Origin of the sequence: Pseudomonas yangonensis, from assembly GCF_009932725.1 — a bacterium.
Lineage (GTDB): Bacteria > Pseudomonadota > Gammaproteobacteria > Pseudomonadales > Pseudomonadaceae > Aquipseudomonas > Aquipseudomonas yangonensis.
In genome coordinates this window covers 109056-220290 of the sequence record NZ_BLJU01000022.1, presented here as the reverse complement: position 1 = coordinate 220290, position 111235 = coordinate 109056, and the positions used below count along the sequence as shown (strand labels likewise).

The window sequence follows — 111235 nt, the reverse complement described above, 5'->3', positions numbered from 1 at the left end:
CGAATGCGCGCAGCAGCGCCGGCGGGAGTTTCTCGCCCAGTGCGCCGCCGGCATAACCGCCGATGGTGGCGCCGGTGAGCAGGATGGCCAGTTCGTACCAGCTGACTCGCCCGGCGATGACGAAGGTCAGCGTGGCGATGCTGTAGATCACCGCCGAGATCAGGTTCTTCAGAGCGTTGGCGCGAGCCAGCGGGTGGCCTTCGATGGAAAAGGCGGCCAGCTGCAGAATGCCCATGCCCGCGCCGAAGAAGCCGCCATAGATCGACACGCCGATATGCGCGCCCAGCGACAGCGGCGTGTGCGGCGGGTGTTCGGCTTCCCTGTTCTTGCGCCGCTCGGCCAGCCAGCGTCCCAGCCAGGGGCTGGCGGCGAACAGCGCCGTGGCGGCCAGCAACAGCCAGGGGATCAACACGCGGAACACATCGTCACCGCCTGCCAGCAGTAACAGGCCGCCGAGCAGGCCACCGGCCAGACCGGCCAGCAGCAACGGAATCAGGTAACGCCCCAGCGGCCGCAACGAGGCGCGCGCAGCCCAGGCACCCGCCAGGCTGGCCGGCCACAACGCCACGGCGTTGGTAGCGTTGGCTGTTACCGGCGGCAGCCCAGCAGCGAGCAGGGCGGGGAAGGAAAAGAAGGTGCCGCCGCCAGCCAGGGCATTCATGCCGCCGGCGGCGAAACCGGCGATGGCCAACAGCAGCACATCGAACGAAGTCATTGAGCAGGCTCGCACGAAAAGGATGCAGCATAGGGCTGACCGGCAGGTCAGCCAAGTGCGACCAAGGTGAGATGGCGTTCCTTCTGCAGGTGGAGTTTGAGGCTGGCAGGGCGTCTCGGGGAGGCATATAGTTAGTTGCCTTGCTAACCATGTGCGCTGCAATGGCGCATCGAGAACCCGATGAGCTTCCTCCCGTTGTCAGGCGCAAATCGCCCATTCAAAGGCATTGGCCTAATGCTGGTCGCGACATTCATGTTCGCCAGCCACGACGCCATGTCCAAGTACCTGTCGGGCTTCTATCCGATCATTCTGATCGTCTGGGCGCGTTATCTCGTGCATACGCTGCTGATGGCAGGCATTTTTCTGCCGCAATCCGGGCTGCGTGTCCTGCGCACCAGACGGCCTTTGCTTCAGGTACTCAGGGCGCTTTGCCTGCTGGGTGTCAGCCTGCTGTTCACGACGGGGCTCATGTTCATGCCGCTGGCGGAGGCTACGTCGGTGATATTCCTGGCGCCTTTGCTGGTCACTGCCCTTTCCGGGCCGCTGCTGGGGGAGCGAGTCAGTATCGGCCAGTGGGTTGCGGTGAGCGTTGGTTTCATGGGGGTACTGATCATCGTGCATCCCGGCGGGGATTTATTCACCCCGGCCGTACTGCTACCGCTTAGCGCTGCGCTGTGTTTTAGCCTCTACCAGCTACTGACCCGCCGCTTGAGCACTGTGGACAGCGCAACCACGAGCAATTTCCTGGCTGGCTTGGTGAACACGCTGGTAATGAGTGCGCTGGTTCCATTCTTCTGGTACGTACCCAGTTTTCAACATGGACTGATGATGCTGGCACTCGGCGGCCTGGGGATGGGCGCGCATCTGCTGCTGACTCATGCTTTTCGTCACGCCGCGCCAGCGCTTCTTGCGCCATTCGGGTACGTGCAGATCGTCTTTGCCGGCTTGCTTGGCCTGCTGATATTCGGCCACACGCCTGATCTGACGACACTGGCCGGCATTCTCGTGATCTGCCTTAGCGGCCTGGCGGCCGCTTGGCAGAACCGTCGCTAGCCAGCCGTTCTGGGCCCGCCACCCTGCACCACCTGGTTGCGTCCGCCGTGCTTTGCCAGGTACAGGCCTTCATCGGCCTTGATCACCAGGCTCAGCGGATCATGCTCCACCGAGGGCCGGATGGTGGCGATGCCGATGCTCACGCTGATGGGTGAGCCTGGTTTGGGCAGGTCGTGGGGGATGCCCAGCGCTTCCACTGCGCGGCGTATCTTCTCGGCCTGCAGGCGTGCCCCGCCAGCGGCGGTGCCGGGCATGATCATCGAGCGCCCATATTTGCGAACTGATCGCGGTAGCTATCCGGCAGACTGGATTCACCGTCGGCGACGCGCAATAACAGGCGCCGGGTCTCGAGCATATGGTTCGCTCATAGCTCCTGCGCCTTGCTCGGGTAGTACAGGCCTAGAATCGAGTCGTTGCGGATGCCGTTGGCTTCGGCTTCGATCTTCGCCAGGCGAGGTGTACGAATGTGTACCCGTTACCTGGCGAAAGGCAATAAAAAAGCCGGCTTGTGGCCGGTGTATTATTGTTGTATCTCATTGATTTTATAAGATTTTATATTTATAAATTACTTTGACCCACACTTTGACCCACACTCTGGTGGGTCGCTGCCCTGGGGCGATGATTTCAGATGGCTCTTGGGCTCATCTCTCTATGCTTGAATACGGCGGCGTCGATGGCCTCTTGGATTACACGCAGGTGTTCCTCTGCAAGAGGCGTTGCAGCGGCTTCTTCCTCGGGGGATAGCGCAGGGAGTGTTTCCTTTAGGTAGGCCTCCCACTGCGCAAGCTGTTTTATGCAATGGCGCAGCTGCTTCCAGGTTTCATCAATGCGGATCTTGGCTAACTCTTGTTCAAGCTTGCGTGCGTTGCGTATGGCTTTCATTGCCTGAGATTCGTGCCTGGCTTCCTCTTTGTTAATGGAAACCTGTTTAGAGGCTACCTCGATCAGGCTTTCAATCACGCCTGTTTCAGTAATTTTGTGTCTTTTTGCCAAGGTCTTGAGCTTTGCCTTGGTTGCTTTGGGGAGGGTGAAGGAGCACGTCTGCCGGCCACCCTCTGTCGCTCGATAGCGCCGTTGCCGGATGGCATTTCTCAGTCGCTGAATGAGCTTTACGCCTTCGGCCTCTTTTTCTAGGGCATGGATCGATCTGACAAGCGAGCTGAAAATCGTCGCGGCCATCAGGCTGAGCTTGTCCTTGAGTCGATCAGGGCAGTGTTTGGACAGATAGTTCGCGGCCCACTGCCACTCTTCATGATCATCCTCATTGAGCCAGCTCGGCTTGCCTTCAGTCCTCGCCATCCACCTCTCTCCTCTTACTGAGCTCCACCACCATGCCGTGGGCGCTCGCTATGCCAAGCCTGTTAACAGAAAAGATAACTGATGTGTTAGCTGATGTGAATTATGAGGTGTTAACTGATTTGTTAATTAGCATGTTAAATGCATCGTTAACGGTCTTGTTAACTGAATTAACTGTTCTGATAAAATAGGGTATAAAATCTCAATTTCTATTTTTGGATTAAGATTTTTACGGCCATGATAGCTCTATCAGATATAGAAGCAGATGCAGAGGCACGGTTTTTTTTGCAGGCTTTTGTTTGTCGGAATGACGTCAGTCTGGACGTGCCTTACAAGATCAAGCCTGTAGCGAAGCAACTCTGTCTGACGGAAAGGTTTGTCTGGGATGCTTCGCAAGAGCTGGTCAGGGCTGGGCTTCTGAAGAAGTGCAAGCAGGACGGCAGGGTTGGGCGTCCTGATGTCAGCTACGTAGCCTCAGAAAACTTGCTTAGAGTGCTCGTCAAGGCAGACCCAGAATTCACTCATCGCGAGCTGATGCTTCGTCTTTTTCTTGAACCGGAGATTCACGCAGTTAGGGACGGTGAAACGACGGCATCGACAGGGCATGAGGAAAAGCCACCCCGTACTGCGACACGCAAAGACGGTCGGCCTGCAGCTCCTGGTGCCAAGGGGCGGTTGGGGGCTGCTACCCGGGTTTTATTAGCGGCCCTTCTCAGTGAGGCTGACGAGTGCGGTGTAGTGGCCGGGCTTGGAGGGCCTAGGCTCAGGGCTATGACTGGTCTCGACACCTTATCGATCAAGCATCAATTGAAGCGTCTTTTGAGCTTGGGGTTCGTTAGGAGCTATATGCCGGGGTTGTCGCATGGGGTCTTCGTTGGCTCAAAGGTAACGAGCATCTACTACCTAAACCTGGATCACCCGCAGCTTCGTTTGAGACAGAGGGAACGGGGGGTAGTGGTATACGTAACGCATGGGCCGGGCAGATACGACATACTCGGCGCGGCAATGCCGACGACAGAGGCGCTAAATGCGCTGAAGCCAAAGCAAGGACAAAAGCCTTATGTGCTGGATCTGCTCTATCACAAGCTGGCAAGCCATACGTCGTATCTGCTGACGGCTATTTGGTCAGATCCAGAATGCGACCTGGGTGATGCGAAAGCGGAAATTTCCAAAAGGATTGCTGAAGAGCTGGGCGGTCCGTTGACCGTTAATTCTGATCGGACTGCGTACGCTGGTTGGGGAGGCTTGAGGGAAAGTTTCCAGGCCGAGGCTTGCCGGTGGGCGGAAAGCATCCACAAGGGGTTGCGCCGTATGAAAGTCTGGCCAGGATACAAGCCCCACCTGGTTCGGCTCATTCCAGCTCCGGTGAGAAAGGATGGCCTCAGCATTGTGTCGCTGGTTGTTCATCCCGCACCGAGAGATAACAACATATGCCTTTGGGTATGGGACGTACGCGGTGGGAGGGTTGACTCGTATGTCCGTGAGGATGCGCTGGACTCGGCCCTTCGCTATGACGTAAGGCTTTTGACCAGGGCCCCCTAGGCGAGCAACAGGCAGGTCATTTTATACGGCCCTCGCAGATCCTCTGGGACATACAGAGGAGCCCTGCTGATGCGAATTTTCCGCTTACAAGACGTGATCACTGCTACTGGCCTGTCTAGGTCGACCCTGTACAAGTACATCTCGGAAGGCACCTTCCCGAAACCGGTATCGTTGGGCGACCGATGCGTCGGCTGGGTCGATAGCGAGGTGCACGACTGGATCCTGGCCAGGATTGAGGAGCGTGACCAGGCTGAGGGTGCTGCTACGCGCCCGATTGGCCACCTGAGTATGGCCGGCTAGAACCGCTCCTGCGCCATGATCAGCTTCGGCTGGTCATGGCGCTTATGCCGTCGTTCAGTCACTGGCTGTGCGGCCTCGCATGGCAAGTCGTGGCGGTGTCGCTCCCGCCGCCCCGACAGCCTCTTCGATATCTGGCTCAGGCCTCTTCAGCTTGATTTATTTCCGAAATCCGAACTCGGCAAAAATTGCCGCTATGGCGGGACGATTGAGGTGGCTTTGCCCGAGCAGCTCGGCGAAGGAAATTGCGGTGCGGGTATTATGCTTTTACTAGCTATTACCCCCCGAAGGGTTCACGCCTAACCGAGTAGCAACCTTCACTGACCTACACAGGGAGTCGGACACTGATCCACCATCTGAGAGGCCAACACTACAGCGTGTCCAGAGAGACCAACCAACGGATCAGGCGAGCAAGGTAGCGGTTAAAAAGTACACAGTAGACAAAAGGTTATGAAACTCCACCAACGAGAGGTCATAACCATGCTCAACGATACCGACACCATCCAACGCTACCCGCTTCGTCATCCAGCCAATACCAATCTGCATCTTCACTACGACGACACCTTTGAGGGCTTCCGCTTGATGCGTGACAAGGGGCCTTTCATTCGTGAGCACCTGTCCGATCTCAAGCGCACCATAGACCTGGCATTAGCTGAGTATCCGAGGGTCTTAGCCTTCAGAGTTGACCTCCACTTGCCTCAAGGCGTCCTGCTACCTGACTACGCCTATACGAACCAGGTCATCAGCCGATTCTTCGAATCGTTTACGAAGAAGATCCAGTACCACCAGGAACGAGTGGCTGATCGTGGCTATTCGCGTGGCTGCAAAGTACGGTACGTCTGGTCGAGAGAAATAGGTCAGGCAGGCCGGCAGCATTATCACCTGCTGATCCTGTTGAACCGCGATGCCTATTACACCCTGGGGCTGCTGCGCTCAGAGAGGGTCAACATGATCAGCCGGATAGAAGAGTCATGGGCCAGTGCACTGCGGTTGTCGAAGCATGAGGTCGACGGGCTGGTACATATCCCCGACAATCCAACGTATCGGATAGATCGGCATCCCCGTATGCGGAAGGTTGCATGGTCAGAACACAAGGTTCTTGTTGATGAGCTACCGGATCTGTTCCACCGGGCCAGCTACCTGTGTAAGAAAGCGACCAAGTCCTACGGGGATCGTCAGCGAGGATTCGGTACCAGTCGAGGGTAGTGGCTAGTTCGCCTTTGCGACCATTAACTCAGACCAGCGAGTGGTGTAGGCGGGGGATAGCAGTTTTCTTCGCATAGCCCACTCGACTGGCTTGGCGATGCGTCCTGGCTGCAGCGTTCCACGTCCTCAGCAGTTTTTGATAGCTTCCATGGGGCACAGGATCATTTTCACATGCCAATGCTCGTTCCTTTATCATCCATGCACTTTGCATGGATGGTGGGCCTAAAGGCCCCCTGTGCCGCCTTGGCAGCAGTGATCGGAACAGCCCTATATGAACGCCGTAGAAATCGAACAAGCCATCACCGACCTGGCCAGCCAGCCGTTAGACCGGGTCGAGTTCCCTTATGCCTTCCTGCAGGCTTTCGGTAACAAGGAAACCACCCTCAAGCGCCTGCGTTCGGGTGCAACCAATAAGTCCGATATGGGCGGCGTACTGCAGACCAGCAATATCCATTTGGCTGTGTGTGAGCCAGGCAAGGTCACCGAAACCCTGGCGGCACTGAAGGCCAGCCCCGCGACGGCCCGTGCCAAGGCTAAATATGTGCTCGCTACCGATGGCGAGACGCTGGAAGCTGAGGAGCTGGAAAGCGGCGAGACGGTCGCCTGCGACTACCCGCAGTTTCCTCTTGTGTCAGCTCACCGCTCGTTACCTATCTGGATGGCGAATGCAATCTGCGCTCAGTCGAGTTGCACCTGCACCCACCCTGTCAAGTTGGGCTAGCGGTTAGCTGTAGCCTACTTACCGCCAGACCGGCATTATCTGGGATGGGGCAATTCGATGTGAAAGCCCGTGAGGCTAGCCGCTGAGGTGCACCAGATGCGGCCTTTGTGAGCCTCAATGATGGATCGGGTGATTGCAAGCCCGAGCCCGGCGTTGCTCGGGCTGCCCTCCCGCCGAGCGGGGTCAACCCGGTAAAAACGGTCGAAGAGCTTCTCTAGATGCTCTGAGCTGATTGTGTCCCCTGGGTTCTCGATACTGAAGGTAGTGGAGTCCTCTGTCTCGCGGATCAGAACCGAAATTGTCTGTCCCGCCGGCGTGTAGCGCAGCGCATTGGACAGCAAGTTGGATAGCGCGCGATCAAGCATCAGCCGATCTCCCAGCACTTGGCCTTTGCCTGTGAGCGATAGCTCAATGCCGCGCTCTTCGGCCAGAAGGTGGTAGTAGTCAAACAGCTTGAAGACTACGTCAGCCAGTTCGATCCTGGCCTGCTCGGGGATGATCAGGCCATTATCAGCCTTGGCCAAGAACAGCATGTCATCAATCATCCGAGACATGCGCTTCAAGTCCTCCAGGTTGGAGTACAGATTCTCCTCATAGGCATTGATATCGCGTTTTTTACTCAGCACGACCTCGGTGTGGGTCATCAGATTGCTGACTGGAGTTCGTAGCTCGTGGGCAATGTCGGCCGAAAAATTGGAGAGCCTAACGAAGGCATCCTCTAGCCGAGCCAACATCGCATTGAAGGAGAGAACCAGTTGCTGAAGTTCCCGCGGCACTGGTTCGAGAGGGATTCGCTCCTGTAACGAGCGAGCGGACATCCCGGAGGCCACATGAGTGACTTGCCGCAGAGGCCTAAGGCCGCTGCGAGCAACCACCCAGCCGAGTGCGGCACTGAACAGGGCGCTGATGACCAATCCAATCCAAAACCATCGTTGCAGCGTGTCGAAAAAGTGTGTGTGATTGGTGACGTCAAGAATCAGCAACGCAGTGAGCGGCTCAGCCTGATCGGCTACCGAGATTTGCTCCGTCATGCCACGGTACATGTGTTGGCCGTTCTGCCACTCCCACATGCTCTGCTCATTTGCACGTCTGAAACGCTCAGGTACTTCGACTGCTCTGGGGTCGGAAAACAGTACAGAACCGTCACTGGCCAGGATAGTGGCGGCCAGATCCTGATGGGCTCCCAGCAAAGCTCGCAACTGCGGTAATTCTTCCGAAAGGCTCGCTTCACCGCGAGCATTGTTGAGGATATGTTTGGCGGATTCGAGTTTCTCCACCAGGGCCTGCCGATCCAGCATCTTGAAGTGGTGCTGGCTGAGCATATTGAAACTCAGCCCTGCTACCGTCAGGACTGCAATTACCGCGGACATGAACATCAGGCTCATGCGTGCGGTCAGCGAAAGGTGCTTCATATTCACTCCGGAGCATCCATCATGTATCCCATGCCGCGGGCGGTATGAATCAGCTTGAGATCGAAATCGTCATCGATTTTTGCGCGTAGCCGGCGTACCGCAACCTCAATGACATTGGTGTCGCTGTCGAAATTCATGTCCCAAACCTGAGAGGCAATCAGCGACTTCGGGAGCACCTCGCCGCGCCGGCGCAGTAGCAGTTCCAGCAGTGAAAACTCCTTCGCGGTCAGGTCAATTCTTTTCCCGCCACGGATCGCACGCCGCTTCATCAGATCGACTTCCAGATCGGCAATTTTCATGGTGGTCTGCGTCGGCGAACCATTACCTCTGCGCAACAGCGTTCTGACCCTGGCCAGAAGCTCTGAGAAAGCAAATGGCTTGATCAGGTAGTCGTCCGCACCCAGCTCCAACCCTTTTACGCGGTCTTCCACACCATCGCGTGCCGTCAAGAACAGTACGGGGACGTCTTTTCCTGCTGCGCGCAACATGCGCAGCACTTCCCAACCGTCCAGCCCAGGCATCATTACATCCAGAATTAGCAGGTCATAGGCTTCGCTAAGTGCATGCTGAAGGGCATCTGTACCGGTCATAACCCGGTCGACATTGAACCCAGCCTCGGTGAGACCTTGCTGGAGGTACGTACCGGTTTTGGGTTCGTCTTCAGCTACCAGTAGTTTCATGTGTGCAGACTCCAAAAGTCGGGTGGCCTGAGTTTGCAGGCAAACCGCGGCCCCAACCAGAAGCTTACGAAAATGTAATTCTGACTTCAGCTCACTGACAGGGTGGCTTGTCTAGGGTGCAAGCATGAGTACTAGGTTGTGCTCTCGGCCCTCGACAGACCAAAAGCAGAGGTGCCGGCCATAGTTTGCACTGATGGAGACTGCCCATGAAATCGCTGAAACCTTTGCTTCTGGTTGGTTCGCTACTGCTGTCTTCCATGGCTTGGGCCGAAGGGGGCAGCGACCGTGTATTCGAGCGCATCCAGCAGATGCGCGACAAAGCAGAAGCCGTGCTGATCCAGGCGGAGAAGGCCCCGGTCGGCGAGCGGCATGTGCACATGAAGGAGCATATGAACATGCTCGAAGACATCATGAGCCAGCTGCACAACGAACATCCCGCGCCAAACATGTCTGCCGAAGAGCATCTGGCCTGGATGGAAAAGCATGACAAGCTGGTAGACGACGTGCTGGCTCAAATGATCCGCGAGCACAAGCTAATGATGGCCGACAAAGAGTGCCATCGATAAGGATTTTCCCATCTTCCAGGCCTTCCGTGATTGCTCCTTTGGCCTAGCGGCGCCTTTATGGCGCCGTGCTTTTTCCCAGCTGACGCAATTGTAGTTTTGGGGTCAGCGGCCTGGCAGCAAGCGGGGAATAGCATGAGATTTCCAGCACCCATCTCGAGGTCTCACCATGAAACGCTTACCCCTTAAACTGCTGATCAGCACTCTGTTCATCAGCACCACCTTTCCGGCATTTGCCGAGGTCGGCGGCAGTAGCAATGGCATTGGGCAGCAGGCCCAGGCGACGCCAGCGACTCGTACCATCTTGGTAAAGATGGACGACATCAACTACAGCCAGAAAACGATCGATGTGAAGCCAGGTGAAACCGTGCGCTTCGTTCTGAAGAACGAGGGCGCGTTGATGCACGAGTTCAACATCGGGCAGGCAGCGTCCCAGCTGGAGCACCAGCGCAAGATGGCGTCCTTGTTCAAGGACGGCACACTGACCCCGACCGGCATGGCCGAGCGCATTGTCTGGCATGAGCGTTATGGCATGGGAGACTCCAACCCTCCAGGCTATCCGGAAGTCATCAAAGCCAAGCATGACGACCCGAACGCGGTTCTCGTCGAGCCCGGCACAACCAAAGAGTTCGTGTGGACCTTCCCTAAGGCGGGCAGTTTGAGCTTCGCCTGTACATTGCCTGGGCATTACCAGGCGGGGATGGTCGGTGAGTTTGCTCTGCGTTAGTCCGGCATCGGTGCTACCCGTTGGCCGCGAGCTGGGTAGCACCGATCTGACGAACCTTACTGCGATGTAGTTTTCACGTCAGCGTACCGCCAGCTGCACCTCATTAGCATCGGGACTCATCCCTCCTCAACACCTCAGAGGCACACCATGAAACTCAGACCCGCTTTCATAATCACCACCCTTGGCTTGCTGCTCAGTGCTGCCAATGCGCTGGCCAGCCCGGGCCACAAGAAAGACAGTATTGGGCAACCGGGAGACGGTCAGGCAGTAGATCGCACCATCGAAGTCCGGATGGGGGACATCTTCTTCGAACCCAAAGCAATGGAGATCAAAGCAGGCGAGACAGTTCGCTTCGTCCTGAAAAATGACGGTGCACTGCTACACGAATTCAATCTTGGCAAAGCGGCATCCCATGCCGCGCACCAGAAAGAGATGGCCGCGATGTTTCAGAACGGCACGCTGTCCCCTACAGGTGCACATGACATGAGCAATATGGGCCATGCCATGGGCGGCATGAAGATGGTCGGTATGGAACACGATGACCCCAACAGTGTTCTTGTCGAACCTGGAGCACGCGAAGAGTTGATCTGGACCTTCTCCGCCGCCACCGAACTGGAGTTCGCCTGCAATATTCCAGGACATTATCAGTCGGGAATGGTCGGTAAGGTGACCGTACGCTGACGTTTATTGATACTCGCCAACTCCGTCCAGTCTGAGACACCTATAGTGATCCGGCCGCCATTGAAACGAGGCTATTGTCATGGACCATACCCATCACACCAGTACCACTGAGCCGCCTTTTTGGAAGAGCAAGATTGGCATTGCGCTGATCATGCTGGCCGTAATCGGCATCTTCTATGTAGCGCGTGAGCATTACGGTCATCTTTCGCAGGCCCTGCCGTACCTCATCCTGCTGCTATGCCCGCTGATGCATCTGTTTGGCCACAATCACGGCGGGCACTCCCACTCCAGCAGCACCGCTGTTTCCAAGGACGAAGAAAGGACATAGATCGCATGCAAAAGACCTCCTGCCATCATGACCAGGATCATTCACATAACTCGCACGCCCACTCCGAGAGCCAGCGCGACCCGGTGTGTGGCATGGAGGTCAAACCTGATGGCCCTTATCGCGGGAGCTTTGAAGGGAAGGCCTATCATTTCTGCAGTGCGAAGTGCCTAGAGAAATTCCAAGCAGATCCTCATCAGTACATGAGCCATCAGTCTCATGGGGAGCATCACCAGCACGCGACTCCAGCACCCACATCGACACCTGTAGGTGCTGAATACACCTGCCCGATGCATCCAGAAATCCGTCAACCGGCTCCCGGAAACTGCCCGATCTGCGGGATGACGCTGGAACCTGTCATCCCGGAGCTGGAAGAGGAGGAAAATCCAGAGCTGAAGGACTTCTCGCTGCGGTTCTGGTGGACCCTACCGTTGACCGTCATCGTGACCGTATTGGCGATGGCCGGCCATTCCTTGCAACTGTTTCATGGCACGACCCAGAACTGGGTCGAGCTGGCTCTGGCGACGCCCGTGACGCTATGGGGTGGCTGGGTATTCTTCACCCGCGGCATTGACTCCATCCGCCACCGCAGCCCCAACATGTGGACCCTGATCGGTTTGGGAACGGCCGCTGCCTACCTCTACAGCGTGGCCGCTACCTTGGTTCCGCAGTGGTTTCCGGCGGCTTTTGCCCAGGACGAACGTATCGGCGTCTATTTTGAAGCAGCCGCGGTGATTATCTCACTCACGCTGTTGGGCCAAATGCTCGAACTCAAGGCCCGCTCGCAGACTTCGGCAGCCATCAAGTCACTGCTGAGGCTGGCACCAAAGACTGCGCGTCGCATCAAGCCCGATGGCCAGGAAGAAGATATTCCGCTGACACATGTCCATCAGGGCGACCACCTACGTGTCCGGCCGGGAGAGAAAGTCCCGGTGGACGGTACGGTTCTAGAGGGGGAGAGCGCCGTCGACGAGTCGATGCTTACCGGAGAACCGTTACCCGTGACCAAGCGGGTAGGGGATGCCCTTATCGGTGCCACCCTGAACACCCACGGCAGCCTGGTGATGGAGGCGCAGAAGGTCGGTGCCGAGACCATGCTGTCGCAGATCGTTCAGATGGTGGCCAGAGCCCAACGTTCCAAGGCCCCCATGCAGCGTATGGCTGATGCGGTGGCAGGGTATTTCGTGGTCGGGGTGATCCTGATCGCGATTCTGACCTTCTTCGGCTGGGGGCTATTAGGGCCGGAATCAGGCTGGGTATTTGGCCTGATCAATGCGGTGGCGGTGCTAATCATTGCGTGTCCCTGCGCTCTGGGTCTGGCAACCCCGATGTCCGTCATGGTTGCGACTGGCAAGGCCGCTAGCAGCGGTGTGTTGTTCCGCGATGCCAGCGCCATCGAAAATCTATGCAAGATCGACACGCTCATCGTCGACAAGACTGGAACCCTGACTGAGGGGCGTCCCGTATTTCATAGTGCGGAAGGGACAGGCGGTTACGACTCCAATGAAGTGCTGCGCCTGGCTGCTAGTCTCGACCAGGGTAGTGAGCACCCGCTGGCTCATGCCATCGTCGATCATGCGCGCGGTCAGGGCATTGCACTGGTCAAACCGGACACTTTCGAATCTGGCTCGGGTATTGGTGTGCGCGGCCAGGTCGATGACCATCAGCTGCAGCTCGGCAACACCGCACTGATGGACGAGGCGGGCGTCGATATTACCCCGCTGCGCAATCGCGCCGAGCAACTGCGTCTGGAAGGCATCAGCATCATCTATTTGGCCGTTGATGGTCGCCTGGCGGGACTCCTGGCCGTTTCCGATCCGATCAAGCCTACTTCTCAACAGGCTGTCTCCAAGCTTCAAAGCGAAGACGTAAAGGTCATCATGGCCACTGGTGATGGCCTCACCACAGCAAGAGCCGTGGCGAAGCAGCTCGGAATCGAGGAAGTGCATGGTGAGGTCAAACCGCAGGATAAGGAGAAACTGGTCGCCGATTTGCAGGGCTATGGCCGTCGTGTCGCCATGGCGGGTGACGGCATCAACGATGCGCCCGCCCTGGCCAGGTCTGACGTAGGTATCGCCATGGGCACCGGTACCGATGTGGCGATGAACAGCGCCCAAGTGACGCTGGTCAAGGGAGATCTGATGGGCATCCTGCGAGCGCGCACCCTGTCAGTGGCAACCGTGAAAAACATGAGGCAGAACCTCGCCTTTGCGTTCCTCTACAACGCGATGGGAATCCCGCTAGCAGCGGGGCTGCTGTACCCGCTGACGGGGCATCTTCTGTCGCCCTTGATTGCTGCGCTGGCGATGAGTGTCAGCTCGGCGTCGGTGGTCTTCAATGCTCTGAGGTTGAAATCAACGGACATCGGATAGGCTTCCATACCACCGACCAGGTGATTATTCAGAAGCGCATCTGACCGGAAAATGCCGTACGGTAGTTTCCGGTCCGACCTATCTGTCGCAACACATAGTGACGAGGTGACGTTCGATGGACTGTTGCCGCTGCGGGTAGGAGACTGGTCGTCGTTAACCCATGAGGACTCTCCGTGGCCCGCATTCGCAGACTGATTATCAGCAACTTCCGATCTATCCAGGCGCTCGACTGGGTGCCGGCCCCAGGAATTAACTGCCTCATAGGTCCTGGCGATAGTGGAAAGTCCAGCATTCTAGATGCGATTGACCTTTGCGTCGGTGCCCGCCGGGGCGGCACGTTCGGCGACATGGACTTCTTCGCTCTGAACGTCGAAACACCCATCACCATCAGTGTGACGCTTGGCGATTTGCCGGTATCGCTGATGGATATCGATGTTTACGGCGAGTTCTTGCGTGGATTCAATCCAGGAACGGGAGAAGTCGAAGACGAACCGCGAGCGGGGCTGGAGACCGTTATCACCTTGCTCCTGCAAGTTGGTGCCGATTTGGAACCTACCTGGACACTTTTTTCTGAGCGTGCGGAGCAGCAGCAACTCGAACGCACTCTTCCCTGGAAGGAACGAGCGGCACTAGCACCCGCCCGTATCGGCAGCTTTGCGAGTTCGAACTTGTCGTGGAGTCGTGGCTCAGTGCTCAATCGACTTACCGATGAGCGCGCCGAGCTTGGTGCTGAACTGGCGCGCGCCGCTAGGCAAGCAAGAGCGAACTTTGGCAATCAAGCAGCCGAACATCTGACCCAGACGCTTGAGGTCGTGCAACGCACAGCACAGCATCTTGGCGTTTCGGTCGGGGCTATGCCTCAGGCGCTCCTTGACGCACATTCTGTGTCGATTGGCGAGGGGGCGATCGCGCTGCACAGTGAAACAGGTATTCCGCTGCGCTCCCTTGGCACGGGCTCGTCACGCTTGCTAGTGGCAGGGCTTCAAAGGGCTGCGGCCAGCGCCGCGCCAATTGCCCTGGTTGATGAGGTGGAATACGGGCTTGAACCTCATCGGCTCATGCGATTCCTGGACTCGCTGGGTGCAAAGGACGCTGCCGCTCCGTTGCAAGTGTTCATGACGACGCACTCGCCGGTCGCGCTGCGCGAGCTGTCCGGCAGCCAGTTATTCGTTGTTCGGTCAGCACCTCAGCGCCACAGTGTTATGCCAGCTGGGGAAGCCAACGAGGTACAAAGTACCCTTCGGAAGGACCCCGAAGCATTCCTCGCCAAATCCATCATCGTTTGCGAGGGGGCCAGCGAGGTTGGCTTCGCGCGTGGCCTTGACCAATGGTGGGTCAGTCTTGGCGCTACCTCATTCCTGGCCCATGGCGGCGCGTATGTGGACGCCGGCGGGGGAAGCCCCGATAACAGTCTTATCCGGGGAACAGCACTTCTGAACTTGGGTTACCGCGTGATGGTTTTTGTAGATGCCGACAAGCCTTCGACCGCGGGGCTCGCTGAAGCATTCTTGGCCGCCGGCGGGCAAATTCTTACATGGCGACCAGGCCTCACGTTGGAGGACGAGATCTTCCGCCATCTCAGTGAGCAAGCACTCGATGCACTTCTGGCGAAAGCCGAAACAATAGTGGGTGCAGAGCTGATGGACGCACACATTCAGACGAAGTCCCAAGGCCGCGTGACGCTGAACGATATCCGAGCCAAGCGACTCGTGGATGGGTACTCACCTGAGAGACGAGAGCTGCTGGGAACCGCATCCCGTATCCGCAACAGCGGCTGGTTCAAGTCGCTGACAACCTATCAGGAGGTTGCAAGGGACATCGTCGGTCCGTCTTTACAGAACGCCGAACCGGGCTTCATGGCAGTCACGAATCAGCTCTGGACGTTTACAAGTGCCCCCTGAGATTGATCTTTTCGCTATCGAGCGTGGCTCCATAACGGCCCCCGCAGGTTGTGGAAAAACGCAATTGATTGCCGAGACGCTCATCGCGCATACGCAGAGCAAGCCCATCCTCGTCTTGACACATACGAACGCCGGCGTTGCGGCCTTACGGGCGCGCCTGAGACGAGCCGGTGTTCCTAACTCCGCATATCGAGTCTCCACCATTGACGGATTCTCGATGCGCCTGATCGCTAAGTTCCCAGCGCGAAGCGGCCATAACCCGCAGATCCTACAGCTGCATCAACCCAATACTGACTATCCGGCAATTCGGGAGGCCGCCATGCAGTTGTTGCAGGCCGGTCACCTCGCTCAGCCCCTTCGCGCCACCTATGCACGGTTGCTTGTCGACGAGTACCAAGACTGCAACGTCGTCCAGCACGCCATCGTGTCTGGTTTGGCCCAGGTGCTTCCGACCTGCGTGCTCGGTGACCCGATGCAAGCCATATTCAGCTTCCGTGGCAATCGACTGGTGCATTGGGCGAATGAGGTGCAACCCCTGTTTCCCGCAGTGGGAGAGTTGAGGATACCGTGGCGCTGGCGGCTGGCTGGAGCTGAGAACCTCGGGCAGTGGCTGCTCGCCATAAGGCAACAACTTCAAGCTGGTCAGCCGGTGGATCTGCGCACGGCTCCAGCAGAAGTGCGTTGGGTGCAGCTAAACGCCGGAACCGAAGTTCAGCAGCGACTGGTGGCCGCGAGAACCGAAGCTCCCAACGCTCAGGGTAGCGTCCTCATCATCGGGGACTCCATCAACGTGCAAGGTCGCCATCAGCTCACGAGCCAGACACCCGGTGCCATGGCCGTAGAAGCCGTCGACCTGAGAGATCTCGTCAACTTCGCCAGGAACTTGGACTTGCAGGGTGCCAATGCTCTGGCACAACTTGTGGAGTTTGCTTCCAGCGTAATGACGGGGGTAGGTGCAGCAAACCTGCGAACGCGCGTGGAGTCGCTGCGTGCAGGAAGGGCCCGAACGCCTCCGACCGCGGCCGAGGCTGCGGCGATCGATTTCCTAGCAGCGCCAACATTGGGGCAAGCGCTCCGTGTGATCGATACGCTCGCTGAGCAGCACGGGGCACGTGTATACCGACCGGAGGTTCTGTACTGCTGCCGGTCTGCAATGCAAGCGGTGGTGGGAGGTGCTGCCGACTTTCTGAGTGCAGCCATTCAAGCGCGAGAGCGCAATAGACACCTTGCCCGACCGATCGCAAGACGCTCTGTAGGCAGCACATTACTTCTCAAGGGGCTGGAGGCGGATGTCTCGGTTGTCCTGCATCCTGAGCTTATGACCCCCCAGAATCTATACGTCGCACTGACGAGGGGCGCAAGGCATGTCGTGGTGTGTTCACCAACCCCCATCCTTACGCCCGTGGTAAACGGCTGATCCTTTTGTAGCGCTTACGGGCTTGACCTTGCCATCGTGTCAAGGTCGATGCTGTCCGTGCGGTAACTTGAGCCGCGGACGAAATGAGGTGAAAGACATGTTTAGTCTGAGTGTTGCGGGGATGGGCTGTGGCAGTTGCGTGAGCAAAATCACGAAGGCCATTCAAGCTCTGGATCAGGATGCACGAGTAGAAGTGGATCGAGCGGCCGGCAAGGTCACCGTTGAGAGCACAGAAAGTGCCGAATCGATCCGCGAACTCATCCAGGAGCTTGGCTATTCGGCCCAGGTCAGCGCTTGAGCGCTGACCTGCTATCCCACTAAATCTCCAGTTCTGAGAGCTCTTTTAGCCCTGGGATACTGGTGACCTCGTTGGTCATACCTTCTGAACCATCTCGGCCGCGAAGCCAGTTTGAGTGATCGCCTGGCTCGCGCATTTCCAGCGTGTCATAGGAGTACCGCTTGCGCTTGAACAGGCTTTTCAATGCAGCGAACTCGTAGCTTTTTTCGTCTTCTATGCCGACGACTTCTCCTGCAAGCCGCTCCCAGTGACCAACGCCGTCGGCCAGCATTGCCTGATAGGTCTCCGGGTCAAGCAAGGCTTGCTGTTTGAAATGAATGATGTGGTGAGTCATAGAAGCGCTCGGAGTGGCCAAAGAGAGAGCGCTAGCCTAAAGGTTCCGGGTCATTCGTGTAATAGCTGGCCGCGCTTTAGCAAACCGTCGTTGACCCACAACTTCAACCAGGTCGCGGCTTGCAAGGGAGCTTGCTCGCCATGCGTGGCGCTCAACGACTCGCAGAGTTCAGCGAACGATCCGCCCTCGATGAGAAACTGCAATGCCGAAGCCTCCGCTGGCTCCAGGCTCCGGTACTGGCAGACGAGTTCATGACGCCAAACAAGACAGGCTAGGTTCGTTGGCAGGCGGGTAACATCAGGCAGCAAGCTGCCGGACTTGGCGGCTTTCCACAACTCCAGCGTGTTGTACTGCAGCTGCAACCACCGGGCAGATGCAGTCAGGGAAACCCTGAGTGAAATCCAGTCTTCAGCCGAAAAATCACTCATGGTCTCCAGCGAAAGCGCTTCGACATCCTGAGCGTCGAAGGCCAGTGTAAAGGCCCATTCCAGTTCCGCGAGTTCGCGCATCGGCGATAGTTGGGGTTCTTCGACGTAGCTGCTAATGAACTCGGGCAGCTTCTCGCCCAGCCAGCGAATGCTGAAATGTCGTGGTGGCCAGGCGGCCAAGTAGGCCAGTGCGAGCTGCTCGAATGATTCGTTGCCGATCCAGTGAAGCAGGGCAGGGAAGTCTTCTCGCAAGACCGCAAGCAGGCGCGAACGGTAAGCGTTGTGGTAGATCTGCAGGCCTTCGAGAGCACTCAGCGCTGTGCTACCTCGGATCTGCTCCAAAAGCTTGTTGGAGGGCAGGGCACTGTCACCTGTCAGGTAAGTTTCAAATGCAGTCTGTAGGGCGATCAGGCTCAAGGGGTGGCCCCCGATATCACAGATTTGGCGATAGCACGGGCATGTGCTAATTCGGACAACAGCTCTTCCAGCGGCGGAAACTGGTCATCCCGCTCGATCAAGGTCGATGTCGGGCCCAAGTAGCTCAAAGTCTTGCTGTAGAGAGACCAAACCGGATCAGCGATGGGCTGGTCATGGGTGTCGATGAGGTACTGCCCGTAATCGCTGTGCCCGGCCAGGTGAATTTGCCGAATCCGCTCGTGCGGCAATTCCATGATGAACTGCCAAGAGTCGAAACCCTGGTTGCGCGAACTGACGTAGACGTTGTTCACGTCGAGAAGCAGCTCGCACCCGGTCAGGTAACTGAGCTCCGAGAGGAACTGAGACTCGCTCATGCTGGATGTTGTCCACTGCACGTAGGAGGAAACGTTCTCCAGCACGATGGGACGTTCCAAAACATCCTGCACCAAGCGCACCCGGGCCGCGACATGCAGCAGGCTCTCCTGGGTAAACGGCAGCGGTAGCAGATCGTGAAGTTGATGGGCGTTGCCTCGACTCCAGCACAGGTGATCAGACACCCACTGAGGCTGCACCCGATCCGCCAGCTGCTTGAGCTGTCGTAGGTAGTCTATGTCCAAGGCATGTGAGCCGCCAATCGAAAGAGATACTCCGTGCATCACCAGGGGGTAGTGCTCGCCGATCGCATCAAGGAAGTAGAGAGCCTTGCCGCCCTCCACCAGGTAATTCTCGGAAATGATCTCGAACCAGTCGACCGCAGGCCGTTCCTCCAGGATCTGCCGGTAATACTCGTTACGAAGGCCAAGACCGAAACCCAGAGTTTTGCGCTTACTCATTCGAGACTCCAGCAGGGGAGTGGCATGCACTCCCCTGAACCGCCTTATTCGCTGGTTTTGCCACCGGCTTCGTCACATTTGGTCTGGGTCATCAACTTGAACCCTTGGCCTTTGCATTCGCCTTGGCCTTTGCAGTCGTTTTTCGCGGTCATGCAGTCGTTCTGCCCTTTGCAACCATTGATCCCGAAGCACTTCACTTCTGCTGCTTTGGTTTCCTGAGCAGCCTGGACGGGCAGGGTGGAGAACAGGCTGGCGGCCACCAGAGCCAAGGCGGCACCGGTAGCTACGTTGGATTTGTTCGACATAGTGGCTATCTCTCTTGATTGTTTGATGGTCGCGATCCGTCGGTGCGAATGAACGAGTTAGCTCAGGCATTGCTACCGATCAGGCCCATGGAATCCGCAAGGCTGCGCGGGCAGGAAGACAGTACCGAGCCTTAAGGAGGGCCTACAAGAAAGAAATAGCAAACTGACAGAACTGTAATGTTCGGCTCAGGTTGCTGACAGGCCCTCTCAGTTAACGTGACATCGAGCCTAAAGCTCGGCCTCTGCAGTTGCAGGGACCACTTAACTTACGAGGAATACCCAAAATGAAATCGATCAAAGCTCTGCTTGTAGTTACTGCTCTGAGCATCTCCAGCTTGGCAATGGCTGAAGGTGGTGCTGACCGAACCTTCGCGCGCATGGAGCAGGCACGCCAGACGTCTCTGGAGGCCTACCGGGTGGCCCAGCAGCAGAAAGTTGAGGCTCCTGTAGCCAGCAGTCCAACCGAGCAAGCAGAGCACACCAACTGCTGAAGTCATCTACCTTACAGAAATGTAATCACCCGGATGGTTGGGATATGGCAGTTTCATACTGCTCATCGTCGGTAAGGCTTGTGCAATGCACCGACGTGGAAAGTTGAGGGGTAAATCCCCGACATTGAAGCAGCCATGAACCCGAGACCGGGCACACCATCACCGGCTCATTTGACGGATTGGACAAAACGGCATGCAAAGCAAAACCACAAGGCGCACCTTCGTCAAAGGCCTGGCAGCCACCGGTATTATCGGCGGACTTGGCCTGTGGCGCACGCCGGTCTGGGCGGTGAACAGCCCCGGCCAGCCCAACGTACTGACTGGTAACGAATTCGACCTATTCATCGGTGAAACCCCGGTGAACATCACCGGCGCAGCGCGCACGGCCATGACCATCAACGGCTCGCTCCCTGGGCCGATTCTTCGTTGGCGCGAAGGCGATACCGTCACATTGCGCGTGCGCAACCGCCTCAAGGAGGACACCTCCATCCATTGGCACGGCATCATCCTGCCGGCGAACATGGATGGTGTTCCTGGCCTGAGCTTCCATGGCATCGCCCCTGACGGCATGTATGAGTACAAGTTCAAGGTCAACCAGAACGGTACCTACTGGTATCACAGTCACTCGGGGCTGCAGGAGCAGGTCGGCGTATACGGCGCGCTGGTCATCGATGCCAAAGAGCCCGAACCCTTCAGTTACGACCGCGACTACGTCGTGCTGCTGAGCGACTGGACCGATGAAAACCCATCTCGGGTTCTGGCCAAGCTGAAGAAGCAATCGGACTACTACAACCAGCACAAGCGAACCGTGGGCGACTTCATCGATGACGTGAGCGAGATGGGGTGGTCCGCTGCGGTAGCCGATCGCAAGATGTGGGCCGAGATGAAGATGAGCCCGACGGATCTCGCTGACGTCAGTGGCTACACCTACACCTACCTGATGAATGGCCAGGCACCTGATGGCAACTGGACCGGCATATTCAAACCAGGCGAAAAGATCCGCCTGCGGTTCATTAATGCCTCGGCTATGACCTATTTCGATGTGCGCATCCCAGGCCTGAAGATGACTGTGGTTGCGGCCGATGGTCTGCACGTCAAACCGGTCAGCGTCGACGAGTTCCGTATCGCCGTGGCCGAGACCTACGACGTGATCATCGAACCAGACAGCGAACAGGCCTATACCGTGTTTGCCCAATCCATGGACCGCACTGGCTATGCGCGCGGCACCCTTGCTGTACAGGAGGGGTTGAGTGCACCAGTACCCAGCCCCGACCCGCGTCCGCTGATTGCCATGGGCGACATGGGTATGGATCACGGCAGCATGGGCGGTATGGATCACGGGAACATGGCCGGAATGGACCACGGCAGTATGGCGGGCATGGATCACAGCCAGATGGCTGGAATGGATCATTCGGGCATGGCAGGCATGGCAGGTGCCATGCAGGCACACCCAGCCTCAGAGACCAACAACCCGCTGGTCGATATGCAAACCATGACACCAACGCATAAGTTGGACGACCCAGGTATTGGTTTGCGAGACAACGGCCGACGCGTCCTCACGTACTCTGACCTGCGCAGCACCTTCCTCGACCCGGATGGTCGCGAACCAAGTCGCACCATCGAGCTGCACCTTACCGGGCACATGGAGAAATTCTCCTGGTCCTTCGATGGCATCAAGTTCTCTGACGCCGAGCCTCTGCGCCTCAAGTACGGCGAGCGTGTTCGCATCACGCTGGTCAACGACACCATGATGGCTCATCCGATCCATCTTCATGGCATGTGGAGCGACCTGGAGGATGCGAACGGCAATTTCCTGGTGCGTAAACACACCATCGACATGCCGCCAGGTTCCAAGCGCAGCTATCGAGTGACTGCCGATGCGTTGGGTCGTTGGGCCTATCACTGCCACCTGTTGCTCCACATGGAAATGGGCATGTTCCGTGAAGTTCGTGTGGATGAGTAAAGGAGATTTCTGATGAGCACTTTTATGAAGCGAAATGCCCTGGCTGGCAGCGCAGTCATGTTCAGCCTATTGGCTGCCCTGCACGCACCGGTTTCGTTGGCAGGTGAGGGGCACAGTGAGCACGAACAACATGCTGCCGAGTCGGCTGTGCCCAAGACCGCCAGTGGCAATCACGCAGATCAGTCGAAGGATAAGGCGGCTGGCCAGCATATGGATCATGGCGCCATGGATCACGGAGACATGAAGCATGACGGCATGAATCACGAAAACATGATGGATAAGCATGGCGGCACCGAAGCCGAAGCAGGTTCGAACCATGACCACTAGGTTTTCACGTCCATCTCTCTTGGCGCTGGCTGTGTCGCTGAGTGCGTTCAGCGGCGGCGTTACTTTGGCTGCGGAAGAAATGGATCATTCGGCAATGGGGCACGGCACCATGTCGATGGACCATAGCCAGATGAGCCACGGCGCTACCAAAGCGCCGATGGAGGGCATGGATCACAGCAAGATGAACCATGGCGCCATGCAAGGGCAGATGGAAGGCATGGATCATTCAAAGATGAACCATGGTTCCACTGAAGCCCCAAGAACCACCAGCCGTACGCCGATTCCCGTTCTGACGGATGCTGATCGCCAAGCGGCTTTCCCACCATTACCTGGCCACAAGGTTCACGATAGCGCCATCAACAGTTTTTTCCTGCTCGATCAGCTCGAATACCAGGACGCAGATGAGGGCAGCACCCTGGCCTGGGATGCGTCGGGCTGGGTAGGCGGTGATATCAACCGGGTCTGGTTCCGCTCTGAAGGCGAGCGTACCAACGGCGTGACCGAGGATGCTGAATTACAGCTGCTGTACGGCCGCTCGATCGGCCCTTGGTGGGATGTCGTCGCGGGCGTTCGCCAGGACTTCAAACCGGAGTCGCCGCAGACTTGGGCCGCCTTCGGTATCCAGGGCATGGCGCTTTACGCCTTTGAGGCCGAAGCCACGGCCTTCGTCGGCGAGAATGGCCAAACTGCTGCCCGACTGGAGGGCGAGTACGACATTCTGCTGACCAACCGGCTGATTCTCCAGCCAACTGCCGAAATGAACTTCTACGGCAAGAACGATCCTGAGCGAGGTGTGGGGTCCGGGTTGGCCAATACCGAGCTCGGTTTACGTCTGCGTTACGAGATTGTCCGGCAGTTTGCCCCCTATATCGGGGTTTCCTGGAGCCGCTCCTATGGCAACACGGCAGACATGGTGCGCGACGAGGGCGGTGATGTAGACGAGGCGCGTTTTGTCGCCGGTATCCGGATGTGGTTTTGAGAACCTGACATGAAAAGAACAATTAAAACTTTGGTGGCGGCCGGCGTGGTCGGTAGCACAGCTGTCCTGGCCGGCGCCTACTTTGGCGTGGTCAACGTGGGGGCCGACGATCCCCATTTTCCTGCAGTGCATGCGTTTCTCACGATGGCCCGTGACCGCTCTATCGAAGTCCGTTCGCGGGACATCGAGGTTCCCAACCTGGATGATCAAGCTCTTATTCGCGCCGGTGCGGGCAACTACAACTCCATGTGTATCGGCTGTCATTTGGCGCCAGGTGTGGCGGAGACCGAGCTAAGCCAATCGCTTTATCCTGCGCCCCCCAACCTCGCCAAGATCGGTGTCGATGGCAATCCGTCAGCAGCGTTCTGGGTGATCAAGCATGGCATCAAGGCAACGGGTATGCCTGCGTGGGGCAAGAGCATGGGAGACGAGTACATCTGGGGCATGGTTGCCTTCCTCAACCAACTGCCGACGATGGATGCCAAGCAATACCAAACACTCGTCGCATCCAGTGGCGGCCATCAGCACGGTGGTGGGGAAACGCAGATGCATAACCATGAAGGACAGCACGGCGACAACAAGCCTGGCCATCATGACAATAGTGGCGGTGGCGATGACCATCATGGATCAGGTGATGCTGGAGAGCCTGGTCATCACGATGCCGCGGCTACGGATAGCGAGGGTGGCTCCGCACCTAAGGCAGGTCACCATTCGGATATGAGTGGCGATGACCACCATGCTGGAGATGAGGCGTCGTCCAACGGAGGTGATCATCACGCCGAGCAGGCTCCGAACGCCTCGCCCAAGACCCACACCCACGCCGATGGCAAAGAGCACGTACATGAAAGCTAAGTATCTGGCCCTGCTGGCCGCTCTCTCCGCCATATCTGCAGTTCAAGCCGCTGAGGCCCTGACGATTGATGTCCATCGTGATGCCAATTGCGGATGTTGCAAAAAATGGATCTCACACCTCGAAGCGAATGGCTTCAAAGTCGTCGACCATGTCGAAAGCAACATGACAGCAGTGAAGCAAAGTCTGGGCGTCGCGCCGCGATTGGCGTCTTGCCACACCGCGGTGATTGACGGCAAGTTCGTCGAAGGTCATGTGCCGGCGGCCCAGGTCATCGAACTCACCAAGCGCGATGATCTCGTGGGCATCGCTGTTCCCGGGATGCCGGCGGGCTCCCCCGGCATGGAAGTCGATGGTGTACAGCATGCCTACCAGGTCATTGGCTTGACCAAGACGGGTGCCGATCAGGTCGTTGCAGAATATCCCACCCAGTAGTACTGCCTGCCCGCACGGCTGCTTGCGTCTAAAGTGGCCGATTCTTTTTCATACATCCTTTAACCGGGTAAGCGGATTAAATGGTTGATCTTACCTTTGCATGAGAGTGAGACAGACCGGCATCTCATCGGATTATCTGGTTGATGCTTCACCTACTGCTGGTGCATGTTTCCTTCGCTAATTCCAGCAAGAACCCCACACGCCTCAACTTCCCGGTCATCGTTGCAACTCGCTCTCAGTGAAACGAGTTGTTTCTCAAGCGCTTGCAGAGCGGTTATCTGCGACCGCACATGAGAGATGTGATCATCGAGCAAGGCGTTGACGGCGGTACAAGGCTGATGAGGGTCGTCCTTATAGCTCTGTAGTTCGTGAATCTCAGCCAGTGACAGGCCCAGGATTCTGCAGCGACGGATGAAGGCCAGCCCCTCACCATGCTTCTCGGTATAGACACGGTAACCGTTGTCCTGCCGATCAGGCGGCGGCAACAAGCCCTGCTGTTCATAGAAGCGGATCGTCTGTGTTTCGACCCCTACCAACTGCGCCAACTGACCAATGCGCATCAGCCTCCTCCCCAACGGATTCTTTACTCTATTGACCTTATAGTAGCTTTATAGTTTTAAGTGGTACCACAACATTGTTCAAGTGGAGTCGTATCATGAGCAAATCCTGTGGTGGCGCCTGTGGCGGTGATGCAACGTCCGCAGCGGATACCGATATACAGGCCTCCTCCGAGGCGCCAGGGAGATGGGTCAGTGTTTATGCCGTGCCGAAGATGGACTGTCCATCAGAAGAACGAATGATTCGCCTAGCCCTGAACGGCTTTGAGGAGATTCGGGCGCTGTCCTTCGACTTGTCGAACCGCCGGCTGAAGGTCGTGCATGACGGCGAGGTCGAGCCCGTCACCTCGAAACTGAAGACCTTGGGGCTAGGCGCCTCGCTTCAGGAAACCGTCGCTGCAAATCCGGAGACCATCAAGGCCGCCGAGTTTTCGGCAGCTTCTGCTAAGCAAGAATCCGGGACCCTGCGCTGGTTGCTCGGCATCAATGCACTTCTGTTCGTGGTGGAAATGACTGCCGGTCTGATCGCCCAGTCCACCGGCCTGATTGGAGAATCCCTGGACAATTTTGCCGATGCGGCGGTGTACGGGCTTGCCCTTTATGCGGTTGGACATAGCGTGAAAATGCAGGTACGTGCCGCGCATCTTGCTGGTGTACTGCAACTGATCTTGGCTGTGGGCGTGCTCGTAGAGGTGGTGAGACGCTTTGTATTCGGTAGTGAGCCTGAATCGCTGGTGATGATGGCTATCGCATTCGTCGCATTGATTGCCAATACCAGTTGTCTGCTGCTCATATCCAAACATCGGGAAGGCGGGGCGCACATGAAGGCAAGCTGGATATTCTCGGCCAACGACGTGGTGATCAACCTGGGGGTCATCACCGCCGGCGCCCTGGTCGCGTGGACCGGTTCCAATTATCCGGATCTGATTATCGGCACCATCGCGGGGGGCATTGTACTTAACGGTGCCAGACGCATTTTGGCGTTGAAGGGTTAAATAATGCTCATTATTGGCAAAAAGCTCTCGCCGTATGCCCTATTGTCCATATCGGGCCTGCTGGCAGCGTCTGATCAGGCTGTAAAGTGGCTGGTGCAGCAATCAATGGCCTATGGCGAGTATGTTTCGGTGACCCCGTTCTTTAACTGGGTGCACCTATGGAACACCGGTGCCGCATTCAGTCTTTTTGCGAATGGTGGAGGCTGGCAGCGCTACTTTTTTATCGGAATCGCGGTAGTGGTCTCGATTTTTCTGATCAAGCTGATCCTTGAAAATCGTCATAAAGGAGAAGCCATCGCTTACAGTCTTATCCTCGGTGGCGCCATGGGCAACCTGATTGACCGGGTCTTTCGCGGCTATGTTGTGGATTCCTTTGATTTCTATTGGCGAGACTGGCATTGGCCGGCCTTCAACCTGGCTGATATTGCAATTGTCCTCGGTGCCTTACTTTTCGTTTCCAGCAGCTTGTTGGGTAAAAAAGCAAACACCAATGCCGAGCCGGATGGATCTGACTGACACCTACGCTTATACAACACCATGACCGAACTTCCCGACAACATCCTTCACCTGCCGCAATACCAAGTACTGGGCTGCAAATCAACCGACGACGAAATGCACTTCCAGGTGGACGGGCCCGATCCCATCGCCTGCGAGGAATGCGGCGTGCAGGGTGAGTTCGTACGGTTCGGCAAGCGTGACGTTCCCTATCGTGATCTGCCCATCCACGGCAAGCGGGTCACTCTCTGGGTGGTCCGCCGCCGATACACCTGCCGGGCCTGCAAGACAACATTCAGGCCCCAGCTACCGGAGATGGTGGACGGATTCCGTATGACACTGCGGCTGCATGAGTACGTGGAGAAGGAATCCTTCAACCACCCCTACACCTTTGTGGCGGCACAGACCGGCCTGGACGAGAAGACGGTGCGCGACATCTTCAACGCCCGCGCCGAGTTCCTGGGGCGCTGGCACCGCTTCGAGACGCCCCGCATCCTGGGCATTGACGAGCTATACCTAAGTAAAAAAGGCGCCCGAGGGCGCCAAGGGCTGTCTCCAAACCAAAGGAGCACTACGAGGGGACAGCAGGACCACGGCGCGAGCGGGCAATCAACCCGCTCGCGCACCGAGGTTAGAGAACTTCCAGCGGGTATTCGACAATGAAGCGGAACTCATCCAGATCCGACTCGAAGTCGGTGGCGCGAGTCGTGGCTTGTCGAATGCGAAAGGACATGTCCTTCAACGACCCAGACTGCACAACGTACTTGGCCTCGATGTCCCGCTCCCAGCGCTTCTGGTTGGTCAACGGATCGCCGTTGTCATCACGGCGCATATAGACTTCGTTGGCGTTGCTGTAGTCGGCATCCCAGCCCTGGGCATATCGAGTCATGAAGCTCAATCCAGGCACACCGAAAGGCTCCATATCCAGGCCATAGCGCACTTGCCATGACTTCTCCTTCGGCGAGTTGAAGTCGCTGTACTGGATGGAGTTGTCGAGGTAGATGGAGTCCGATTGGCGCAAGTAGTCGAAGTCATCATCGCCATTGTTGCGCTGGAGACCCACCAGCACTGTGTGAGCGCCGAATTGGATGCCGACATTGCCGCTCCAGATGTTGTTATCGAAGCTCCCGAGGAGCTGCTTCCCTTCATCGACCGCCTTGTAGTAGTTCAGCCCGCCGATCAAGGCGACATCGTCCGCAAGCGGGTAGCTCAGCGTGGTGCCCGCGTAATATTGATTCCAGGCATCCTTGAGGCGGCTGGTGTAGAGACTAAAGCCGACGTTGTCATTAAGCGTGTAATCACCACCGAAATAGGCGATCCATGGCGAGTCCACTTCGCCCGCGTAGAAGGTAGCGAAGCCGTCGCGCATGCTGCTGGTATTGGGTTGGCTCATCGAGTGGAGGCGACCGCCCTGAAGCGACAGTCCTTCCACGCTGCTGTTGACCACGGTGACACCTCGAAAACTCTCCGGTAAAAGCCGTGCATCACCGTATTGGACGACCGGGCTGACGGGAAAGACGTCGCCTGCCTTGATCTCGGTATCCATGAACCGAGCTTTCACCGCGCCACCCAGTTTGGAGTAGTTATCCTCAGCCTGCCCGAGGCTGTTGTAAGGCAGCACATCGACTGAGCCACCGGCTCCTGAACGGCCGTCGCCGGTGTCAAGTTTGAGTCCTAGCATGGCAAAGGCATCGACACCGAAGCCTATGGTGCCCTCGGTGAAGCCAGACTCGAATCGGCCTATCACGCCATGCGCCCACTCTTCCGAATAGCCATTACCCGAGCTGCTGGACTGGCCTTTGCGGAAGTCACGGTTGAAGTAGAGATTTCGATTGAGGATGGTCAGGCTGCTGCCTTCGATAAATCCCTCGCCTTTCTCGCCGGCGGCCATTGCAGCTTGCCCGGTACTGACGCTCAGAGTGAGCAGAGAAAGTCCTAACAGGGTTCTGTTATTCATAAATGCTCCTGATGTTATTGGCAGTTGTCATTGTGTGGTCGCATATATGTGCCAAGCGCGCCGGGCATAGCCAGGCACGCCTTGGTCATATTTCCACATGCCAAATAACGTCAGGGTGACTTGGAAATTACATTTCAGTCAGCGCGATGTCATTTATCTAGTTTTGATTACGGCAACCTGTCCCGGCTGCCCGGTATTCAAGAATATTCAGATCGCCATTGGAGTCCTCGTAGGTCATCTGGGCCGGCATCACACCGCAGCTAGAGTCCGTCGGGGTAGTGGCCACGACCCTGGCGATATCGAGTTTCATGCCGTAGCGGTAATGAATAACTTCAGGCGGATTCTTTCCGTTAGCGGCAGCATACTCTTGCATGGCCTGCTCATTGGCCTGAATCATCCGACCATAAACACGATCAGCGCCGCCTTCTGCCAGAGTGGCAGAGGAAACAACCATAGCGGCAAGGGCTGCAATAACTTTGAGGCTTTTCATGTTTAATCACTCCTTCAAGGTGGTGATTAAAATATATCCGCTCAACCTGTCATAAAAATGAAGTCAAAGTTACATCGCCGTAATGCTTCCTGCCGCGTTACCCGGGCGAGTCAGCTTGGCGCGTGGCTTGCCCGGGTTTGTAAAGCTATAGCTCCTGCGGTGCGCGAACCTTCTGTGTACGCTGCCTTCGCATCAGCCAGTAGGCGGCCGGCAAAACCAGCATGGACATCAGCGGCGCGGTAATCATGCCGCCGACCATGGGCGCGGCGATGCGCTTCATCACTTCGGAACCGGCACCGCCGCCCCAGAGGATCGGCAGCAGGCCGGCGATGATCACGGCCACCGTCATCACCTTAGGCCTCACGCGCAGCACCGCGCCCTCACGAATGGCCTCAAGCAGGGCCGGATCACCGCTGCGTCCAGAGTCCAGCCGAGCATGCCAGGCATTCTTCAGGTACAGCAGCATGATCACCCCAAATTCCGCCGAGACGCCGGCCAAGGCGATAAAGCCGACCCCAGTGGCAACCGACAGGTTGAAGCCGAACCAGTAGAGCAGCCAGATGCCGCCCGATAGGGCGAAGGGCAGGGTTGCCATGATCAGTAGGGCCTCACCGAAGCGGCTGAAGGTCAGGTAAAGCAGCACGAAGATGATCAACAAGGTCGCCGGTACCACCCAGGCCAGCCGTGCATTGGCGCGCTCCAGGTACTCGAACTGACCGGAGTAGGAGACGGTCATGCCGGCGTCGAGTTGTACCCGCTTGGCGACGCGCTGCTGCAGCTCGCGCACGGTCGAGGCCAGGTCGCGCCCGCGGACATCGACATAGACCCAGCCGGACAGTCGCCCGTTCTCGCTGCGCAGCATCGGCGGCCCTTCGGTCAGACTAACCTGGGCGACGGTGCCCAAGGTGATCTGCTGGCCGGCTGGGGTGAGGATCGGCATACGCCGTAGTGCCTGCGGACTGTCTCGCCACTCCTTGGGATAGCGCAGGTTGATCGGGAAGCGGGCCAGTCCTTCAACCGTCTCACCAATATTGCTGCCGCCGATGGCGCCCGATACCACCGCCTGCACATCGGCGATGCTCAGGCCATAGCGCGCCGCGGCCAGTCGATCGATCTGGATGTCCACGTAACGGCCGCCAGTAAGGCGTTCTGCCAAGGCCGAACTCACCCCAGGCACCTCTTTGGCCACGGCCTCGATATCGCGCGTTATGCGCTCGATGTCGACCAAGGAGGTTCCGGACACTTTCACCCCAATGGGGCTCTTGATCCCCGTCGCCAGCATGTCGATGCGGTTGCGGATGGGCGGCACCCAGATATTGGACAGCCCCGGAACTTTTACCGCGCGATCCAGTTCCTCGATCAGCTTTTCGGGTGTCATTCCCGCGCGCCATTGTTCGCGCGGCTTGAATTGCACGGTGGTCTCGAACATTTCCAGCGGTGCCGGATCGGTAGCTGTCTCCGCTCGCCCGGCTTTGCCAAATACCCGGGCCACCTCCGGCACCGTGAGGATCATGCGGTTGGTTTGCTGCAGCAGCTGGGTTGCCTTGCTCGCCGGCAAACCGGGCAGGGCCGAAGGCATGTACAACAGATCGCCTTCGTCCATGGGCGGCAGGAACTCTCCTCCGAGTCTGCTGAGGGGCCACAGACTGGACACAAAGACCAGCACGGCCAGCGCCAAGGTCACCTTGGGCCAGGCCAGCACCCACTCCAGCACCGGCCGGTATGCGCCGATCAGCCAGCGGTTCAAGGGGTTTTGCTGTTCGCTGGGGATATGCCCACGAATCCAGTAGCCCATTAGCACCGGTACGAGGGTGACTGAGAGGCCGGCAGCAGCGGCCATGGCATAGGTCTTGGTAAAGGCCAGCGGGCCAAACAGCCGTCCTTCCTGGGCCTCCAGGGTAAAGACCGGGAGGAACGATAGGGTGATGATCAGCAGGCTGAAGAAGAGTGCCGGCCCGACCTCGGCCGCGGCTTCGCCGATGACTCGCCAGTGCGCCTCACCCTGGAGCGGTTCATTGGGGTGCCGCGCCTTCCAGGCCTCGATGTGCTTGTGCGCGTTCTCGATCATCACCACGGCGGCATCGACCATGGCGCCGATGGCGATGGCGATCCCGCCGAGCGACATGATGTTGGCATTGACGCCCTGGTAGCGCATGACGATGAAGGCCATCAGGATGCCCAGGGGCAGGGTGATGATCGCAACCAGAGACGAGCGCAGGTGCCAGAGAAAGATCAGGCAAACCAAGGCAACCACCACGAACTCTTCCAGCAGCTTGTAGCTGAGGTTGTCGATGGCACGGTCGATCAGTTGCGAACGGTCATAGGTAGTGACCACTTCGACGCCGGCGGGCAGGCTGGCTTTCAGGCTGTCCAGCTTGGTCTTCACGGCAGCGATGGTGTCACGGGCATTCTTGCCGGAGCGCAGGATGACCACGCCACCGACCACTTCACCCTGGCCGTCCAATTCGGCAATGCCGCGACGCATCTCTGGCCCCAGTTGAATGGTGGCCACCTGGCCTAGCAGCACCGGAATTCCGCTAGCCGAAGCCCGCAGCGGCACATTGCGAAAATCATCCAGGCTCTCCAAATAGCCCGAGGCCCGCACCATGTACTCGCGCTCCGCCAGCTCCAGAATGGCGCCGCCGGTTTCCTGGTTGGCGCTCTTCAGCGCCGCTTCGACTTCCTGCTGAGTTACCCCGTAAGCCACCAACTTCTGCGGATCGAGCAGCACCTGATACTGCTTGACCATGCCGCCGAGGGTGGCCACCTCGGCCACGTTGGGCAGGCTCTTGAGCTCGTACTTGAGAAACCAGTCCTGCATCGCACGCAGCTGGGACAGGTCATGCTGGCCGCTGCGGTCGACCAATGCGTACTGATAGATCCAGCCCACGCCGGTGGCATCCGGGCCCAGAGTGGTGGTGACGCCCTCCGGCAGGCGTTCCTGGGCCTGGTTGAGGTACTCCAGCACGCGCGAGCGCGCCCAGTAGAGATCGGTGTCGTCCTCGAACAGCACATAGACGAAGGAGTCGCCGAAGAACGAGTAGCCGCGCACCGTCTTCGCCCCCGGGACCGAGAGCATCGTGGTGGCCAGCGGATAGGTCACCTGGTTCTCGACGATCTGCGGCGCCTGGCCGGGAAAGCTGGTTCTGATGATGACCTGGGTGTCTGAGAGATCCGGCAACGCGTCCACCGGCGTGTTGCGCAACGACCAGATCCCTAAAGCGGTGATGAACAGGGTCGCCAGCAGCACCAGGAAGCGGTTGCCTATCGACCAGTAGATCAGGCGCGCGATCATGGCTGCTCTCCTTGCTTGTCGAGCCGCTCTATTTGCAAGCCGGAGTCCGTCTGACGAGCGCCGATGCGTACGTGATCCCCGGGATTGAGTCCCGCAGCTACTTCAGGGCTGGCCAGCGGAAATGCCATGGTCATGCCGGGCATGTTCAGGCTCTCGAATGGACCGTGCTCCAGGGTGACCTCCTCGGCGTCCAGGGCACGAATCACGCCATGGGACTCATGGAGTTTCTTTGCATTGTCCAGCTCGACATGGCTGGCCACGACACCCTGGAGGCTGGCCTCCGAGTCGATCAGGAACTGGCCGGAGGTAACGACCGACTGTCCTTCCTCAAGACCGGACAACACCTCCAGACGCCCATCGGCCTCGCGGCCCAAAGTGATCTCCAGGGGGCGGTAGCGCCCATCGGCTTCGGCCAGCATCACCAGCGCACGCTTACCGGTGCGAATCACAGCTTCACTCGGGATCAGTAGCGCGGGTTGTTCGACGCTGCTGTTCAGGCGCACGGCGGCGAACATGCCGGGGCGCAATTTACCGGCGGGATTGGTGAGCTCGCTGCGCACCGTGAGTGTACGCGTCTGCGAGTCGGCACTCGGCAGCAAGGCGACGACACGACCTTGCAGAGGCTGTTCTGGGAAAGCGGTCAGGGTGGCGGTGATGCTCGCGCCAAGCTGAACCGCTCCAGCTTGGTCTTCGGGGATTGCGGCATCGAGCCAGACCGTGGACAGCCCGTTGATCCGCGCCAGGTCCTGGCCGGCTGCCACGGTCATCCCGGCACGCACTTCCAATGCCTGCAGCTCGCCGGCGATGGGCGTGGTGATGGTCTGAACCGCCCGTGGCTGGCCGCTGCGACGAACCTGCTCGACCAACGATTGAGGCATGCCAAGCAGGCGCAGGCGCTCCTGGGCCGCACTTATCAAGCGCGTGTCAGCAGTACGCAACACAGCCAGGAACTCCAGCTGGGCGGCAGACCATTCGGGAATCAGCAGGTCGACGAGGGGCGTACCGGCGGGCAATACATCGCCAGGGGCGTGTCCGTAGACCCGCTCGACGAACCCACCCGCTCGGGCCTGCAGGTTCGCCACCTCGCGCTGGTTATAGGCCAGGGAACCCACCGCCTCGATATCCGAGGGCAGTACACCTCGGATCACCATCGAGGTTCGCATTCCGAGGTTCTGCACGGCTTGAGCGGGGATGCTCAGGACAGACGGATCCTGCTCGGATCCTGCGTATTTAGGGACAAGTTCCATATCCATGAAAGGTGACTTGCCCGGTTTATCGAAGCGCTGCTCAGGCTGCATAGGGTCGTACCAATAGAGCACCTTGCGCTCGTCCGTCGGTGCGGAGCTAGGCAGTAGCTCGTGTTTGGCTTGCCGCTGGGCCAGCCAGTAGCCACCGCCCGCCGCGCCAATGCCCACGGTCAGCACGGCGACCGCAAAACCAAATGTCGATATCTTCATTTCAGGCCCTCCACATAGGCGTAGTACAGGCTTGCGGAGAGCTGGCTCAACTTGCGCTGCTGTTCAATCTGCCGCAGCTGCGCCTCAATCAGGTCGCGCTGGGCAGTAATAACGGATGTGAGCTGGCTGTTACCGGCTTGGTAGGCGGCCAGTTCGAGATCGGCACGTTTGCTTGCAAGCGGGATCAAGGTTTTTTCGGTGCGTGACAAGGTCCTGCGCAGTTGCTCAAGCTCGGCAATACCGCCTTCCAGCTCAGCCTGATGGGCGCGCAGTAATGCTTCCTGCTCGGCTTCCATCTGCGACACGCTTTGTTGTCTGGCGTTGATCTTGGGCCCCTGACGTGTGCCTACGAACAACGGCAGGTCGAACGTGAATTGCACCATCACCATATCGCCGAACTGGTTGTTGCGATTGTTGTAGGCAAACTCAACACCCCAGTCGGGGGTCTTCTCGGCGATGGCCTCGTTCAGCTCGGCGCTAGCCTCGCCGACTCGGGCGGAGGCAGCGCGCAACTCAGGGTGTGAGGCAATGCGTTGCTGCAGGTGCGGTGCCACCAGGTTCAGATTGGGAACACCTCCTTGCAAAGGCTGGTCAGCCTCGTTGCCTATCCAGCGGCGCAGCTTGGCACGAGCTACTGCCACATCGCGATTCAGTTCATCTCGCCGATCTTGTAACGCCAAAGCTTCCTGGTCGGCCTGCAACAGCTCGCCAGGCTGAGCACTACCGCCGGCAATTAGCGATTGCACGGTCGAGCGGAGCATCTCGATCTGACGGTCCAGTTGATCGAAGAGGCCAACACTGCGTTCGGCGTAGTACACATCCAGCCAGCTCACTGCCGTCTGGCGCTTGATTTCCAACTGCATGGCACGCTGCTCGGCCTCGGCCCGCGTCATGGAGGCTTCGGCCAGTTGGCGACGGGCCAGACGCTTGTCGCCGTTTGGTACCTCCTGCATGAGTCCAATACGGCGCATGGTCATGGAGTCACGATTAAGTGTGTAACGGTCAGGGCCTTCGATCGGCAGGTTGTCGATGCCTAGAATCAGCTTGGGATCGGGCAAGGCGTCTGCGGGCCCTACAGCCTGCTGTGCCGATGCCACCTGCGCCTGGCGCGCGAGGTTCTCAGGGGCACTCTGTTCGGCCAGAGCTTGGGCTCGTTCGAAGGTTAGGGGCTGTGCCTGCGCGGCAAGCCAGGGAGCTGCCCAGAATGCGGCAGCCAACACGCCGAGATAGCCACGGCGTGGAAAAAGGAAAGCGGACATGCTTTCGCCTCCAATGCGATTGATCGAGGTCGCAGCTACGAAACGTGGTCGCGACGATGCGCCTGACTGTAAGGCGCGGGATGATCACGGCATTAGACGAAACGAGGAGGGCGCCAGAGTCCTGCGGGCTCTCGCTTAATCACCGACTGGGTCAGCAATATCTCGGGGCGTGAGGGGAGAGGGGATATGCTCTTGATCACGGTGGTCTGGAGAAGTCCTCCGGTCTTGCATTCCTGGCCGGATTTGCAGGGGGACTTATTGGCCACCCCATCAGACGTGTCCATTTGCTCGCAGCACGGAGCATCGACCATTGCATGGCCCTGATGATCGGCGCTCTGCATCGGGCAAGGTTGTGCCGGCATGCTGAAAGCCACACCGCCGAAGGTCGGCAGCACGAGGCTAGCAATCATTAGCAGGATCAATCCAATCCGACGCACAGCAATTCACCAGGCGGGGCAATAGGCCAACGATAGCAGATTGCCCCCGAGCCATGAATGCTCCTTTTGACGATAACAGCACTTCGTTGATTTGGATCAAATAGAGTGTCTAGGGAAGGTCTGAAGTAACCCTGTATTTCCGGTCGACTTCAGCCCTCGCTGCTTTTGAAAGCGGGCCGTCGATCAAAATCGACCAGGTAACCCGCTCAGTTCTCCGTTTTTGGCCGCCGCGAGCACCTCGCAGCAGCCATTTTCCGCATTACAGGTGCACCTTTCCTGCGGTAGTCAGCAAATGTCGGCGCGCCATCCATAGGTTCGACAGCGCGAACAGCGTCACCAGCTGAGCGGTGTTCTTGGCCAGGCCACGGAAGCGCACCTTCACGTAACCGAACTGGCGCTTGATCACTCGAAACGGGTGCTCGACCTTCGCTCGCACTTGTGACTTGGCCTTCTCGATCTTGCGCTTGGCTTTGTACAGGGCGCTGCGTTTATCGAGCTTCTTGTAGGTGCTGCGGCGTGCTGCGACCTGCCAGATCACTTCGCGGCCAGCATGTTCGGGGCGCTTTTCGACGCCGGTGTAGCCGGCATCGGCGCAGACGACGTTCTCGTCACCGTGCAGCAGTTTGTCGACCTGGGTGATATCCGCCACGTTGGCTGCCGTGCCTACCACGCTGTGTACCAGCCCCGACTCATCATCTACGCCGATGTGCGCCTTCATGCCAAAGTAATACTGGTTCCCTTTCTTGCTCTGGTGCATTTCCGGGTCGCGCTTGTCGTCCTGGTTCTTGGTCGAGCTGGGCGCGTGGATCAGTGTGGCATCGACGATAGTGCCCTGGCGCAGCGACAGGCCGCGATCCCCCAGGTAGCCATTGATGATGATCGGGTGGTTGTGATTGTGGTCGCAGTGGGCAAGCGTGAACGAAGTGCAGCTTACAAGGCAGCAGGTAAGCGTTAGCTACCAGGGCAAAAGAAAAAAGAGGGAGCCATTGCAGGCAGTCTTTCGACTACCCACGCTGGCTCACTGTTCAAGGGTTCATTCTTACTTTCTGCTTCCGGTAGATCCAGCACGCCAACACCACGGCAATCAGCAATGGTGGAAAGCGCACCATCAGAATCATCAGCAGCAATATCGCCAGACAACCGGCCAAGATCCCGGCAAACATTAATGCCGAGGCAACAGTCCGTAGCAGCAGTTTCATTGGCACCTCCTTACAGGTAGCCGCGCTCAGCCAACGACACACAATCCTCCTGGCCTACCACAACGTGATCGAGCGTTCTGACTCCGACCAGATTCAGTGCGTCCTGCAGTTTCGTGGTGAGATTGCGATCCGCCTGGCTGGGCTCGGGATCACCTGAGGGGTGGTTGTGTACCAGGATGATTGCCGCTGCGTTGTGTTCCAAGGCGATCTTCACGATTTCCCGTGGGTAGACGCTGGCTCCATCCAGGGTTCCGCGAAACACTTCCTCGAACGCAATCACCCGGTGTCGGCTGTCGAGCATGAGCAGTGCAAAAACCTCGTGCTCATAATCAGCCAGCAGCGTCTGCAGGTGACTGAACGCCTCCTTAGGCGAGGTCAGTGCACGTCCCTTGCGCAGGCGCAGACTGGCCAGTTGCCTGGCCATCAGCAGGATGTCGTTTTCCGTCACCGGCGACTCGACCAGGTAGGTGCCGGTCGTGTCACTGGCTTTCAGCTTGTGCAGGCGCATGGCGGCCTCCTTGGTCTCGGTCTGTGGGTGGGGTTTGACGAGCAGCTTGTGCATCGAGCTTTTCAGTCAGGCTGGGTTTGGTGGGGTTGAGTTGCGAAATTGTTGCTGCAGCAGGGGCTTCACCCTCGGGGTAGAACTCTTCCACGATGGCGCTGACATCCTCCTCGCTGTCTTCGAATGCTCCGTTGCCAAAGCCGCGTCGTGCTGCCTCATCCAAGGCGGCTTGATCGAAGCCTGCAGCTTGCCGCCGCGAATCGAGTTCACTGGCGGTCACCAGCGCTTCAGCCATGTCCATGCCACCGCGTACTGTCAGGTCGGCGTAGAAGATCGGCGTGCCATGACTCTGGCGAGTCGACTTACCTCGCAGGCGCAACTCCAGCGGCAGACAGGCCAGGCGATTACCCGAGATGGCTTGGAAGTAATGCAGGCGGGCTGCGAGGGTGCGGATGCTGTTGAAACCGGTGGTGCGGAATACAAAGCTTCCCAGCGGATCCTCATCGCCAATGACCACGTTCAGTCGACCGTAGGGCTTGCAGGCACCGCCTTTGGCCAGTGGGCAGGCATCCGGTGAAGGGCAGGGCAGCGACTGCATGCCGTCCTGCGTGACCCGCTTGCAGGTCTCGCCATTGCCGACGCAGATCGGACGCCCCGATTGCCGGTCGAACAGTGTGTAGTCAGCCCTGAAGTTCAGCTCCGGTTCGTTGAACAGCAGACGTACCGGAATGCTGCGCAGCTTGTCGTCCTTGCCCTGACGTAGCTCGTCATTGAGAGGGTGCAGCAGCCAGCCGTCCTTACCCTGCACCTGGGACGTGATGGTGAATTGGTCATCCTTCTCCGGCAGCCGTTTGCCGTTCTTCTCGATGACCTTGCCGATGGAAATCCGCCCGAGCACCGGCGGGGTGATAGCCAGACCTTTGAGCATGGTGTGTCTCCTGGAAATGAAAAAAGGCCAGCCACGCAGCGCTAACTGCATGGACTGGCCAAGGGGAGGGATGGAGTAGTTGGGTTTCAGCCCACCAGGAAGCGTCGTGCACCTGGTTTCAGCAGTGGGTACTTGGCTTGCAGGTAGGGCTTGTCCTTGAGCAGTTGAGCGACATCGAAGCCGATGCTGTCCTTGGCCTTGCGCCAGCTGATGTAGCCGCTGGAGAACTCCGCCCGGCTGGCATCGCCCATGGCCTGCTGCAGCATCTGCTTTAGCTCAGCCTCGCGTTTTTCCTTGTCGGCAATCGACTGACGTACGGCTTTCAGCTCGACGTAAGCCGCGCTGAGCCCGGCATGCTGGCTGAAGTCGACGACTTGGCCGTTGTCCTCCGGGTACAGGCTGCGTAGCGCCATTTCCGCCGAAGCCGAGCCATCGGCAGGGGGTGGCGTATCAGTCTCCACGTAGTGCCAGAACTGGCGCTCCAGCTCGATCAGGCTAGCGATCATCTGCTCATCCCGCTCGATACGGTGGATCTCCAGCGTCTGACCACCCAGCAGTACCGCCACATCCGCCGCCTGCTTGCCGGTGACGGCGAGCTGGTGCATCACCTGCAGCTGCACATACTCCGGCACGCCCTCTTTCCAGAGGCGTGCCCCGTTTATGCCGGCTGTCTTGCACTCGAGAATCTGCACATCGTCGGCCCCGATCACCTCGCGGTCGATGTTGGCCAGCATCCAGGACAGCTCGGGATTGGGATGCTGCAGCACGGCGTTGATGCGACGTACCTTGTTCTTTGTACGCTTGCTGTAGTGCCAGGCTACGATGGGCTCCAGCACGTTGCCCCAGTACATCGGGCTTTCCTCATCCTGAGGATCAGCCTTGGGCATGCTGGCATCGCGACCGGTCTTCTCCATCCAGAGTTCCAGCTGCGACTTATAGGGGTTCAGCCCTACTGCCGCAGCTGCGTCCGAACTGCCGATACCTTGCTTGCGGATCTGCAGCCAGTCCTCGCGCGGCAGCTCCTTAGTGCTGACCAGGCGCAGAGCTGGACGAGATTTGCTGGTGCTGCGATTCAATGAAGTGGCTTTCATAGCGTTCACCTTGCAGAAATAGAAACGCCCGACCTGCAACGAAGCGGGTCGGGCGTTATGGGGTGGAGTAGGTAAAAAGGTCAGGCGACCAGTTGCAGGGCAGTATCCAGAGCGCGTTGCTTGATCTGGGCACCTTGGCCGAACCAGGCAGAGTCGAGGCGGTATTCCGTGCTGCGTGCCCGGCGTTCGTGATCGACGTACTCGGTCACGGCATTGAGCAAGCCCCAGGCGGTGCCGCGTGCCGAGTCCAGCTGGCTGCCGCGACCACGACCTTCGTACAGCTCCTGCACTTTGCGCAGAGCGCGTTCGTTGGGCAGTTGCTCCGGCAGTGCGCCAGTCGGGCTTGTGTCGCACATCACGTTCATAAAGAAGCCCAGTGCCTCATGCCACTGCACCTTGCGTTCAGCCAGGTGGCGCATGCGGTACATGAAGTCATCCCATTGCGAGACGGCGATACCGAGCTGCTTCTTCACCAGATCGCCATCGAAGCGTGTGCTGTGCGGCACCTTGATCGCACGGCTGGTGCCGTCCAGGGCGATGGTCAGGGTGTTGTTGCAAACTACGCGGATGGTGGTGGGCGTTGCTGTGGTGGCCAGAGTGCCGTCACAGGAAGTGGCCAGCAGCAAATAGCCGTTCACTTGGTCGTTGCCCTTGATTGCAGCGCCTTGGCCGGTTCGCGCCAGCGCCCAGAACTTGCGACCGCCCTTGAGCACTCCAGCGGTTTCCAGCTCGTAGCCGGAGACCTCGGTCAGGTCCCGGTAGAACTCCAGCACATCCTTGGGCTGCACGGTGTGGTAGCGGTGCGAGACCACCGACAGCGGTGCCTTGGTGTCCGAACGATAGAGCACCTTCTGTTCGGGGAAAGAATGGATCGCGCCCAGGTGGCCGATGGCGTCCGACTTGAAGTGCACGGGGCTTTCCAGGATCTGCCAGTCCATACCGGCTTCGCGCTGCCAGACTTCGATGGGTTGTTTCTGAGTGAGCTGATTGCCCAGGCCGTGCCACGGGGTGGCGCCAGCGTAGGCCATGGTTTCGACGAGATGTGCCATGTGAGGGATTCCTTTGGATGCAAGCCGGCATAAAGCGCCGCGCGAGGCGCAGCACCGTCCGGACGACTGAGATGAGAGAAGAGGGGGCGATCAGGTCGGGAGGTTGAAGCGATGACCGCAGAGCAGGCAGAGGTTGTGGGCCAGAACGTGGCGGTCGAGTGACTCACCGAGCTGAGCACCGAGAGCGCAGCCCGCGACACCTCCCGCCAGGCCGGCGAGGATGGCGCCTGATACGGAACCGAGGGTAATGCCGACCGGGCCGGCGAATGCGCCGATAACTGCGCCAGCCTGGCCGCCAGCCAGGGCAGCGCTGACGCCACGCGCAACACCGCCTACCGTGCCGATGGTGGCACCAGTTTTCATGGCGTGATGAAAGGAAGCAACTTTGGGGGAGTGACAGCGAGGGCACTGCAATGACATGGGGCGAACCTCATTGGTGTGATGTCATTGCAGTAATGTGTGGCTGAGATTTTTTTGAATCGAATGGCTGTTTTGCAGCTGCGAAACCAAGGGTGCCACTAGCTTTTATCGGTCAGCCAGTCAGCACTTAGTTTTGGTTGGCTGCTTCAGGCTGTAGCCGGCCATGGGTGTGCAGATCCGGCGTCGCCCTCAGATTATGGGTGTTTCCCGCTTGCACACCAGTCATTCCATTCATTGAGTTGTTCGTTCACGATTAGTGCTTCTTCACCCGCCTCTTTCCTAAAGGCAGCAATCCAGGCGTCCACGCAACTTTCGGGTGCTGGATTTCCTGCCTGTACAGGACCTAGAGCTTCGAGGCGAGTGGCCAGAGCATTGTTACGATTGACCAGGGCTATATAGCCGCAGCGTGAGTCACGGCAGCTCGCATCCATGAGCCCCGCCCAGTTTTGATGGTCGAATTCAAGTTGCTGTAGTGCCTCTTGGGTTGTGGCTGGGTGGTTTCGTATTTTTTCATAGAGGCCTTTCATCTTTTGTACTTCTGGAAGGGCTATAGCGTCGTAGCACTGCATTACTGCACGGGGAGTGTCCCGGCTTTCACAATAGCCATTTGCAATTGATGATGTCGAATACAGGGTCGCCAAGACTAATATGGCTGCTCTCATTATTGGTCTCCTTGCTGGTTTTTTGTTCTATTGCTTCATGGATATCGGTTAGGCGTCATGCTTGGCGTGCTCATGATTTATTAGCTTTACGCTGTACTCATTGCTGGTGCTGCCAAAGAAAAAGTCACGCTGAAAGTATGTGTAGCTGAGAAGCTACGCATGCTGACGATTAACCTGGCCTTGAGTCATGAGCCATGGGACTTCGTTGCGCTATGGGGGGCGAAAGCCCACCCCTGAATCGGCTCTCACTTAACAGAGTAGGTCGTTTCAGGGGTGTTGCTTTAGGGGTGATTGAAAACGGTCACTGTTGGCTCGTGCAGAATTCGGCCCAGTCAGTCATTAGTGCCCTGCGTTTTTCCAAGAGGTCCGAGCGTGAATAGGCCGCCTCGGTCTGGTCGCGTTCGTCATGGGCAAGCGCAAGCTCGCACACCTCTCGCGGGTAGTTGGTGCATTCGTTTGCCCAGTCCCGGAAGGTGGATCGAAAGCCATGTCTCGTGATGTCTGCATACCCCAGCTTGTGCAGCAGGTTGCGTACGGCGTTGCCATGCATGACACCAGTCTTCCCTTGCCCAGGGAAAAGATATATTGAATGAGTCTTATTCATGCTTTTCAGCATCTCGACCACCGGGGGCGATAGAGGAATGACGAAAGGTTTTCGCATCTTCATGCGCTCAGCCGGCAGTGCCCAAGTGCCAGCTTCGAGGTCAAACTCGGGCCATTGAGCATGTTGGATCATGTGGTAACGAGCGCCGGTCAGAATCAGCAGCCTGGCTGCGATGGCGTCACGTGTATCGATTTTTGCTAGAGCGGCTATCAGCTTCGGGGTGTCTTTCCATTGCAGTGCTGGAAAGTGCTGGCGCTGCCTGGCCTTCTTTTTCTCTGCCTTGCTCAGCAAGTTGTCCAGGTGTCCGCGCCAGCGGGCAGGATTGTCCCCTTCGCGTAAGCGCCTGGCCTTGGCTGCATCCAGTATTTGCTCGATCTGGCCTCTGATTTCATCAGCAGTCCGGGTCTTGGTTACCCAGATGGGTTGCAATGCAGCAAGCACATGCTCGGTGCTGATGATGTCAGCCGACAACTTGCCCATGGTCGGGAAAGCGTAGAGCTCCAGTTTGCGCAGCCAGCCTTTTCGCCACTTCTCAGACCAACTGCCGCCATGTGCCTGTTGGTATTCGCGAGCGAGATCCTCGAACGTCGTGCGACGCGCTGCAGCCTGGCGTTCGGCCTCGCGCTTGGCTTCCTTTGCCGCATCGCGGGTTGCCAGTGGGTCGCTTCCGGAGGCGAGGAGCTTGCGTTGGTCGGCGGCCAACTGCCGGGCTTGGCTGAGTGTGATGGCGGGGAAGGGGCCTAGCCCCATTTCGCGGCTGCGGCCATCCAGCTTGTAGCGGAAGATCCAGCTGGTGCCGCCGCTCTTGGATACCTGGAAGTACAGGCCATCGCCATCATTGGTTTTTCCTGGCGTTGCAGCCTTGGCTATCGACTCTACGGTCTTGCTGGTCAGCTTGCCCATTACTCGCTCCTACTCCAACCCACACCCCTCAACCCACACTCTGACCCACACCTTGGTTGCGGATTTTATGGATGGCTACGGGATGTCTTGGGACGGATGCTAAGCTGTAAGGCGCGTATTTGCTAGGGCTGTAGGATCTTGCTGGATTTCTTCGGGCAATAAAAAAGCCGGCTTGTGGCCGGCTTTTCGGAGGTGGTCAGGGCTTACTTCTGGTATGCCGCGACTGCCTTGTTGATCAGGCCGCGGGCTTCTTCAGCGCCGCCCCAGCCTTCTACCTTGACCCACTTGCCCTTCTCGAGATCCTTGTAGTTCTCGAAGAAATGCTTGATCTGCTCGATCAGCAGCGCGGGCAGGTCGGTGTATTCCTGAACGTCCTTGTACAGAACGGTCAGCTTGTCGTGCGGAACCGCAACCAGCTTGGCGTCGCCGCCAGCTTCGTCGCTCATGTGCAGTACGCCGACCGGACGGGCGCGGATCACCGAACCCGGCGCGACCGGATAAGGGGTCACGACCAGCACGTCGAGAGGGTCGCCGTCGTCGGCCAGGGTGTGCGGGATGAAACCGTAGTTGGCCGGGTAGAACATCGGGGTGGCCATGAAGCGGTCGACCATCAGGCAGTCGGTGTCGTGGTCGATCTCGTATTTGATCGGCGCATGGTTGGCCGGGATTTCGATGGCGACGTAGATGTCGTTCGGCAGGTCTTTGCCAGCCGGGATCTTGCTGTAGCTCATGGGTGAACTCCCAGGGAGGGCCAAAAAAGTGGGGCGCATTATAGGCGGATTCGCATGGCGTTACTACGTCGTGTGAATCAGCCATTGGTCGCGGTTTCGACCGTCCGGTAGTCGGGGTGTTCCACCTGCAGACGCTGCAGCCTGGCGAGGGTGTCCTGGCGGTAGAACAGCGCCAGTTGCCGGTAAACCTCGGGGAAGGCCGCGGCGAGCAGATCCGGGGCGCTGAAGAAGTATTCGCTGGTTACGGCAAAGAATTCCGCCGGGTCTTCGGCCGCGTACGGGTCGATGGCGGTTTCCGCCTCGGGGTTGGCATCCAGCTCTGCGTTGAGGGCGTCATAGGCGCTCTGCATGGCGTGGGCCCAGTCCTGCACGCGCATGTCGCGGTGCAGCGGCGGCAGGCCGTTGGCGCCGCCTTCGAGCATGTCCAGCTTGTGCGCCAGCTCGTGGATTACCAGGTTGTAGCCTTCCCAGCCGCCGCTGGCTTCGATACCGGGCCAGGCGAGGATCACCGGACCCTGCTGCCAGGCTTCGCCGCTGCGCGCGTCGTCCCATTCATGTTCGATGCCGCTGGCATCGCGGTGGCGTTGCGGGCTGAGGAAGTCATCGGGGTAGAGCACGATCTCGTGAAAGCCCTGATACCAGTCCAGATCGCCCAGGTGCAGCAGTGGCAACTGGGCCTGGGCGGCCAGCAGCAGGTGCTCGACCGGGCCGAGCTGCAGGCCGGGCAGGGCCGTCAGGTGCTTTTCATGCAGGAACAGTACGGCGCGCTCGCGAAGCTGCTGCTCCTCGCGTTCGTCGAGGCCATCGAGGATCGGCAGGCGTCTGCGTACTTCCGCCCAGTGGGCAGGGTCGACAGGGTTGCGTTCGAGGGTGCGACGACGGCGCCAGGCCTTGAAGGACCACATGCATGCAGGCTCGTTGGAAACATTCGGCCACCATAAGGGGGCTCGGTCCTGGCGACAAGTCGGCACAAAGGCTGCAACACCACCGGCAGCTTCGCTGCAGCAGGAGGGCTGAGCATGGCGCTGCAATTGCTGGAACATCCCGGAATCACCCTGGTATCCGGTACCGGGCTGGACCTGCCGCACCAGGCCGCGCGAGCTCGGGCGATGTGGCTGGCAGGGCGCCAGCAGCGCCCGCCGCTATTGCTGGTGATGCTCCTTTGGGCGCGCCACTGCCCCGACGTGGTGCACAGCCTGGAGCGCCAACTCGATGCGCTGTTCGCCGATTTTCGCTGCACGCCGCAGGGCTGGAGTGAAACCCAGGCAGCGCGCCAGGTGTTGGCGGCGCTGAATCTGCAACTGTTTCGCCGCCAGCAGGGCGGGCGCGGTATTGCCGAGCTGCATGCCGGTGTCCTGCTGGTTCAGGGCGACGATTGGCAGTTTCTGCAGGCCGGCAGTGTCGGCCTGGCGCGTGCGCAGGCGAATGGTCTGCAGATACTGCCCGGACGCGAGGGCCAGGCCCTCGGTACTCAGGCCGAGCTGGCGCTGATTCAGCACAGTCTGCAGCCGAGGCGTTATGAGCATCTGTTGCTGGCGCCACAGCCGCTGCTCGACGTCAGCGATCTGCAACGGCTGCGTACCCCGGCGGAGATGACGCTGGACGCGATGCTGCAACCCTTGCTGCAGGCTCCAGGTGCTGCGGTATTGCTACGCATCGGTGAAAGACAATGTCCGCCAGTGCTGCTACCAGCGCCGGCAAGACCCGCACTGAGGCAGATTGTCTGCGGTCAGCAAGTCGATGGCTGGACGTTGTTGCGCGAATGCCCCTATGGCCCGTCTGGGCGCATGTTCGTCGGCCGCGATGCTGACGGGCGAGAAGCCGTGCTCTGGTTCGCCGACGAGGACGCCGACGAGGCGTTCTGGCAGCGCGAGTGGGCCTTGCGACGCAGCCCGCAACAGGCCTTGCCGCAGGTACTCTCGATGCACCAGGCACGTAGCCATGCATACCTGGCTATGGCCAAACCGCTACGCGGCATGCGCAACCTGTTCGATTGGGTCGCCGCCCGGGGCTCGCCGGATGCACAAACGCTGCTGCGCATCGTGACGCAGTTGATCGCCGCCATGCGCTCGCTGCAGCGCCGCGGCATGCAGGGGTTATGGCTCAACCCCAGGCAGATCCTGCTCGGCGATGACGGACAGGTGATGCTGTTGCCAGGCGCGGCCGCGATTCTTCCGGGTGTTGCGCGGCAGCCGCTACCCGAACAGGCGGTGCCGCTGGCGCCCGAGCTGCGAGGCGGCCGTGCGCTGGACGGTCGTGCGGATCAGTTCGCCCTGGCGGCTCTGGTCTACTGGCTGATGTGCGGGCAATGGCCAGCAGCGGCGCGTGAGGATGTCGGCCCCGGCCACTGCTATGTGCCCTTGGCCAGCTTCGCTGTTCAGGTGCCGCAAGGTTGGGATGGGGTATTGGCCCGTGCGCTGGCGCCGCAGCCGCAGGCGCGTTTCGAGGCGCTTTCGGAGTTTCAGCTGGCGCTGCAGCAGCCCTTACAGCAGCGGCGCAGCCAGGCGCTACGGCGTGCGCCCCTGCAGCCCGTACGTCTGGCAGCATCGGGGCTGCTCGTGTTGCCGCTGCTATTGGGGCTGTTACTCGGTCTTGGCGGCTGATGGTTAGCAGCCGCAGCGGTGGCTCGATCAGTCGGAATTGATCGGCAGCACGTAGTTCTTGAACTGCTCGTCCTCGACGAAACCGATGGACTCGTAGACCTTCTGCGCCACCTCGTTGTCGCGGCTGGTGGCCACGCGCATGCGCACGGCGTTGGTGTCCCTGGCCATCTTCTTCGCGGTCTGCAGCAGGCGATCAGCGACCAGTTGGCGCCGCGCATCCTCGGCCACGTAGATGTCGTTGAGGATCCACACGCGCTTGAGCGACAGCGACGAATAGCTGGGGTAGAGCTGGCAGAAACCGAGCAGCTTGTCCTCGTCGTCGGCCAGGGCCAGGTAGATCACCGACTCCTTGCGCCGCAGGCGCTTCTCGAGGAACTTGCGTGACGACTCGGGGTAGGGCAGTTCGTTGTAGAACTCGCGGTATTTGACGAACAGCGGGGTCAGCAGGTCCAGGTGCTCCAGGGTGGCTTGGACGATGCGCATGGTGGGCCTCGGCTTCTGTGATTGAACTGGATGGACGATGCAGCTGTTGTGCCAGCAGACCAGCCGATGCTGCCTCAAAGCCAGTTGAATGCGCAATCCAAGCAAGCGTTTGATTTCGGCTGATCGGCAACTTGCCCGCGGCGCTTGGGTCTGAGCAGGGCACAGCAGCCGCCCGCTGGGCGCTGTGCTAACCTGCCGCCATCGCTTCACGCCCCTGCGTCGGGCTTTATAGAGGTCATTCATGCACATCCATATTCTCGGCATCTGCGGCACCTTCATGGGCTCGCTCGCCGTTCTGGCCAAGGAACTCGGTCACCGCGTCACCGGCTCCGACGCCAATGTCTACCCACCCATGAGCACCCAGCTCGAAGCCCAGGGCATCGAACTGATGCAGGGCTATGACCCGGCGCACCTGCAGCCAGCGCCCGATCTGGTGGTGGTGGGCAACGCCATGAGCCGCGGCAACCCGGCAGTCGAATATGTATTGAACAAGGGCCTGCCCTACGTTTCCGGCCCGCAGTGGCTGGCCGACCATGTGCTGCAGGGCCGCTGGGTGCTGGCGGTGGCCGGCACGCACGGCAAGACCAGCAGCTCGAGCATGCTGGCCTGGGTGCTGGAGCATGCAGGTATGAGCCCGGGCTTTCTGATCGGTGGCGTGCCGCAGAACTTCGGTATTTCCGCACGTTTGGGTGGAACCCCGTTCTTCGTGGTCGAGGCCGACGAGTACGACAGCGCCTTCTTCGACAAGCGCAGCAAGTTCGTCCACTACCGCCCGCGCACCGCGATCCTGAACAATCTGGAGTTCGATCACGCGGACATCTTCCCGGACCTGGCGGCAATCGAGCGGCAGTTCCATCATCTGGTACGCACCATTCCCAGTGAGGGCCTGGTCATCCACCCGGCCAGCGAAACCGCGCTGGCGCGGGTGATCGAGATGGGCTGCTGGACACCTGTGCAGACCACCGGCGAAGACGGCCAGTGGCAGGCTCGCCTGCTCAGCGCCGATGGCTCGCGCTTCGAGGTGAGCTTCGATGGCAAGGTCGAGGGCGTGGTGGAGTGGCAACTGACCGGCCAGCACAACGTTGCCAACGCTCTGGCCGTGCTCGCGGCAGCGCGCCATGTTGGTGTGGTGCCCGCGCTGGGCATCGAGGCGCTGGGCAAGTTCATCAACGCCAAGCGGCGCATGGAAAAGGTCGCCGAAGTCGGTGGCGTGACCATCTTCGACGATTTCGCCCACCATCCCACGGCTATCGCCACCACGCTCGATGGCCTGCGCAAGCGTGTCGGCGATGATATCCAGGTGATCGCGGTGATCGAGCCACGCTCCAATTCGATGAAGCTCGGTGCTCATCGCGACGGCCTGGCCGAGTCGGCCGAGCAGGCCGATGCGGTGTTCTGGTACGCGCCGCCGAATCTCGGCTGGGATCTGGCGGCCACCGTGGCGCAGGCGCGCAATCCGACGCGCGTATGCGACTCGCTGGAGTCGATCATCGACGGCGTGAAGGCCCTGGCACGCCCCGGCACCCAGGTGGTGATCATGAGCAACGGCGGCTTCGGCGGCCTGCACGGCAAGCTGGCAGCAGCTCTGGAGGGATAGATGTCTGGCCCCGAGAGAATAACCCTGGCCATGACCGGCGCCTCCGGTGCGCAATATGGCCTGCGCCTGCTCGATTGCCTGGTGCAGGAAGAGCGCGAGGTGCACTTTCTGATCTCCAAGGCCGCGCAACTGGTGATGGCCACCGAAACCGACGTGGCGCTGCCGGCCAAGCCGCAGGCCATGGCGCAGTTCCTCACCGAATACACCGGCGCAGCGCCGGGGCAGATCCGCGTCTACGGCAAGGAAGACTGGATGGCGCCAGCGGCCTCCGGCTCCGGCGCGCCGACGGCCATGGTGGTGGTGCCGTGCTCAACCGGTACCCTGTCGGCCATCGCCACCGGTGCCTGCAACAACCTGATCGAACGCGCCGCCGACGTGGCGTTGAAGGAGCGTCGCCAGCTGATTCTGGTACCGCGCGAGGCGCCGTATTCGAGCATTCATCTGGAGAACATGCTCAAGCTGTCCAACCTGGGCGTGACCATCCTGCCGGCTTCGCCCGGCTTTTATCACCAGCCGCAAACGCTGGATGATCTGGTGGATTTCGTGGTTGCGCGTATCCTCAACTGCCTGGGCATACCCCAGGACATGCTGCCGCGTTGGGGCGAGCATCATATGGTGTCGGACGAATAGGGAGATCAATGTCCATGGCCAATCGTTACCTGTTGGGCTGCCTGCTGGCCCTTTCTATGATGCCTGCTGCGCAGGCTTCGATGCGCTGCGGCACTACGCTGATAAACGAGGGCGATCTGACGGTGGATGTCCGACGCAAATGCGGCGAGCCTGACCACCGCGAGGTGATCCCACCCAGCAGTCCGCAAGGTGGCGGGGTAACGGTGGAACAGTGGGTCTACGGGCCAAGCAACGGCATGTATCGTTACCTGCGCTTTCTCGACGGCAAGTTGGTCGAGATCCGGGTCACGCGCGGATGAGGCGAGGGCTGGTCGCCGGCCTGGCGTTGCTGAGCCTGACCGGCTGCGCCACGGTACGCACATTGGACGCGGCCAAGCCCGGTGCGCCGGTGGTCTACGCCGGTACCCGGCTGGACTGGTACACCATCAATGGCGGCTGCTGCCCGCTGGATCGTTTCGGCGCCGAGGCACCGCGCTATCCGGGGTTGGATCTGCCGGCCAGTGCGCTGCTCGATACCTTGCTGCTGCCGTTTTCGCTGGCTACTGCGCTGGGTGTGAGTCTGGGCGTCAGCGGCGGGTTGTAGGCCAACGAGATACGCCACTTTCTGATAACCGGCCCCGGATTGCATCCGGGCTACGGAAGGCTGCGGTGTCTGGAAAACTGTAGCCCGGACGCAATCCGGGATCAGCAGGCTTCCGTTTCCACTTCCTGGCACACGTCGATCCACTCGGCGTCCACCAGCTCGGCCAGGCGTTGCGGGGTGATGCGCACGGCGCTGTGGGTGGCGCCGGCAGCCGGCAGCACTTCGTCGAAGGCCAGCAGCGAGCGGTCGCAGTAGACGCTCAAGGGCGTGGCCAGACCAAACGGGCAGACGCCGCCGACCGGGTGGCTGGTCAGCTCGATCACCGTTGGCGCATCGAGCATGCGCGCCTTGGCGCCGAAGCATTCCTTCATCTTGCGGTTGTCGATGCGCGCGTCACCGCGGGCGACGATCAACACGTCGCGCTCGGCGATGCGAAAGGCCAGGGTCTTGGCGATCTGCCCCGGCGATACGCCATGCGCTTCGGCCGCTAGCGCCACGGTAGCTGTGCTGGTCTGCAGTTCGATGATCGCGATGTCGGGCGCCTTGGCGGCGAAGAAGGCGCGTACAGAGGCGAGGCTCATGAAGCGGTTCCCCAGTGCTGTCGAAGTGGGCACGACACGATGGCCAGCCGGATGCTGGCCAGGCGCAGCCCTTCTCGGTGCGCTTGTGGGGTCGTGACCACGGCGAAAAAACAAGCGGCCATGCTCGCGCTGCATGGCCGGATCGTCAAGGCCCGATGGCGTCAGTCTGCCAGCAGAAGGGCCGCTTTTACCGCTTCATCGAGCCCATAGCGGCCTTTTTCGTCTCGCTTCGTGACTGTTGGCCCCTTCGGAGTAAAAGTCACGACAGATAGAAGAGACGCTGCCCCGGCGTTCTCGATTTGTCAGGGGCGGGGCGACCCGCCCGATCGGCAATCGTTAGAACTGTTCGGCAGCCAGACCATAAAGCGGCTGGCTGCCGGCACGAATGCTCGCCTCCAGGCTCAGGGTGCGCGGCAGCAGACGGGCGAAGAAGAACTCGGCGGTGGCCAGCTTGCCGCCATAGAAGGCCTCGTCTTCGCCCTGCTTGCCCTGCGCCACCGCCGCCATGCGCGCCCACATGTAGGCGTAGGCGACGTAGCCGAACAGGTGCAGGTATTCCACCGAGGCGGCGCCGACGGCGTTGGGCTCACTCTTGGCCTGCTCCAGCAGCCAGCCGCTGACCGCCTCCAGGCGTTCCAGGGCTTCGATCAGGCGTTCGCGGTAAGGCGATTCATGGGCGTGGGCGAAGTCGCGCACCTCGGCGGCGAACAGGCGCAGCGCGGCGCCGCCGTTGGCCACCATCTTGCGTCCCAGCAGGTCGAGCGCCTGAATGCCATTGGTGCCCTCGTAGATCTGTGCGATACGCACGTCGCGCACCAGCTGCTCCTGACCCCATTCGCGGATATAGCCGTGGCCGCCGAACACCTGCTGGCCGTGTACGCAGCTTTCCAGCCCGGTGTCGGTGAAGAAGGCCTTGGCCACCGGGGTGAGCAGGGCGACCAGGGCTTCGGCATTCTGCCGCTCGCTAGCGTCCTCGGCGTACTTGGCCAGGTCGAGCTGCTGACCGACGTAGCAGGCAAAAGCCCGGCCGCCCTCGTTCAGCGCTTTCATGGTCAGCAGCATGCGACGCACGTCAGCGTGGACGATGATCGGGTCGGCGACCTTGTCGTGGTTCACCGGGCCGGTGGCGGCGCGGCTCTGGATGCGTTCGCGGGCGTAGCTGACCGCCGACTGATAGGAAGCCTCGGCGCAGCCGATGCCCTGGATGCCGATGGACAGACGCTCGTAGTTCATCATGGTGAACATCGCCGCCAGCCCCTTGTTGACCTCGCCGATCAGGTAGCCGGTGGCGCCGTCGAAATTCATCACGCAGGTGGCCGAGGCCTTGATGCCCATCTTGTGTTCGATGGAGCCGCAACTCACGGCGTTGCGCGCGCCGAGGCTGCCATCGGCGTTGACCATCACCTTGGGCACCAGGAACAGCGAGATGCCCTTCGGCCCGGCCGGCGCGTCCGGCAGCTTGGCCAGCACCAGGTGGATGATGTTCTCCGTTAAGTCTTGTTCCCCGCCGGTAATGAAGATCTTGCTGCCGGTGACCTTGTAGCTGCCGTCCGCCTGCGGCTCGGCGCGGGTGCGGATGATGCCCAGATCGGTGCCGGCATGGGCCTCGGTCAGGCACATGGAACCGGCCCAGCGGCCTTCGTACATTGGCGGCAGGTAGGTGGTTTTAAGGTCTTCGCTGGCGTGGGCGTCGATGGCCAGGCAGGCGCCGGAGCTCAGCGCCGAGTACAGCGCGAAGCTGGAGCCGGCGGCGTAGAGCATCTCCTCGAAGGCCACAGCGAGCATCTTGGGCATGCCCATGCCGCCGTAATTCGGGTTGCCGGACAGGCCGACCCAGCCGCCTTCGGTGTAGGTGGCATAGGCCTCGCGGAAACCGATCGGGGTGCGCACGTCGCCATCGACCCACTGTGCGCCTTCTTCGTCGCCGCTGCGGTTGAGCGGGGCGATCAGGCCGCCGGTGACCTTGGCCGCTTCTTCGAGGATGGCGTCGGCGGTGTCGGCATCGACGGTTTCGGCCAGGGCCGGCAGGCGTGCCCACAGGCTCGGCGCCTGGAAGACTTCATGGAGGACGAAGCGCATATCGCGCAGGGGAGCGTTGTACTCAGGCATCGGACACCTCGTGGGAAAGCTGACTTTCAAGGGTAGATGGTCTGGCCGCGCCTGCCCACCGCGCTCGTCTCAGTCTGCCCAGCCGCGATAGACGTGGGTCATCGGCCTTGGCCCCTTGAGGTAGCCGGTGCTCAGCTCGCGGATATGAAAGCCGCCGGCTCCTATCAGCGCGGGTATGTCGCGATCCAGATGGCAGCCGCCGGCCAGCGGTTTCCACAGCGGCGTCAGGCGCTTTTGCCAGCGCACCACCGGCAGATCCGGCGCCAGACCGTGTTCGCAGAACAGCAGGCGCCCGCCAGGCTTGAGTACGCGGCGCATTTCGCGCAGGGCGGCGATGGCATCGGGGATGGTGCACAGGGTGAAGGTGCAGACGATGTCGTCGAAGCTGGCGTCCGCCGCCTGAATCTGCCCCAGTTCCAGGGCGATCATTTCCACCGGCACCTGGCAACGTGCGGCGCGTTCGCGGGCCAGCTTCTGCATTTCCGCGGACGGGTCGACGCCGACCACCACCTCGACCCGCTGTGGGTCGTAGAAACTCAGGTTGAGTCCGCTGCCGATGCCGATTTCCAGCACGCGACCGTGCGCCAGCGGCACGATCTGCGAACGTGCCTTCATTACCGCGCCCATGCCGCAGGCGAGATCGATCAGGTGCGGCAGGATATGGCGGTCATAAAGGCCCATGGTTCAGGCTTCGTCCTGCCCTTCATCGCCCTCATCGTTGTCGCCGCGATAGGCGGCAAAGCATTTGAGGGTATGACTGACTTCGCTGCCTTCGATCAACCAGCTGTCGTCCGTTTCGCTATAGCGCGCAGCCTGTACCGAAGCCAGGGAGAACTTCCACAGGCGGCGTTCGCGACCATCAATGCAGTGCACCTGCAGCAAGGGTTTGGCAGCGCTGTCGCTGCTTGCCGTACCGGCGCTGATCTGCGCCAGCAGTTCGGTGTCGAGGTCGAACTGCCAGGCATACAGGCCGTCGATCTCGAGCATGTCGGCGTCTTGCAGGGCCTCGATCAGGCTTGTCGGTTTCATCGCTTCATCCACGGCATCAGCGCCCCAGTCGGCGCAGGTCGGAAGACTCTATCACGCGCACACCGTCTTCCTCTTCCAGAGCCAGACGCCAGAGGGCGCGGGCCAGGGCGGAGGCGTCGATGCCACGGTACTTGCCTGGCAGCCAGCGCAGCAGGGGAGCCGCGAGGCGCTCGCCAAGACGAAACTCATGGCGTGCCCCGAGCAGCAGCGACGGACGGGCGATGGTCAGTTGTGGCCAGTCCATGGCTTTCAACGCTTGCTCGGTCTCGCCCTTGACGCGGTTGTAGAACACGGACGAGTTGGGATTGGCGCCCAGCGCACTGATCACCACCAGATGCCGTGCCCCCAGCTCGCGAGCGCGACGGGCGAAAGCCAGCACCAGGTCGTGGTCGACGGCGCGAAAGGCCTCCTGCGAGCCGGCCTGCTTGATGGTGCTGCCCAGGCAGCAGAAGGCGGTATCGACCTGGCCGGATAGTTGCGGCAGCAGTGCCTGCAGATCACCCACCGGGTTTTCCAGATGCGGATGGGCGGCCAGTGGTCGACGGGTCGGCGCCAGCACGCGGGCGACCGTCGGCTCGCTGAGCAGGCGGTCGAGCAGGTGCTCACCGGTGAGTCCGGTGGCGCCGGCGATAAGAATGTGCTGCGGGGTCAGGTACATGCAATTGTCTCTTGTCCGTTACAGTTCAGCTTAGTCCTTTGCCGGACCACTGGCCACGGCACCGAGCGCGCGCTCGGCCTGGCTCTGACGCAGATCGCGCCAGTGCTGGAGTACGCCGCGTGGCGCCCAGATCTGCGGTTCGGAAGGCTCGAAGCCATCGCTCTGCTCACGCTCGGCGACGCGTTCCTTGGCCAGTTCGAAGGCCCGTTCCAGGTTGTCGGTTTCGCCCAGAGCCTCGGCAAACAGGGCGCGGCCGAAATAGGTGAAGTCGTTCTCCTCGCTGCAGCCGAAGGAAACCCGGTCGGCGCGTGCGGCGGTCATCACCAGGGTCTTTTCGTCTTTCAGTGGTGGGATGAAACCGCCGGAGTAGCAAGCCGAAATCACCACCACCTTGTTGCGTTGCTTGAGTGGCGCCAGCAGCGCCGCCAGCTCGCTGGCCGGCAGGTCGGCAAGTTGCAGGCGCGGCTGGTCGAGATTGAGTTCGTGGCGGCGCGAGCCATGGCTGGTCAGGTAGATGAAGATCAGATCTTCCTCGCCACTGCGTTCGGCAAGAGCCTGGACCGCGCGAGTAAGGTTCTCGCGCGTAGCCAGCGGACGGTCGGCGAGATGATCACGGTGGTTGACCAGGTCGATGCTGCCGTAGGCGCCAAAACGATCGCGCATCAGCCTGCTGACATAGTCGGCCTCGCGCATGAATACGCTCTGCTTGCCGTCACCCGCCAGGGTCAGCGCATAGAGTTCGCGTGCCGGTGTCGAGGCGGGGAGTGCGGCGATGGCCTCATCGAGCAGCTGTCCCTGTCGCAGCAGACCCAGCTCGAGGCTGTCGGGCAACACCTGGCCCTGTTCGTCACGTATCAGTCGCCCGCCTTGCCAGGTGCCGGACTGGCGACTGCCATCGGCCAGAGTCAGGGTGCCCTCGCCATTGTATTCACCGCCGGAAAAATGGCCGCGGTAGGCGCTGCCGTCGGGTCGGGTGAGCAGGCCTTGGCCTTGGTACTGCCAGTCGGCGAATTCGCCGAGGTAGCGCGTGCCGTCGCCGTCGGTGTATTCGCCGGGCCCCTGCATCACGCCTTCGACGAACTCTCCGGCCCAGGTCTCGCCGCTGGCGCTCTGGTAGCGGCCCTTGCCATGGAACTCGTCATTCTTGAACCCGCCGCTATAGTTGTCGCCATCGGCGTTGTGGTAGCTGCCCTGGCCGCTGAGCAGGCCCTGCGCGAATACGCCGCTGAACTGGTTGCCATAGGCGTCGATGCGTACACCCTGGCCTTCCGGCTGACCCTTGACGAACTGGCCCTGGAAGCTGCTGCCGTCGGCCATTTCCAATTTGCCCAGGCCGTGGAAGCGGTCGTTGAGAAATTCGCCCTGGTAGCGCTGGCCGCCCTGTTCCAGCAGGCCGACGCCGCTGAATCTGTTGCGTTCGAACCCCCCTTCGTAGCGGCTGCCATCGCTGTAGGTCAGGGTACCCTGGCCGTGGAACATGCCTTCATGAAACTCGCCCAGATAGTGCTCGCCACCGGGGCCCTGCCACTCGCCGCTGCCTTCGAGCATGCCGTCCTTGAACTGGCCGACGAACCAGCTGCCATTGCGGTAGTCCAGACGTCCCGGGCCTTGCAGCAACCCGTCGACGATCTCGCCGCGATACTGGCCGCCATCGGGCAGGGTGGCATTGGCCGGCAACAGCGGGCGCGCTTCCTCGCAACCGGCGATCAGCAGGGACAGGCAAAGAGGCAGCAGGCGCAGGGCAAGGGGGTTCATGGCGGACGTCCAGGTCGGTGCTTTGCTCCGCAGTATGCCGCAAGCCTGCAGGCTTGCGCTGCCGAGTCGCACGCTTTACGGATGCAGGATCGCTCCCGCTCCGGCGCATGGCACGGAAAACGGGAGCGACAGAGGATGCCCGGGTGGGATCAGACGAAGCAGAGGGTCATCGGCTCGGCGACATAGGCCGGTTTCTCCTGGCCTTCGATCTCCAGCACGGCGCGGGCCTTGAGCAGCCACTGGCCGGGGTTCTTCTCGGTGGCGTCGGTCAGGGTGACCACCAGGCGCACCTTAGAGTTGACCTTGACCGGCTGGATGAAGCGCACGCTGTCGAGGCCGTAGTTCACTGCCATCTTCAGCCCCTGCGGCATGATCATGATCTTTTCCATCAGCATTGGCACCAGCGACAGCGAGAGGAAGCCGTGGGCGATGGTGGTGCCGAAGGGGGTCTGTTTGGCCTTTTCCGGGTCGACGTGGATGAACTGGTGGTCGCCGGTACACTCGGCGAACTGGTTGATGCGCTCCTGATCGATGGTCAGCCACTCGGACTTGCCGAGTTCCTTGCCAACGTGGTCCTTGAGCTCTGCTACGGGTACGAACGGCATAGTTCCTCCTTGAGGACGCGGGTGTTTTTCTTGTGTGCGTGGAACCGTTGCGGCCTAGATCAGCACGGGGGCGACCGCGGGTCAAGCCTGCCCAGGCGGACTGAATGATGCGGCATAGGTCAGCCTGACGAAGCAATACAGAGGCCAGCGAAGGTGCATAGCGCCTATAATGGCCGACATGCCCTCAATAGATGCCCGGAATCCCCTCTAGTAGGCCGCTGAAAAACTACCTGCGTGGTCATTGCTGCGTTAAAAACAGGCTCAAAATGCTCATTTACAGCTCGTAAACTCCGCTTTTTCGCCTGTTTTTGCCTTGCACTGACTGCCTCGCCTACATTTTTCAACGGCCTACTCGCGAGCGGAAGCGCGGCCATCGCTCGTCTTGTGGAGACCTCAAACATGCTGCTTCGCGGCCTTTCCTGGCTGGTGCTGTGCCAGCTGCTGGGTACCGTTCTTAACGTGCTGCTGTTACCGATGCTGCCTGGGCCGATCATCGGCATGCTGCTGCTGTTCGTCTTTCTTGTCGTCCGTGGCGAGGTGGGCGAGCCGCTCAGCGTGGCGTCCAGCAGTCTGCTCAAGTACCTGCCGCTGATCCTGGTACCGCCCGCGGTGGGTGTGATGGCCTATGCCAGTGATATTGCCGCCGATTTCTGGGCGGTGGTCGGCGCGCTGGTGCTGTCGCTGCTGGTATCGCTGGCCTTCGCCGGCTGGCTGATGCAGAAACTGATCGAGCGCCAGCAGCGCCGGGAGGACGCATGAGCCCCGATTGGCAGGGCGCCTGGCAGGCGCTGACCCATCACCCGCTGTTCGGTATCGGCATCACCCTCGGTGCCTATCAGTTGGCCATGGCCGCCTACGAGCGCACCCGCTGGGTATTCCTGCAGCCGGTGTTGGTCTCGATGCTCACGGTCATCGGCATCCTGCTGCTGTGCCGCCTGAGCTTCGCCGAATACCGCAGCAGCGTCGCGGCGCTGACCCTGCTGCTCGGCCCGGCCACCGTGGCCCTGGCCGTGCCGCTGTATTTGAACCTGCGGCGGATTCGCCAGCTGTTCTGGCCCATCATCCTCACCCTGCTGATCGCCGGTACCTTCGCTACCGTGCTCGGGGCAGGGCTGGCCTGGTTGTTCGGTGCCGAGCGGCTGATGCTGATGAGTATGGCGCCCAAATCGGTGACCTCGCCGATCGCCATGCTGGTGGCGGATCAGATCGGTGGTATCGCGGCGCTGGCAGCGGTGTTCGTGATGATCACCGGTGTCATCGGCGCCATCGTCGGGCCGTCCATTCTGCGTCTGTGCCGGGTTCATCACCCGGCGGCGCAGGGCATGGCGCTGGGCATCACCGCCCACGCCGTGGGCACGGCGCGCGCACTGCAGGAGAGCGACGAGTGCGGCGCCTTCGCGGCGCTGGCGATGAGTCTGATGGGGGTGATCACTGCCGTGCTCTTGCCTCTGGCGATCGTCATGTTCCTGTGAGAGTCTGACTGACCATCCCTGATGCCCCGGATCGAGTTGATACAGGCCGCGCTCATGACTCTCCCGCTGTTCCCGCTCAACACCGTATTGTTCCCCGGCTGTGTGCTCGATCTGCAGATATTCGAGGCGCGCTATCTGGACATGATCAGCCGCTGCATGAAGCAGGGCACGGGGTTCGGCGTGGTGTGCATCGTCGAGGGCGAGGAAGTGGGCGAAGCCGCCAGCCGCTTCGCGGCCATTGGTTGTGAGGCGCTGGTGCGTGACTTTCAACAGCGCACCAATGGACTGCTGGGTATTCGTGTCGAGGGCGGGCGGCGCTTTCGCGTCGAGCGTGCCCAGGTTCTGCCTGACCAGCTGACCGTTGCCGATGTGCAGTGGCTGCAGGAGCCGCCAGACTGCCCGCTGCAGGCCGAGCATGCCGACCTTGCCGCCCTGCACGCCGCATTGGCCGAACATCCGCTGGTGGAGGAGCTGGCCATGGCGGGGGTGGTTACCGGCCAGCAGCAACTGGCCAATCAACTGGCTTACCTGTTGCCGCTGGAGCCGGCGCAGAAGCTGCAGCTGCTTGCGCTCGATGACCCGGCCCAGCGCCTGGACCAGCTGCACACCATGCTGGAAATGCTTCAGGGGGATGCCTGAAGCGACGCGTCAGTAGGCGTAGCGCAGCAGCGCATTGGACAGCTGCCAGGTCGCCATACCGCCCAGTACCGCGATGCAGGCGGGCAGGATGACCCACCACAGACGCGCGGGCAGTGCCGGCAGTACCTCGCGGCGCTGGCACAGCGTCAGGCTCAGGCCACAAATGGCCGAGGCCAGCAGGGCGCCGGCGATGATGTCGCTGGGCCAGTGCACGCCCAGGTAAATCCGCGACAGGGCAATCGCTGCGGCCGGCAGACAGGCTACCACCAGCCAGGCCAGGCGCAGGCGTGCCGATTGTCCGCGTCCGGCCAGCACCCCCAGCACCAGAAAGAAGGCAAAGGCTGCCGAGCTGTGGCCGCTGGGAAAGCTGAAGGTGGTCAGCGGTTCGCTCAGCACGTCGGGGCGTGCCCGGGCGAAGCCATGCTTGAGGGTGCTGTTGCCGATGGCCGTGACCAGCAGGGTCGAACCGGCGAATAGCAGATGACGCCAGCGTCGTGCCAGCAGCAGCAGGGTGCACAACAGCGCGGCCGCGACCAGCTGGATATGGAAGTCGCCCAGTCGGGTCAGGGTGCCGATCCATCGGTCCAGGTGTACCTCACGCTGCTCCTGCACCAGGGTCATCAGGCCCTGATCCAGCGCATCGAGATGCGGCCAGCCGATGACAATGGCCAGGAGCAGCGCCAGGCTGAGACCGCCACCCAGCAGGCTGGCCCGCTGTTTTTCCGCCAGGCTGGCCTGGATGGTCAGCAGCAGGATCACGCCGATGCCGGCCAGCAGCACCGCCGCCTCGGTCCAGAAACCTTCCGCCATCGGCAGACGCAGTGCAGCGCCGGTGGCCCAGCCCGGCAACAGGTAGGCCAGGGCCCAGCCGGCCGCCGCCACCAGGCTGACCAGGATGAAGCGCAGCGGCGGCATGTCCAGCATGCCGGCGACCAAGGGCAGCATCGGCCGCAGCGGGCCGATGAAACGCCCGACCAGCAGGCTGGCCACCCCGTAATGGCGGAAATACAGCTCGGCGCGCATGATCCACTGCGGGTGGTGGCGCAGCACCGGCAGGCGGCCGATGTTGCGCTTGAAACGCCTGCCCAGCGCGTAGGAAATCATGTCGCCACACAGTGCACCGGCGTAGGCCAGCAGCAGCGTATGCCACAACGTCAGTACGCCGCTGCCGGCCAGCAGCGCGACGCTGAACAGCAGCACCACGCCGGGCAGCACGATACCTACCAGCGCCAGGCATTCGAGCAGGGCGATGAGGAAGATCGCCATTCCCAGCCACTGCGGGTTGCCACCCAGCCAGGTGGTCAGGTTGTCCAGCCAGACGCTCATTGTTCTGCTCCCGAAACGCTCAACAATCGATAATCACGGCCTTCGACCTGTCCACGGCGCAAAGGGTTGCGCGTGCAATGGCGGGCGTATAGCGCGTCGACGAAACGGTACGGCAGGTGTTCGTCGCGCCCCAGGGGAATGCCCAGGCGCGCGCACTGGATGATCGAATGCGGCCTTTCGCCGACGTCCTCGACGAACAATCGCTGCAGATCGAAGCGGCGTGCATCCCAGTCCGTTACCTTCAGGCCCAGCGCCTTGCACAGCAGGGTCTGCCCGGCGCACAGGCGCTCGGGCGCACGCGGACGGCCAAGGCTGTCCGGGTTGTTGCACTGCATCGCAGCAAGCGAGTCGGCGCCGCTGATGGCATCGACCCAGGGATGCGCGGATTTGATCAGCACCGCGTTGCCGGGACCAAAGGCGCTGAAGTTCAGCGAATCGCCGCCGCGTGCGTAATACATATAAATGTGCCCGCCATCGGCGAACAGCGCCTTGCGTTTCTCGGTGTAGCCGAGCGAGGCGTGGCTGCCCTTGTCCACCAGGTAATAGGCCTCGGTCTCGATGATCCGTGCGCTCAGCCAGCGCTTGCCGACGCGGTGACGAATCACCTTGCCGAGCAGCTCGCGGGCGAGCAACTGCGCATCGCGGTCGAAGAAGGTGTCGGGCAACGGTCTGGCGCCGGGCCAGGGCAAACTAAGGGTGGGTTCGGCGGGCATGATCTGTCGAAGGCGCTCGCAGCGTTCTAATCTGGGGCCGCGAGCATAACAACAAGAACCTTAAAGATGCCTGAACGTTCCCGCGCCAGCAGCGCCCATATCAGTCCTTCGGCGCATTACACCGGCTACGTCTGGTATCGCCACCGCTTGGCCGAACCGGCGTTCGCCACCGCCTTCGGCCGCTTCGTGCACAAGCTGCTGTGGCCCGTCACCTGGGGCGCCAGGGCCGGTTTTGGCCTGGATATAGAGGCTTTTCTGCTGCAGCGCCATCTGCAGATCGACGCGCAACTGACTGAGGCCATCGAGCAGCAGGGGGTACGCCAGGTGGTGGAAATTGCCTGTGGCCTGTCGCCCCGTGGACGGCGCTTCTGCTCGCGCTATCCACACCTTCGTTATCTGGAGGCGGACCTGCCCGCCATGGCCGCACGCAAGCGTCTGCTGTTACACGGCGAAGGCTGGCTGGACGGCCGGCACCAGGTGCGCGCTGTGGATATCCTGGCCGAACGCGGTAATCAGCGCCTGAGTGCGCTGTTCGCGGATCTCGATCGCACTCAGCCGGTGGTGGTGATCACCGAGGGGCTGGTCAACTATTTCCCGTTGGCGCTGATCGAGGGCTTCTGGAGCCGGCTCGCCAAAGAGCTTGGCGAGTTCCCCGCTGCTATCTACCTGACCGAGCTTTATCCGGATCTGCGTGAGCACCCGCGCTACCGTCAGCTGCGTTGGAGCGTCGATCTGATCGGCCGGTTGACCCGCGGCAGTTACCCGCTGCATTACCGTAATCATGACGAGATCGACGCGGGCTTCCGGCGTTGCGGCTTCGCTCAGGTGCAGGTGCTCGATCCCAGTGCCGACGCCACCCGTCTGGGGCTCGCGCCTTCACGCCTGCCCGGACTGGTGCGGGTGATTCAGGCGCGGACCTAGGAAGCGCTGCGCTCCGCGGCTGTGCCGGCTTATTACGATCTAGGCGCAGGCCGCGGCCGGCAGCGGCGGCTGATGGATGTGATCGGCCAGCGCCAGGCTGGCCACAGCATCGGTATGCGGGAAGACGAAGGCCAGCCCCTGGTCGTCGTGCCGCAGTGGCAGCAGAGGCTGGCTCGGCAGGTCGGCCTGGCTCAGCTGCCACCCACGCAGCGGCAGGTCTCGTGGCAGGTCGCCCCGCAGCAGCCCGCCGAAGAAGCCCAGCTCGCTCAACTCCACCGTCCATCGCCGGCCTTCGACATGGTGCAGCAGCGCCTGGCGCTGGCGCGGCGTCAGACGCGGTTCGCAGCGTTTCTCCAGCCGCAGCAGCTGCTCTTTGTGCAGGCGAGTGCTGCCCGCGCTGCGCATAGGCAGCGGACGCTCGCCAAGGAAGGGGCGATACAGCGCTGCGCAGGCCTCGCGCTGTTCGAACTGGGCAAGGTGATCGGCATGGTGGATCAGCACGCAGTCGGCGCTGGTGCAGGCTGCTGCGAAATGGGCGTGCTCCCAGGGTTGGGTGAAGTGATCGTGCTCGCCGGCCAGTATCAGGGTCGGGCATTGCGGGTGCTGGCTGAAGCCGCCGAAAGCCAGCAGACGCTGGCTGTTCTGCCGGTAACGTTCCACCTCGATTGGTGACAGGCGTTGAATCTGCCGTAGCAACGCCTTGCGAAATACCGGGGAAATGCCGGTCGCCTGCAGTCGCAGTGGGTTGAGCAGACCGCTCAGCGCACCCTGGGCGAACTCGCCGATGCGTCCTTCTGCGAGCAGCGCCAGGCTTTCCTCCAGCATCCGCCGCGCGCCGGGACGGCCGAAGGCGGTGATGCCGGCCAGCAGCAGGCGCGCGCAGCGCTGCGGATGGCGTGCGGCGAACAGCGCCGCCAGCGCCGAGCCGTAGGACAGGCCGATGGGCATTAGCGGCGGCAATTGCAGTTGTTCGGCGAAGGCGGCGATCAGGTCGGCCAGCTGTTCCAGACCGAGCTCGGGGGCCAGCTGCAGATTGCTACCCTGGCTGGGCAGGTCGAGCAGGATCACTGGATGCTCGCGTAGCAGCTCGTCGACCTCTGCAGCAAATGAACGAAAGCTCTGGAAGGCCCCGCCGAGCATCAGGACCGGCGCGCGGCCATCGCGCTGGCGGGCGGAATAGGCCTGGTAGTGCAGGCGCCAGCCGGCGATCTCGATGACTTCGGGCGGGCTGGCGAGCAAGGCGGCGCTGTAGTCGGTGCGGTAACGCATGGGGCACTCCAGTCTCTGTTGTGTTCTTCTGGTGGGGCGGCATGCGCTGCCGTCTCGCCGGGTCGGCAAAACCTCGATTGCAAGGTAAACATCGTGCGGCGATTTGTTTACCCAACCTTCGGGCGGCCCCTGCCTGCGAGTGTCACCGTTGCAGGTGCGGCGCTTGCGTGGCGCGGCTGCGGGCGTTACCGCGGGCGCTAAGCGGACGCGCTGTCTACCGCTTGCCAGACGCCGCTGGGCGCGGCCTTGCGAGCCCGCTATAATCAGCCCCTTTTTCCAACTGCCAGACCTCCGCCGCCATGACCGAGTCCGTGCACGCTTACATGACCCGCCTGGGCCAGGCCGCCCGCCAGGCTTCCAGGGTGCTTGCCCGCGCCAGCACCGCGCAGAAGAATCGCGCGCTGCAGGCCGCCGCCAACGCCCTCGACGCCGCTCGCGCCGAACTGACTGCCGCCAACGAACTGGACCTGGCCGCTGCCCGCGCCAGCGGTCTGGAACCGGCCATGGTCGACCGCCTGGCGCTGACGCCGAAGGTGATCGACAGCATGATCGAAGGGCTGCGCCAGGTGGCGACCCTGCCCGATCCGATCGGCGAGATTCAGGGCATGCGCTACCTGCCGTCCGGCATCCAGGTCGGCAAGATGCGTGTGCCGCTGGGCGTGATCGGCATCATCTACGAGTCGCGTCCGAACGTGACCATCGATGCCGCCAGCCTGTGCCTGAAGTCCGGCAACGCCACCATCCTGCGTGGCGGTTCCGAGGCTATTCACTCCAACCAGGCGATTGCCCGCTGCATCCAGCAGGGCCTGGCCGAAGCGGATCTGCCGGCAGCCGCCGTGCAGGTGGTGGAGACCACCGACCGCGCCGCAGTCGGTGAGCTGATCACCATGCCCGAGTACGTCGATGTGATCGTCCCGCGCGGTGGCAAGGGCCTGATCGAGCGCATCAGTCGCGACGCCAAGGTACCGGTGATCAAGCACCTGGACGGCGTTTGCCACGTCTATGTCGACGTTGCCGCCGATCTCGACAAGGCCATCCGCGTCTGCGACAACGCCAAGACCCAGCGCTACTCGCCGTGCAATGCCATGGAGACCCTGCTGGTGCATCAGGCCATCGCCGCACGTGTGCTGCCGCCGCTGGCTGCCATCTACCGTGACAAGGGCGTGGAGCTGCGTGGCGATGTCGCTACCCGCGAACTGCTTGGTAACGACGTGCTGGAAGCGAGCGAGGATGACTGGTTCGCCGAGTACAACGCGCCGATCCTGGCCATTCGCATCGTCGACTCGCTGGATGCGGCCATTGAGCACATCAATCATTACGGCTCGCAGCACACCGACTCGATCATCACCGAGAACTTCAGCGATGCGCGGCGTTTCCTCACCGAGGTGGATTCTTCCTCGGTGATGGTCAATGCCTCGACCCGCTTTGCCGATGGTTTCGAGTACGGCCTGGGTGCGGAGATCGGTATTTCCACCGACAAGCTGCACGCACGCGGACCGGTCGGCCTGGAAGGCCTGACCAGCGAGAAGTACGTGGTCTTCGGCGACGGACACATTCGCACATAAATGAAACGGATCGGCGCCCGACGCATCGGCCTGCTCGGCGGTACCTTCAACCCGGTGCATATCGGGCATTTGCGTGCGGCGCTGGAAGTGGCCGAGTTCATGGCACTGGACGAGCTGCGGCTGATCCCCAGCGCCAGGCCGCCGCACCGCGATACGCCGCAGGCGACGGCCGAACAGCGTCTGGCCATGGTCGAACTGGCGGTCACCGGCGAACCGCGGCTGGCGGTCGATGACCGCGAGCTGCGTCGCGACAAGCCGTCGTACACGGTGGACACCCTGGAGTCGGTGCGTGCCGAGCTGGCGGCGGACGATCAGCTGTTTTTGCTGCTTGGCTGGGATGCCTTCTGCAGCTTGCCGAGCTGGCATCGCTGGCAGGAATTGCTCGAGCACTGCCATCTGCTGGTGCTGCAGCGGCCGGACGCCGACAGCGAAGCGCCGGAGGCGCTGCGCGATCTGCTGGCCGCGCGCAGTGTCAGCGACCCGCTGAGCCTGGAGGGCGCAGGCGGGCAAATCAGTTTCATCTGGCAGACTCCGTTGGCGATTTCCGCCACGCAGATTCGCCATTTACTGGCAACCGGCCGCTCGGCGCGTTATCTGCTGCCCGATGCGGTACTGGCCTACATCCAGGCGCACGACCTTTACCGTGCGCCCAATGCTTGAAACGCCGTGCAGGTGCGCTGGCGTCCATTACACGAGGCAAATGAGTTTTTATGAGTAAGCAGAACATGCCCAGCGACGAGCTGGTCAAGATCGCCGTGGCGGCGCTGGAAGAGATCAAGGCGACCGACATCACCGTGATCGACGTCAAGGACAAGACCAGCATCACCGATTTCATGGTGATCGCCAGCGGTAGCTCCAGCCGTCAGGTCAAGTCGCTGGTGGAAAACGTGCTGGAAAAGGTCAAGGAGCAGGGCGTACGCCCCATCGGTAGCGAAGGTCTGGACAGCGGCGAATGGGCCCTGCTCGACCTGGGCGACATCGTCGTCCACGTGATGCTGCCGACCGCGCGTCAGTTCTATGATCTGGAGCGCCTGTGGCAGGGCGCCGAGCAGAGCCGCGCCCAGCACTCGGCCGAGTAAGCGCTAGCCGTGCGAATCAAACTGATCGCTGTCGGTTCGCGCATGCCGCGTTGGGTCGAGGAGGGCTGGCAGGAGTACGTCAAGCGCCTGCCGGCCGAGCTGCCGCTGGAGCTGGTGGAAATTCCCCTCAATACCCGCGGCAAGAACGCCGATGTCGCCCGCCTGATCCGTCAGGAGGGTGAGGCCATGCTGAGCAAGGTGCAGCCCGGCGAACGTATCGTCACGCTGGAGGTCCATGGCAAGCCATGGAGCACCGAGCAACTGGCGACGGAGCTTGATCGCTGGCGTCTCGACGCGCGTAACGTCAACCTCATGGTCGGCGGCCCGGAAGGGCTGGCGCCGGAGGTCTGCGCGCGCAGCGAACAGCGCTGGTCGCTGTCGCCGCTGACCCTGCCGCATCCGCTGGTGCGCATCCTGCTTGGCGAGCAGATCTACCGAGCCTGGACCGTCTTGTCCGGTCACCCGTACCACAAGTGATCACCTAGTCATGCCGCAGCCGATTCGCCTCAAGGATCACGAAAAGGACGCTCGTCTGGTCAAGCGCCGGGTGCTCGTCGGCGGCGTGGCGATCATCCTGCTGACCTGCGTGCTGATCATGCGCATGTACTACCTGCAGGTGATCCAGTACGAGCATCACAGCACCCTGGCGGAGAACAACCGCATCCACGTGCAGCCGATCCCGCCGACCCGTGGGCTGATCTTCGACCGCAACGGCGTGATCATCGCCGACAACCGCCCCAGTTTCAGCCTGACCGTGACCCGCGAGCGTGCCGGTGACTGGCTCAGCGTGCTCGATACCGTGGTCGAGGTGCTGGAGCTTACCGAGGACGAGCGTGCGCTGTTCGAACGCCGCGTGCGCCAGGGGCGGCGCCCGTTCGAACCGGTACCGATCCTGTTCGAGCTCTCGGAGGAGCAGATCGCCCGCATCGCGGTCAACCAGTTCCGCCTGCCCGGCGTCGAGGTGGCCGCGCAGCTGGTACGGCATTACCCACAGCAGGAGCACTTCGCTCATTCGGTCGGCTATGTCGGGCGCATCAACGAGCAGGAGCTCAAGCGTCTCGATCCTACCGACTACGCCGGCACCCACCATATCGGCAAGACCGGTATCGAGCGCTTCTACGAAGACGAGCTGCACGGCGAAGTCGGCTATGAAGAGGTCGAGACCAATGCCCGTGGCCGTGTACTGCGCGTGCTCAATCGCATCGATCCGAAACCGGGCAAGGACATCGTCCTGAGCCTCGACGTGCACCTCCAGGAGGCCGCGGAGAACGCCCTGGGCGGTCGCCGTGGCGCGGTGGTGGCCATCGATCCGAACAACGGCGAAGTGTTGGCGATGGTCAGCCAGCCCAGCTTCGACCCCAACCCCTTCGTCACCGGTATCAGCTTCAAGGCCTATGGCGAGTTGCGCGACTCCATCGATCAGCCGTTGTACAACCGGGTACTGCGCGGTCTTTACCCGCCTGGCTCGACCATCAAGCCGATGGTTGCCGTGGCCGGCCTGGATGCCGGCGTGGTCACGCCCACCTCGCGGGTGTTCGACCCTGGCTTCTATCAGCTGCCCAACCACAGCCACAAGTACCGCAACTGGAACCGTACCGGTGACGGCTGGGTGGATCTGAACCTGGCCATCGCCCGTTCCAACGACACCTACTTCTACGATCTGGCGCACAAGATGGGCGTCGATCGCATGCACGACTACATGAGCCGCTTCGGCCTCGGTCAGCGCGTGGCGTTGGACATGTTCGAGGAAACCGCCGGTCTGATGCCTTCGCGCGACTGGAAGCGGGCGCGCTATCGCCAGCCCTGGTATCCGGGCGAGACGCTGATTCTCGGCATCGGCCAGGGCTATATGCAGACCACGCCGCTGCAGCTGGCGCAGGCCACCGCATTGATGGCCACGCGCGGCAAGTGGATCCGCCCGCACCTGGCCAAGAGCGTCGACGGTCGTCTGCCTGTAGACCCCAACCCGATGCCGGACATCGTGCTGCGCGACCCGAAATTCTGGGAGTACGGCATTCACGGCATGGAAGAGGTATTGCACGGCGCTCGCGGCACCGCACGCAAGGTTGGTGACAGCGCGGTCTACCGCATCGCCGGCAAGAGCGGTACGGCGCAGGTGGTGGCGATCAAGCAGGGCGAGAAATACGACCGCAACAAGGTGCAGGAACGCCACCGCGACCACGCCCTGTTCGTCGGTTTTGCCCCGGCGAACAACCCGCAGATTGCCATCGCGGTGATGGTCGAGAACGGCGAGTCCGGCTCTGGCGTCGCCGCGCCAGTGGTCAAGCAGGTGATGGACGCCTGGCTGCTGGACAAGGAAACCGGTCAGCTCAAGGCCGAGTTCGCGATGCCCAAGCCTGCCGAGGTCAGCCAGCGATGATAAGCAATTTCGACCGTACCCTGTCCGACGAGGACGTACTGCGCCGGCGCGCCAGCCTGCTGCAGCGCCTGCATATCGATGGCTGGCTGCTGTTGCTGCTGCTTATCCTGGGCACCGGCAGCCTGTTCATCCTCTATTCGGCCAGCGGCAAGAACATCGACCTGTTGCTCAGGCAGGCCTCCTCTTTCGGCATCGGCATGCTCGCGGTGGTGGTGATCGCCCAGTTCGACCCGCGCTTCATGGCGCGCTGGGTGCCGCTGGCCTACGTGATAGGCGTGGTGCTGCTGGTAGTGGTTGAGGTGATGGGCCACACCGCGATGGGCGCGACGCGCTGGATCAACATACCTGGGGTGATCCGCTTCCAGCCCTCGGAGCTGATGAAGATCATCATGCCGATGACCATCGCCTGGTACATGGCGCGACACAACCTGCCGCCGCGTTTCAAGCATCTGGTCGTCAGCCTGGCGATGATCGGCGTGCCGGTGGTGCTGATCGCCAAGCAGCCGGATCTGGGTACTTCGTTGCTGATCCTCGCCTCGGGGGCTTTTGTGGTCTTCATGGCCGGTCTGCAATGGCGCTGGATTTTCGGTGCGGTAGCCGCCGTAGTGCCGGTTGCGGTGGGCATGTGGTTCTTCCTCATGCACGACTACCAGAAGCGCCGCGTGCTGACCTTTCTCAACCCGGAAAGCGATCCGTTGGGGGCGGGTTGGAACATCATCCAGTCAAAGGCTGCGATCGGTTCCGGCGGCGTGCTCGGCAAGGGTTGGTTGCTGGGCACTCAGTCGCACCTGGATTTTTTGCCGGAAAGCCATACGGACTTTATCATTGCCGTGCTCGCGGAGGAGTTCGGCCTGGTTGGCGTCTGTCTGTTGTTGCTGCTCTATCTGCTGCTGCTGGCGCGCGGCCTGGTGATCACCGCCCAGGCGCAGACGCTGTTCGGCAAGCTGCTGGCCGGGGCGCTGACCATGACCTTCTTCGTCTACGTATTCGTCAACATCGGCATGGTCAGCGGGCTGCTGCCGGTGGTTGGGGTGCCGCTTCCGTTCATTAGCTATGGCGGAACCCACCTGGTCACGCTGTTGTCAGGCTTCGGGATATTGATGGCGATCCACACCCACAGAAAGTGGATCGCTCAGGTTTGATTTGGGGGTTTTGAGTCAATGCATTCTCTGCGCAGTTGGGCCGCTCGTACGTTCATCGGAGTCGGCATCGCCGGCATGCTCGGAAGCGGCGCCCAGGCGTTGGCGGCCGACTATCAGAACTCGCCGCAGGTGACCGAGTTCGTCGAGGAAATGACCCGTGACTACGGTTTCGCCAGCGAGCAGTTGTACGCGCTTTTCGCTGATGTCGAGCGCAAGCAGGCGATTCTCGATGCCATTTCGCGTCCGGCAGAGAAGGTCAAACCCTGGAAGGAATACCGGCCGATCTTCATAACCGACAAGCGCATCGCCCAGGGCGTGGAGTTCTGGAACAAGAACCAGGCTGCGTTGCAGAAGGCCGAGGCCGAGTATGGCGTACCACCGCAATTCATCGTCGCCATCATCGGTGTAGAAACCTTCTACGGCGGCAATACCGGTAGCTGGCGGGTGATGGACGCATTGTCGACCCTGGCCTTCGATTATCCGCCGCGCGCGCCGTTCTTCCGTAAGGAGCTGCGCGAGTTTCTAATGCTGACCCGCGAGGAGCAGGTCGATCCGCTTTCGCTCAAGGGCTCCTATGCTGGTGCCATGGGCCTGCCGCAGTTCATGCCGAGCAGCTTCCGCGCCTACGCCGTGGACTTCGATGGCGACGGCCACATCAACATTTGGAGCAACCCGACCGATGCCATCGGCAGCGTTGCCAGCTATTTCAAACGCCACGGCTGGCAGGCCGGCGGGCAGGTGGCCAGTCGCGTCGAGGTCAGCGGAGCACGCATCGACGAAGGCCTGACTCAGGGCCTGGACCCGGTGAAGAATGTCGCCGAACTGCGCGAACTGGGCTGGAAGAGCCGGGACAAGCTGGCCGAAGACGTACCGGTGACGGCGTTTCGTCTGGAAGGTGCCGAAGGCGACGAATACTGGTTCGGTTTGCCCAACTTCTACACCATCACCCGCTACAATCGCAGCGTGATGTATGCCATGGCGGTCAACCAACTGGCCGAGCTACTGGTCGAAGCACGGGGTAATCGATGAGTGCGTCCAAACTGCTGCCGCTGGCAGCCTGCGTAACGGCAGCGCTGTTGCTGGCGAGCTGCTCTTCCAACCGGGCACCGCAACCTGCGGTGACGCCCGGTCAGTCGGCCGGTATCTCCGGCCCGGATGATTTCAACCGTCCGCATCGCGATGGCGCGCCCTGGTGGGATGTCGATGTCTCGAAGATCCAGGACGCCATTCCCATGCCGCACTACGGGCCGGTCAAGGCCAGCCCCTACGTGGTATTCGGCAAGCAGTACTACCCGATCCAGGATGCCCGTCGCTATCAGGCGGTCGGCCCCGCTTCCTGGTACGGCACCAAGTTCCACGGCCAGGCCACGGCCAACGGCGAGACCTACGACCTGTACGGCATGACTGCGGCGCACAAGACCCTGCCGCTACCCAGCTACGTGCGCGTGACCAACCTGGAGAACGGCAAGGTGGTGATCCTGCGGGTCAACGACCGTGGGCCGTTCTACTCCGACCGCATCATCGACCTGTCCTTCGCTGCGGCGAAGAAGCTGGGCTATGCCGAGAAGGGCACGGCGCGGGTCAAGGTCGAGGGCATCGATCCCCACGAGTGGTGGGCGCAGCAGGGCCGCCCGGTGCCGCTGGTACTGGCCAACAATCAGCCGGCCAAGGCCGCCGTTGCCAAACCCGTCGCACAGCCTGCACCGCAGGTCGTCGAGCAGTACGCGCCGCCACCTGCCCAGCACGCCGCTGCGGTGGTGCCGGTGCAGATCGACGCAAAAAAAAACGATTCACTCGGAGCCTCTGGCCTGTATCTCCAGGTGGGAGCCTTCGCCAATCCGGACGCTGCGGAGCTGCTCAAGTCCAAGCTGACCCAGACCAGCAGTGTGCCGGTGTTCATCAGCTCAGTGGTACGCGACCAGCAGATTCTGCATCGGGTCCGAATGGGGCCGATCAGCAATCAGGGCGAGGCTGAGCAGCTGCAGAGCAGCGTGCGCCTGGCCAACCTTGGCCAGCCCACGCTGGTCCGCGCCGACTGATGGCAACTTAACCGGCTTTTGCCGGACTAATCCGAGGCTTGCCTGGTGGCGAGTCGAAAGATGGCCCCTCGGGGCCGTACAACCCATGCAACGATTTTCGAGAGACGGATGAACATCACCAGCTTCGTGCAACGTGCTTCACTGGTTCTTACCCTTCTGGCCGCGCCACTCGCCATGGCCAACCAGCAGGTGGTGCCTGCGGCGCCGCAACTGGCCGCCAAATCCTACGTTCTGATGGACGCTGCCAGCGGCAATGTCCTGGTCGAGAACAACGCTGACGAGCGCCTGCCACCAGCGAGCCTGACCAAGCTGATGACTGCCTACATCGCCACGTTGGAAATCCGCAATGGCAAGATTGGCGAACAGGATCTGGTAACCATCAGCGAGCACGCCTGGCGTACCGGCGGTGCCGCTTCCGGTGGTTCCACCATGTTCCTGCCGGTGAACAGCCAGGCCACGGTCGACGACCTGCTGCACGGCATCATCATCCAGTCCGGCAACGATGCGAGCATTGCCATCGCCGAATACATCGCCGGCAGCGAAGACGCCTTCGCCGACATGATGAACGCCACTGCCGAGCGCCTGGGCATGAAGAACAGCCACTTCATGAACGCCACTGGCCTGCCGCATCCCGAGCACTACTCCAGCGCCCATGACATGGCGATCCTGGCCCGCGCGATCATCAATGAAGACGCCGAGCACTACGCGATCTATTCGCAGAAGGAATTTCTCTGGAACAACATCAAGCAGCCCAACCGCAACCTGCTGCTGTGGCGTGACCGTACCGTCGACGGTCTGAAGACCGGGCACACCTCCGAGGCCGGCTACTGCCTGGTGGCCTCGGCGGTGCGTGATGGAGCGCGCATGATCACCTCGGTATTCGGTACCGACAGCGAGCAGGCCCGTGCTGCGGAAACCCAGAAACTGCTGACCTACGGCTTCCGCTTCTTCGAAAGCCGCACCTTCTATCAGAAAGGGACCGAGCTGGCTCAGGCCACTGTCTGGAAGGGCGCCGCGAACCAGGTCAAGGCCGGTCTGGCCGAGGACCTGACCATGACCCTGCCCAAGGGCCAGCTGGAAAAGCTGCAGGCCAGCATGACGCTCAACCCGCAGCTAGTCGCGCCGATCCAGCAGGGCGACGTGATCGGCAAGGTCGAAGTCAAACTGGGTGACGAGGTGGTGCGCAGCACCGATCTGGTGGCCCTGCAGTCTGTAGAAGAAGGTGGCCTGCTGCGCCGTCTGTGGGACAGCATCCGCCTGTTCTTCTTCGGTCTGTTCAACTGACCGCAGACGTCGGCAGCGACCCTGGTTGTCGCTGAGCATTGAAAACGGCGGAGCAGGGCCCATTTACCTCTGGTAAAGGGCACTGCTTCGCCGTTTCATTCAACCTGTTTGCAGGTTGCTGCGCCCCTGTGCTGACCGCCTCGTCGAGGCGCCTGACTTATCCAGTCCGCTCCAATCCGGGGCGGCCCTTTCTGGACGGGCCACACGCCCGCTGATGACATGACCGATAGCGACGTTCAACCACCCAAAATCGAATTCCCCTGCGAGCGTTACCCGATCAAGGTAATAGGCACTGCCGGCGACGGTTTCTCCGATCTGGTGATCGAAGTGATCCAGCGTCACGCCCCGGACCTGGATGCCTCGACCCTGGTAATGCGCGACAGCCGCAATGGCAACTTTCTGTCGGTGCAGGTGCTGATCACTGCGACCAGCGTCGAGCAACTGCAGGCGATTCACGTCGACCTGCGGGCCACCGGCCGCGTGCACATGGTGCTGTGATCCTCATGCCCGAGCTTGTCGTGCGTCATCTGGGGCTGGTCGAGTACCAGCCCACCCTGGAAAGCATGCGCCAGTTGACGCGCGAGCGTGACGAGCAGACGGCGGACGAGATCTGGCTGCTGCAGCACCCCAAGGTGTTCACCCAGGGCCAGGCCGGCAAGGCCGAGCACCTGCTGGCACCGGGCGACATTCCGGTGGTGCAGGTCGAGCGCGGCGGCCAGGTGACCTATCACGGCCCTGGCCAGCTGGTGGCCTACCTGATGCTCGATCTGCGCCGCCTCGATCTCGGCGTGCGCGAACTGGTCACCGCCATGGAACAGAGCCTGGTCGATCTGCTGGCCGGCTACGGTATCGAGGCTGCGCCGAAGGCCGATGCGCCGGGCGTGTACGTGGCAGGCGACAAGATTGCGTCCCTGGGCCTGCGTGTCAGCCGTGGCTGTTCCTTCCACGGCCTGGCGCTGAACGTCGATATGGACATGACGCCCTTCCTGCGCATCAATCCGTGCGGCTATGCCGGACTGAAGATGGTGCAGATGCGCGATCTGCTGTCAGCGCCGCCTGCGTTCGACGAGGTGGCGCAACGCCTGGAGCAGGCCCTGCGCCAGAGGCTGGGATATCGGTAAAGCATTAGGCTGAAAAGCAGAAAGGGGCGCCATGGCGCCCCTTTCTTCTATCCAGCGATAGCCGTCAGTTCAGGTTCAGTGCCGGAATCAGGCTGGCGTTGACTTCCTGGCCTGGCACCGGAACCGGAGCGGCGAGGCCCAGATTGTTCTTCTCGAACACACGGTCGGCGCGGTAGCTCGAGCGCACCAGCGGGCCGGCGGCGACTTCCATGAAGCCTTTCTCCAGGCCGATGTCGCGCAGGCGGTTGAACTCTTCAGGGCTTACCCAGCGCTGCACCTTGAGGTGGTTGCGGGTGGGTTGCAGGTACTGACCGAGGGTGAGGATGTCCACGCCGATGGCGCGCAGGTCATCCATGGTCTCGATGATTTCTTCATCGGTTTCGCCAAGGCCCAGCATCAGACTGGTCTTGGTCAGCACGTCCGGACGGTGCTTCTTGGCGTGTTCGAGGACCTTGAGGGTCTTCTCGTAGCCGGCACGCGGGTCACGGACTACGTGGGTGAGGCGTTTGACCGTCTCGACATTCTGCGCGAAGACTTCCAGACCCGAATCGACGACACGCTCGATGGCCTGGTGATCGCCATCGAAGTCCGGGGTCAGGGCTTCGACCACCACTTGCGGTGTGTTTTCCTTGATCGCGCGTACGCAGGCCGCGTAGTGGCCGGCTCCGCCGTCTTCCAGATCGTCGCGGTCCACCGAGGTGAGCACGATGTAACGCAGGGCCATCAGCTCCACCGACTTGGCGGTGTTCTGCGGCTCTTCCAGATCCAGCCAGCCATTGGGGTTACCGGTGTCTACGGCGCAGAAGCGGCAGGCGCGAGTGCACACCGAACCCATCAGCATGATGGTGGCGGTACCGTTGGACCAGCATTCGCCCATGTTCGGACAATGCGATTCCTGGCACACGGTGCTCAGGCGGTGCTCGCCGACGTTGCGCTTGACCGCCTCGAAACGGCTGCCACCCGGGGCCTTGACCCGCAACCACTTGGGCTTGGGTTCGAAAACCTGGGGTTCGGCCGAGGCGCGGCGCTTCTGACCATCCTTGATCGCGGTGATGCCTTGGGCGGTGCGGAATTTTTCGCCGCTGGCGACGGATTTGGGCGAGGAAGTGTCGGACATCGGAAATCTGGGCTCCGGTAGAGGCTCCGTGGGCAGGTGGCTTTTGGCCGCCCGCCAGTCTACCACAGAAGGTGTATGCAGACGCTGAGGCCACCTGTCGACAAACGCATCGGCGAGGCGGCTGCTGTCAGCAGCGCCTGGTCTCAGCGAGCGCGCAACTGTTGCAACAGCTCGGTCGTCGGGTAGCCATCGGCAGGCCAGTTCAGCTGCAACTGCAGGGCGCGGATGGCCTTGCGCGTATTGGCGCCGATGATGCCGTCAGCCGGGCCGGGATCGAATCCCGCCCTGGTCAGCAGTTCCTGCAGTTCCACGCGTTCGCTGCGGCCCAGCTGGCGCTCGCCGCGTGGCCACTGTCCTTTGACTTCGCTTGGACGCAGCAGGTTATCGGCCAGCAGGCCGATGGCCAGTGCGTAGGAGGTGGAGTTGTTGTACTTGAGAATGCTGCGGAAATTGTCCAGCAACAGGAAGGCCGGGCCACGATGGCCGGCGGGCAGCTGCAGGCTGGCGCGGGCATTGGCGGCTGCACCGGTGGGCGCTAACGGGCGCACGCCCAGCTCGGCCCACTCGGCCAGGCTGCGGCGCTGTTCCGGGTCGGCCAGCGAATAATCGAAGCCGTTCGGCAGGCTCACTTCGAAGCCCCAGGGCTGGCCGCGCTGCCAGCCGGATGCCTGCAGGTAATGAGCAGCCGAAGCCAGGGCATCGGTCGAGGAGCCCCACAGATCGCGCTTGCCGTCACCGTCGAAATCCACTGCATGCTGGTTGTAGGTGGTCGGCATGAACTGGGTCTGGCCCATGGCGCCGGCCCAGGAGCCAATCATGCGTTCGCTGGTGATGTCGCCGTTCTGCAGGATTTGCAGCGCGGCCAGCAACTGCACGCGCCAGAAGCCCTGGCGGCGGCCATCGTAGGCCAGCGTCGCGAGGGAGCGAATCACGCTGTGGCTACCGATGTTGTTGCCGAAATTGCTTTCCAGACCCCAGATGGCCACCAGGATCGGAGCTTCCACGCCGTACTGCTGCTCGATGCGTTGCAGCACCAGGCTGTGCTGCGCCAGCAACACCCGGCCGCGACCGATACGGCTGGAGGAAACAGCGCCGTCGAGATATTCCCACACCGGGCGGGTGAATTCGGGCTGGCTGCTGTCGGCCTTGAGCACCGCCGGGTCAGGGGTAACGCCGGCGAATACGCGATCGAACAGCGCGGCGTCGATACCGGCGGCAATCGCTTCGTTGCGCAGCGCCTGTCGCCAGTCGGCGAAACTGGCCAGCGGTTCTTCGACTGTGGTCTGGGCCGCAGCCGGGGGCGTTGCGGTAGGCAGGTTTTCCGCCGGGGCCTGGGCGCAGGCCGCCAGCAGCAGGAGAGGAAGCAGGGCCAAGGCGCGACGCGGAAGCTGGTGTGGCATGTCTATCTCAAGGCGTTTAAGCAGGCTGCTACCTTAGCATGCCCGCGCCGGATTCTGGGCTACCAGCGTAGCGAAGAAGCCCATAAAGCAAGAAGCCTCCCAATTGTGGGAGGCTTCACGGCGGTAGCTGCCTTTGCCTTTCTGTGGCCGTTCCTGACGGGAGCGAAACAGGGGCTGGGCGACGATGGATTTGGCCTTGTTCGGCCGTTTGCCGGCTTTCTTGCTCATGGCGTTTCCTCATGCGAACTGGCCTGCGCCAATGCAGACGGCGCGGACTATGCGCCGCTGTACGGAAAATGTCCAGATTGCGGTCTGAATGGAGCTACATGGAAGCAGGCAGCAACAATTACAGGCGCAGGCGCTGTCCGGCCAACTGCAGGGTCAGCATGGCCAGGTCGCTCCACGGATCACCAGGGGCCTGGCCCTTGATCTGCGCGTCGATCAGCTGCGCCTGCTGCAGCAACTGGCCCCAGCGCTTGGCGCTATGGCGTTGCAGGGCTTTGGAGACCAGTGGCCTGCGTTTGTCCCAGACCGGCGGGCGGGCGCTGGAAAAGGCTTTGTCGAGCGGGACGCCCTGGCTGTACTGATGGGCGATGCTGGCCAGCAGGCGAATCTCGCGGGCCAGCGCCCAGAGGATCACCGGCGTTTCCACGCCTTCGCCACGCAGCCCCTCGAGCATGCGCAGGGCATGTGCAGCGTCGCCGCCCAGTGCGCAGTCGATCAGACCGAATACGTCGAAGCGGGCGCTGTCGGCAACGGCGGCCTGAACGGTTTCGGCATCGACCTGGTTGCCCTCGGCAAGCAGCTTGAGCTTTTCCACTTCCTGAGCAGCGGCCAGCAGGTTGCCTTCCACCCTGGCCGCGATCATTTCCACCGCATCCGCGCTGGCATTCAGGCCGGCCTGAGCCAGGCGCTGACGGATCCACTGCGGCAACTGGTTGGCATCCACCGGCCAGATCTGGATGAACTGGCTCGCCTGGCCGTCGATCAACGCTTTGGCCCATTTGGATTTCTGCGTGCTGCCGTCGAGCTTGGGCAAGCTCAGCAACAGAACGGTGTCTTCCGGCGGGCGGGCCAGGTATTCCAGCAGCGCTGCGGCACCCTTGTCGCCTGGCTTGCCTGAGGGCAGGCGCAGCTCCAGCAGGCGCTTCTCGGCGAACAGCGAGAGACTGGCGCCGGCCTGCAACAGGTTGCCCCAGTCGAAGTTGGCCTCGGCATTGAACACCTGGCGTTCGCCGAAGCCCTGCTGCCGGCAGGCGTTGCGGATGGCGTCAGCGCTTTCCTGGCAGAGCAGCGGTTCGTCACCGCTGATCGCATAGACAGGTGCAAGCGAGCCTTGCAGGTGTTTGCCGAGCTGGGCGGGAGCGAGCTTCATCGAGGCGAGGTCATGAGGCGGGTGGCGAGGGCCGCAGGCGCGGCCCCGGTGCCTTACTGGATTGGCAGTTCGATCGGCGACTGCTGCGGCGCGACCTGGCTCTCACGAGCGCGGCGAGCCGCTTCCAGCGCTTCGGCTTCCGCCTTGGCGCGGGCTTCTGCAGTCTGCTGCAGCTGGTCGAGCTGGGCCGGGGTGATCTGCTGCAGGCTCTGGGTGAGCTGCTGGATCATCTCGCGACGCAGTTCGCTGCGCAGTTGCGCAGCCTCCTGGTCGGAGCCGGCCAGGTTGTTGTCATCCTGCTGGTAGTAGTTCTGTACTTCCACCTTGTTGCCGGTCAGCAACAGGTTCTGCGCGCCGCGGATCTCGTAGTCCAGTGCCATGGTCAGTTCGTACTCGGCGGTACGAGCGCCGCTGCTGTAGCTGGCGCTGCGACGATTTTCGGTTTCACGAGTGATCACCAGCTTGTAAGGCGCGCCGGCGTAAACGCGAACATCGTTGTCCTCCAGCACTTCACGTACCTGCTGCACGGTGTCGCCGTAGGCGTCGCGCGCGGTGACGTCGAGCTCCTTGAGGGCGAACTGCACATCGCCGGTGCCACGCAGCTGGAAGCCACAGGCGCTGAGCAGGCCGGCCAGGCCGATGACCAGCAGATTCCGTTTCATCATTCTCATATCCCCTTGGCGGATCACGGCGCCACACATGTGTGGCGCCGAGCTTAATCAGTTGGCGACTATATTGACCAGCTTGCCTGGCACCACGATGACCTTGCGAATGCTCAGGCCTTCGGTGAAGCGCAGCACGTTCTCGTTGGCGCGGGCGGCGGCCTCGACGTCCTCGCGCGAGGCGCTGGCCGGAACTTCGATCTGCCCGCGCAGCTTGCCGTTGACCTGCACCACCAGGGTCAGGCTGTCCTGCACCAGGGCGGATTCGTCGACCTGCGGCCACTGCGCGTCGATGACCGCATCGCTGTGTCCCAGGCGCTGCCACAGTTCGTGGCTGATATGCGGGGTGATCGGTGCCAGCAGCAGGGTGACGATCTCCAGACCTTCGTGCACCAGCGCACGGTCCTGTTCGGTCGCGGTGGCGGCCTTTTCCAACACGTTCATCAGGGTCATCACCTGGGCGACGGCGGTGTTGAACTTGTGATGCTGGCCGATATCGTTGCTGGCCTGCTTGATCGCCAGGTGAATGGCGCGGCGCACGGCCTTCTGCTCGTCGTTCAGGCCGGCGACATACAGCTTGCCCGGCAGACCGGCGCTGACATGGCCGTGGGCCAGGCGCCAGACGCGGCGCAGGAAGCGGTTGGCACCCTCGACGCCGGCATCCGACCATTCGCAGCTCTGATCGGGCGGCGAGGCGAACATCATGAACAGGCGGCAGGTGTCGGCGCCGTATGCATCGATCATGTCCTGCGGGTCGACGCCGTTGTTTTTCGACTTGGACATCTTCTCGGTGCCGCCGATTTCCACCGGCAGACCGTCGCTTTTCAGCTTGGCGCCGATGACCTTGGCCTTGGCGTCACGCTCGACTTCCACGTCGGCCGGGTTGAACCAGTCCTTGCCGCCGTTTTCCAGGGTGCGGTAGTAGGTCTCGGCGACCACCATGCCCTGGGTCAGCAGGTTCTTGAACGGCTCGTTGGACGACACCAGACCTTCGTCGCGCATCAGCTTGTGGAAGAAGCGCGCGTAGAGCAGGTGTAGGATGGCGTGCTCGATGCCGCCGATGTACTGATCCACCGGCAGCCAGTGGTTGGCCGCTTGCGGGTCGACCATGCCGCCCTCGTAGTTCGGGCTGGCGTAGCGGGCGAAGTACCAGGACGACTCCACGAAGGTGTCCATGGTGTCGGTTTCGCGCTTGGCCGGGGCGCCGCATTTCGGGCAGCTGCACTCGTAGAACTCGGGCATCTTGGCCAGCGGGCTGCCTGCGCCATCCGGCACCACGTCTTCGGGCAGCACCACCGGCAGCTGGTCTTCCGGCACCGGTACGTCGCCGCAGCTGTCGCAGTGGATGATCGGGATCGGGCAGCCCCAGTAGCGCTGGCGGCTGATGCCCCAGTCGCGCAGGCGGAACTGGGTCTTGCGCGCACCGTGCGCGCTGGCTTCCAGATCACCGACGATGGCGTCGAAGGCAGCGCTGAAATCCAGACCGTCGTACTTGCCGGAGTTGATGGTGGTCAGGCCGGCCTTGTCGCCGTACCAGTCCTGCCAGGTGCTGGCGTCGTAGTCCTTGCCTTCGCCGGTGTAGACCTGTTTGATCGGCAGGTCGTACTTGCCTGCGAACTCGAAGTCGCGCTCGTCATGCGCCGGCACGGCCATCACCGCGCCTTCGCCGTAGCCCCACAGCACGTAGTTGGCGACGAAGACCGGCAGCTTGTCGCCGGTCAGCGGATGAATGACGAACTGGCCGGTGGCCAGGCCTTTCTTCTCCATGGTGGCCATGTCGGCCTCGGCCACGGAGCCGGCCTTGCATTCGGCGATAAAGGCGGCGATGGCCGGATTGGATTCAGCAGCGCGCTGGGCCAGCGGGTGTTCGGCGGCCACGGCAACGTAGGTGGCACCCATCAGGGTGTCGGGGCGAGTGGAGTAGACCTTCAGCTGACCATCGATGCCGATGCTGGAGACGTCGTAGTCGAACACGATGTCGGCACCGAAGCTCTTGCCGATCCAGTTGCGCTGCATGGTCTTGACCTGCTCGGGCCAACCATCCAGCTCGTCCAGGCTGCTCAGCAGCTCATCGGCGTAAGCGGTGATCTTGAAGTAGTACATCGGGATTTCGCGCTTCTCGATCAGCGCACCCGAGCGCCAGCCGCGGCCGTCGATGACCTGCTCGTTGGCCAGTACGGTCTGGTCCACCGGGTCCCAGTTCACGGTGCCGTTCTTGCGGTAGATCACGCCCTTTTCGAACAGGCGGGTGAACAGCCACTGCTCCCAGCGGTAGTAGTCCGGCTTGCAGGTGGTGACTTCGCGCGTCCAGTCGATGGCCAGCCCCAGCGATTTGAGCTGGGACTTCATGTAGGCGATGTTCTCGTAGGTCCACTTGGCCGGCGCCACCTGGTTCTTCATCGCGGCGTTTTCCGCCGGCATGCCGAAGGCATCCCAGCCCATCGGCTGCAGCACGTTCTTGCCCTGCATGCGCTGGTAGCGCGCGATCACGTCACCGATGGTGTAGTTGCGCACGTGCCCCATGTGTAGCTTGCCGCTGGGGTAGGGGAACATCGACAGGCAGTAGAAGGTGTCCTTGCCGGGCTGTTCGCTGACGACGAAGGAGTTCTGCGCGTCCCAGTGGGACTGCGCGGCGGCTTCTATTTCACGGGGCGAGTACTGTTCGTGCATGGCTCTGGCGCTGAAGGAATGGGGCTTGCGGAAAACGTCGTAGCATACATGAGCGCCGTCTATCGAGGGAAACCCAGATTGCGCTGCGTCCGCCGTTTGTCGCGGCGCCGGGCTGCACCCATTGCCTTCGCTAAGCTTGATTCAAGGCCCGCGGTTTTCAGGGCTCGCGAGGTGTCAGATGGTCGATGCACGGCAGGCGGAACGGAGCGGTGGTCTTTACGAGCGGCTGCTGCACAGGCTTGCCCTGGCACTGGAGGAGGCCGATACCGCCAGCCGCCTGCACGCAGAGCCGCTGCGCGAACTGGAGCTGGATGGGCTGAGCCCGGCGGAGCTGGAACTGATCCGCGCCTATCTCAACCGAGACCTGCACTGGCTGCGCGGCTGGCACGCGGCGGCCGAGGAACTGGCGCTGATTCAGCGTCAGCCATTGCGCAGCACCAAGGCCGCGGGTGGCAAGCCGCTGGGCAAGCTCAAACCCTTGATGAAGCGTCGCCAGGCGCTGTGTTGCGCACTCTGCGGTGCGCCGGTCAGCTGGCATCGCGGGCAGGATGCGCGAGCCTGCCAGGCTTGCGGTTCTAAGCTGTTTCGCAGCGGCAGTTCCCGTTAGCAGGCCGTTGAAAAACGTAGGCGAGGCAGCCAGTGCAATACCGATGGCGGCCCCGCAAAAACAGGCGAAAAACGGCCGGAGTCGCGCTCGACTTTACGAGCTGTAAATGAGCATTTTGATGGGGGCGCCTAGCTCGGACTCGCGCACGAGCCTGTTTTTAACGCAGCAATGGCAACGCAGGTAGTTTTCAACAGCCTGCTAGATCGCATTGGCCGCAGTTGCGGCCGGGCTTGGTGTCTCGCCTGATTTTCTGACGAGCTGTTAGGCTTGGGCGCCCGGGAGGTGCCTGATGCCGATTCGCTACATCCTCAAACAACTGCTGATGCCGCCATGCATCCTGCTTCTGCTGATGCTGCTGGGCTGGTGGCTGCGCCGCCGCTTTCCGCGTTTGGCTTTCACCTGCTTTGCCACCGGCTTTGGCGGACTCTGGTTGATGAGCCTGCCGGCGGTGATGCAATGGAGCGCGGGCCTGCTCGAACGTGAGCCGGTGCTGGAGGAGGCGCAATGGGCGACGCTGGCGCAGCGCGCCGATGCCATCGTGATTCTCGGCGCCGGGCGCGAGCAGAACGATCCGGGCTGGGGCGGAACCGATCAGCCGGGGCTAATGGCCCTGGAGCGCCTGCGCTATGCCGCTCGCCTGGCGCGCGCATCCGGGCTGCCGATGGCGGCTACCGGTGGCCTGCATTACGGCCAGCCGCCCAGTGAAGCGGCGCTGATGGCCGACTCCATGAAGCGCGATTACGCTCTGGAGATTCGCTGGCTGGAGGAGCAGAGCCGCACGACTTGGGAAAACGCGCTGCTGAGTGCCGAGCTGTTGCAGCCGCAGGGCGTGCGTCGCGTGGTGCTGGTCACCCAGGCCTGGCACATGCCACGGGCACGCTGGAGTTTCGAGCAGGCCGGCTTCGAGGTGATCACTGCACCGATGGGCTATCTCAGCGCCGGTTATGAACGCCCGCTGGGCGGCTGGCTGCCGGAGTCGCGGGTGATCTGGCAGAGCAGTCAGTTGCTCAACGAGGCCATCGGATTGCTCGTCTACCCGCGGGTATACGGCGCTGACTGAGGCTGAGCGTTCGCGTAGGAGCGGCTTCAGCCGCGAGCTGGGCTGGCAGTGCGTAGCCCGGATGCAATCCGGGGAATCGTGGCGCTAACTCCCGGATTTCATCCGGGCTACGCTCGCCAGCAGGCGGCCTACACCGTCTTGGCCATGCGGCTGGCCAGCAGCGCCCAGCCCAGCAGCAGGGCACAGAGAACCGCCAGCGGCCAGATGCGCCATTGCAGGTAGGGCGTCAGCCCCTGCATCGGCGCCACTTCCCCGTAGAGCACGCCTTGCTCGAACTGTGGCAGTGCCGTCTGGATTCTGCCCTGCGGGTCGATCACCACGGTCATGCCGTTGTTGGTGGCGCGGATCATCCAGCGCCCGGCTTCCAGTGCGCGCATCTGCGCCATCTGCAGGTGCTGCAGCGGGCCGATGGAGGTGCCGAACCAGGCGTCGTTGCTCACCGTCAGGAGGATGTCGCTGTCTGCCGCCAGCGCCGCGGCAAATTCCGGGTAGACCACCTCGTAGCAGATGAACGGCGCGATGCGATGCCCCTTGGCCAGTAGCGGTGGCTGGTCGGCCGGGCCGCGGGCGAAGTCGGACATGGGCAGGTCGAAGAAGGCGATCAATCCGCGCAGCACTTCCTGCAGCGGCACGTACTCGCCGAAGGGCACCAGTTTCTGCTTGAGATAGGTGCCCTGGCCTTCGCCGAAGCTGGTAATGGCGTTGTAGTAACGAATCTCTCCACGCTCGTTGGACTGCCGCACCGGCACGCCGGTGATCAGTGCACTGTTGCGGTCACGGGCGAAGCGATCCATCACGCCGATATAGCCCTGGGCCATGTCCTTGAGCACCGGTATGGCGGTCTCCGGCCAGACCAGCAGGTCGACCTGCCTGGAGCTGAAACTGAGATCACGATACAGCGCCAGTTGCGCGTTGAGCTGGGCCGGGTCCCATTTCAGGTTCTGTTCGACATTGCCCTGTACCAGAGCGACGGTCAGGCTGTCGCCTGCTGCGCGGGTCCACTCGTGACCCTTCAGGGCCAGGCCGGCGAGCCAGGGGCTCAGCAGCAGAAGCAGGGCGCAGACGTAGCGCGGCTTGTGCGCACGCAGACGCTCCAGATTGATGATCAGCGCCGCCGACAGGGCGATGACGAAGGACGCCAGCCAGACGCCGCCGACCGGTACCAGACCACTCAGCGGGCCTTGGAGCTGGCTGTAGCCGGCGTAGAGCCAGGGAAAACCGGTAAGGAACCAGCCGCGAAACACCTCCTGCACGACCCACAGCGCGGCGAACGCCAGGGCGTCGGCCAGCGGTGCTTCGCTGCGGCGTATCCAGCGCGCCCACAGCGCGGCGGTCAGGGCGAAGAACAGGCCCAGTCCGGCGACGAAGCCCAGGGTGAGAACGCCTGCCAGCGCCGGCGATGCGGCGCCATAGTCGTGGATGCTGACATACACCCAGCTGGTGCCGGCAGCGAACAGGCCGAAGCCGTAGCTCCAGCCGCGCAGCGCTGCCTGGCCTGGGCGCAGTTCGCGCAGGCCGAGATAGAACAGGGCGATGGACAGCACCACCAGCGGCCACAGGTCGAAGGGGGCGAGCGCCAGGGTGGTCAGGGCGCCGGCGCCGCAGGCGAGCAGGTGGCCGGGCCAGCCCGGACGAGTGATCCATTGCAGCATGGGGTGATCCTTGGAATCGGGGTGGCGCAAGGGTAGAGCGGAAATGGCGCAGGGGGAAGCGGCCGCCCTCGCTGGGCAAGGGCGGCTAAGGCTCAGCGGCTGACCGGCGTCAGGCGCAGCAGGTGGATGCGGCGGCTGTCGGCGTTGAGCACGCGGAAGCGGAACTCGCCGATCTCGGTGACCTCGTTGCGCTTGGGCAGGTGGCCGAACGCATTCATTACCAGACCGCCGACGGTGTCGTACTCATCGTCGGAAAACTCGCTGTCGAAGGTCTCGTTGAAGCTGTCGATGGGCGTCAGTGCCTTGATCAGGTAGTCACCGGACGGCAGCGGCTTGATGTAGCCGTCTTCCTCGACGTCGTGCTCGTCCTCGATGTCGCCGACGATCTGCTCCAGCACGTCCTCGATGGTCACCAGGCCGGCGACGCCGCCGTATTCGTCGATGACCACGGCCATGTGGTTGTGGTTGGCGCGGAACTCGCGCAGCAGCACATTCAGGCGCTTGGACTCGGGCACGAAGGTGGCCGGGCGCAGCAGGTCCTTGATGTTGAAGTTGGGCTGTTCGCCCTGCAGGATCAGCGGCAGCAGATCCTTGGCCAGGAGGATGCCGATGACATCGTCGAGGCTTTCGCCGATCACCGGGTAGCGCGAGTGCGCGGCCTCGATGATGGCAGGGAGGAATTCGCGCGGGCTCTGACTGGCCCTGATGCTGATCATCTGCGAGCGCGGCACCATGATGTCGCGTACCTGCAGGTCGGCGACCTGAATGGCGCCTTCGACGATGGCCAGCGCTTCACTGTCGAGCAGTTTGTTCTGGTGGGCTTCGCGCAGGACTTCCAGCAGTTCCTGGCGGTTTCTCGGCTCATGAGCAAAAGCCTGGGTCAGCTTGTTGAACCAGGACTTCTGCTCGTTGCTCGATCGGTCTTCGCTCATGGCGTTTTACTCGGGGTTCCTTGTCAGGAAAAGTTATTGGCTATGTACGCGTTAGCTGTTGAGGTCGCAAGTAGGCTTTTGTAGGAGCCACGCCCTCGGTGCGAACGGACAGGGCAGCAGCGATCTCGCGCCGCTGCGACTATCGTTTCGCGCCGGGGCGGCGCTCCTACAAGGTAGGTCGGTCATCGTCGGCATACGGGTCGGGGTGACCCAGTTCGGCGAGCAATTGTCGTTCCAGTTCTTCCATCTCGAGGGCTTCGTCTTCCTCGATATGGTCATAGCCCAGCAGGTGCAGGCAGCCGTGGATCACCAGGTGCGCCCAGTGAGCTTCCAGCGTTTTGCCCTGCTCGGCCGCTTCGCGCTCGACCACCGGCCCGCAGATCACCAGATCGCCCAGCAGCGGGATGTCGAGAATCCCATCGGGAATCTCGGCGGGGAAAGACAAGACGTTGGTGGCGTAGTCCTTGTGCCGCCAGGTGCGGTTCAGCTCGCGGCCTTCTTCCTCGTCGACCAGGCGGATGGTCAGCTCCGAATCGGCCGTGCGCTGGCGCAGCGCCAGTTCGCACCAGCGGCGCAATTGCGCTTCATCCGGGTGCTGGCCGTCAGTGGCCAGTTGCAGGTCCAGTTCAAGCATCGTTGCCGTCGCCCTTGCCATTCAGGCGCGCGTCGTGGCGCTCGTAGGCTTCGACGATGCGCTGCACCAGCGGGTGGCGTACCACGTCCTTGGGCTTGAAGTGGGTGAAGCTGATGCCGGGCACATCGCGCAGCACTTCGATGACGTGCGCCAGGCCGCTCTTGGTGCCGCGTGGCAGGTCGACCTGGGTGATGTCGCCGGTGATCACCGCAGTGGAGCCGAAACCGATACGGGTGAGGAACATCTTCATCTGCTCGACGGTGGTGTTCTGACTCTCGTCGAGAATGATGAAGCTGTTGTTAAGGGTGCGGCCACGCATGTAGGCCAGCGGCGCGATCTCGATCACCTGCTTCTCGATCAGCTTGGCGACGTGATCGAAGCCGAGCATTTCATAGAGTGCGTCATACAGCGGGCGCAGGTAGGGGTCGATCTTTTGCGCCAGATCGCCTGGCAGGAAGCCGAGCTTCTCGCCGGCTTCCACCGCCGGGCGCACCAGCAGAATGCGCCGCACCTGCTCGCGCTCCAGCGCATCGACGGCGCAGGCCACGGCCAGGTAGGTCTTGCCGGTGCCGGCCGGGCCGATGCCGAAGTTGATGTCGTTGTCGAGGATGGCCTTGACGTAGCGCTGCTGGTTGGCACCGCGCGGTTTGATCACCCCCTTCCTGGTACGCAGGGTCACCTGCGGCACATTGCTGGGGTTGACCAGTTCTTCGATACCGGATTCCTGCAGGTAGAGGTGCACCAGATCGGGCGACAGTTCGGTGGCTTTGGTTTCGCGGTACAGCTTGCGCAGCAGGGTCTCGGCGGCCTGGGTCTTGTCGGCGCTGCCGAGCATTTCGAACTGGTTGCCACGGTTGCGGATTTCCAGGCCGAGGCGCTCTTCGATCAGGCGCAGGTGCTCGTCGAACTGGCCGCAGAGGTTGGCGAAACGGCGGGCCTCGAAGGGTTCGAGGGTGAAACGATGCGGTTCTAGAGAGGCGTTCAAGGTGATGGTGTGATCGTCACTTGTCTGGGGTTGAAGGGCAGCATAACGCCGGTCGCCCACAACGCAAAGTGTGGGCGCCTGCGCCTTTAGTTGAGAGTGCTGGCATCCAGCAAAGTGCCGCGCAGCGAATGGGGCAGGGCATCGTCGATGTGCACGTCGACGAACTGGCCGATCAGGCGCGGGTTGCTTGCGCGGAAATTGACGATGCGATTCTGCTCGGTGCGGCCCTGGAGCATGCCCGGGTCCTTCTTCGAGTAGTCGCTGACCAGGATGCGCTGCACCGTGCCGACCATGCGTCGGCTGTTCTCGAAGCCGTTCTGGTTGATGCGGTGCTGCAGCAGGGCCAGGCGCTGCTTCTTCACCTCTTCCGGTGTGTCGTCGACCAGATCGGCGGCCGGGGTGCCGGGGCGCGAGCTGTAGATGAAGGAGAAGGAGAAGTCGAAGCCGACATCCTCGATCAGCTTCATGGTCTGCTCGAAATCCTTTTCGGTCTCGCCGGGGAAGCCGACGATGAAGTCCGAGCTGATCAGGATGTCCGGCACGGCGGCGCGCAGCTTGCGGATGCGCGACTTGTATTCCAGAGCGGTGTGGTTGCGCTTCATCGCCGCGAGGATGCGATCCGAGCCGGACTGCACCGGCAGGTGCAGGTATTTCACCAGCTGCGGGATCTCGGCGTGGGCCTGAATGATCGCGTCGGAGAACTCCAGCGGATGACTGGTGGTGTAGCGGATGCGCTCGATGCCGTCGAGCGCCGCCACGGCATGCAGCAGCTCGGCAAAGTCGGCGATATGGCCGTCCGGGGCCTGCCCGCGATAGCCGTTGACGTTCTGCCCGAGCAGGGTGACTTCCTTCACGCCCTTCTCGGTCAGGGAGGTGATTTCCATCAGCACGTCGACCAGCGGGCGGCTGACTTCCTCGCCGCGGGTGTAGGGCACCACGCAGAAGGTGCAGTACTTGCTGCAGCCTTCCATCACCGAAACGAAGGCGCTGGGGCCGTCGACGCGCGGCTCGGGCAGGCGGTCGAATTTCTCGATCTCGGGGAAGCTGATGTCCACCTGGGCGGTCTTGGTCACGCGTGCGGCGTCGATCATTTCCGGCAGGCGGTGCAGGGTCTGCGGGCCGAAGACCACGTCGACATAGGGGGCGCGGTCGCGAATGGCGGCGCCTTCCTGGCTGGCCACGCAACCGCCGACACCGATCACCAGGTCCGGGTTAGCCTGCTTCAGTTCGCGCCAGCGGCCGAGCTGGGAAAACACCTTGTCCTGCGCCTTCTCGCGGATCGAGCAGGTATTGAGCAGGATCACGTCGGCTTCTTCGGGTTTTTCCGTAACCTCCAGAGCCTGATGCTCGCCCAGCAGGTCGACCATGCGCGAGCTGTCGTACTCGTTCATCTGGCAACCGTGGGTTTCGATATAGAGCTTCTTGGTCATGGCACTGTCTGAGGTGGTTAAAAAATGACCGCGCATTATAGGGGAGAGGTGGGCGGCAGGCTACAAGCTTGCGGCCACGGCAAGCGCGTCGTCGTCCATCGCCGGATTGCGTCCGGGCTACGCGTGCGGCGCTGTGCTATCCTGCGCGCCCCGTTTTTCCTGCTTTCGAGTCTCCATGAGCAAGCGCGATCCCATCTACAAGGTGATTTTCCTCAACCAGGGCCAGGTATACGAGATGTATGCCAAGCAGATCTACCAGAGCGATCTGTGGGGCTTTCTGGAGGTGGAGGAGTTCGTCTTCGGCGAACGCAGCCAACTGGTGGTCGATCCCAGCGAGGAGAAGCTCAAGGCGCAGTTCGAAGGCGTTGTGCGCAGCTTCGTGCCGATGCACGCGATCATCCGCATCGACGAGGTGGAGCGCCTGGGCACGGCGAAGATCAGCGAGGCCAAGGGTGGCGGCAACGTGATGCCGTTCCCCATGCCGATGCCGGATAAATAGGCTACAGGCTACAGGCCAAGCAGTGTGCGAGGCAGGGCATAACCCGAGTCAGGGCTTTCCGCTTTTAGCCTGCCGCTCTTTCAGGGTAGCGGCGAGAAGGGCGAGCGACCTTCGGCGGTTTGCAGCTCCAGCAGGTAGCTGCGGAAGATCTGCCCCAGCACCTGGCTGGCGATTTCCAGTTCATCGCGACGCATCTGTGCCGATACCACATCGGCGCTGTCCATGGCTTCGTCCGAGCCATTGACCGATGCCATCTTCAACACGATGTAGGCCTGCACGTTGTTGGCCGGTACGCCTTCGCCACGGAAGAACATGGTGCCCAGACGCAGTTGCGCTTCGGCGTGGCCCTGCAGCGAGGCGCGTTCGAACCAGGTCAGCGCCTGCTTGAGATCGCGCGGGGTGCGTTTGCCGTCGTAGTAATACTCGCCCAGCTCGAAGGCGGCCTGCATGTTGCCGGCGCGCGCCATTTCCTGGCAACTGGCCAGGGCATCGGGCATTTCTTCGGGAGAGGCGTTCAGGGCACAGCTGCCGCTGGCAGGGATCAGCAGAGAGTTGCCGCCTGCGAACGCAAACAGCGGGAGGAAAAGCAACAGGCAGCCCAGGGACAGGGTGCGGCCGGTGCGGTTCATCTGGATAACGGGACCTCGGCAGTTCAGGTCGGGTGACGTGCCCGGTCGGCGCAAAACGTGCCGACCGTCGCATTATGAATAAACCGCGCGCTTGTTACAAAGGCTGTTTATTCGCGTTTCCTGGCAGGCTCAACAGCAGCCATGCCAGCAACAGATAGGCCGGTATCAGCAGTACGTGGAACAGGTCGAGACGGCGCAGCGGTCCGATCATGCCCTCGGTGCCGACCGCCAGGCCGGCCATCAGGAACAATCCCACCACAATAGCGGCGCTGATCGCCGGCGCGCGGCGCGGCCATTGGACTGCGCCGGCATAGAGAATCAGCACCAGCGCGGCCAGGTTCAGCGCCAGGCGGTAATCCTCCAGATAGCCCATCTGCCGAAACAGCTCGAAGAAGGCGCACAGGCCGAGGACGATTCGTCCCCAGTTCGGCCGACTCCAGGCCCAGCCGCGACCCAGTGCCAGTGCCGCGGCGCCAAGCAAAGGCAGGCCGAGAAAACTGCTGGCCTGGGTGAGCCACAGATGCGCGGCCTGCCAGCTCGGATCGAAGCCGTAGCGAATCACGCCGGCGCCGGCCGCCGCAGCCGGCAGCAGGAAGCCAAGCAGGGCGCAGAACAGCGCCGGCTGATCGCCCTCGCCGTAGCGCCCGCGCGCCCGGCCGATCCACACGACGCAGACGGCGCAGGCCAGGGCCAGCAGCGCATCACTGAAGACAGTGCTGTATTGCATCAGGCTTTTTTCAGCTCGGCGAAGGCGCGTTCGGCGGCGGCGAAGGTGATCTCCAGCTCCTTGTCGCCATGGGCGATGGAGGTGAAGCCCGCTTCGAAGGCGCTTGGCGCCAGGTACACGCCACCTTCCAGCATCAGGTGGAAGAAGCGGTTGAAGCGCGCGCTGTCGCTGGCCATCACGTCGGCGAAGGTGACGATGTCGTCGGCGCCGCTGAAGTACAGGCCGAACATGGCGCCCGCCTGGGTGGTGACGAAAGGAATGCCGGCGGCATCGGCGCGCTGCTGCAGACCCTCGAGCATGCGCGTGGTGTAATCGGTCAGCTCGGTGTGGAAGCCCGGACGGCTGATCAGCTTCAGCGTGGTCAGACCGGCGGCCATGGCCAGCGGGTTACCCGACAGGGTGCCGGCCTGGTAGACCGGGCCGAGCGGGGCGATGCATTCCATGATCGCGCGCTTGCCGCCGAAGCAGCCCACCGGCATGCCGCCGCCGATGATCTTGCCGAAGGTGGTCAGGTCCGGGGTAACGCCGTAGTGCGCCTGGGCGCCGCCGAGGGCGACGCGAAAACCGGTCATCACCTCGTCGAAGATCAGTACCACGCCGTGCTTGTCGCACTGCTCACGCAGGCCTTGGAGAAAGCCCGGCGCCGGCGGCACGCAGTTCATGTTGCCGGCCACCGGCTCGACGATGATGCAGGCGACTTCCTGACCCACCTGCGCCAGGCACTCGGCCACGGCGCCGGTGTCATTGAACGGCAGGGTCAGGGTGTGCTTGGCGAAGGCCGCCGGCACGCCCGCGGAGTTCGGCACGCCCTGGGTCAGGGCGCCGGAGCCGGCCTTGACCAGCAGGCTGTCGGAGTGACCGTGGTAGCAGCCCTCGAACTTGATGATGCTGTCGCGGCCGGTGTAGCCGCGGGCCAGGCGGATGGCGCTCATGGTCGCCTCGGTGCCGGAGCTGACCATGCGCACCATTTCCATCGACGGCACCAGGCTGCATACAAGCTCGGCCATCTCGGTTTCCAAGGCGGTCGGCGCGCCGTAGGACAGGCCATGCTCCAGCTGGCGGCGCACCGAATCGAGCACGTCCGGGTGGCTGTGGCCGAGGATCATCGGACCCCAGGAACCGACATAGTCGACGTAGCGCTTGTCGTCTTCATCCACTACGTAGGCGCCTTCGGCGTGCTTGAAGAACAGCGGCGTGCCGCCGACGCTGCGGAAGGCGCGCACCGGCGAGTTGACGCCCCCGGGGATATGTTTCTGGGCGTTGGCGAAGAGAATTTCGGAGCGGGACATGGCAAGTTCTCTCTGAAAAGGGTCAATCGAACAGCGCGGCGAAGGCGCGGGCGCGGTCTTGCACCTCAAGGGCGGAGTCCGCGGCAAACAGGGCGTGGATCACGGCCACCATGCTGGCGCCGCGGGCGATCAGGCCGGGGGCGTTTTCCAGGGTCACGCCGCCGATGGCGACGATGGGCTGGGCAAAGCGCGTGCGCGCCTGATCCAGCAGCTCCACGGTGGCGGCCGGGGCGCCGGGCTTGGTATTGGAGTTGAAGAAGCGGCCGAAGGCGATATAGCTGGCGCCTTCGCAGGCGGCGCGCTCGGCCAGCTCCAGCTGGGCATGGCAGGTGCCGCCGATTACGGCATCTGCGCCAAGGCGGACGCGGGCGGCAGCCAGCGAGCCGTCGGTCTGGCCCAGGTGCAGGCCGACGCCCAGACGTGCAGCCAGCTCCAGGTCGTCGTTGATGATCAGCGTGGCGCCATGGCGCCGGCACAGGTCGGCCAGGGCCTGCGCTTCATCGAGACGACGCGCGGCGTCGCCCGACTTGTCGCGGTACTGCAGCAGGCGCGCACCGCCGATCAGCGCTGCTTCGGCGTAGGGCAACAGTTTGCCGCCGGCCAGCAATGGCGTATCGGTGATGGCGTAGAGGCCGCGAAGATTCACGAACAGAAATCCAGCGGCAGGCGGCGCGGCACGTACTGGCCGTGGCCGGGCTCTTCGGCGTCGCGCAGGGTGCGCCAGGTGTAGTCCAGGGCGCTCTTCACGGCGCTGACCAGCTCTTCGCCCAGCGCCAGGCGACCGGCCAGGGTGCTGGCCAGGGTGCAGCCGGAACCGTGATAGCTGCCGGGCAGGCGCGCGCAGGTGAAGGTGTGGCGGCTGCCATCGCGGCTGTACAGGCGGTTGTGTACTTCGGCTTCGTCGCCGTGGCCGCCGGTGATCAGCAGGTGCTCGATGAACGGCAGCAGCTTGTTTGCGCATTCGTCGGCCGTACCTTCCGGCAGTTCGGCGAGGATGCGCGCTTCCGGCAGGTTCGGCGTGGCGATGGTGGATACGGCGAACAGGCGCTCGCGCATGGCATAGCCGACGTCGTCCTTGCCCAGCGAGCCGCCGCCTCCGGCGCGCAGCACCGGATCGCAGACCAGCGGTACGCCGGGCAGCTGCTTCATCACCTCGAGTACGGTATCGACCATGTCCACCGAGCCGAGCATGCCCAGCTTGACGGCAGCCACGGGCATATCGGCGATCACGGAGCGGGCCTGGGCCAGCACCCAGTCGCGGTCGAGCACGCGGAAATCGGAGACGTTGACGGTATCCTGCACGGTCAGGGCGGTCACCGTCGGGGCGGCGTGGCAGCCTTGAGCCAGCAGGGCTTCGATATCGGCCTGCAGGCCGGCACCACCGCTGGGGTCGTGACCGGACATGCACAGCACTACGGGGCGGGAGTTTGGCGTTTTCATGGTGCGCGAGCTTATCACTAACAGTCTGTCGATCGCTGCATGACGTGCTGCTTGACAGCCTTCTGATACCTGTCCGTATTGGCATCAGCCGTGCTGGAAATGGCATCATGCGCGGCCCTGCCGCCTGCCCGACTGCCCCGATGACGCTGCGTACCTGCCTGATCATGATGACCGCCCTGGCGGTGATCACCGACAACCTGATCATTCCTTTCTATCCGCAGTATTTCGCCGAGCGCTTCGGCAATCCGCCGGAGCAGCATGTCGGCCTCTATCTGGCGGTGGTCAGCCTGGTGGTGATGGCGGTGTTCCCGCTCTGGGCACGGCTGGCCAAGCGCGTGCATCCGGTGCGCATCCTGATCAGCGCCCAGCTGATGGCCGGTAGCCTGACCGCTGCCTGCTATTTCATCGACTCGCTGCCGCTGTTCTGGGTGGTGTCGCTGCTGATGGTGGTGTTCAAGGGCAGCTACCTGCTGATGTACCCCTACGTGATGAGCCTGCAGCAGCAGGACAACCACACCCAGACCATTGGCACGCTGTCGGTGGTGGTGCACTTCGGCGCCATTCTCGGCGCTGCACTGGGTGGGTTGATCCTGCAGGTGATGAACATCGGCGACGTGTTCCTGGTGATGGCCGCCGGCGACTTCATCCAGATGGCCATCTGCATGCATCTGGTGCGTGGCTACCTGCCTGCGCCGGGGGAGCAGCCGGCGAGTGACGAGGCCCCGGTGAAGAACGAGGCGCGCAGCCTGCCTGCCATCTACCGCCTGTGCCTGGTGATGCTGCTGTTCTACTTCGTCGGCTACGTCACACGACCGTTCTTCGCCGTCTACTGGCAACAGGTGGCGCAGTGGAACAGCGAGATGGCCGCCGGCTTCGTCTATGCCCTGCCTGGCGCGGTGGCCGTAGCGGCGCTGTGGTGGGGGCGCCGGGCGACCAAGCAGGGCAATACCCGTGACGGCATCCTTGCCGGTTTGCTGCTGGGCGCGGCGGCGACCTTCATCCAGGGCTTCGGCGATCAGTGGCTGATCCTGCTCGGGCGTGTGCTGTTCGGTTGGGCGCTGTATCAGGTCACCGTGCGCCTCGATGCGTTGCTGTTCGAGCTCAGCTCGCCGGAGCACTACGCCGTGGACTTCAGCAAGATCAATATCTTCCAGTGCCTGGGCAACATGGGCTCGGCCTATGGCGCGGGGTTGCTGGTCAGCCATTACGGCCAGGCCATGCCATTCTGGGTTGGCGCTGCCGGTCTGCTGCTGACGGCGGCGCTGTTCCCCCTGCTGGTGCGTAAACCCGCTGCGGCCCGAGTCTGAGTGGCGAATGATAATTTGATGCAGGTGGGTATCGGTGATTAAACTCGCCCTCCGCACTGCCACCGCCATCCGGGTCCGCCGCGATGCAAGACTTCCATTCCACGCCCGATGTGATTCGCCATAACCTGCCCTGGCTCGCCGGCCGTGGCCGCGCACCGACTGGCCTGCGCTGGGAGCTCGCTCGGGCATGCTGAAGCTGCGCGATATCGAAGTACGCCGCGGTGAGCGGGTGACGCTGGCTGTGGACGAGCTGCAGCTGGAGAGCGATCACTTCACCGTGATCCTCGGCCACAACGGTTCGGGCAAGTCGACCCTGATGAACCTGCTGGCGCGGCAACTCGAGCCGAGCCGGGGTTCGTTGCAGCTGGACGAGCGCCCCCTGGCCGGTTTTTCCGCGCGCGATTTCGCCCGGCGCGTGGCCTTCCTGCCGCAGCATCTGCCCGATGTCGCCGGCCTGACCGTGCGTGAGCTGGTGCGCCTGGGGCGTTTTCCCTGGCGTGGGCTGCTCGGTCGCTGGCGTGCCGAGGATCATGCTGCGGTGGAGCGGGCGCTGGCACAGACCGATGTCGCCCATTACGCCGACCACCTGGCCGACAGCTTGTCCGGCGGCGAGCGCCAGCGTGCCTGGATCGCCATGCTTTTGGCCCAGCAATCGCCACTGCTGCTGCTGGATGAGCCGACCTCGGCCCTGGACCTGGCGCACCAGTACGAGCTGATGGGGCTGCTGCGCCAGCTCAACCGTGACAGCGGGCGCGGTATCGTCGCCATTCTTCACGACATCAACCTGACTGCACGGCATGCCGACCGGGTGATTGCCCTCAAACAGGGGCACATCTTCTTCGATGGCAGCCCGGACGAATTGCTCGACGGTCCGCTGCTCAGTCAGCTTTACGATATCGATATCCAGCTGATCGAGCAGCCCGGCAGCGTACGCAAGATCGCCGTGGTGGCCTGAACATGACGGCCGTTACGGCGCTATCACGCCATATCCTGACGTTGTCCCTGTTGTTGCCCCTGACGCTGCTGCATCTGTGGCTGGCAGCGGACCTCAGCCCGCTCGAACTCTGGGCCATGCTTGGCGCGGCCGGGGAGAGTTTCGAGAGCCTGCAGTTGCAGTTGTCGGCGTTGCCCCGCCTGAGCATGGCCCTGCTGGTGGGCGCTGCGTTGGGGCTGTCCGGCAGCCTGCTGCAGCAGATCACTCAGAACCGCCTGGTTTCCCCCATGACCATCGGCGCCTCGTCGGGGGCCTGGCTCGGCCTGGTGCTGGCCACCCTGCTGGTGCCGGCCTTCGCCGCCAGCCACGGTCAGTGGGCGGCGCTCGGCGGAGCGCTGCTGGCGGTCGGCCTGGTGCTGCTGATTGCCGGGCGCAGCGGCATCGGCGGCCTGCCGCTGGTGCTCGGCGGCATGGCCATGAACCTGCTGCTCGGCGCACTGGCTGCCGGGCTGGTGCTGATCAACAACCAGTACACCCAGGGCCTGTTCGTCTGGGGCGCAGGGGACCTGGCGCAGATCGACTGGCATTGGGTGCAGTGGCTGTGGCCCAAGTTGCTGCTGGCCGTACCGCTGCTGATCCTCGCGCCGCGGCCGCTCAGTCTCCTGCAATTGGGTAGTGAGGCCGCTCAAGGTCGTGGCCTGGCGCTATGGCCGGTGATGCTGGTGCTGTTTCTGGCAGCGCTGTGGTTGTGTGCGGTATCGATCACCGCAGTAGGCCTGATCGGCTTCATCGGTCTGCTCACGCCCAATCTGGCGAAGATGCTGGGTGCCCGCACGGCGCGTGACGAGCTGACGTACAGCGCGCTGCTCGGCGCCTTGCTGCTGCTGACTACCGACGCCCTGGCGTTGCTGGCCAATCAGCTCAGCGGCCAGCTGGTGCCCAGCGGCGCGGCTGCTGCGCTGATCGGCGCCCCGGTGCTGTTGTGGCTGGCGCGTCGACATCTGGCGGCCGAAGACCCGCATGGGCTGCAGCTGCCAGCCGGCGCCGAACGTCTTGGCTGGCGCGGGGCGCTGTGCATAGTGCTCCTGACTGCGGTGGCGCTGACGCTGGCTCTGGGACTCGCCCGGGGTCTCGATGGCTGGCGCCTGCAATGGCCATCGGCGCTGGCCTGGTCGCTGCGCTGGCCGCGCGTGCTCACCGCCGCTTCGGCGGGCGCAGGGCTGGCGATCTCCGGTCTGTTGTTACAACGCCTGCTGCGAAATCCCCTGGCCAGCCCGGATATTCTCGGCCTGTCGGCCGGTGCCACGCTGGCCGTGATGCTGGCGCTGACCTGGTTCGGCGGCGCCTTGCTCGGGGCCGTCGCGCCGCTGGCGGCGTTCATCGGCAGCCTGGTGGTACTGGCGGTATTGATGCTGCTGGGGCGGCGCCATCAGTATTCGCCGGCATTGATGGCGCTGCTGGGCATTTCCCTGGGGGCGCTGCTCAATGCTGCTTTGCAGTTCGTGCTGGCCAAGGGCACGGGAGATTCGTTCGCGCTGCTCGGCTGGCTGTCCGGTTCCACCTACCGTGCCACGCCGGCGCAGGCGCTGTGGCTGACCCTCGGCGTGCTGCTGTTCGGCGCGTTGGCATTAGTGTTCCACCGCGCGCTGACGCTGATCGGTATCGGCGATGGCGTGGCGGCCAGTCGCGGCCTCAATGTGCCGCGGCTGCGTCTGGCGTTGCTAGTGCTGGTGGCGCTGCTCTGCGCGCTGGTCACCAGCCTGCTCGGGCCGGTGGCATTTCTCGGCCTGCTGGCGCCGCATATCGCGGTGATGCTTGGGGCGCGCCGCGTGGCGCCGCAATTGTTGCTCGCCGCTGCGCTGGGTGCGGTACTGATGCTGCTGGCTGACTGGGTCGGGCGCACGTTGATCTTCCCGTTGCAGATTCCGGTGGGCATCGTCGCCTCGGTGCTGTGTGGTGGTTACTTCGTGTTTCTGTTGATTCGTGGGAGGCTGGCATGAGGCAGTGGCTGCTGGGCGCGTTGCTGCTCTGGCTGGCGCCGGCCTGGGCCGGCGAGGCTCCACGGGTGGCCGCGTTGAGTTGGGAGGCCACCGAGCACCTGCTGATGCTCGATGTAACACCGCTGGCCGTGGCCGATGCCGGCGACTACCGCGCCTGGGTGGTGCGGCCGACGCTGCCTGATGAGGTGCCCTCGGTCGGCTCGCGCCTGGAACCCAACCTCGAGTTGCTGGCCGAACTGCAGCCGCAGCTGATCGTCATTCCGCCCCTGCTCGAAGACATCCGGCCACTGCTCGAACGCATCGCGCCGGTCCAGGTGTACCAGGGCTTCAGCCAACAGCACGACAACCTGCAGGCGCAGCGCGAAGCCTTTCTCGATCTGGCGCGCGCTCTCGGCCGCGAGGCATTGGCCGAGCAGCGCCTGCAGGCCATGGAGACCGAATTGGCACGGTGGCGTGAGCGCTTGCAGACTCACTACGGCGGGCACCTGCCGGCGGTCACGGTGATTCGCTTTTCATCGCCGACGGCAGTGTTCATCAACGGCCCCAACTCCATGCCACAGCACGCGCTGACGTTGCTCGGCCTGCAGCCGGCGATGTCACTGGCGCCGAGTCCGTGGGGCATCACTCAGGTGCCGATCACCGCGCTGGGGCGCATCGAGCAGGGGGTGGTGCTGCATATCGAGCCCTTTGCCCAGGAGGCGCAGCTGTTCGCCTCGCCGTTGTGGCAGGCGATGCCCTTCGTGCGCGAACGGCGCTTCGCCGGAATGCCTTCGACCTGGACCTATGGCGGGGTGTTCTCCCTGCAGTATCTGGCTGAATCCATCACGCAAGCTTTGCTCAAACTGCCTGCCGAATCTGGAAAATAGCCTCGACAGTCCCTAGAGTAGGGCGATTCATATATAAGTCTGCCATGCGTGACGGCGCCATCCAGGGCTGATGGGGGCCTGAGTGTCGTTCGACAAGGCTAGTGGAGTCGTATGTCCCGGCTGCTCCTGCTCTTCTTGAGCTTCGTTTTTCCCTCGCTCGTGGGCGCCGTTACCTTCGACGAACAGATGCGCATGCTGCCGCTGGGGCAGAGCATGTATGTGTTCGAGGACGTGCGCGGCGATGCCAGCATCGACGACGTCGCTTCGCCGGCCGTGCAGGGCAGCTTCCGCCTGCATGACAAGCCCGTACTCAACGCCGGTTATTCGCGCTCGGTGTTCTGGTTGCGTCTGGATCTCGAATATCGCCCCGTGCAGGCGCAGGGCGACCGCAACTGGCTGCTGGAGCTGGCCTATCCGCCGCTCGACCACCTCGAGCTCTATCTGCCTGACGAAGACGGTAGTTTCGCTCTGGCGCAGCGCACCGGGGATGCGCTGCCGTTCGACAGCCGACAGATCCGCCAGAACAACTACCTGTTCGAACTGAACCTGGAGCCGGGGCAGGTCAAGCGCATCTACCTGCGTCTGGAAAGCCAGGGCTCGATCCAGGCGCCGCTGACCTTGTGGGCGCCCAACGCCTATCTGGAGGAGCAGCCCGGGCGCATCTACGTCCTCGGCATCATCTACGGCGTGTTGCTGGTGATGCTGGTCTACAACCTGTTCATCTTCCTCAGCGTGCGCGACACCAGCTACCTCTACTACATTCTCTACATCGCCTCGTTCGGCCTTTATCAGATATCGGTCAACGGCGCCGGCATCGAATTCTTCTGGCCCAACAGCCCCTGGTGGGCCAATGCCGCGACGCCGTTTCTGATCGGCTCTGCCGCTCTGTTCGGCTGCCAGTTCGCGCGCAGCTTCCTGCACACCTCCGAGCACAGTCCCTGGGTCGACCGCCTGTTGCTGCTGCTCATGGCCTGCGGCGCCGTGGTGATGATCCTGGCGCTAAGCATCAGTTATGCGACGGCGTTGCGCCTGGCGACCTACCTGGCATTGCTGTTCACCGTGGTGATCTTCGCTGCCGGTATCCTCGCCTGGCTGCGCGGTATGCGCGTGGCGCGCTACTTCATCTTTGCCTGGACGGCCTTCCTCGTCGGCGGCATCGTCAATACGCTCATGGTGCTGGGCTATCTGCCCAACGTCTTTCTTACCATGTATGCCAGCCAGATCGGTTCGGCGCTGGAGGTCAGTCTGCTGTCGCTTGCACTGGCCGATCGCATCAACGCGATGAAGGAGGAGCGTGCGCGCATCCTTCAGGAAGCCGGGCACAAGCTCGAGGAGCTGAACCAGGAACTGGCCGACAGCAACCGCTTCAAGGACGAGTTCCTCGCCACCGTCACCCATGAACTGCGTACGCCAATGAACGGCGTGATCGGCTCGCTGGAGCTGATGCAGACGGTGAGGATGGACGTCGAGCTGGAGCAGTACCAGAAGACCGCCGCCGCCTCGGCACGCGACATGATGCGCATGGTCAACGATATCCTCGCGCTTACCGAGCTGCAGGCCGGCAAGCTCTATCCACGGCGAGAGGCATTCAGTCTGCGCGGCCTGTTCGACGGGCTGCGAGCGCAGTACGCGCCGCGCGCCGAGGACAAGGGGCTGACCTTCGCGCTGGAACTGGACGACAGCTTGCCCGACACCCTGGAGGGCGACGCCGCCAAGCTGGCCCAGGCCCTGGGCTACCTGCTGGACAATGCCATCAAGTTCACCAGCGAGGGCAGCGTGACGCTGCAGGTCGGTCGCGTCGGCAGCCAGGGCAATAATCTGCCGTTGAGCGTGATCGTCAGTGATACCGGTATCGGTTTCGCCCATGGCGAGAGTGACCTGTATCAGCGTTTCCACCAGCTCGACGGTTCCATGACTCGCAAGTACGGCGGCTTGGGTATCGGCCTGGCGATCTGCCGGCAACTGGTCGATCTGCTTGGCGGCAGTCTGAGCCATGAATCGCAGCCCGAGGTCGGCAGCCGCTTCCGCCTCAACGTGCCGCTGACGCTTCCGGAGCAGCCGGCGATACCGGTCGTGCGCCCTCAGCGCTTGCCGAGTGGCATCGCGCAACGTCAGGCGCAGCAGTGCAGGGTGCTGATCGTCGAGGACAACGCAATCAACCAGTTGGTAACGCGCGGCATGCTGCTAAAGCTGGGCTACCGCGTGCGCACGGCCGACAACGGCGCCGAGGCGCTGGAGCTGCTGCGCGGCGAAAGCGTCGACGCCGTGCTGCTGGACTGCCAGATGCCGGTCATGGACGGCTTCGCCACCTGTCGTGCCATTCGCGCACTACCCGGTTGCGCTGAACTGCCGGTGCTGGCGATCACAGCGCACAGCCACAGCGGCGACCGCGAGCGTTGTCTGGCTGCCGGCATGAGCGATTACCTGGCCAAGCCGGTCAAGTTCGAAGAGCTGCGCGTATTGCTGCACGACTGGGTGTTGTGCCGGCCGCCCGCCGTCTCCTAGCGCTGCGCCTGGGTAGGGCGGTGCAAGCCGCCATGGAAGCCAGGCCGGTCTGTTACCGGCCCATGTCTGCAGCCGTTGCGCCAGGTACTTGTACCTGGCCGCAACAAGTCCTGCCGCGCTATCGATGGCTTCGGCGCAACCTGTCTACCGATGTCTGTTCGGCCGCAGATTTGGCCGGATCGTCCCTTTAGCCATGGTCTGAATCCTGATTCACTGCTGCAGAGTGAATCAGGATTCAGACCATGGCTTACCGCATCACCGAAGCGCGAATCGACCGCGACCAGGCCCAGCGCCAGCGCATTCTCGGCTGCGCGCTGGAAAGGGTCTGTGCCGGTGGCTTCGCCGCCCTGACCATGCAGGCGCTGGCCGACGACGTTGGCATCGCCACCGGTAGCCTGTACCGATACTTTCGCAGCAAGGGTGAACTGGCTGCCGAAGTCTTCGCCGTGGCCAGTCAGCGTGAAGTGGATGCCCTGGCTGCCGCCTTGCGTGGTCCGGGTAGCGCCAGCGAACGCCTGCGCCTCGGCCTGGAGCAATTCGCTGCCCGCGCCTGGCATAGCCGCCGTCTGGCCTTCGCGTTGATTGCCGAGCCTGTCGATCCGGAGGTCGACGAGCAGCGCCTGCTCTATCGTGAAGCCTACGCCGAACTGTTCAGCGACCTGCTGGAGGAGGGCGTCGGCGCCGGTGAGTTTCGTGTCGAGCAGATCGGCCTGGTGGCGGCCTGCCTGGTCGGCGCCATTGCCGAGGCTCTGGTCGGACCGCTGTCGCCGCCTGCCCGCGCCGCTCGCGAAGCGGGTAGACCCACTCTGCAGCTGGCGCAGGTCAGCGCCAGCCTCGTCACCTTCTGCCTGCGCGCCGTGGGCGCCAAGGAGTCAAACCGATGAAACCCAGTCTGCACGCCGAAACCCATGAGGTGTTCAACCAGGTGCCCAGCCTCGACGGCGCCAACCTCTACCGTCTCGATCTGCCACTGCAGGAGTGGGTGCGCCGCTACGATGGCGGCTGGGCCGACGAGCGTCTGAGTACCTACGGTGCATTGGCCGGTGGCGCGCTGATGCAGGCGGGCTTTCTCGCCAACGAGAACAAGCCGGTGTTCAAGAGCCATGACCGCTACGGCAACCGCATCGACCTGGTGGAATTCCACCCGGCCTATCACGAGCTGATGCGCACAGCCATCGAGCAGGGCCTGCCGTCGCTGCCCTGGACCGACCCGCGCGCCGGTGCCCATGTCGCCCGCGCCGGGCTATCCTATCTGCACAGCCAGGCCGAGTCCGCCAGCGGTTGCCCGCTGACCATGACCTTCGCTGCAGTGCCCGCCATTCGCCTGCAGCCCAATATCGCCGAGCAGTGGCTGCCGAAGATACTTGCCACCGAGTACGACCCGCGCAATCTGCCGATGGAGCAGAAGGCCGGCGTCACCATCGGCATGGCCATGACCGAGAAGCAGGGCGGCACCGACGTGCGCGCCAACACTACACGCGCCTATGCCATCGGTCTCGGCGGGCCGGGGCAGGGCTACGAGCTGGTCGGCCACAAGTGGTTCTGCTCGGCGCCGATGTGCGACGCCTTCCTCACCCTGGCCTACACCGACAAGGGGTTGAGCTGCTTCCTGCTGCCGCGTCACCGCCCGGACGGCACGCGCAACGCGTTCTACATCCAGCGCCTGAAGAACAAGCTGGGCAACTGGGCCAACGCCTCCAGCGAGGTGGAATACCGCGGCGCCTTCGCCTGGATGCTCGGCGAGGAAGGGCGCGGCGTGCCCACCATCATCGAGATGGTGGCCATGACCCGCTTCGACTGCATGGTCGGTTCCAGCAGCCTGATGCGCCAGGCGTTGACCCAGGCCGCGCACCACTGCGCGCATCGCCAGGTGGGCGGCAAGATCCTCGCCGACCAGCCGTTGATGCAGAACGTCCTGGCCGACCTGGCGCTGGAGAGCGAAGCCGCGCTGGCGCTGTGCATGCGCATGGGCCACGCGCTTGACCATCTGCATGACGAGCAGGAAGACAAGTTCGCCCGCCTGGTCACCGCCGTGGGCAAGTACTGGATCTGCAAGCGCGCCCCGGAAATGATCTACGAGGCCAGTGAATGCATGGGCGGCGCCGGCTACGTCGAGGAAACCATCATGCCGCGTCTGTATCGTGAGGCGCCGGTCAACTCGATCTGGGAAGGTTCAGGCAACGTACAGTGCCTGGACGTGCTGCGTGCCCTGTCCAAGGAGCCCGGCGTGCTCGACGCATTGTTCACCGAACTGGGCGATGGCCATGGCGATGCCCGTCTCAAGGCGCATATCCAAAGGCTCAAGGCTGATTTCAGCGACACCGCTGACATTCAATACCGCGCCCGTCAGCTCACCGAGGACATGGCTGTGGCACTGCAGGCCAAGCTGTTGCTGGAAGCTGGCAACAGCGTGGTCAGCGACGCCTTTATCGCCAGCCGCCTGGAGGGCCGCGGCCGCGTCTACGGCACCCTGCCGCGCGGTATCGACGTCGAAGCGCTGCTGGCGCGTAGCACGCCGCATCTGCTTTGATGTGGCTGCGATCTTTCACCAGGGGAAGTTGGTTTTTTCAGCCGATTTTCTTTTGGGAACAACTGTGCGTGCGAAGAGGACTGAGACGATCAGTCTGGCCGCTGTTTTTTAGCCAGACGGGCGAGTAATCTGGCGGCCGATGGTTCTGCGTTCACAGTGGTGACGCGGATGAAAAGGGAACAGGGTGCGGTGAATCTCGCCAATGCCCTGGCTGCCCCCGCAACTGTAAGCGGCGAACGAAGCCCCTCATGCCACTGACTTCGGTCGGGAAGGCGGGCGAAGTGCCAAGTCGTGAGCCAGGAGACCTGCCATCGGCAACGGGCGTTTCGCCCATCCTTCATCCGAATCGTCGCGCGGTGGGCGCGGCCAAGGAACTTGCATGCATATCGAACCGGGCGTCGTCGAAGGCGCCAAGATTTTCCTCAGTTACGCAACGGCGGTCGCTGCCTTCGGCCTGACCGCCAAACTGGCGCGCGATGCCATCCGCGACAACGGCGGCGTCACCGCGCTGGCGCTGCGCAGCCTGCTGACCACCGCGCTGGTATTCTGCTTCTTCGAGGTATTGCCGCATCATCCCGTGGGTGTTTCCGAAGTACACCTGATTCTTGGCTCGACCCTGCTGCTGCTGTTCGGCGCCGGCGCCACCGCCATCGGTCTGGCCGCAGGTCTGCTGCTGCAGGGCCTGCTGTTCGCCCAGTTCGATTTGCCGCAGTACGGCATGAACGTCACCACCCTGTTGATTCCGCTGTGGGGCATCAGTCTGTTGGCCAAGCGTATCGTCGCTCCGGGTACCGCCTACGTCGATCTCTCCTACAAGCAGGCGCTGGCGCTGTCGACTGCCTATCAGGGCGGTATCGTTGCCTGGGTGGCGTTCTGGGCCTTTTACGGTCACGGCTTCACCAGTGAGAACCTGGCCGCCGTGGGCAGCTTCGGCCTGGCCTACATGAGCGTGATCCTGATCGAGCCGCTGATCGATCTTGGCGTGCTGGCCGCCGCCAAGGCACTGTCGCGTTTCAGCCAGGGACCGCTGTTCAACGCGCGCCTGCATCAGGCTGCCGTCTGATGACAGCGTGGCGACCGAATTGCCGGTCGCCACGCTATGTTTTGCCACAAGGATGCAGGCAAGATAGGCGCGTACGTTCAGTCAGGAAGATGCGCCGTGAAAGCCTGCTCAGATGATTTCATCATTGCCCACACTCCCGAAGAGGCGGTCGACCGCCTCGCCGCGTTGCACCAGGAAGCCACTGGCGCCCTGAGTCACGCACTCAAGCGCTACCTCAAGGAGCGCATCCGCCCGGACGCCAGCGAGCACTGCCTGTTCCGCTATCCCGAATTGCGCCTGACCTATCTGTGCCAGGGCGAGGTGCCGACCACCGTACGTGCCTACGCCAAGGTGCAGGTTCCGGGTACCTACGCGATCACCGTGACCCAGCCGGCTGCCTTTCGCAAATACCTGCTGGAGCAGCTGCGTCCTCTGATGAACGACTTCACCCTGCGTGTGGAAGTCGGCCGCAGCCAGCAGAATATTCCCTACCCCTACGTGGTCGAGGGCGGTGACGAGCTGGCCGGCAGTGGCGTGACCGCTGCCGAGCTGGCGCGAGTGTTCCCCAGCACCGATCTGTCTGCCGCCACCGACGGCACCGCCGATGGCCTGTATGACTGGGAGAATATCGACCCGTTGCCGCTGGCTCTGTTCGACGCAGCGCGTACCGATTTTTCTCTCAAGCGCATACAGCACTACACCGGCAGCGATTGGAGCCACGTGCAGCCGTGGATTCTGCTGACCAACTACCACCGCTACGTCGACCAGTTCATCCGCCATGGCCTGGATATGCTGGTGGGTGACTCGCGCTTCACCCGTATGGTGCTGCCGGGCAACGTGGTGGTCGAGCGCGGCATGGCCGAGGGCGAGATGCAGGCGATCATCGAGAACGTGGTCTGGCACCGCTACCAGATGCCGGCCTACCATCTGCAGGCGGATGACGGCCATGGCATCACCCTGGTCAATATCGGCGTCGGTCCGTCCAATGCCAAGAACATTACCGATCACCTCGCGGTGCTGCGCCCGCATTGCTGGCTGATGATCGGTCACTGCGGCGGTCTGCGGCAGTCGCAGACCATCGGCGACTACGTGCTGGCCCACGCCTATATGCGCCGCGACGGAATTCTTGACCGCGTGCTGCCGCCGCACATTCCGCTGCCGGCGCTGGCCGAGGTGCAGCAGGCGCTGCAGGAAGCCGCCAAGCTGGTCACCGGTGAAGAGGGCGACGAGCTGAAAAAGCGCCTGCGTACCGGCACCGTGCTGACCTACGACGATCGCAACTGGGAGCTGCGCTGGGCTCAGGAGCGGCCGCTGATCAATCTGTCGCGTGCGGTGGCGGTGGACATGGAAAGCGGCACCATCGCCGCGCAAGGCTATCGCCTGCGGGTGCCCTACGGCACGCTGCTGTGCGTGTCGGACAAACCCCTGCACAGTGAGATCAAGCTGCCAGGCGCGGCGGGCGCCTTCTACGAACGTGCGGTGACTCAGCACCTGCATATCGGCATCGCGGCGTTGGAGCTGATGCGCAGTCAGCTTAACTCGCTGCATTCGCGCAAGTTGCGCAGCTTCGACGAGCCACCGTTCCGTTGAGCGTCTGAGGTGGGTGTGGCCTGACGCACAGTCCGGTCACGCCCTGGCGTTAGGCTGCAGTGTTCTGGTTTACACTCGCGCCCGTCATGGACGAACGAGGCGATAGGCATGGAGCAGGCACGTCTGCTGCTCACGGCACTGTGGGAACCCTTCAGTTTCTTCAATCTTTTTCTCGACACCGGTCTGGCGCTTCTGCTTGGCGCGGTTGCCGGCCTGTTGCTGGCGTTCAAGCTGCACCGGTTGGGCTGGCTGGCACGTAACAAGCGCTGGCACCACTGGCTGCTCAAACTCTACTTTCTGCTGCTGCCCCTGGCCGGAGGTTTTCTCGGCGTCCAGGGTGGGCTGTTGTACGGCAGCCAGCAGCAGATCAATCGCCATCTCGATAGCTATGCGCCTCTGGTGCAGGCACTGGCCGACGATATCTGGAGCGACTTCCAGGCCTATGTCGAGGCGCAGGAGCAGCAGGGACTATTGGCCGTGCGTGATGTCAGCGTGCAGACGCTGCTCAAGCAGCTGGCGCTGGACTACGTCCATCGTGAGCGGCTGCAAGAAGCTGGCGAGCGCGCCGAAGCCTCGACCACTGAACGCATCGCCTTCGACCTGCTCGACCGGCTGCGTGCCAGTCTGCTGGGCAAGGCGATAGGCGAGATGGCAGTGGAGAAAACCGCCCGTTACAGCGGGCTCAACGAGAAGGTGCTGGATCAGGTGCTGGATGCGCGTATCGAGCAGCTCTTCCAGGCCGAGTTCCTCCTCGGCCTGCTCAAGCGGCAGATCGGCCATGTGTTCAAGCCGTTCTATATCGCATTGCTGATTCAGCTTGGTCTGCTGCTGGCTCTGATCGCTGCGGAATGGGGCGTTTCGCGCCGGTTACGGCAGACGCCCGGACGGCTGCCTGCCGAGCCTCTGCCGCTGGCCTGAGTCAGGCTGCGGCTGGTGCTTCGTCACGCAGCAGGTCGGCGAGCGCCAGCCGGTCGATGTTGGCGCCGCTGAGCACCACGGCAACACGCTGGCCGGCGTTGCGTTCGCGCTCCTGTAGCAGGGCTGCCAGGGCGGCAGCGCCGGCGCCTTCGGCGAGGTTGTGAGTGTCCTCGTGATAGGCGCGGATGGCGGTGCGAATTTCCGCGTCGTCGACCCGCAGGATGCGCGCCGCGCCCGCGCTGATCATGTCCAATGCCAATTGCTGCGGTTGGCGGCAGGCCATGCCGTCGGCCAGGGTGACGGCGCGTTCGGTCTGTACCAGGCAACTTTGTTCGAAACTCTGCGCGTAGGCATCGGCGCCGCTGGCGACCACGCCGACGATTTCGGTGTCGAGGCCGAGCAGGTCGCGGGTACGGATCATGCCGCAGATGCCCGAGCCGAGGCCGATGGGCACGTACACTCGGCGCAGGTTCGGAACCGCCTCAAGCAGTTCCAGGGCATAGGTGGCCACGCCGCGCACCAGATCCTCGTGCAGCGACGGCACCCAGTGCAGGCCGTCGCGTTCGGCCACACGCGCGGCCTCGGCGCGGGCTTCGTCGAAGTCGCGGCCATGTTCGATCACCTCGGCGCCAAGGGCACGCATCGCGGCGTTCTTCTCGCGGGCGTTGCCGTGCGGCACCAGGATGCGGATCGCCAGCCCCGCTGCGCGTGCAGCCAGCGCCAGGCTCTGGCCATGGTTGCCGCGGGTGGCGGTGACGAGGCCGCGCACCTGCGGCTCGCGGCGTAGCAGCGCGTCGATGTAGACCAGCCCGCCGCGCACCTTGAAGGCGGCGGTGGGCGCGTGGTTCTCATGCTTGACCCACAGCTCGCAACCCGTGCGCTGGCACAGCAGCGGCCAGCTCAGCTGTGGCGTGGGCGCCATATGGCGGTGAACCAGTTGGGCGCTCTGGCGCAGTTGGGCGAGGTCGAACATGACGGGGACTCCGGGTGGCGTTGACCCCGATGCTAGTGCGGTGCATTGTATGGGTAAATCTTTATATTGCATGGCAAGCAATGTGGCTCCCTGACCTGTCCAGCAGCGCTTTGCCCACCTACCTCGCCCTGGTGGAGGCCATCGCCGCTGCCATCGGCCGCGGTGAACTCAAGCCCGGCGAACGCCTGCCGCCGCAGCGACGCCTGGCCTGGACGCTGGGCATCAACCCGAGCACGGTGATGCTCGCCTACCGCGAGGCGGCGCGTCGGCATCTGGTCTCCGGCGAGGTCGGACGCGGTACCTACGTGCTGGCCGGCAGCCGCGAGGCGAGCCTGTTCCGCCTCAAGCAACCGGCCACGCAGGGCGAGCTGATCGACCTGTCGACCAACGTGCCGGTGCACGATCCGGACAACCGCGACCTGTCCGCCAGCCTTGCCGCACTGGCTGCACAGGGCGAATTGGATGGGCTGCAGGCCTATCCCTCGGCAGCGCTGGTCGAGCGCGCGCATCTGGCCGGCGCCACCTGGCTGCGCCGCCGCGGCCTGGAACTGGCGCCGAACGGCCTGCTGCTCTGCGCCGGCGCCCAGCAGGGCGTCTCAGCAGCACTGCTGGCGCTGTGCGAGGCCGGCGAGCCGATTCTGGTGGAGCGCTTCACCGCGCCGGGGATCAAGGCCGCCGCGCGCCAGTTGCGCCTGCCGCTGCATGGCGTGGCGATGGACGAACGCGGCATCCTGCCCGACGAGCTAGACCGCCAGGCGCGTGCCACCGGCGCTCGCGTGGTGGTGCTTACCCCCTGCCTGCAGAACCCCACCGGCGCCAGTCTGGATGCCGAGCGCCGCGCCGCAATCGCCGTGGTGGCGCGCCGACGCGGCCTGTGGATCGTCGAGGATGACGTCTACGGCGTGCTCGGCAGCGCCGCCCCGCTGGCGGTGCAGGTGCCCGAACGCTGTCTGCTGATCAGCAGCCTGTCCAAGAGCGTGGCCCCGGGCTTGCGCCTGGGCTTTATCGCCGGCGCACCCGAGCTGCTCGAGCGTATCGACCCCGAAGCCCAGGCCACCCGCTGGGCGGTGACGCCGCTGAGCCTGGCGCTGGCCTGCGAATGGGTCGAGAGCGGCATCGCCGAACGGCGCCTGGCCTGGCAGATCGAGGAATTGCAGCAGCGCTGGCGCCTGGCCGCGCGCGTGCTCGGGCCGCGCATGCCGCAGGGCAGGGCGGTGGCGCCGCATCTGTGGCTCGATGGCGCGCCGCCGGCCGGTTTGGCCGAGGCCTGTCGGCAGCATGGCGTCGAGGTGGTGCCGGCCGAGGTGTTCGCGGTGGAGGCCAATCCGGGGCATGCGGTGCGCATCAGCCTCGCGGCGGCGGCCAGCCGGGTCGAACTCAAGCGTGCATTGGAAGGGATAGTCGCAGCCTGGCCCGTTTAGCCAAGAGACATATGCAGAATCGGAAAGGGCCGCCCGCCGCCATCCAGGCGCGAGCGATCGGTCACCACGAAACCCAGGTGCTGGTAGAAACCGACGGCCTGCGGATTCTGCTCGTTGACGTCGACCCGCGTGGCGCCCAGCTCGTCGATGGCGTAGCGCATCAGCCGCTTGCCCACGCCCTGGCCGTGGCAGGCCGGGTCGACGAAGAGCATTTCCACCATGCCCTCGGCCGTGCCGAGAAAACCCAGGATTCGCCCCGCATCATCTCGCGCGCAGGTCAGCTGCACGGCGGGAAAATACTGCTCGCGCAGCAGCGGCTTGATTACCTGCAGGTCGCTCTCCGGCAGGAAGTGGTGGGTGGCGCGCACGGCGGCCTCCCAGATCGCCACCAGGGTGGGCAGTTCGGCAGGGCTGGGGGTGTCGAGAGTCAGCGGCATGGCTGCAGGCATCTTGGATGAAACGGGGCGCAGAGCATGCCAGCTCCGCGCCCGTGCTGTCATTTGCTGGCGTCGAGCACCACGCGATAGCGCGCCTTGCCGCTACGCAGGTGGTCGATGGCCGCGTTCACCTGGCTCATGGGGAATTGCTCGACCTGCGGCAGGATCTGGTGGCGGGCGCAGAACTCCAACATGGTCGCCATGGTGCTCGGCGAGCCCACCGGCGAGCCGGACAGGCTCTTCTGCTGCGGGATCAGGTTGAACACGTGCACCGGGATGGCGCTGGGCACGATGCCGACGAAGTGCAGGCGACCCTTGCCACGCAGGGTGGCGATCAACGCCTGCCAGTTCAGATCGGCACTGGCGGTGACCAGAAGGAAATCCAGCGTGCCGGCTATCGCCTTCATCGCCGCGCTGTCGGTGGAGGCCACCACCTTGTGCGCGCCCAGGCGCCTGGCTTCGTCCTGCTTGTTCAGCGACGAGGTGAAGGCGGTCACCTCGCAGCCCCAGGCGTTGAGAAAGCGCAGCGCCAGGTGGCCGAGGCCGCCGATGCCAACCACGCCGACGCGGTCGGTGGGCTTGATGTCGAATTCCAGCAGCGGGCTGAACACCGTGGAACCAGCGCAGAACAGCGGGCCGACCAGCGCCGGATCGAGCCCTTCGGGCAGCGGCACGGCCCAGGCCCAGTGCGAGCGCAGGCGGTCGGCGAAGCCGCCGTGACTGCCGACGATGGTGGGTTTGACCGAACGGCACAGCTGGTGCGAGCCCTCCATGCACGAGCCGCAATGCATGCAGCTGCCCTTGTACCAGCCGATGCCGACGCGCTGGCCCAGCGTGAGGCCGCGCGCCTGCTCGCCGAGACGGACGATGGTGCCGACCACTTCATGACCGGGGATGAAAGGGTAGCGCGCGTTGCCCCATTCATTGTCGATCATCGATTGGTCGGAGTGGCAGATGCCGCAGTATTCCACTGCCACCTCCACCTCTTCGGCGCCGAGCGGGCCGGGGTCGTAGCTCAGGCGCTCCAGCGGCGCCTTGGGGGCGGTAGCGGCCCAGCCGGTAAAGGTAGCGAGTTCGGCGCTGTTGCTCATGGCTGACTCCTGTTTCTAGGGGGTGGAATCAGCAGCTTAGTCGCCGCGGCGCGACGGGGAAGCACCATCAGTGCCGCTTATCGTGAGTTAAACTGCGCGACCCAGTTTCCACTGAAGTTTGTCGCATGTCTCGCCCTCGTTCTCCTGCCAGCCGCCGTCCCGCCGCGCCACGCCGTGTGGCCAAGGCGCCGCCCGCTCAGCCGCGGCTGATCCTGCTGAACAAGCCGTTCGACGTGCTGACCCAGTTCAACGACGAGCAGGGTCGCGCCACCCTCAAGGATTTTGTCGCTGTGCCCGGCGTCTACCCGGCCGGGCGCCTGGATCGCGACAGCGAAGGCCTGTTGCTGCTGACCAACGATGGTCGCCTGCAGGCGCGTATCGCCGACCCCAAGCACAAGCTGGCGAAGACCTACTGGGTGCAGGTGGAGGGCGAGCCGAGTGAGGGGCAGCTGCAGCAGCTGCGCGATGGCGTCACGCTCAATGATGGCCCGACCCTGCCGGCCGAGGCGCGGCGCCTGGACGAGCCCGAGCTGTGGGAGCGCAACCCGCCGGTGCGCTTTCGCAAGAGCGTGCCGACCAGTTGGCTGGAGCTGGTGATACGCGAGGGGCGCAACCGCCAGGTGCGGCGCATGACCGCCGCGGTTGGCCTGCCCACTTTGCGCCTGGTCCGCGTGGCCATTGGCCCTTGGACGCTGGATGGTCTGCAACCCGGGCAGTGGCGTGAGATCCCGGCACAACTGCCGTAGCGGCGCGCGGTCGCCTGGGGAAACACTGAAGAAGCCATTTGCCGTCACTCCCGCGAAGGCGGGAATGACGACCATTGCAGTGTATCTGTCGGGCGTTTTGTCGCAGGGCCGGGCCCTGGCGAGATGACCTGAATCAATAACCGGCCTTGATCACGGCAATACCTTTGTTCAGCACTTCACGCCACGCCTGGCGCACGTCCGCGTCGCACTCTTTGTCGTGTTCGCTGATGGTCAGCAGCAAAGCGTCGAGCCACAGGTCGTAGAGTTCGGGGCGGATGTCCAGATGCTGGCGCGAGTGCGATTCGCCAAGGGCACGCAGCTTGGTATCGGGCATCCCGCGCGCGTGCATCACCAGGTTCATGATGCCCTGACGCAGCAGCTGCTTTTGTGCGGGCATGTCGGTGTCGGCGAACTTCTCGCGGATCAGTGGTGAGCTGGCGAGGAAATGGCGGTAGAAATCGTCGAAGAACGTGTGGCTGGCGCAGCAGCGTCCATAGCTTTGCATCACCAGATTGGCGGCGCTCATGTGCAACTCCTTGAGTGGGCAGCCGGCCGCATCGAGGCGGCGGCCTGGAGACGATCAGA

111 protein-coding genes, 4 pseudogenes and 1 riboswitch (1 of these 116 running past the window's edge) are annotated in these 111235 nt (G+C 62.4%); of the genes and pseudogenes, 57 read left to right on the top strand and 58 right to left on the bottom strand.

Going from position 1 to position 111235, the window contains the following annotated elements; genetic code table 11:
* Positions 1-715 carry the 5' portion of a sulfite exporter TauE/SafE family protein gene (locus tag GYB81_RS20945; RefSeq protein ID WP_161867425.1) on the bottom strand. It extends 62 nt beyond the left edge of the window, so the window shows 715 of its 777 coding nt (coding positions 1-715); its start codon is at positions 713-715; the stop codon falls past the left edge of the window.
* A gap of 180 nt (positions 716-895) precedes the next feature.
* Here GYB81_RS20945 and GYB81_RS20940 point away from each other — a divergent pair, with 180 nt between their 5' ends.
* On the top strand, positions 896-1768 hold the full coding sequence (locus GYB81_RS20940; protein ID WP_161867426.1) for a DMT family transporter: 873 nt from the start codon (positions 896-898) through the stop codon (positions 1766-1768).
* Here the strand turns inward: GYB81_RS20940 and GYB81_RS20935 are convergent.
* Both GYB81_RS20935 and GYB81_RS20930 read right to left on the bottom strand, forming a co-directional pair.
* Positions 1765-2022, bottom strand: coding sequence for a diguanylate cyclase domain-containing protein (locus GYB81_RS20935; protein WP_233787643.1), 258 nt, complete (start codon positions 2020-2022; stop codon positions 1765-1767). The two genes, GYB81_RS20940 and GYB81_RS20935, sit on opposite strands and share 4 nt — an antisense overlap.
* A gap of 370 nt (positions 2023-2392) precedes the next feature.
* Positions 2393-3067: a hypothetical protein gene (locus GYB81_RS20930; RefSeq protein ID WP_034019461.1), complete on the bottom strand. Its 675-nt coding sequence runs from the start codon at positions 3065-3067 to the stop codon at positions 2393-2395.
* A 234-nt stretch (positions 3068-3301) separates the two neighbouring features.
* Here GYB81_RS20930 and GYB81_RS20925 point away from each other — a divergent pair, with 234 nt between their 5' ends.
* The 3 genes from GYB81_RS20925 to GYB81_RS20915 all read left to right on the top strand — a co-directional run bounded on the left by GYB81_RS20925 (position 3302) and on the right by GYB81_RS20915 (position 6109).
* A complete protein-coding gene (locus GYB81_RS20925) occupies positions 3302-4606 on the top strand; it encodes a hypothetical protein (protein WP_034019463.1) in 1305 nt (434 codons plus the stop codon).
* 69 nt (positions 4607-4675) lie between these two features.
* A complete protein-coding gene (locus GYB81_RS20920) occupies positions 4676-4906 on the top strand; it encodes a helix-turn-helix transcriptional regulator (protein ID WP_034019465.1) in 231 nt (76 codons plus the stop codon).
* A 477-nt stretch (positions 4907-5383) separates the two neighbouring features.
* Positions 5384-6109, top strand: coding sequence for an inovirus Gp2 family protein (locus tag GYB81_RS20915; protein ID WP_034019520.1), 726 nt, complete (start codon positions 5384-5386; stop codon positions 6107-6109).
* 3 nt (positions 6110-6112) lie between these two features.
* On the opposite strand, the gene GYB81_RS24975 is transcribed toward GYB81_RS20915, so the two are convergent.
* Positions 6113-6223, bottom strand: coding sequence for a DUF4113 domain-containing protein (locus tag GYB81_RS24975; protein ID WP_225850683.1), 111 nt, complete (start codon positions 6221-6223; stop codon positions 6113-6115).
* Positions 6224-6380: 157 nt separating this feature from the next.
* On the opposite strand from GYB81_RS24975, the pseudogene GYB81_RS20905 reads away from it, so the two are divergent.
* Positions 6381-6734: pseudogene (locus GYB81_RS20905) on the top strand (type IIL restriction-modification enzyme MmeI); the annotation flags it as partial.
* A 131-nt stretch (positions 6735-6865) separates the two neighbouring features.
* Here GYB81_RS20905 and GYB81_RS20900 read toward each other — a convergent pair.
* Together GYB81_RS20900 and GYB81_RS20895 are read right to left on the bottom strand one after the other, a co-directional pair.
* Positions 6866-8242 carry a heavy metal sensor histidine kinase gene (locus GYB81_RS20900; protein ID WP_012018612.1) on the bottom strand — a complete coding sequence of 459 codons (1377 nt, stop codon included), beginning with the start codon at positions 8240-8242 and terminating at the stop codon, positions 6866-6868.
* Between the two features lie 2 nt (positions 8243-8244).
* Positions 8245-8922, bottom strand: coding sequence for a heavy metal response regulator transcription factor (locus GYB81_RS20895; protein ID WP_004374688.1), 678 nt, complete (start codon positions 8920-8922; stop codon positions 8245-8247).
* A 206-nt stretch (positions 8923-9128) separates the two neighbouring features.
* On the opposite strand from GYB81_RS20895, the gene GYB81_RS20890 reads away from it, so the two are divergent.
* The 8 genes from GYB81_RS20890 to GYB81_RS20855 all read left to right on the top strand — a co-directional run bounded on the left by GYB81_RS20890 (position 9129) and on the right by GYB81_RS20855 (position 17206).
* Positions 9129-9488 carry a co-regulatory protein PtrA N-terminal domain-containing protein gene (locus GYB81_RS20890; protein WP_003246763.1) on the top strand — a complete coding sequence of 120 codons (360 nt, stop codon included), beginning with the start codon at positions 9129-9131 and terminating at the stop codon, positions 9486-9488.
* A gap of 166 nt (positions 9489-9654) precedes the next feature.
* Positions 9655-10212: a cupredoxin domain-containing protein gene (locus GYB81_RS20885; protein ID WP_003139550.1), complete on the top strand. Its 558-nt coding sequence runs from the start codon at positions 9655-9657 to the stop codon at positions 10210-10212.
* Between the two features lie 147 nt (positions 10213-10359).
* Complete coding sequence (locus GYB81_RS20880; protein WP_003246762.1) at positions 10360-10893, top strand: cupredoxin domain-containing protein; 534 nt, start codon at positions 10360-10362, stop codon at positions 10891-10893.
* Positions 10894-10972: 79 nt separating this feature from the next.
* Positions 10973-11221 carry a DUF2933 domain-containing protein gene (locus GYB81_RS20875; protein ID WP_003246761.1) on the top strand — a complete coding sequence of 83 codons (249 nt, stop codon included), beginning with the start codon at positions 10973-10975 and terminating at the stop codon, positions 11219-11221.
* A 5-nt stretch (positions 11222-11226) separates the two neighbouring features.
* Positions 11227-13590, top strand: a complete 2364-nt coding sequence (locus GYB81_RS20870) for a heavy metal translocating P-type ATPase (protein WP_161867427.1) — start codon at positions 11227-11229, stop codon at positions 13588-13590.
* A 173-nt stretch (positions 13591-13763) separates the two neighbouring features.
* Positions 13764-15491, top strand: a complete 1728-nt coding sequence (locus GYB81_RS20865; RefSeq protein ID WP_037051447.1) for an ATP-dependent nuclease — start codon at positions 13764-13766, stop codon at positions 15489-15491.
* Positions 15481-16908, top strand: a complete 1428-nt coding sequence (locus GYB81_RS20860) for a UvrD-helicase domain-containing protein (RefSeq protein WP_161867428.1) — start codon at positions 15481-15483, stop codon at positions 16906-16908. Before GYB81_RS20865 ends, GYB81_RS20860 begins: the two co-directional genes overlap by 11 nt.
* Before the next feature lie 97 nt (positions 16909-17005).
* On the top strand, positions 17006-17206 hold the full coding sequence (locus GYB81_RS20855; RefSeq protein WP_003246756.1) for a heavy-metal-associated domain-containing protein: 201 nt from the start codon (positions 17006-17008) through the stop codon (positions 17204-17206).
* Positions 17207-17225: 19 nt separating this feature from the next.
* Here the strand turns inward: GYB81_RS20855 and GYB81_RS20850 are convergent, their stop codons facing one another.
* The 4 genes from GYB81_RS20850 to bufA2 are packed head-to-tail and all read right to left on the bottom strand — an operon-like array spanning position 17226 to position 19523.
* Positions 17226-17540 carry a hypothetical protein gene (locus tag GYB81_RS20850; RefSeq protein ID WP_161867429.1) on the bottom strand — a complete coding sequence of 105 codons (315 nt, stop codon included), beginning with the start codon at positions 17538-17540 and terminating at the stop codon, positions 17226-17228.
* Between the two features lie 50 nt (positions 17541-17590).
* Positions 17591-18385: an HvfC/BufC N-terminal domain-containing protein gene (locus GYB81_RS20845; RefSeq protein WP_161867430.1), complete on the bottom strand. Its 795-nt coding sequence runs from the start codon at positions 18383-18385 to the stop codon at positions 17591-17593.
* The gene (gene bufB, locus GYB81_RS20840) at positions 18382-19218 is read right to left on the bottom strand and encodes an MNIO family bufferin maturase (RefSeq protein ID WP_126190464.1); all 837 of its coding nucleotides are present in this window, start codon (positions 19216-19218) and stop codon (positions 18382-18384) included. Before bufB ends, GYB81_RS20845 begins: the two co-directional genes overlap by 4 nt.
* A 44-nt stretch (positions 19219-19262) precedes the next feature.
* Positions 19263-19523: a BufA2 family periplasmic bufferin-type metallophore gene (bufA2, locus tag GYB81_RS20835; RefSeq protein WP_003460126.1), complete on the bottom strand. Its 261-nt coding sequence runs from the start codon at positions 19521-19523 to the stop codon at positions 19263-19265.
* A 284-nt stretch (positions 19524-19807) separates the two neighbouring features.
* Here bufA2 and GYB81_RS20830 point away from each other — a divergent pair, with 284 nt between their 5' ends.
* The 6 genes from GYB81_RS20830 (at position 19808) to GYB81_RS20805 (ending at position 24568) form a co-directional block, all read left to right on the top strand.
* Positions 19808-20014, top strand: coding sequence for a co-regulatory protein PtrA N-terminal domain-containing protein (locus tag GYB81_RS20830; RefSeq protein ID WP_003139535.1), 207 nt, complete (start codon positions 19808-19810; stop codon positions 20012-20014).
* 193 nt (positions 20015-20207) lie between these two features.
* Positions 20208-21977, top strand: coding sequence for a copper resistance system multicopper oxidase (locus GYB81_RS20825; RefSeq protein ID WP_161867431.1), 1770 nt, complete (start codon positions 20208-20210; stop codon positions 21975-21977).
* A 12-nt stretch (positions 21978-21989) separates the two neighbouring features.
* Entirely contained in the window at positions 21990-22304 is a 315-nt protein-coding gene (locus GYB81_RS20820) for a hypothetical protein (protein WP_009686150.1), read from the top strand.
* Positions 22294-23283, top strand: a complete 990-nt coding sequence (locus tag GYB81_RS20815) for a copper resistance protein B (RefSeq protein ID WP_126190462.1) — start codon at positions 22294-22296, stop codon at positions 23281-23283. The genes GYB81_RS20820 and GYB81_RS20815 overlap by 11 nt, the downstream gene beginning before the upstream one ends.
* A gap of 9 nt (positions 23284-23292) precedes the next feature.
* Complete coding sequence (locus tag GYB81_RS20810) at positions 23293-24135, top strand: c-type cytochrome (RefSeq protein WP_003139525.1); 843 nt, start codon at positions 23293-23295, stop codon at positions 24133-24135.
* A complete protein-coding gene (locus GYB81_RS20805) occupies positions 24125-24568 on the top strand; it encodes a DUF411 domain-containing protein (RefSeq protein ID WP_037051460.1) in 444 nt (147 codons plus the stop codon). The genes GYB81_RS20810 and GYB81_RS20805 overlap by 11 nt, the downstream gene beginning before the upstream one ends.
* Before the next feature lie 152 nt (positions 24569-24720).
* On the opposite strand, the gene cadR is transcribed toward GYB81_RS20805, so the two are convergent.
* Positions 24721-25128 carry a Cd(II)/Pb(II)-responsive transcriptional regulator gene (gene cadR, locus GYB81_RS20800; RefSeq protein ID WP_037051462.1) on the bottom strand — a complete coding sequence of 136 codons (408 nt, stop codon included), beginning with the start codon at positions 25126-25128 and terminating at the stop codon, positions 24721-24723.
* 95 nt (positions 25129-25223) lie between these two features.
* Between cadR and GYB81_RS20795 the strand changes: the two genes are divergently transcribed.
* The 3 genes and pseudogenes from GYB81_RS20795 to GYB81_RS20785 form a co-directional block, all read left to right on the top strand.
* Positions 25224-26120, top strand: coding sequence for a cation efflux transmembrane domain-containing protein (locus GYB81_RS20795; RefSeq protein ID WP_004574643.1), 897 nt, complete (start codon positions 25224-25226; stop codon positions 26118-26120).
* Positions 26121-26123: 3 nt separating this feature from the next.
* The gene (gene lspA / locus GYB81_RS20790; RefSeq protein WP_004863699.1) at positions 26124-26636 is read left to right on the top strand and encodes a signal peptidase II; all 513 of its coding nucleotides are present in this window, start codon (positions 26124-26126) and stop codon (positions 26634-26636) included.
* Positions 26637-26657: 21 nt separating this feature from the next.
* Positions 26658-27143, top strand: a pseudogene (locus tag GYB81_RS20785) (transposase family protein); the annotation flags it as partial.
* A 103-nt stretch (positions 27144-27246) separates the two neighbouring features.
* Here GYB81_RS20785 and GYB81_RS20780 read toward each other — a convergent pair.
* From GYB81_RS20780 to GYB81_RS20705, 16 genes and pseudogenes are all read right to left on the bottom strand, one after another.
* Positions 27247-28572, bottom strand: coding sequence for an OprD family porin (locus GYB81_RS20780; protein WP_106732297.1), 1326 nt, complete (start codon positions 28570-28572; stop codon positions 27247-27249).
* A 157-nt stretch (positions 28573-28729) separates the two neighbouring features.
* Positions 28730-29062 (bottom strand): DUF2790 domain-containing protein, encoded by a 333-nt coding sequence (locus tag GYB81_RS20775; protein WP_004574339.1) that lies wholly within the window; start codon positions 29060-29062, stop codon positions 28730-28732.
* A 145-nt stretch (positions 29063-29207) separates the two neighbouring features.
* Positions 29208-32357, bottom strand: coding sequence for an efflux RND transporter permease subunit (locus GYB81_RS20770; RefSeq protein ID WP_161867432.1), 3150 nt, complete (start codon positions 32355-32357; stop codon positions 29208-29210).
* Positions 32354-33814 carry an efflux RND transporter periplasmic adaptor subunit gene (locus GYB81_RS20765; RefSeq protein WP_161867433.1) on the bottom strand — a complete coding sequence of 487 codons (1461 nt, stop codon included), beginning with the start codon at positions 33812-33814 and terminating at the stop codon, positions 32354-32356. The genes GYB81_RS20770 and GYB81_RS20765 overlap by 4 nt, the downstream gene beginning before the upstream one ends.
* Positions 33811-35073, bottom strand: a complete 1263-nt coding sequence (locus GYB81_RS20760) for a TolC family protein (RefSeq protein ID WP_161867434.1) — start codon at positions 35071-35073, stop codon at positions 33811-33813. Before GYB81_RS20760 ends, GYB81_RS20765 begins: the two co-directional genes overlap by 4 nt.
* Before the next feature lie 696 nt (positions 35074-35769).
* Positions 35770-36387, bottom strand: a pseudogene (locus tag GYB81_RS20750) (IS5-like element ISPpu18 family transposase); the annotation flags it as partial.
* Between the two features lie 148 nt (positions 36388-36535).
* Positions 36536-36709, bottom strand: coding sequence for a hypothetical protein (locus tag GYB81_RS24520; RefSeq protein ID WP_172979186.1), 174 nt, complete (start codon positions 36707-36709; stop codon positions 36536-36538).
* A 10-nt stretch (positions 36710-36719) separates the two neighbouring features.
* On the bottom strand, positions 36720-37217 hold the full coding sequence (gene radC, locus GYB81_RS20745) for a RadC family protein (protein ID WP_009686157.1): 498 nt from the start codon (positions 37215-37217) through the stop codon (positions 36720-36722).
* Entirely contained in the window at positions 37189-38139 is a 951-nt protein-coding gene (locus tag GYB81_RS20740) for a recombination directionality factor (RefSeq protein ID WP_152489664.1), read from the bottom strand. Before GYB81_RS20740 ends, radC begins: the two co-directional genes overlap by 29 nt.
* Before the next feature lie 86 nt (positions 38140-38225).
* A complete protein-coding gene (locus GYB81_RS20735) occupies positions 38226-39230 on the bottom strand; it encodes a YqaJ viral recombinase family nuclease (RefSeq protein ID WP_152489663.1) in 1005 nt (334 codons plus the stop codon).
* A gap of 80 nt (positions 39231-39310) precedes the next feature.
* Positions 39311-40279 carry a DUF932 domain-containing protein gene (locus GYB81_RS20730; RefSeq protein WP_037051478.1) on the bottom strand — a complete coding sequence of 323 codons (969 nt, stop codon included), beginning with the start codon at positions 40277-40279 and terminating at the stop codon, positions 39311-39313.
* Between the two features lie 90 nt (positions 40280-40369).
* On the bottom strand, positions 40370-40699 hold the full coding sequence (locus GYB81_RS20725; protein ID WP_037051480.1) for a hypothetical protein: 330 nt from the start codon (positions 40697-40699) through the stop codon (positions 40370-40372).
* A gap of 194 nt (positions 40700-40893) precedes the next feature.
* The gene (locus GYB81_RS20720; RefSeq protein ID WP_141239066.1) at positions 40894-41361 is read right to left on the bottom strand and encodes a hypothetical protein; all 468 of its coding nucleotides are present in this window, start codon (positions 41359-41361) and stop codon (positions 40894-40896) included.
* 301 nt (positions 41362-41662) lie between these two features.
* Positions 41663-42868 carry a tyrosine-type recombinase/integrase gene (locus GYB81_RS20715; RefSeq protein WP_037051483.1) on the bottom strand — a complete coding sequence of 402 codons (1206 nt, stop codon included), beginning with the start codon at positions 42866-42868 and terminating at the stop codon, positions 41663-41665.
* Positions 42869-43071: 203 nt separating this feature from the next.
* Complete coding sequence (gene ppa / locus GYB81_RS20710; protein WP_013717208.1) at positions 43072-43599, bottom strand: inorganic diphosphatase; 528 nt, start codon at positions 43597-43599, stop codon at positions 43072-43074.
* 77 nt (positions 43600-43676) lie between these two features.
* Positions 43677-44504, bottom strand: coding sequence for a M90 family metallopeptidase (locus tag GYB81_RS20705; RefSeq protein ID WP_161867435.1), 828 nt, complete (start codon positions 44502-44504; stop codon positions 43677-43679).
* Between the two features lie 114 nt (positions 44505-44618).
* On the opposite strand from GYB81_RS20705, the gene GYB81_RS20700 reads away from it, so the two are divergent.
* The gene (locus GYB81_RS20700; protein WP_161867436.1) at positions 44619-46202 is read left to right on the top strand and encodes a serine/threonine-protein kinase; all 1584 of its coding nucleotides are present in this window, start codon (positions 44619-44621) and stop codon (positions 46200-46202) included.
* A 27-nt stretch (positions 46203-46229) separates the two neighbouring features.
* Here GYB81_RS20700 and GYB81_RS20695 read toward each other — a convergent pair whose 3' ends face one another.
* Positions 46230-46685, bottom strand: a complete 456-nt coding sequence (locus tag GYB81_RS20695; RefSeq protein WP_161867437.1) for a GNAT family N-acetyltransferase — start codon at positions 46683-46685, stop codon at positions 46230-46232.
* 241 nt (positions 46686-46926) lie between these two features.
* Between GYB81_RS20695 and mpl the strand changes: the two genes are divergently transcribed.
* From mpl to GYB81_RS20675, 4 genes are read left to right on the top strand one after another with little or no spacing between them, the layout of a single operon-like run.
* A complete protein-coding gene (gene mpl / locus GYB81_RS20690) occupies positions 46927-48282 on the top strand; it encodes a UDP-N-acetylmuramate:L-alanyl-gamma-D-glutamyl-meso-diaminopimelate ligase (RefSeq protein ID WP_161867438.1) in 1356 nt (451 codons plus the stop codon).
* Positions 48283-48912 (top strand): flavin prenyltransferase UbiX, encoded by a 630-nt coding sequence (gene ubiX / locus GYB81_RS20685; protein WP_148119056.1) that lies wholly within the window; start codon positions 48283-48285, stop codon positions 48910-48912.
* 14 nt (positions 48913-48926) lie between these two features.
* The gene (locus tag GYB81_RS20680; protein ID WP_232005492.1) at positions 48927-49211 is read left to right on the top strand and encodes a DUF2845 domain-containing protein; all 285 of its coding nucleotides are present in this window, start codon (positions 48927-48929) and stop codon (positions 49209-49211) included.
* Positions 49208-49495 carry a YceK/YidQ family lipoprotein gene (locus tag GYB81_RS20675; protein WP_012019737.1) on the top strand — a complete coding sequence of 96 codons (288 nt, stop codon included), beginning with the start codon at positions 49208-49210 and terminating at the stop codon, positions 49493-49495. Before GYB81_RS20680 ends, GYB81_RS20675 begins: the two co-directional genes overlap by 4 nt.
* Before the next feature lie 101 nt (positions 49496-49596).
* On the opposite strand, the gene GYB81_RS20670 is transcribed toward GYB81_RS20675, so the two are convergent.
* The 7 genes from GYB81_RS20670 to GYB81_RS20640 all read right to left on the bottom strand — a co-directional run bounded on the left by GYB81_RS20670 (position 49597) and on the right by GYB81_RS20640 (position 56232).
* On the bottom strand, positions 49597-50076 hold the full coding sequence (locus GYB81_RS20670; RefSeq protein WP_161867439.1) for a YbaK/EbsC family protein: 480 nt from the start codon (positions 50074-50076) through the stop codon (positions 49597-49599).
* 336 nt (positions 50077-50412) lie between these two features.
* Positions 50413-52185 (bottom strand): acyl-CoA dehydrogenase C-terminal domain-containing protein, encoded by a 1773-nt coding sequence (locus GYB81_RS20665; RefSeq protein ID WP_161867440.1) that lies wholly within the window; start codon positions 52183-52185, stop codon positions 50413-50415.
* A gap of 69 nt (positions 52186-52254) precedes the next feature.
* Entirely contained in the window at positions 52255-52866 is a 612-nt protein-coding gene (locus GYB81_RS20660) for a class I SAM-dependent methyltransferase (RefSeq protein ID WP_161867441.1), read from the bottom strand.
* A 3-nt stretch (positions 52867-52869) separates the two neighbouring features.
* On the bottom strand, positions 52870-53214 hold the full coding sequence (locus GYB81_RS20655; protein WP_161867442.1) for a DUF5629 family protein: 345 nt from the start codon (positions 53212-53214) through the stop codon (positions 52870-52872).
* A gap of 16 nt (positions 53215-53230) precedes the next feature.
* Positions 53231-53872, bottom strand: coding sequence for an oxidoreductase (locus GYB81_RS20650; RefSeq protein ID WP_161867443.1), 642 nt, complete (start codon positions 53870-53872; stop codon positions 53231-53233).
* A 30-nt stretch (positions 53873-53902) separates the two neighbouring features.
* Complete coding sequence (locus tag GYB81_RS20645; protein WP_161867444.1) at positions 53903-55627, bottom strand: C13 family peptidase; 1725 nt, start codon at positions 55625-55627, stop codon at positions 53903-53905.
* Between the two features lie 149 nt (positions 55628-55776).
* Positions 55777-56232 (bottom strand): MaoC family dehydratase, encoded by a 456-nt coding sequence (locus GYB81_RS20640; protein WP_161897943.1) that lies wholly within the window; start codon positions 56230-56232, stop codon positions 55777-55779.
* A 399-nt stretch (positions 56233-56631) separates the two neighbouring features.
* On the opposite strand from GYB81_RS20640, the gene GYB81_RS20635 reads away from it, so the two are divergent.
* From GYB81_RS20635 to GYB81_RS20625, 3 genes are read left to right on the top strand one after another with little or no spacing between them, the layout of a single operon-like run.
* Positions 56632-56991 (top strand): CidA/LrgA family protein, encoded by a 360-nt coding sequence (locus GYB81_RS20635; RefSeq protein ID WP_161867446.1) that lies wholly within the window; start codon positions 56632-56634, stop codon positions 56989-56991.
* Positions 56988-57704: an LrgB family protein gene (locus GYB81_RS20630; protein ID WP_161867447.1), complete on the top strand. Its 717-nt coding sequence runs from the start codon at positions 56988-56990 to the stop codon at positions 57702-57704. The genes GYB81_RS20635 and GYB81_RS20630 overlap by 4 nt, the downstream gene beginning before the upstream one ends.
* Before the next feature lie 54 nt (positions 57705-57758).
* The gene (locus GYB81_RS20625) at positions 57759-58343 is read left to right on the top strand and encodes an LON peptidase substrate-binding domain-containing protein (RefSeq protein WP_161867448.1); all 585 of its coding nucleotides are present in this window, start codon (positions 57759-57761) and stop codon (positions 58341-58343) included.
* 9 nt (positions 58344-58352) lie between these two features.
* Here GYB81_RS20625 and GYB81_RS20620 read toward each other — a convergent pair whose 3' ends face one another.
* Positions 58353-59669 carry a bifunctional DedA family/phosphatase PAP2 family protein gene (locus GYB81_RS20620; RefSeq protein ID WP_161867449.1) on the bottom strand — a complete coding sequence of 439 codons (1317 nt, stop codon included), beginning with the start codon at positions 59667-59669 and terminating at the stop codon, positions 58353-58355.
* Positions 59666-60382, bottom strand: coding sequence for a DNA-3-methyladenine glycosylase (locus GYB81_RS20615; RefSeq protein WP_161867450.1), 717 nt, complete (start codon positions 60380-60382; stop codon positions 59666-59668). Before GYB81_RS20615 ends, GYB81_RS20620 begins: the two co-directional genes overlap by 4 nt.
* A gap of 66 nt (positions 60383-60448) precedes the next feature.
* On the opposite strand from GYB81_RS20615, the gene GYB81_RS20610 reads away from it, so the two are divergent.
* Positions 60449-61303: a class I SAM-dependent methyltransferase gene (locus GYB81_RS20610; RefSeq protein ID WP_161867451.1), complete on the top strand. Its 855-nt coding sequence runs from the start codon at positions 60449-60451 to the stop codon at positions 61301-61303.
* Positions 61304-61342: 39 nt separating this feature from the next.
* Here GYB81_RS20610 and GYB81_RS20605 read toward each other — a convergent pair whose 3' ends face one another.
* Positions 61343-62572, bottom strand: a complete 1230-nt coding sequence (locus GYB81_RS20605) for an alpha/beta fold hydrolase (protein WP_161867452.1) — start codon at positions 62570-62572, stop codon at positions 61343-61345.
* 299 nt (positions 62573-62871) lie between these two features.
* Between GYB81_RS20605 and GYB81_RS20600 the strand changes: the two genes are divergently transcribed.
* From GYB81_RS20600 to lipB, 11 genes are all read left to right on the top strand, one after another.
* Positions 62872-64137, top strand: a complete 1266-nt coding sequence (locus GYB81_RS20600; RefSeq protein ID WP_161867453.1) for a glutamate-5-semialdehyde dehydrogenase — start codon at positions 62872-62874, stop codon at positions 64135-64137.
* The gene (gene nadD / locus GYB81_RS20595) at positions 64138-64797 is read left to right on the top strand and encodes a nicotinate-nucleotide adenylyltransferase (protein WP_161867454.1); all 660 of its coding nucleotides are present in this window, start codon (positions 64138-64140) and stop codon (positions 64795-64797) included.
* A 65-nt stretch (positions 64798-64862) separates the two neighbouring features.
* Positions 64863-65216, top strand: coding sequence for a ribosome silencing factor (gene rsfS, locus GYB81_RS20590; protein ID WP_026042034.1), 354 nt, complete (start codon positions 64863-64865; stop codon positions 65214-65216).
* 9 nt (positions 65217-65225) lie between these two features.
* Positions 65226-65693 carry a 23S rRNA (pseudouridine(1915)-N(3))-methyltransferase RlmH gene (gene rlmH / locus GYB81_RS20585; RefSeq protein WP_161867455.1) on the top strand — a complete coding sequence of 156 codons (468 nt, stop codon included), beginning with the start codon at positions 65226-65228 and terminating at the stop codon, positions 65691-65693.
* 10 nt (positions 65694-65703) lie between these two features.
* The gene (gene mrdA, locus GYB81_RS20580) at positions 65704-67596 is read left to right on the top strand and encodes a penicillin-binding protein 2 (RefSeq protein WP_161867456.1); all 1893 of its coding nucleotides are present in this window, start codon (positions 65704-65706) and stop codon (positions 67594-67596) included.
* A gap of 38 nt (positions 67597-67634) precedes the next feature.
* Positions 67635-68738 carry a rod shape-determining protein RodA gene (rodA, locus tag GYB81_RS20575; protein WP_178101898.1) on the top strand — a complete coding sequence of 368 codons (1104 nt, stop codon included), beginning with the start codon at positions 67635-67637 and terminating at the stop codon, positions 68736-68738.
* Positions 68739-68756: 18 nt separating this feature from the next.
* Positions 68757-69767: a lytic murein transglycosylase B gene (gene mltB, locus GYB81_RS20570; protein ID WP_161867458.1), complete on the top strand. Its 1011-nt coding sequence runs from the start codon at positions 68757-68759 to the stop codon at positions 69765-69767.
* Positions 69764-70777 (top strand): septal ring lytic transglycosylase RlpA family protein, encoded by a 1014-nt coding sequence (locus GYB81_RS20565; protein WP_161867459.1) that lies wholly within the window; start codon positions 69764-69766, stop codon positions 70775-70777. The genes mltB and GYB81_RS20565 overlap by 4 nt, the downstream gene beginning before the upstream one ends.
* 108 nt (positions 70778-70885) lie before the next feature.
* Positions 70886-72061, top strand: a complete 1176-nt coding sequence (locus tag GYB81_RS20560) for a D-alanyl-D-alanine carboxypeptidase family protein (protein WP_161867460.1) — start codon at positions 70886-70888, stop codon at positions 72059-72061.
* Positions 72062-72280: 219 nt separating this feature from the next.
* Entirely contained in the window at positions 72281-72559 is a 279-nt protein-coding gene (locus tag GYB81_RS20555) for a DUF493 domain-containing protein (protein ID WP_161867461.1), read from the top strand.
* A 5-nt stretch (positions 72560-72564) separates the two neighbouring features.
* Positions 72565-73182, top strand: coding sequence for a lipoyl(octanoyl) transferase LipB (gene lipB / locus GYB81_RS20550; RefSeq protein WP_161867462.1), 618 nt, complete (start codon positions 72565-72567; stop codon positions 73180-73182).
* 64 nt (positions 73183-73246) lie between these two features.
* On the opposite strand, the gene lipA is transcribed toward lipB, so the two are convergent.
* The 6 genes and pseudogenes from lipA to leuS form a co-directional block, all read right to left on the bottom strand.
* Complete coding sequence (gene lipA / locus GYB81_RS20545; RefSeq protein ID WP_161867463.1) at positions 73247-74299, bottom strand: lipoyl synthase; 1053 nt, start codon at positions 74297-74299, stop codon at positions 73247-73249.
* Between the two features lie 143 nt (positions 74300-74442).
* Positions 74443-75699, bottom strand: coding sequence for a lytic murein transglycosylase (locus GYB81_RS20540; RefSeq protein WP_161867464.1), 1257 nt, complete (start codon positions 75697-75699; stop codon positions 74443-74445).
* Between the two features lie 81 nt (positions 75700-75780).
* Positions 75781-75927 (bottom strand): annotated as a pseudogene (arfA, locus tag GYB81_RS20535) (alternative ribosome rescue factor ArfA); the annotation flags it as partial.
* 118 nt (positions 75928-76045) lie between these two features.
* Positions 76046-77074, bottom strand: coding sequence for a DNA polymerase III subunit delta (gene holA / locus GYB81_RS20530; RefSeq protein WP_161867466.1), 1029 nt, complete (start codon positions 77072-77074; stop codon positions 76046-76048).
* A gap of 53 nt (positions 77075-77127) precedes the next feature.
* Complete coding sequence (locus GYB81_RS20525; protein ID WP_178101896.1) at positions 77128-77739, bottom strand: LPS-assembly lipoprotein LptE; 612 nt, start codon at positions 77737-77739, stop codon at positions 77128-77130.
* A 54-nt stretch (positions 77740-77793) separates the two neighbouring features.
* Positions 77794-80406 (bottom strand): leucine--tRNA ligase, encoded by a 2613-nt coding sequence (gene leuS, locus GYB81_RS20520; RefSeq protein WP_161867467.1) that lies wholly within the window; start codon positions 80404-80406, stop codon positions 77794-77796.
* A 178-nt stretch (positions 80407-80584) separates the two neighbouring features.
* On the opposite strand from leuS, the gene GYB81_RS20515 reads away from it, so the two are divergent.
* Both GYB81_RS20515 and GYB81_RS20510 read left to right on the top strand, forming a co-directional pair.
* Positions 80585-81013, top strand: coding sequence for a TFIIB-type zinc ribbon-containing protein (locus GYB81_RS20515; protein WP_161867468.1), 429 nt, complete (start codon positions 80585-80587; stop codon positions 81011-81013).
* Positions 81014-81302: 289 nt separating this feature from the next.
* Complete coding sequence (locus GYB81_RS20510) at positions 81303-82073, top strand: YdcF family protein (protein ID WP_161867469.1); 771 nt, start codon at positions 81303-81305, stop codon at positions 82071-82073.
* A 128-nt stretch (positions 82074-82201) separates the two neighbouring features.
* On the opposite strand, the gene lnt is transcribed toward GYB81_RS20510, so the two are convergent.
* The 5 genes from lnt to miaB all read right to left on the bottom strand — a co-directional run bounded on the left by lnt (position 82202) and on the right by miaB (position 87706).
* Positions 82202-83722 carry an apolipoprotein N-acyltransferase gene (gene lnt / locus GYB81_RS20505; RefSeq protein ID WP_178101900.1) on the bottom strand — a complete coding sequence of 507 codons (1521 nt, stop codon included), beginning with the start codon at positions 83720-83722 and terminating at the stop codon, positions 82202-82204.
* 95 nt (positions 83723-83817) lie between these two features.
* Positions 83818-84657: a CorC family transporter gene (locus tag GYB81_RS20500; protein WP_161867471.1), complete on the bottom strand. Its 840-nt coding sequence runs from the start codon at positions 84655-84657 to the stop codon at positions 83818-83820.
* A 166-nt stretch (positions 84658-84823) separates the two neighbouring features.
* The gene (ybeY, locus tag GYB81_RS20495) at positions 84824-85291 is read right to left on the bottom strand and encodes an rRNA maturation RNase YbeY (RefSeq protein WP_161867472.1); all 468 of its coding nucleotides are present in this window, start codon (positions 85289-85291) and stop codon (positions 84824-84826) included.
* Positions 85284-86276, bottom strand: coding sequence for a PhoH family protein (locus GYB81_RS20490; RefSeq protein WP_161867473.1), 993 nt, complete (start codon positions 86274-86276; stop codon positions 85284-85286). The genes ybeY and GYB81_RS20490 overlap by 8 nt, the downstream gene beginning before the upstream one ends.
* 86 nt (positions 86277-86362) lie before the next feature.
* The gene (gene miaB, locus GYB81_RS20485) at positions 86363-87706 is read right to left on the bottom strand and encodes a tRNA (N6-isopentenyl adenosine(37)-C2)-methylthiotransferase MiaB (RefSeq protein WP_161867474.1); all 1344 of its coding nucleotides are present in this window, start codon (positions 87704-87706) and stop codon (positions 86363-86365) included.
* Between the two features lie 175 nt (positions 87707-87881).
* On the opposite strand from miaB, the gene GYB81_RS20480 reads away from it, so the two are divergent.
* A complete protein-coding gene (locus GYB81_RS20480; protein WP_013717157.1) occupies positions 87882-88205 on the top strand; it encodes a DUF1820 family protein in 324 nt (107 codons plus the stop codon).
* Positions 88206-88285: 80 nt separating this feature from the next.
* Here the strand turns inward: GYB81_RS20480 and GYB81_RS20475 are convergent, their stop codons facing one another.
* From GYB81_RS20475 to GYB81_RS20455, 5 genes are all read right to left on the bottom strand, one after another.
* Positions 88286-88834 carry a tetratricopeptide repeat protein gene (locus GYB81_RS20475; protein WP_161867475.1) on the bottom strand — a complete coding sequence of 183 codons (549 nt, stop codon included), beginning with the start codon at positions 88832-88834 and terminating at the stop codon, positions 88286-88288.
* 94 nt (positions 88835-88928) lie between these two features.
* A complete protein-coding gene (locus GYB81_RS20470; RefSeq protein ID WP_161867476.1) occupies positions 88929-89561 on the bottom strand; it encodes a DUF6962 family protein in 633 nt (210 codons plus the stop codon).
* On the bottom strand, positions 89561-90850 hold the full coding sequence (gene hemL, locus GYB81_RS20465; RefSeq protein ID WP_161867477.1) for a glutamate-1-semialdehyde 2,1-aminomutase: 1290 nt from the start codon (positions 90848-90850) through the stop codon (positions 89561-89563). Before hemL ends, GYB81_RS20470 begins: the two co-directional genes overlap by 1 nt.
* Before the next feature lie 22 nt (positions 90851-90872).
* A complete protein-coding gene (gene thiE, locus GYB81_RS20460) occupies positions 90873-91496 on the bottom strand; it encodes a thiamine phosphate synthase (RefSeq protein ID WP_161867478.1) in 624 nt (207 codons plus the stop codon).
* The gene (locus GYB81_RS20455) at positions 91493-92290 is read right to left on the bottom strand and encodes a hydroxymethylpyrimidine/phosphomethylpyrimidine kinase (RefSeq protein ID WP_161867479.1); all 798 of its coding nucleotides are present in this window, start codon (positions 92288-92290) and stop codon (positions 91493-91495) included. Before GYB81_RS20455 ends, thiE begins: the two co-directional genes overlap by 4 nt.
* Positions 92291-92430: 140 nt before the next feature.
* Here GYB81_RS20455 and GYB81_RS20450 point away from each other — a divergent pair, with 140 nt between their 5' ends.
* The 10 genes from GYB81_RS20450 (at position 92431) to GYB81_RS20405 (ending at position 105982) form a co-directional block, all read left to right on the top strand.
* A complete protein-coding gene (locus GYB81_RS20450; protein ID WP_161867486.1) occupies positions 92431-93597 on the top strand; it encodes an MFS transporter in 1167 nt (388 codons plus the stop codon).
* Positions 93598-93784: 187 nt separating this feature from the next.
* Positions 93785-94552, top strand: a complete 768-nt coding sequence (locus tag GYB81_RS20445) for an ABC transporter ATP-binding protein (protein ID WP_161867480.1) — start codon at positions 93785-93787, stop codon at positions 94550-94552.
* Between the two features lie 2 nt (positions 94553-94554).
* On the top strand, positions 94555-96531 hold the full coding sequence (gene fhuB, locus GYB81_RS20440) for a Fe(3+)-hydroxamate ABC transporter permease FhuB (protein WP_161867481.1): 1977 nt from the start codon (positions 94555-94557) through the stop codon (positions 96529-96531).
* Complete coding sequence (locus GYB81_RS20435; protein WP_161867482.1) at positions 96528-97397, top strand: iron-siderophore ABC transporter substrate-binding protein; 870 nt, start codon at positions 96528-96530, stop codon at positions 97395-97397. The genes fhuB and GYB81_RS20435 overlap by 4 nt, the downstream gene beginning before the upstream one ends.
* A gap of 111 nt (positions 97398-97508) precedes the next feature.
* The gene (locus GYB81_RS20430; RefSeq protein WP_161867483.1) at positions 97509-99902 is read left to right on the top strand and encodes a hybrid sensor histidine kinase/response regulator; all 2394 of its coding nucleotides are present in this window, start codon (positions 97509-97511) and stop codon (positions 99900-99902) included.
* 242 nt (positions 99903-100144) lie between these two features.
* Positions 100145-100786: a TetR/AcrR family transcriptional regulator gene (locus GYB81_RS20425; protein WP_161867328.1), complete on the top strand. Its 642-nt coding sequence runs from the start codon at positions 100145-100147 to the stop codon at positions 100784-100786.
* Positions 100783-102432: an acyl-CoA dehydrogenase family protein gene (locus tag GYB81_RS20420; protein WP_161867327.1), complete on the top strand. Its 1650-nt coding sequence runs from the start codon at positions 100783-100785 to the stop codon at positions 102430-102432. The genes GYB81_RS20425 and GYB81_RS20420 overlap by 4 nt, the downstream gene beginning before the upstream one ends.
* Positions 102433-102555: 123 nt before the next feature.
* Positions 102556-102759: riboswitch (cobalamin riboswitch) on the top strand.
* A 52-nt stretch (positions 102760-102811) separates the two neighbouring features.
* Positions 102812-103495 (top strand): energy-coupling factor ABC transporter permease, encoded by a 684-nt coding sequence (locus tag GYB81_RS20415; RefSeq protein WP_161867326.1) that lies wholly within the window; start codon positions 102812-102814, stop codon positions 103493-103495.
* A 96-nt stretch (positions 103496-103591) separates the two neighbouring features.
* Positions 103592-105064, top strand: coding sequence for an AMP nucleosidase (gene amn, locus GYB81_RS20410; RefSeq protein ID WP_161867325.1), 1473 nt, complete (start codon positions 103592-103594; stop codon positions 105062-105064).
* Positions 105065-105172: 108 nt separating this feature from the next.
* Complete coding sequence (locus tag GYB81_RS20405) at positions 105173-105982, top strand: hypothetical protein (protein ID WP_161867324.1); 810 nt, start codon at positions 105173-105175, stop codon at positions 105980-105982.
* Between the two features lies 1 nt (position 105983).
* Here GYB81_RS20405 and GYB81_RS20400 read toward each other — a convergent pair whose 3' ends face one another.
* Positions 105984-106955, bottom strand: a complete 972-nt coding sequence (locus tag GYB81_RS20400) for a threonine dehydratase (RefSeq protein WP_161867323.1) — start codon at positions 106953-106955, stop codon at positions 105984-105986.
* Between the two features lie 80 nt (positions 106956-107035).
* Here GYB81_RS20400 and GYB81_RS20395 point away from each other — a divergent pair, with 80 nt between their 5' ends.
* Positions 107036-108376, top strand: a complete 1341-nt coding sequence (locus GYB81_RS20395) for an aminotransferase-like domain-containing protein (protein WP_161867322.1) — start codon at positions 107036-107038, stop codon at positions 108374-108376.
* Here the strand turns inward: GYB81_RS20395 and GYB81_RS20390 are convergent.
* Together GYB81_RS20390 and ahr are read right to left on the bottom strand one after the other, a co-directional pair.
* A complete protein-coding gene (locus tag GYB81_RS20390; RefSeq protein ID WP_161867321.1) occupies positions 108373-108813 on the bottom strand; it encodes a GNAT family N-acetyltransferase in 441 nt (146 codons plus the stop codon). The genes GYB81_RS20395 and GYB81_RS20390 overlap by 4 nt on opposite strands.
* Positions 108814-108872: 59 nt before the next feature.
* Positions 108873-109904 carry an NADPH-dependent aldehyde reductase Ahr gene (gene ahr, locus GYB81_RS20385; RefSeq protein ID WP_161867320.1) on the bottom strand — a complete coding sequence of 344 codons (1032 nt, stop codon included), beginning with the start codon at positions 109902-109904 and terminating at the stop codon, positions 108873-108875.
* A 176-nt stretch (positions 109905-110080) separates the two neighbouring features.
* Between ahr and GYB81_RS20380 the strand changes: the two genes are divergently transcribed.
* A complete protein-coding gene (locus GYB81_RS20380; protein ID WP_161867334.1) occupies positions 110081-110650 on the top strand; it encodes a pseudouridine synthase in 570 nt (189 codons plus the stop codon).
* A 133-nt stretch (positions 110651-110783) separates the two neighbouring features.
* Here the strand turns inward: GYB81_RS20380 and GYB81_RS20375 are convergent, their stop codons facing one another.
* Positions 110784-111176, bottom strand: coding sequence for a globin (locus GYB81_RS20375; protein ID WP_161867319.1), 393 nt, complete (start codon positions 111174-111176; stop codon positions 110784-110786).
* Positions 111177-111235: the final 59 nt, after the last annotated feature.

Excerpts from the sequence above, each read along its gene's own strand:
- GYB81_RS20940 (WP_161867426.1), top strand. The coding sequence starts at position 896 with ATGAGCTTCCTCCCGTTGTCAGGCGCAAATCGCCCATTCAAAGGCATT.
- GYB81_RS20935 (WP_233787643.1), bottom strand. The coding sequence starts at position 2,022 with ATGCCCGGCACCGCCGCTGGCGGGGCACGCCTGCAGGCCGAGAAGATA.
- GYB81_RS20930 (WP_034019461.1), bottom strand. The coding sequence starts at position 3,067 with ATGGCGAGGACTGAAGGCAAGCCGAGCTGGCTCAATGAGGATGATCAT.
- GYB81_RS20925 (WP_034019463.1), top strand. The coding sequence starts at position 3,302 with ATGATAGCTCTATCAGATATAGAAGCAGATGCAGAGGCACGGTTTTTT.
- GYB81_RS20920 (WP_034019465.1), top strand. The coding sequence starts at position 4,676 with ATGCGAATTTTCCGCTTACAAGACGTGATCACTGCTACTGGCCTGTCT.
- GYB81_RS20915 (WP_034019520.1), top strand. The coding sequence starts at position 5,384 with ATGCTCAACGATACCGACACCATCCAACGCTACCCGCTTCGTCATCCA.
- GYB81_RS20900 (WP_012018612.1), bottom strand. The coding sequence starts at position 8,242 with ATGAAGCACCTTTCGCTGACCGCACGCATGAGCCTGATGTTCATGTCC.
- GYB81_RS20895 (WP_004374688.1), bottom strand. The coding sequence starts at position 8,922 with ATGAAACTACTGGTAGCTGAAGACGAACCCAAAACCGGTACGTACCTC.
- GYB81_RS20890 (WP_003246763.1), top strand. The coding sequence starts at position 9,129 with ATGAAATCGCTGAAACCTTTGCTTCTGGTTGGTTCGCTACTGCTGTCT.
- GYB81_RS20885 (WP_003139550.1), top strand. The coding sequence starts at position 9,655 with ATGAAACGCTTACCCCTTAAACTGCTGATCAGCACTCTGTTCATCAGC.
- GYB81_RS20880 (WP_003246762.1), top strand. The coding sequence starts at position 10,360 with ATGAAACTCAGACCCGCTTTCATAATCACCACCCTTGGCTTGCTGCTC.
- GYB81_RS20875 (WP_003246761.1), top strand. The coding sequence starts at position 10,973 with ATGGACCATACCCATCACACCAGTACCACTGAGCCGCCTTTTTGGAAG.
- GYB81_RS20870 (WP_161867427.1), top strand. The coding sequence starts at position 11,227 with ATGCAAAAGACCTCCTGCCATCATGACCAGGATCATTCACATAACTCG.
- GYB81_RS20855 (WP_003246756.1), top strand. The coding sequence starts at position 17,006 with ATGTTTAGTCTGAGTGTTGCGGGGATGGGCTGTGGCAGTTGCGTGAGC.
- GYB81_RS20850 (WP_161867429.1), bottom strand. The coding sequence starts at position 17,540 with ATGACTCACCACATCATTCATTTCAAACAGCAAGCCTTGCTTGACCCG.
- bufB (WP_126190464.1), bottom strand. The coding sequence starts at position 19,218 with ATGAGTAAGCGCAAAACTCTGGGTTTCGGTCTTGGCCTTCGTAACGAG.
- bufA2 (WP_003460126.1), bottom strand. The coding sequence starts at position 19,523 with ATGTCGAACAAATCCAACGTAGCTACCGGTGCCGCCTTGGCTCTGGTG.
- GYB81_RS20830 (WP_003139535.1), top strand. The coding sequence starts at position 19,808 with ATGAAATCGATCAAAGCTCTGCTTGTAGTTACTGCTCTGAGCATCTCC.
- GYB81_RS20825 (WP_161867431.1), top strand. The coding sequence starts at position 20,208 with ATGCAAAGCAAAACCACAAGGCGCACCTTCGTCAAAGGCCTGGCAGCC.
- GYB81_RS20820 (WP_009686150.1), top strand. The coding sequence starts at position 21,990 with ATGAGCACTTTTATGAAGCGAAATGCCCTGGCTGGCAGCGCAGTCATG.
- GYB81_RS20815 (WP_126190462.1), top strand. The coding sequence starts at position 22,294 with ATGACCACTAGGTTTTCACGTCCATCTCTCTTGGCGCTGGCTGTGTCG.
- GYB81_RS20810 (WP_003139525.1), top strand. The coding sequence starts at position 23,293 with ATGAAAAGAACAATTAAAACTTTGGTGGCGGCCGGCGTGGTCGGTAGC.
- GYB81_RS20805 (WP_037051460.1), top strand. The coding sequence starts at position 24,125 with ATGAAAGCTAAGTATCTGGCCCTGCTGGCCGCTCTCTCCGCCATATCT.
- cadR (WP_037051462.1), bottom strand. The coding sequence starts at position 25,128 with ATGCGCATTGGTCAGTTGGCGCAGTTGGTAGGGGTCGAAACACAGACG.
- GYB81_RS20795 (WP_004574643.1), top strand. The coding sequence starts at position 25,224 with ATGAGCAAATCCTGTGGTGGCGCCTGTGGCGGTGATGCAACGTCCGCA.
- lspA (WP_004863699.1), top strand. The coding sequence starts at position 26,124 with ATGCTCATTATTGGCAAAAAGCTCTCGCCGTATGCCCTATTGTCCATA.
- GYB81_RS20780 (WP_106732297.1), bottom strand. The coding sequence starts at position 28,572 with ATGAATAACAGAACCCTGTTAGGACTTTCTCTGCTCACTCTGAGCGTC.
- GYB81_RS20775 (WP_004574339.1), bottom strand. The coding sequence starts at position 29,062 with ATGAAAAGCCTCAAAGTTATTGCAGCCCTTGCCGCTATGGTTGTTTCC.
- GYB81_RS20770 (WP_161867432.1), bottom strand. The coding sequence starts at position 32,357 with ATGATCGCGCGCCTGATCTACTGGTCGATAGGCAACCGCTTCCTGGTG.
- GYB81_RS20765 (WP_161867433.1), bottom strand. The coding sequence starts at position 33,814 with ATGAAGATATCGACATTTGGTTTTGCGGTCGCCGTGCTGACCGTGGGC.
- GYB81_RS20760 (WP_161867434.1), bottom strand. The coding sequence starts at position 35,073 with ATGTCCGCTTTCCTTTTTCCACGCCGTGGCTATCTCGGCGTGTTGGCT.
- GYB81_RS24520 (WP_172979186.1), bottom strand. The coding sequence starts at position 36,709 with ATGAAACTGCTGCTACGGACTGTTGCCTCGGCATTAATGTTTGCCGGG.
- radC (WP_009686157.1), bottom strand. The coding sequence starts at position 37,217 with ATGCGCCTGCACAAGCTGAAAGCCAGTGACACGACCGGCACCTACCTG.
- GYB81_RS20740 (WP_152489664.1), bottom strand. The coding sequence starts at position 38,139 with ATGCTCAAAGGTCTGGCTATCACCCCGCCGGTGCTCGGGCGGATTTCC.
- GYB81_RS20735 (WP_152489663.1), bottom strand. The coding sequence starts at position 39,230 with ATGAAAGCCACTTCATTGAATCGCAGCACCAGCAAATCTCGTCCAGCT.
- GYB81_RS20730 (WP_037051478.1), bottom strand. The coding sequence starts at position 40,279 with ATGGCACATCTCGTCGAAACCATGGCCTACGCTGGCGCCACCCCGTGG.
- GYB81_RS20725 (WP_037051480.1), bottom strand. The coding sequence starts at position 40,699 with ATGTCATTGCAGTGCCCTCGCTGTCACTCCCCCAAAGTTGCTTCCTTT.
- GYB81_RS20720 (WP_141239066.1), bottom strand. The coding sequence starts at position 41,361 with ATGAGAGCAGCCATATTAGTCTTGGCGACCCTGTATTCGACATCATCA.
- GYB81_RS20715 (WP_037051483.1), bottom strand. The coding sequence starts at position 42,868 with ATGGGCAAGCTGACCAGCAAGACCGTAGAGTCGATAGCCAAGGCTGCA.
- ppa (WP_013717208.1), bottom strand. The coding sequence starts at position 43,599 with ATGAGCTACAGCAAGATCCCGGCTGGCAAAGACCTGCCGAACGACATC.
- GYB81_RS20705 (WP_161867435.1), bottom strand. The coding sequence starts at position 44,504 with ATGTGGTCCTTCAAGGCCTGGCGCCGTCGTCGCACCCTCGAACGCAAC.
- GYB81_RS20700 (WP_161867436.1), top strand. The coding sequence starts at position 44,619 with ATGGCGCTGCAATTGCTGGAACATCCCGGAATCACCCTGGTATCCGGT.
- GYB81_RS20695 (WP_161867437.1), bottom strand. The coding sequence starts at position 46,685 with ATGCGCATCGTCCAAGCCACCCTGGAGCACCTGGACCTGCTGACCCCG.
- mpl (WP_161867438.1), top strand. The coding sequence starts at position 46,927 with ATGCACATCCATATTCTCGGCATCTGCGGCACCTTCATGGGCTCGCTC.
- ubiX (WP_148119056.1), top strand. The coding sequence starts at position 48,283 with ATGTCTGGCCCCGAGAGAATAACCCTGGCCATGACCGGCGCCTCCGGT.
- GYB81_RS20680 (WP_232005492.1), top strand. The coding sequence starts at position 48,927 with ATGGCCAATCGTTACCTGTTGGGCTGCCTGCTGGCCCTTTCTATGATG.
- GYB81_RS20675 (WP_012019737.1), top strand. The coding sequence starts at position 49,208 with ATGAGGCGAGGGCTGGTCGCCGGCCTGGCGTTGCTGAGCCTGACCGGC.
- GYB81_RS20670 (WP_161867439.1), bottom strand. The coding sequence starts at position 50,076 with ATGAGCCTCGCCTCTGTACGCGCCTTCTTCGCCGCCAAGGCGCCCGAC.
- GYB81_RS20665 (WP_161867440.1), bottom strand. The coding sequence starts at position 52,185 with ATGCCTGAGTACAACGCTCCCCTGCGCGATATGCGCTTCGTCCTCCAT.
- GYB81_RS20660 (WP_161867441.1), bottom strand. The coding sequence starts at position 52,866 with ATGGGCCTTTATGACCGCCATATCCTGCCGCACCTGATCGATCTCGCC.
- GYB81_RS20655 (WP_161867442.1), bottom strand. The coding sequence starts at position 53,214 with ATGAAACCGACAAGCCTGATCGAGGCCCTGCAAGACGCCGACATGCTC.
- GYB81_RS20650 (WP_161867443.1), bottom strand. The coding sequence starts at position 53,872 with ATGTACCTGACCCCGCAGCACATTCTTATCGCCGGCGCCACCGGACTC.
- GYB81_RS20645 (WP_161867444.1), bottom strand. The coding sequence starts at position 55,627 with ATGAACCCCCTTGCCCTGCGCCTGCTGCCTCTTTGCCTGTCCCTGCTG.
- GYB81_RS20640 (WP_161897943.1), bottom strand. The coding sequence starts at position 56,232 with ATGCCGTTCGTACCCGTAGCAGAGCTCAAGGACCACGTTGGCAAGGAA.
- GYB81_RS20635 (WP_161867446.1), top strand. The coding sequence starts at position 56,632 with ATGCTGCTTCGCGGCCTTTCCTGGCTGGTGCTGTGCCAGCTGCTGGGT.
- GYB81_RS20630 (WP_161867447.1), top strand. The coding sequence starts at position 56,988 with ATGAGCCCCGATTGGCAGGGCGCCTGGCAGGCGCTGACCCATCACCCG.
- GYB81_RS20625 (WP_161867448.1), top strand. The coding sequence starts at position 57,759 with ATGACTCTCCCGCTGTTCCCGCTCAACACCGTATTGTTCCCCGGCTGT.
- GYB81_RS20620 (WP_161867449.1), bottom strand. The coding sequence starts at position 59,669 with ATGAGCGTCTGGCTGGACAACCTGACCACCTGGCTGGGTGGCAACCCG.
- GYB81_RS20615 (WP_161867450.1), bottom strand. The coding sequence starts at position 60,382 with ATGCCCGCCGAACCCACCCTTAGTTTGCCCTGGCCCGGCGCCAGACCG.
- GYB81_RS20610 (WP_161867451.1), top strand. The coding sequence starts at position 60,449 with ATGCCTGAACGTTCCCGCGCCAGCAGCGCCCATATCAGTCCTTCGGCG.
- GYB81_RS20605 (WP_161867452.1), bottom strand. The coding sequence starts at position 62,572 with ATGCGTTACCGCACCGACTACAGCGCCGCCTTGCTCGCCAGCCCGCCC.
- GYB81_RS20600 (WP_161867453.1), top strand. The coding sequence starts at position 62,872 with ATGACCGAGTCCGTGCACGCTTACATGACCCGCCTGGGCCAGGCCGCC.
- nadD (WP_161867454.1), top strand. The coding sequence starts at position 64,138 with ATGAAACGGATCGGCGCCCGACGCATCGGCCTGCTCGGCGGTACCTTC.
- rsfS (WP_026042034.1), top strand. The coding sequence starts at position 64,863 with ATGCCCAGCGACGAGCTGGTCAAGATCGCCGTGGCGGCGCTGGAAGAG.
- mrdA (WP_161867456.1), top strand. The coding sequence starts at position 65,704 with ATGCCGCAGCCGATTCGCCTCAAGGATCACGAAAAGGACGCTCGTCTG.
- mltB (WP_161867458.1), top strand. The coding sequence starts at position 68,757 with ATGCATTCTCTGCGCAGTTGGGCCGCTCGTACGTTCATCGGAGTCGGC.
- GYB81_RS20565 (WP_161867459.1), top strand. The coding sequence starts at position 69,764 with ATGAGTGCGTCCAAACTGCTGCCGCTGGCAGCCTGCGTAACGGCAGCG.
- GYB81_RS20560 (WP_161867460.1), top strand. The coding sequence starts at position 70,886 with ATGAACATCACCAGCTTCGTGCAACGTGCTTCACTGGTTCTTACCCTT.
- GYB81_RS20555 (WP_161867461.1), top strand. The coding sequence starts at position 72,281 with ATGACCGATAGCGACGTTCAACCACCCAAAATCGAATTCCCCTGCGAG.
- lipB (WP_161867462.1), top strand. The coding sequence starts at position 72,565 with ATGCCCGAGCTTGTCGTGCGTCATCTGGGGCTGGTCGAGTACCAGCCC.
- lipA (WP_161867463.1), bottom strand. The coding sequence starts at position 74,299 with ATGTCCGACACTTCCTCGCCCAAATCCGTCGCCAGCGGCGAAAAATTC.
- GYB81_RS20540 (WP_161867464.1), bottom strand. The coding sequence starts at position 75,699 with ATGCCACACCAGCTTCCGCGTCGCGCCTTGGCCCTGCTTCCTCTCCTG.
- holA (WP_161867466.1), bottom strand. The coding sequence starts at position 77,074 with ATGAAGCTCGCTCCCGCCCAGCTCGGCAAACACCTGCAAGGCTCGCTT.
- GYB81_RS20525 (WP_178101896.1), bottom strand. The coding sequence starts at position 77,739 with ATGATGAAACGGAATCTGCTGGTCATCGGCCTGGCCGGCCTGCTCAGC.
- leuS (WP_161867467.1), bottom strand. The coding sequence starts at position 80,406 with ATGCACGAACAGTACTCGCCCCGTGAAATAGAAGCCGCCGCGCAGTCC.
- GYB81_RS20515 (WP_161867468.1), top strand. The coding sequence starts at position 80,585 with ATGGTCGATGCACGGCAGGCGGAACGGAGCGGTGGTCTTTACGAGCGG.
- GYB81_RS20510 (WP_161867469.1), top strand. The coding sequence starts at position 81,303 with ATGCCGATTCGCTACATCCTCAAACAACTGCTGATGCCGCCATGCATC.
- GYB81_RS20500 (WP_161867471.1), bottom strand. The coding sequence starts at position 84,657 with ATGAGCGAAGACCGATCGAGCAACGAGCAGAAGTCCTGGTTCAACAAG.
- ybeY (WP_161867472.1), bottom strand. The coding sequence starts at position 85,291 with ATGCTTGAACTGGACCTGCAACTGGCCACTGACGGCCAGCACCCGGAT.
- miaB (WP_161867474.1), bottom strand. The coding sequence starts at position 87,706 with ATGACCAAGAAGCTCTATATCGAAACCCACGGTTGCCAGATGAACGAG.
- GYB81_RS20480 (WP_013717157.1), top strand. The coding sequence starts at position 87,882 with ATGAGCAAGCGCGATCCCATCTACAAGGTGATTTTCCTCAACCAGGGC.
- GYB81_RS20475 (WP_161867475.1), bottom strand. The coding sequence starts at position 88,834 with ATGAACCGCACCGGCCGCACCCTGTCCCTGGGCTGCCTGTTGCTTTTC.
- GYB81_RS20470 (WP_161867476.1), bottom strand. The coding sequence starts at position 89,561 with ATGCAATACAGCACTGTCTTCAGTGATGCGCTGCTGGCCCTGGCCTGC.
- hemL (WP_161867477.1), bottom strand. The coding sequence starts at position 90,850 with ATGTCCCGCTCCGAAATTCTCTTCGCCAACGCCCAGAAACATATCCCC.
- GYB81_RS20455 (WP_161867479.1), bottom strand. The coding sequence starts at position 92,290 with ATGAAAACGCCAAACTCCCGCCCCGTAGTGCTGTGCATGTCCGGTCAC.
- GYB81_RS20450 (WP_161867486.1), top strand. The coding sequence starts at position 92,431 with ATGACGCTGCGTACCTGCCTGATCATGATGACCGCCCTGGCGGTGATC.
- GYB81_RS20445 (WP_161867480.1), top strand. The coding sequence starts at position 93,785 with ATGCTGAAGCTGCGCGATATCGAAGTACGCCGCGGTGAGCGGGTGACG.
- fhuB (WP_161867481.1), top strand. The coding sequence starts at position 94,555 with ATGACGGCCGTTACGGCGCTATCACGCCATATCCTGACGTTGTCCCTG.
- GYB81_RS20435 (WP_161867482.1), top strand. The coding sequence starts at position 96,528 with ATGAGGCAGTGGCTGCTGGGCGCGTTGCTGCTCTGGCTGGCGCCGGCC.
- GYB81_RS20430 (WP_161867483.1), top strand. The coding sequence starts at position 97,509 with ATGTCCCGGCTGCTCCTGCTCTTCTTGAGCTTCGTTTTTCCCTCGCTC.
- GYB81_RS20425 (WP_161867328.1), top strand. The coding sequence starts at position 100,145 with ATGGCTTACCGCATCACCGAAGCGCGAATCGACCGCGACCAGGCCCAG.
- GYB81_RS20420 (WP_161867327.1), top strand. The coding sequence starts at position 100,783 with ATGAAACCCAGTCTGCACGCCGAAACCCATGAGGTGTTCAACCAGGTG.
- GYB81_RS20415 (WP_161867326.1), top strand. The coding sequence starts at position 102,812 with ATGCATATCGAACCGGGCGTCGTCGAAGGCGCCAAGATTTTCCTCAGT.
- GYB81_RS20405 (WP_161867324.1), top strand. The coding sequence starts at position 105,173 with ATGGAGCAGGCACGTCTGCTGCTCACGGCACTGTGGGAACCCTTCAGT.
- GYB81_RS20400 (WP_161867323.1), bottom strand. The coding sequence starts at position 106,955 with ATGTTCGACCTCGCCCAACTGCGCCAGAGCGCCCAACTGGTTCACCGC.
- GYB81_RS20395 (WP_161867322.1), top strand. The coding sequence starts at position 107,036 with ATGTGGCTCCCTGACCTGTCCAGCAGCGCTTTGCCCACCTACCTCGCC.
- GYB81_RS20390 (WP_161867321.1), bottom strand. The coding sequence starts at position 108,813 with ATGCCGCTGACTCTCGACACCCCCAGCCCTGCCGAACTGCCCACCCTG.
- ahr (WP_161867320.1), bottom strand. The coding sequence starts at position 109,904 with ATGAGCAACAGCGCCGAACTCGCTACCTTTACCGGCTGGGCCGCTACC.
- GYB81_RS20375 (WP_161867319.1), bottom strand. The coding sequence starts at position 111,176 with ATGAGCGCCGCCAATCTGGTGATGCAAAGCTATGGACGCTGCTGCGCC.